The sequence below is a fragment of the Sediminibacterium sp. genome (assembly GCF_051861365.1).
Classification (GTDB): Bacteria; Bacteroidota; Bacteroidia; order Chitinophagales; family Chitinophagaceae; genus Sediminibacterium.
Genome location: NZ_JBHYCW010000002.1, coordinates 1 through 115,343 on the forward strand (window position 1 = coordinate 1; position 115,343 = coordinate 115,343).

A 115,343-nucleotide genomic window follows, 5' to 3' on the forward strand; every position below is an offset into this window, starting at 1 on the left:
ACCGCTAAGCACTTTACAGCTTGGCTAAACCTGGCTCCAAATAATAAAGTATCTGGTGGTAAACTCCTTAGTAGCCGGGTTCCTCGGAAAAGGAACAAAGCCGGACAAATATTTAAAATGGCAGCTTTTGCAGTTCAAAGGAGTAAAAATTGGTTAGCTATATTTTATAACCGAATAAAAATGAGAAGTGGCACATCTAGAGCTGTCACGGCCACTGCAAGAAAAATAGCTGTCATCTTTTATAAACTCATGAAAGAAAAAGTACGATTTTGTCCTCTTGACAGAGATCAATATCTTGAGTCATTCAAAGTACGACAACTAAAAAAATTAAAGCAACAAGCAACAAGATTAGGTTTAGTACTGGTTCCTGATAATTTAGTTACTTAAGAGAAAAAAAGTAAACGGAGGGAAAGCCTTTAGTGACAATATTTAGAGATTAAAATACCTAATCCAGTTCTGATTGTATAAATAGTATAAAACGTTAACAAGTAGAATTTCTACGTCATTTATTACATTTGACCATGCGCCTACTATTATTATTCAGTCTTTCCATCACTTTATCAGCTGCGTTTGGACAGTCAAAAAAAGTATCGAATATGAACCTGACTTTTTTAGAACAACTCATGCAAACCAAACCTGAACAATTTGGGGAAGTACTGGAGCTCAGAAAAGACTGGATTGTACAGATCAGGTATACACAAATTGATCGAGATCGTAAGAACCAACCCAAGTTTACAGACTACGCATTTAACCTTCAACAAGACCAATATTTTTATCCTGCCAGCACTGTGAAAATGCCGCTAGCTTTTCTGGCATTGGAAAAACTCAATGAGTTGAATATTGCAGGGGTGGATATGCATACCACCATGATTACAGATAGCCATGATTCATCAAAATATATAGGCAAAACATTAGATGATTCGCCGGATAGACCTTGTATTGCCTTATTCATCAGGAAAATATTTTTGGTGAGTGATAACGATGCTTATAACAGACTATATGAATTTCTTGGACAGGAATACATCCAAAAAAAATTAACAGCAAAAGGATATCCGGATGCAGTGATCAGACATTGGTTGAGTGTAAGCAGAACAGAGCTGCAAAACAGAACCACCCACCCTGTTTATTTTGTTGATCAAAATGGTAAAGTATTGCATGAGCAGCCTTCACTTAAGAGTAATGTTGTTTTTCCTTCATTTGATTGTAAACTAGGTAAAGGGTATATGTCTGGCAACACTTTGATCCAGGAGCCTTTCAACTTCGCTGAAAAGAATCGCATTTATTTAAACGATCTTCATAGCATGTTACAATCTGTTTTGTTTCCGGAGTCATTCCCTGAAAAATCCAGATTTAAGTTGAAAAAAAACGATTATGATTTTTTATATGCTGCCATGAGTTGTTTTCCTCCTGAAAGTAAATATCCATTGTACCCAAAAGATGAGGTTTGGGATGCATCTGTAAAATTTTTATTGTATGGTGCTGCAAAAGGCGACAGACCCAAACATATTCGCATCTTCAATAAAATTGGTGGTGCATATGGATTCCTAACAGATATCGCTTATATCGTTGATCTCGAAAACAAAATTGAATTCATGCTAAGCGCTACCATTCATTGCAACAGTGATGGGATATTCAATGATGATCGTTATGATTATGATAGCATTGGTTATCCATTTCTCAGAGATCTTGGACAATTGATCTATGACTATGAAATCAAGCGAAAGAAAAAGCGACTACCCAATTTAGATAAGTTCGTGCTCAGTTATTGAATAAAAAGCGCTAATGCCAACCGGGAAATGCGTATTGATAAACAAATACTGCACATTTTTTAACCAAAACAGTGCATTTGCTTTAAAACTTACAGGCGTTTGCATAGTTTTTACGAACTTTCGCTCGCAAAAATTCATGTACAGATTTTAGTTAATGTAAAGAATCATGGAATTATCATCGCTTCTCAATCGTTTTAATGAACCGGAAACCCTTAAGATGGCTAAGCTTGGTCGTGAACTCAGAGCCAAAGGCATTGATGTGATTGATCTCAGTTTAGGTGAACCCGATTTTGATACACCCCAGCATATCAAAGATGCCGCTATCAAAGCTATCAATGATAACTGGAGTCACTATACCCCTGTTCCCGGTTTTCTTGATTTGAGAGAAGCCGTTTGCACCAAACTCAAACGCGATAACCATCTTGATTATGCACCTGAAAATATTGTTACTTCAACAGGTGCCAAACAAAGTTTAGCCAACGCTATTTTAGCATTGGTAGACGAAGGTGATGAAGTGATCATTCCAACTCCCTATTGGGTCACTTATTCTGAATTGGTGAAAATTGCCAGAGGTAAAGTAGTAGAGATCAGAACCGGTGTTGAAAATCATTTCAAAGCCACTGCCGCAGAAGTAGAAGCTGCGATTACTCCGAGAACCAAAGTATTTATGTTCTCTTCTCCTTGCAATCCATCCGGCGCTGTATACAACAAAGCGGAATTGGAAGCATTGGCAGCTGTATTTCGTAAGCATCCCAATATTGCCATCATTTCTGATGAGATCTATGAGTACATCAATTTTGTGGGCAAACATGAAAGCATTGCACAGTTTGAAGATTTAAAAGACCGTGTGGTATTGATCAATGGATTGAGCAAAGGCTTCGCCATGACGGGATGGCGTTTAGGATACATTGCTGCAAGTGCTCAGATCGCTAAAGCTTGTGAAAAATTACAAGGACAGTTTACCAGTGGCACCAATTCCATCACACAGAAAGCTGCAGTAGCGGCATTAACTGGGGATCTTCGTCCATCGATGGAAATGACAGAAGAGTTTACAAGAAGAAGAGCGAGAACCCTGCAATTAGTGAGTGAAATACCCGGATTCAAATGTTTTGAACCTGAAGGCGCTTTTTATGTGTTTCCGGATGTAAGTGCTTACTATGGTAAATCAGATGGAACACAAACCATTCAAAACGCGGCTGATCTTAGCATGTATATTCTCAACAATGCACATGTATCTTCTGTAATGGGAGATGCATTTGGAGAACCAAAATGTGTACGCTTCTCCTTTGCCAATAGCATGGGGAATATTGAGAAAGCTTGGGGAAGAATCAAAGAGGCATTGGCGAAACTGAAATAAAATCTGTGAATCTGTGGCTTTCATATTAGCCACAGATTCACAGATTACTTTATTTTGAGGCGGTAGCAGTACCGCCTTTTTTACTGTCTACATTCACCGTGTATTTTCCTCCTCCCTGCACAATCCATTTCACAGTCACCGATCCCAATCCGGGAATATTGGGTACTTCAATGGTTTGAGGATTATTGGTTTGTTCCTTGCTTAAATTCAAATCTCTATTCTCCACCTGCATGCCACTGAGTATTTTACCGGTAGTAGTAAGTGTAATATAATCTGGACGTTCAATTTTATTCTTGGCATCCTGACTACTATGCGTAGGCATTAATCTGCCATTATAAATAACAGCCGTTACTTCTTTCAATCCATCACCCAGGTCTTTTTCAGTAATCTCAGATACTTCTAGTTTAGGCGTGTGGAAGCAATGATAAATGCTGAAAGCCATATTGCGATGTGCATCAGACTCTAATAAGAAACCCGGATGCGCACGACCAAAATTTTTCTTCATCCCACCTACTTCAATTTTCCCATATTGCGGATGATCATATTCTTTCCAGGGTACAAATGCATCCTGAAACAACAAATAACGATCAAAGCTATAACTGGCATTATCAAATGGATCACGAGTGGCATCACGCATGTACATCAGATACGGCGTCCATAATTCATTGGAATAAGTATAAATGCCTCTTCCTGCATAAAACCAATCCAATTCACCACCATATGCAGAATACAAATCTTTATACACTACTAAATACTTGTATCCCGGAATCAACTCCTCTCCTTTTTTTGCAATGGCATCATACACTGCAATATCCTGTGCATTATAAGTACCAATGTCTTCTTGTCCACCCGGACCACGAAGGATCATACCACCCGCATTGTGGAATGATTGTGCTGCAGCGATATTCGGATGCTTCATTACAAACTCCATCACTGCTCTGTTTTCGGGTAAAGAGAAAGGATATTTATAGGCACCATTTTGAATATAATTCGGCTGCCATCCCCAACCCCAATCACGGTTAGGATCATATTCAAAAGTGTAGCCGTCTTCATTCACTCTTCCATCACCATCATTATCAATGCCTTCAATTCCCAATAATTCATAATCTCCTTTTTCATCCGGACCCACTTGAATCATATTGCGTGGATCTTTGGGATCTAATTTCCAACGACCATTGGGATTCTTTCTGCGCATCATAGTGATATGTCCATCATTATTGATATCATCATAACTGTCTTCATTCACTTGCCCATCTCCATCATTGTCTACCGGTATTACACCAGAACGTGGAGAGCTGCCGGTATTGGGCTTATGCATGTAGCTATCTCTTGCATCAGGATTGATGGTTGGAACGATATAAAACACTTTATCCTCCAATAACTCCTGAATAAATTGAGTATCTCCAAAAGATTCTGTTAAGTACCAAGCGGTATACAAAGCAAATTCAGCACCTTGGATTTCATTCGAGTGAATATTACCATCGATATACATTCCGGGTTTACGATCAGGATTGCCTTTTTTGAAATCGGTGATGGTCAAACACCAAAGATCTCTGCCCTCGAATGATTTACCAATGGATTGTAGTTTAGCCAGATCAGGATACGCAGCGGCAATCTTTTTACAGATCTCACTAATTCCGGCATGATCGTAATAACGATTCCAGGTTACCGTCACTTTCGGATTAACAGGAGACCCGGCCGCTTTGAATACCTGATTGGGTAATTGTGCATGAACGGTCATGCCGGTAATAAGTACCAGCAGACTTGTCAATATTTTTTTACTAAAACGTTTCATAGTTGAATGATTTGTGATGATCAAAGATTGACTTCAATAGATGTATTGCCTGCTGTTGGACAACCGGCCTCTATCACCAGTTTTCCGGTTCCTTTGATAACCCAACTGAATGATTCAGATCCGTTCGCATCAATACTATTCAGCAGATGAATTTTTCTTCCACCCACTACTTCTTGTTTCCCTGAAGTTTGAACAGCTACTTTTATCTTCTTGATGAAATAACTTCTTTCACCCAGTTTGCTATGGGTAGACAACCCACCTTTATTGATCAAATCCAAACTCACACGTGTTAAGCCGTTTGCGAGTTTTTCTGTTTTCAAATTCTCAATACCGATTTCGGGTTGATGTGCGGCAAGCTTTACTAAAAACTCAGTATGCTTTTTGACAACCGGCTCTACCATTTTGTATGGCGGATTCATCATCGCATAAGGATCAACTCCACCTACTTCCACTTTTTGTCCAGGGAAATCAGGATGCTGAATGGTTTTCCATTCTGTGAATGTATTGGTAATACCCTGCTGAGTAGCCCAGCGTAAATAATTAGCATTTACATCTTCTACTGTAAATACTTTTTCTTTTTTAGCGGTATCAGGTCTGGTCTTTGGTACCCACCAACCCGGTGTACTAAAACTATAACGACCATAATGAAAATAACCCCAAGACAGAACATCACCAACTGTTACATTAGTTCTTGGAGCGTCTTTAGAACCGGTTACTCTATTGTAAAGATCACTTACCATACCATTTACTTTTGCGTCCGGCTCTAACAAGCCCGCCACAATTCTTTGTGCAGCTGCTTGCGGATTGTAGGGAATGGGGTTGGAAAGATTATTATTAGTTCCAAAGCTTACAACCGCATATACGTTGAATGCATCATATAAAAAATCAAGCATGGCTCTGGTTTCTTTTTCTGATGCCGGATAATCACCTGCTCCTGAAGTAAAAGTCTTGTGATTATAGGTAAGGTTTTTATTGAAAGCAATTCCGCCTTCCCCATCTTCATTGAATTGACCATCCTTATCATTGTCAATTCCTTCTGTCAGCAATTTATATTTCCCTTTTTCTCCTTTGCTGATGTCTGCTTTGATCAATACACGAGCATCATCAGGATGAACTTTATAATCACCTGTTACAGATTCTACACGCAGGAAGGTGATTTTACCATCACCATCCAGATCATCCCATCTATCTTCATCCGTTTTACCATCACGATCATCATCGGTAGCTGTAGCATTGCCTGTGCGACCATTGCGCAACTTGGAGAAATATTGTTCCATCGCATCCGGACTCATATTCGGGAACACATAATAAGTGGTTCTGGACAGGAGATTTTTAATACTATCTGTGCCGGAAGCTTTCAGCAGTTGTTCTGCAAAGCCAATCGCCAATTCGGTGCCCAGCAAATGATTGCCTTCTACACCTCCAATGACTGCAATGGCGGGTTTATTCTCTGTTTTTCCGCTACCAATGGTCAGTAGCCAAATGTCTTTTCCTCCATTGGTTTTGGTCAGAGATTTGAGAGAAGCTGATTGTGGATAGGCTTTTACCAAGGCATTCAGCCTGTTTGCCTGTTCGGCGGTATTGCTGTAATCCTGTGCAAGTACAGAACCTGCAGCGCAGCATACCAGTGCCGTAAACAATAGTTTTCGCATGCAATTTAGTTTTGGGTACTAAATATACTGTAAAGCCCGACTTATAAAACTCATTTTACGTGAATGGAGGAAGGGATGTCGAATAGTATCTTTGTGCCATGTCAGAGAATCCAAAACTGGAAATGTTTTATAATCGCTTGCTGAAAGTCTATAAACACAGACATAAGCAGGCTAAGCGAATGAATATCTCCTGCTACCGTGTATACGATCATGACCTCCCCGAATTTCCCTTTGCAATAGAATTTTATGAAGACAGGATCTATCTGGCAGAATACTTACGTAGACATGGTATGACCGATGAAGAACATGATGCATGGTTGGATACCTGTATTGATGTGATCAGTGAGATTACCGGCATTAAGAAAGAACATGTTTTTGTGAGACAGCGAAAAAAAATGTCGCACAGAGATGAGCAATATGAGAAGATAGACAGCAAAAAAGAATTCTTCACAGTAGAAGAAAATGGGTTGAAATTTTTAGTGAACTTAACGGATTACTTAGATACAGGATTATTTCTAGATCATCGTACCACCAGACAAATGGCCAGAGAGATGGCTTCGGGAAAAAGAGTGCTGAATCTCTTTTGTTACACGGGTTCATTTTCGGTGTATACAGCTGCCGGAGGCGCATCTTCGGTAACTTCTGTTGATTTGTCGAAGACTTATTTGAACTGGGCTGAAGATCATATGGTCATCAATCGTTTCAAGGATAAGGATAAATATTTCTTTGTGCATGCAGATGTAAAGCAGTATTTGAAAACGCTGAAACCCGAAAGTTTTGATTTGGTGATTATGGACCCTCCTACTTTCAGTAACAGTAAGCGCATGAAAGATTTTCTGGATATCCAAAGAGATCATGTGGAACTCATCAATGATGTATTGGCAGCCATGACCAAGGGAGGAACGCTTTTCTTCAGTACCAATTTTACCAAATTCATTTTGGCTACAGAAGAGATCAAAGCTACAGAGATCAAAGACATTACTAAAGCTACTACCCCTTTTGATTTTGAAGGAAAGTTAAAGCGTTGGTGTTACAGAATCATTAAATAGATCAAGCATGTAGACTCTCCCTACGCATTCGTTCTACAGCGCTTACACTCCGTTATAAGTCCGTTACAAGTCCGTTACAAGTCCGCATACACTTCGTTTCCCACTTAATATTCATTCGGTATTCGTTTGGCTTACCTTTCTAACCCATCCCATGCCAAAAGCCGTATACAAGTAGTTTACAGCAACTATACCATATATACAGATTGGCCATTCCAAGTATATCTACCTGTATTTATACCTGTTTTTCCCATCAAAACATCGAATCACAATCAAAGAAAATAGCTTTGCAAAAACATTGAACATGTATACTTACAAACATTCATCTTCATACAAACCCTATCGTGAGGCAAGAGTCTTTTCTACCAGTGAATTGTTATTCATTGAGATCAAAGCGATGATCTTGTTTGGAGCAACTGCCAAAGACTGGTGGAAGCGATTGAGTCCTGCTGAAAAATATCGCATCCTTCATGCTAAAGAGAATCCCAGAAGTGTCAACGAAGTACACGGTGATAATACCATGATTCAGCAAGTATAAAAAAGCCCCGTTCCAAATCATCGGAACAGGGCTTGTATCGTTTTGAGTTCTACTTATTTCACTTCTTCAAACTGCGCATCTTCTACGGTATCATTCTTAGTGTTACCGTTAGACTGATCAGCAGTGGCTCCTTGAGCAGCATCTGCTCCCGGTTGTGCACCGGCTGCTTGCTGTGCCTTGTAAATTTCTTCACTGGCCGCAGTCCATGCAGTATTCATTTCAGCCATAGCAGCATCAATTGCCGGGATATCCTGATTTTTATGTGCTTCTTTCAGTTTATTGAGGGCTTCTTCGATCGGCGCTTTTTTATCGGCAGGGATCTTATCACCAAACTCTTTGAATTGCTTCTCGGTTTGGAAGATCAGACTATCTGCTTGATTCAGCTTCTCTACTTTTTCACGCGCTTCTTTATCAGAAGCCTCATTGGCTTTCGCTTCCGCCTTCATCTTTTCAATTTCTTCTTTGCTCAAGCCACTACCCGCTTCAATACGAATCTTTTGCTCTTTTCCGGTGCCTTTGTCTTTTGCACTTACATGCAGGATACCATTCGCATCAATATCAAATGTTACTTCGATCTGAGGAACACCTCTTGGTGCCGGTGGAATACCATCCAGATTAAAGATACCTAAGCTCTTATTCTGATTCGCCATCGGACGCTCACCCTGTAATACATGGATTTGTACACCGGGTTGGTTATCGCTAGCGGTAGAGAATACTTCTGTTTTCTTGGTAGGGATCGTAGTATTGGATGGAATCATGGTGGTCATCACACTACCCATGGTTTCAATACCCAATCCTAATGGAGTTACATCCAATAACAATACATCTTTCACTTCACCGGTCAATACCGCACCTTGAATAGCAGCACCTACAGCTACCACTTCATCCGGATTCACACCACGGTTAGGTTTCTTTCCAAAGAATTTCTCAACGATCTCCTGCACTTTAGGAATACGAGTAGAACCACCTACCAGGATCACTTCATCTATCTGAGAAGTAGAATATCCTGCATCTTTCAGTGCCGCCTCACAAGGTTTCAAACAACGAGCAAAAAGATTATCAGCCAAAGCTTCAAACTTTGCACGTGAGAGTTTTAATACCAGGTGTTTAGGAACACCATCTACCGCCGTGATATATGGCAGATTGATTTCAGTTTCTGCAGAAGAACTCAACTCAATTTTTGCTTTTTCAGCCGCTTCTTTCAAACGCTGTAAAGCCATGGGGTCTTTACGCAAATCGATTGCTTCTTGTGATTTGAATTCATCAGCCAACCAGTCCATGATCACTTTATCAAAGTCATCACCACCCAAGTGGGTATCTCCATTGGTAGATTTTACTTCAAATACGCCATCTCCCAATTCAAGAATTGAAATATCAAAAGTACCGCCGCCTAAATCGAATACGGCGATCTTCTGATCCACACTTTTTTTATCCAACCCATAAGCCAGTGCCGCAGCAGTAGGCTCATTCACAATTCTGCGAACATTCAGTCCGGCAATTTCACCCGCTTCTTTGGTAGCCTGACGCTGTGCATCATTAAAATAAGCAGGTACAGTAATTACCGCATCTGTTACTTCCTGACCCAAGTAGTCTTCAGCCGTTTTCTTCATTTTCTGAAGCACCATGGCAGAAATTTCCTGAGGGGTATATAAACGATCATCGATCGCTACACGAACGGTATTATTGTCACCTTTTGCTACTTTATAGCTCCAATGGCTGATCTCTTCGGTCACTTCGTCGTGACGACGACCCATAAAACGCTTCACACTGGTGATGGTGTTCTGCGGATTGGTAATGGCCTGACGCTTAGCAGGATCACCTACTTTACGCTCTCCGTTTTTCAGGAATGCCACTACGGAAGGGGTTGTTCTACGACCTTCGTCATTTGCAATCACTACCGGCTCGTTACCTTCCATAACGGCCACACAACTATTCGTTGTTCCAAGGTCAATGCCTATTATTTTGCCCATAACTATTGATTTCTGGTGAATAATCGGCTTTCCAATGTCAATCATTATGCCACGACAGGAATAAATGAAAAAATGTCAGAATGCCCTGCTCCACCCTGTTGGCTTTACCGAAAACCTTGCCAATCAATGCGTTTATGGCAGTAGGATATGTAAAAATGAACGCCTTGCATCTCTAATAAGAGAAAACCTTAGTTTTAAGCATGCGAATCCAATGGACGACTTTTGTACTATTCATTTTATCCTTTTTTGCTGCCTCGGCTCAGGAACTTCCCTTGATCACCCCCAAAAAGGGGCTTATTATCAGCAGTTCAGGCAGATTGACGCCGGGTGTTTATCAAATAAGTGTTGAGGAAGACCAGCCTTTGATCCAGGTGTCCGGAGAAAACATCCAATTAGATTTTACCGGTGTCATCCTGAAAGGGAATACAGATCAGCAGCGACCGGATGAATTTGAGGGTATCGCCATTAAGATCATGCCCGGCTCTAGAAATATACAGATCAACAACGCATATATCAATGGCTATAAGATTGCCATACTGGCCGATAGCGTTGCCGGTCTTTCCATTCAGCATTGCGATCTGAGTTTTAACTACCGACAACATTTGAAAAGCAATCTCGACAGAGAAGATATCAGCGATTGGATGAGCTACCATAAAAATGAGCAGGATGAATGGATGCGCTATGGAGCCGGTATCTATCTGCGGAAATGCAATAGCGCAAAAATTGCAGGAAATACGGTTACCAATGGACAATGCGGATTGATGATGACTTTATGCGACAGCGTAACAGTATCAGATAATAACTTCTCTTTCAATTCCGGTGTTGGTATTGGTTTATACAGGAGTAGCTATAACCTCATTTATCATAACCGCGTAGATTGGAATGTGCGTGGTTATAGTCATGGCAAGTACAAACGCGGACAAGACAGTGCCGGCTTTCTGGTTTTTGAACAATGCAACCACAACATTTTTACCTTTAATAGTGCTACGCATAGTGGTGATGGATTTTTCCTTTGGGCCGGACAACATACCATGGATACAGGTGAGGGCGGCTGTAATGACAACTTTGTATATGGGAATGACTTTTCTTATGCTCCCACCAATGGTGTAGAAGTAACATTTAGCCGGAATCTGATCATGAAAAATGTGATCCGTGATTGTGATCATGGTATTTGGGGTGGGTATAGTTATGAGAGCGATTTTACAGACAATGATTTTGCATTGAATAGAATTGGTATTGCCATTGAACACGGGCAAAACAACAATATCGCCCTGAATCGTTTTTTGTATGACAAAACAGCCATCAAATTATGGTCGAGGGAGCAGCAGCCTGCTGATTGGAAATATGCACAGCTAAGGGATACCAAAAGCAAGAATTACTGGATAGCGGTGAACCAGTTTACAGCCACTGAAACGGTGTATGATATTATGGGAACGGATACTGTGGCTTTCAGTGGCAACCTGAAAATGGCTCATACTACCGGTCTGAAGTTAGGCGATAGAACGAATGATATTGATACTTCAAGGGAAGATGATCCATTGGATATGGATTATGTGCCGGATGAACGGCTCAAAAAAATTCCTGTAACGAAAAGACCTATCCATGAATACCCAAAAGGAAAAGACAATATTCGCATGACACAATGGGGTCCCTACAATTTTAGTTATCCATTGTTATGGTTGAAACAAATAGACAGTGCAGGCATCTATCACTTTGAAGTATTGGGGTCAATCGGTAATTGGAAAATAAAGAATATAACAGGATTTGAGATCAAAGAAAAAGGAACCGATAGTTTTCCTTCATTCTTGGTGGCGAAACCAATACCCAATATTGTTTTCAAAGAGATCAAACTTGAATATGAAGGTGATGTATTTATAGATCAATTTGGGAAAGTTGGTAGTAGTGGCAGCTTATTCGGCTATGAACGATACCAACCCCAACAAAATTGGAAGCTGCAGTGGTTTTCATGGAATGAAGAAACAGACCCCACAACAAACCAAGATGCTTTTATGCAATTGCTTTCTTCCACACCTATTCATCATGGCACTTTTGACAAATTGGATTTTACCTGGTGGGGAGCCATTGGAAAAAACTTACCTGTTGATTCATTTGCAACCGTTGCCACTACTACCATTGAAACAGAAGCAGGTTTTTATGATATAGGTATTACGGCTGATGATTATGTGAAAGTATATGTAGATGGGAAACTGCTTATTGATGCATGGGATCCGAAATACACTGCATTGGATGAATTAACACATCATAAAAGACTATTGGAATTAAGTAGAGGCGTACATGAAATAAAAGTAATTCACGCTGAACGCACAGGTATTGCGACATTGATGTTTTATATCCATCCACAGAAAAAACAAGAAGAAAAAATTATCTTTCAACAGAAGATCATTAACTATTAGCTTTAAACGTAAAGTTCTTTTGTGAGAAATAGCTAAAAGCGACCACAAAAAAAGTAGTGATGATCTTTGATAAGGTTGGATACCATCCGAACACTTCTACAAAAAGTTTTAGAAACACATAATTCAGTAATAAACAGCCCAGTACCACCAGAAAATATTTACTGATTTGCTTTCTTTTGGCAACAGATGTTTCCTGGAAGACCACATATCGACTCAGGTAAAAACCCACCGGAAAAGTGATGACAAAAGCAGCTAAAAATGCAGCGATATGGGCACTGATGGATATAAAGAGCAGGTGAATGACCTGCTTTTCAAATACATAATTATAAGCAATAAAGAAAAGTGTAATATCGAGCAAGGTATTAAAGCCGCCACAAGCCGCATAACGGTAGGTCTGATGTGGCATGAACTTTCGAAAAATGGGATAGAAAAAATCAACCACAGATAGGATCAAGGTCCGGATATGTTCGTGCAAGTTTCGCATGAAGCCGCTAAGGTAGGTGTTAATTAATTACTTTTGCGCCCGAAACCGTTAAGAAAATGAGTGTTGTAGAACAGATTAAAAAGGCAGCTGCAAGTACCATAACAGCATTATATGAAATACCTGTACAACCGGCGGATGTATTGGTGAATGCTACCAAACCGGAATTTGAAGGTGATTATACAGTGGTGCTTTTTGCATTGGTGAAACAACTCAAAAAATCACCTGACGCCTTGGGTGAAGAGATCGGCAATGCTTTGATCGAAAAATTTCCGGCATTATTCAGTAGCTATAATATCATCAAAGGTTTTTTGAATCTTTCCGTGACAGATGCTTATTGGTTCCGGTTTTTATCTGAGCAACATTCCAATGAAAAATTTGGATTCAACAGTAACACGCAGGAAAAAGTAATGGTAGAGTACTCCTCTCCTAATACCAATAAGCCATTGCATTTGGGTCATCTTCGCAATAATTTTTTAGGGTGGAGTATCGCAGAAATATTAAAGGCAACAGGACATACTGTGGCAAAAACCTGTATTGTCAACGACCGTGGTGTACATATTTGTAAGAGTATGATCGCCTGGCAACGATTTGCCAATGGCGCTACACCTGCCAGCACAGGTATGAAAGGTGATCATTTTGTAGGTGATTATTATGTAAAATTCAATGACGCTTATAAAAAAGAAATCGACGAACTGGTAGCTTCCGGCATGAGCAAAGAGCTGGCTGAAAAAGAAGCCCCGATCATGAAAGATACCCAACAGATGTTGATTGATTGGGAAGCCGGCAAACCTGAAGTGATGGAATTATGGAGAACGATGAATGGCTGGGTATATGAAGGCTTTAACCAAACCTATCAGCGTATCGGAAGTGATTTTGATAAGACCTATTATGAAAGCAACACCTATCTGCTGGGAAAAGACTTGGTAGAAACCGGTTTGGCAAAAGGCGTCTTTTTTCAAAAAGAAGATGGTAGTGTTTGGATCGATTTAACAGCTGATGGATTGGATGAAAAACTGGTTCGAAGAAAAGATGGCACATCCGTATACATTACACAGGATATTGGACTGGCAGAGCAAAAACAAAAAGAATTCAATGCACAGCAAAGTATATATGTGGTAGGTGATGAACAGAACTATCACTTCAAAGTACTGAAACTGATTTGTCAGAAATTACAATTACCCTCTGCAGATGGTATTTATCACTTGAGCTATGGCATGGTAGAATTACCATCCGGCAAAATGAAGAGCCGAGAAGGTACTGTGGTGGATGCTGATGACCTAGTGGAGGAAATGGTAAATATTGCCAGACAAAAAACAGAAGAACTCGGTAAAGTAAAAGATTTCACCGCTGAAGAATTAAAAGAGCTTTATGATATTATTGGACTAGGTGCTCTTAAATTTTTCTTGCTGCGTGTAGATCCTAAAAAGAAAATGATCTTCAATCCCGAAGAAAGCATCGACTTCCATGGATTCACGGGGCCGTTTATCCAGTATACACATGCGAGGATCAAGAGCATTCTGAGAAAAAATACCATGGACCATGGACCATGGACCATGGACCATAGTTTGCTCAAACTAGAAAAAGAACTCCTCCTCACCCTCGAACAATTCCCAACCGTACTCAACGAATCCGCTTCAGAACATGATCCATCGAAAGTGGCGATCTATGTGTTCAATTTGGCAAAAACCTTCAATTCATTTTATACCGAACATTCGATTGCCAATGCAGAGCATGAGGAGAAAAAAAGGTTGAGACTGGCTTTATCACAGTTAACGGCGCAGACGCTGAAAAATGGGATGTCTGTATTGGGAATTAGGGTACCGGAACGAATGTAACCGTAAATTTATATAGCAATTAAAAAACCCAGATTTAAGTCTGGGTTTTTGTGCGGAAGAGGAGATTCGAACTCCCACGCCCGGTAAAAGGCGCTACCACCTCAAGGTAGTGCGTCTACCAATTTCGCCACCTCCGCGGGTAATAGGGTCGCAAATATACAGGTAATAAAGAAAATAGAAAGCCTATAGTCTTAAGAATTTTTAAGCATTTACAAAGAAGCGGAAGGCTCGGATCACTTCTTTTGGACTTTCTTTTCTATTACTCTCCACCAAACAAAAGGGAGGTTAATTTTGTAGCTTCACCTTATATTGTAAAAAAATAAGTATGCAATCTGATATAAAATGTCCGAATTGTGGACATGAGTTTGATATAGAAAACGTGTTATCTGCCGAATTAGAACAGAAGTACCAAAAGGAATTTCAGGAAAAACTCAATTCTTCATTACAAAACATCGAAGAAGAAAAGAAACGTCTTGCAGAAGAGCAAAAACAATTTGAGGAAAAGAGAAAAAGAGAAAATGAAATTTTTGCTCAGAAATTGGCCCAGGAAAAGCTTAGAATTACAACAGAAGTTCAGGAAACAGTAAAAAAAGATATTGCAAATGAATATGAAAACAGATTAAAACTATTACAAGAAGCAGACAAAGAAAAAGAAGAGAAACTCAAAGAAGCGCGTAAAAAAGAACTGGAGTTTCTGCAAAAAGAACAAGAGCTCAAAACTAAAGAACAAGAACTTGAGCTTTCGCTACAAAGAAAATTGATAGAAGAAAGAGAACGAATAAGGGAGCAACTTGCTAAAGAAGAAATTGAGAAATCAAATCTTAAGGAGCAAGAATTTCTACTCAGACTTAAAGAAAAAGATAAGCAAATCGAAGACCAGAAAAAGCTGGTAGAAGAAATGCGTCGCAAATCTGAGCAAGGAAGTATGCAACTGCAAGGTGAGGTTCAAGAGCTCATGCTGGAATCATTATTGCAAACCACTTTCCCCTTTGATAAGATTGAAGAAGTAGGCAAGGGTGTTCGTGGAGCAGATTGTATTCAAACGGTGAGAAATCAATTCGGCAATGAAGCGGGTAAAATCATCTATGAGAGTAAACGGACCAAAGATTTTGCCAATGACTGGATCGAGAAATTAAAAACCGATATGCGCAATCTGGGTGCCGATGTTGCGGTGATCGTAACGCAAACACTACCCAAAGACATGGATCGCTTTGGAGAAAAAGATGGTGTATACATCTGTACATTCAATGAAGTAAGAAGTGTAGCGCTCTTGTTGAGAAATGCTTTACTAAAAATTGCAGACGCTAAAAAAAGCCAGGAAAACAAAGGCGATAAAATGGTGATGCTCTATGATTATCTCATCGGTTCTGAATTTAGTGAGCAATGGAAAGCTATTCGAGAAGGCTTTATGACCATGAAACTGAGCATCCAAAAAGAAAGAGATGCGATGGAAAAACTTTGGAAAGCCAGAGAAAAGCAGTTGGAAAAAGTATTACTCAATGCAGCGCATATCAAAGGTTCTATTGAAGGTATTGCCGGCGCCGATGCTGTGAATCTTAATTTATTGGAAGACAATGATCCATTAATACTTGAGTAATTTATTCGGACATATCAGCAAAACAGGAGAAGCAGAAAAACCCTCCAAAAAGAAACCCATCTTTCCCGTCAATGATGAATTGAGACGATACCTCACGCAATACAGCAGAGAAGTAAAACTACCGGTTAGTTATCGAGACTTACAACGATATACCTACTCTGTTCCATTAAAAGACCGACAAGGAAATGATACTTCATGGGAGAAGGTTTCTTATGATATGCATGAATGGAATCATCTACGTGAAAACCTGGTTCGTATCTATGCCATTCTCAAAACGGAAGGTGATATGAGCTATATCAATCACCTGGATGTAGCCAGAATAGACTTCTGTTATTTTGGCAACAGTCAGCCATTTCGAATTCGCATTGTCAATAAATTCAACGACAACTACGATCATTATTACATCAAACAAGCAGATGCTAGTCGCGTGTATGGCCTAGAGTTGGAACATCTTCTCTCTCCTAACCGTATGACCTATTTTACAGATAGAGACACTTTAATCGAAGAGCATATTCCCGGTATCCCCGGAGATATTTTCATCCAAGAACATTTACACAGCAACAATACCAATCTCATTCGTCTGGCAAAAGAGTTTGTGAAATTCAATGAACGATGCTTTGTACAATTATTGGGTGATATGCGCTCTTATAATTTTGTAGTAAACATCATTCCCGATATTGAGGATTTCCAATACCGAATTCGTGCGATTGACTTTGATCAACAATCGTATGAGGGAAGAAAAAATTTATACCTACCGCAATTTTTTAAAGAAAATAGCGCATTGGTAGATATAGTATTAAAGCATCTCAATACAGACTCTATTGCTCAATACCAGGCAGAAGAAAGAACCATGATGACTTATCGACTAGTCTCTTCCAGATATCGCATCAAAGAGTTGTTGGATATTATGAGTAAAGACACGATATCTACACCGGAAAAATTATTGCAGTTAAAAACGGAATTATCCTTTCACTTCAAAGCAGGTGCTTCCTTTTCCAAAGCCCGTACCATGGGGCAATTGGTCAAACGACAATTGAAACAGACTTTACAGAATAACTTATTACTGATCCCAAAAACAAAAAGCAAGTTTGATGATTAACGAAATACCTTAATGGAACGCAGATTATCATGATCAATCATGATGATCTGCGTTCTATTAAGAGGCTAAGAATAAGTATGATTTACCCAACACAAAGTCAATTCATTCATTAAACGATAATCCAGTTGCAACGCCATATCTATTTCATTTTTTTGAAAAGAGACATCGATCTTTCCTTGTAATTCATTAGGCATCTGCCAGATTCTTAACACTTCACTAAAATCTACATCCCCATTACCCCACCATTTGAACATGGCTTCTTTGGCACTCCACAACAAGGTGAGCAATTGAACCCTGTCAATAGTTGTACGATCAACCATTTGTAGTTCCTCAGGATGCAGAAATTTATGTTTGATTTTTTCAACACGAGGTGTGAGTAGTTCAACATCAATGCCTACCCTTTCTGTTTTACTCACAATAGCTGCTGCAAAATTTCCGCAGTGAGAAATGGAAAAATGGTATTGTTCGTTGGGAAGAAAAGGCTTTCGTGTATCCGCAATTTCTATCAGCTCAGCCGGGAAATCAGGAAAAAGATACCCCAACAGATAGCGTCCGGCCAAATGCTGTAAACGTTTTTGCGGATGCATGATCTCTTTTTTGAGTGAAACCTTTTCCAGAAAAAAAGATTCCGCTTCGCTGATCTCCCATACCGCTAAACGAGTATCTTGGTTGATATCTTGTTGATAAAACAAAGGCACGGCGAATGTTTGCGTTTTAGATTGCAGATTTAAGATTTATTTGCATCCCAACCCAAAAAACTAACAAAGAATGATTCTGACCGATAAGCGCATATTAGAGGAAATGGACAAAGGCACCATCAAAATTGAACCCTACAACCGTGCCGATCTGGGCAGTAATAGTTACGATGTGCATCTGGGAAAAACACTAGCAGTATATGTAGATGATGTACTGGATGCAAAAAAGCACAATAAGATTGAATACTTTGATATACCGGATGAAGGTTATGTACTAGAACCACATAAATTTTATTTGGGTGTAACACTTGAATACACAGAAACACACGCACACGTACCTTTTTTGGAAGGCAAGTCTTCCACAGGCAGATTGGGTATCGACATTCACGCTACTGCCGGAAAAGGTGATGTAGGTTTTTGTGGCAACTGGACCCTAGAGATTTCTTGCAAGCAACCCGTTCGTGTATACCATGGCATGCCCATCGGACAACTCATCTATTTCCCTGTTGAAGGAGAGATTGAAGTAAAATACAACCAAAAATCCAACGCCAAATACAGCGGACAACCGAATAAGCCGGTGGAGAGCATGATGTGGAAGAATTCGTTTTGAGTGGGGGGATGCCGGGTGAAAAGTGAAAGGTGAAAAGTGAAAGGAATCATGTTTCACCTTTCACTTTTCACTTTTGAATTTTGAATTTTGACTTCTCACTTTCAATTCAACTTCCAAATCGCAGCATTCAATAACAACGCAAAACTTACCCACGAAATATAAGGCACCAGTAGCCATGCTGCTGTTTTAGAGTGTTTCGCAAAATATAGGATGCTCAATAGAATCAGTATCCAGAGTGCGATCATTTCAATCAATGCCCATCCGGTAGCATGTAATCCGAAGAAAATAAATGACCAGCAAAAATTCAAAATGAATTGCAGGATGAATAATTGTAAGGCTTTATTTCTTTCCTTGGATACAGGCTGTTTCCAGATCAAGTAAACACTAATACCCATCAATACATACAACGTAGTCCATACGGGACCAAATAACCAATTCGGTGGATTGAATGATGGTTTATTAAGCGTGGCATACCAATTGGGAATTTCATTCACGGTTACCAATCCACCTACAGATCCCAACAACACACAAAGTGCGATGGAACTGATCAATTTGATGCTATTAGATCTTTTCATATTTTTTTAGATAAGCCATTAATAAACCAATCACTTCATTATAACTACGCACACCCGCATCTTGATTATTGAATTTTAAATATTGATCATACAGATCATTCATGGCAGGTGCAATATTGTTGCGGCGTTGCTGAAAAAATTCGCGTATTTCTTTACGATCCTTTCGAACCAATGTATCCAATCTGGTTCGATTCTGAACAATGATCTCACCAAACCTGGTAGAATCAGTTGCTGAAGCCAATAACATCAACTCTTCTCCTTGTGCATAGCTAAACAATTCATTAAAAGCTGAATAACGGAAATAAGGATCTTGGGTTGATAAAGCAGCCAAAAATCCTACAAAATTGGCTTCACTCTCACTGGCATAGCCTAACTGATGACCGATCTCATGGCAGGATACGAATGGAACCATTACCCGAGGTATATCCGAACGCACTTGCCCTTCACCCGAAAACGGGTTATAGTACCCTGTGAAGGATATCCAATCAGCAATAGGCGTAAAAAGACTGGATTTGAGGGATCGTTGGGTATAGTTCAGGAAAAAGTACTGGTCAGACAATCGGCTATATCCTATTCCTGCCATTCGGAAAATACTATCAACCGGTGGTGCCGGCAACACAGTATCTGGTAATCGTAAACGGCAGGCATTAAGGCTATCAATCAATCGATTGGTGAGTTGAATCACTTCTTCGGTCTCGTATTTGGGTTTGGATAGTTGTAATTGGTAAGCAATCCCCAAACGATCATAGTTCAAACCCCATAAAAGTCTGAAAATGATATAGATAGATAATAATTTACTCAATAAGTTCAGTCCGATCGGAAGAATGGAGTAGCGATTCAATTGTCCCTTGGCTAGTTGGATGATAAAACGGATAAGTCCAACTATCAGACTGATAATGAATAAGATATACAAAATATCCCCCACACTGAAAGGCACCCATTTTGTGATGGCCCTTAAAACATTCGATATACCTTTATAAATACCGGTACTATACCCATTTTCGATGATGGTAGGAAAATAGCCGATAATATGTAGTACTAAGGCAACGAAAAACAGCCATGCCGGTTTGATCCAGATCAACGGGGATAATTTTTTGCCTTGATTCATGGTTACAAATATGAGATTTCCTCTTGATTCAGGTCTGTTGATAAGTAGAAACCCTTGAAAGGCAATTTTCTCTTGGCATTTACGCCATTATGGACTACCTTTGCAAGCCCTTAAAAATCGGTTATGAGTCATCGGCGGGAATACGAGATAGCTTTTGTGGGTTTAAAACCGGGGACTCATGTATACGAATACCGTATTGAGGACAAGTTCTTTACAAGTTATGGAGAGCAGGATTTTAACAACTGTATCGCGAATATTAAATTGAGTTTGGAGAAGAATAACAACTTCATGCAACTCAGGTTTGATATTGATGGAACATTGGAAACTTCTTGCGACAGATGTGGTAATCAACTGCCATTAGAGCTTTGGGACGAATTCAACATCATTGTAAAAATGGTGGATGATCCCGAGATCATGAATGAGCAAGAAGAAGATCCTGATGTATATTATATCAGTCGCGGAGAAAGCCATCTGTACCTGAGTGATTGGATCTATGAATTCATCAATCTCAGTATTCCGCTCCAGAAAATGTGTAAAGAAAGTGAAGTGGGTGGTCCACAGTGTAATAAAGAAGTGTTAGAGAAATTGAAGAAAATGGAAGAAGAAGCACAGAAAGACCAACACAAAACAGTTTGGAAGGGATTAGAGAAATTTAAAGACTTAGAATAAACATTATTGATACTCTAAAATTCGAGATATGCCGAATCCTAAACGCAGACATTCACAGCAGCGCAGCGCAAAGAGAAGAACGCACTACGTAGCACAGGAAGTTACATTGAGCAAAGACAGCACCACAGGTGAAACACACGTACGCCATCGTGCACACGTGAGCGAAGGCAAATTGTTCTATAAAGGTAAATTGGTAGCTGAGAAAGCTCCATTGAAAGCATAATCCTTTTAGTACAGTTTAACCAAGCTTACCGCGCATGAATATTGGCATAGACATGATGGGTGGAGATTTTGCACCGCTGGAAGCGGTGAAGGGACTGAAACTTTATCTGTCTACCAGTACACCTGCTGCTTCACTATATTTAATAGGTGATGAAACACTGGTCAATCCTCTATTGGAGGAACACCAGGTTACATCACCTAATTTACATTTGGTACATGCCCCGGAAGTCATCGGATATCATGAACACCCCACCAAAGCATTGAAAGAAAAGCAACGTTCTTCTATTGCGATTGGGTTTCATTTACTCGCAACCGGAAAAATAGACGCTTTCATCAGTGCCGGAAATACCGGTGCTATGTTGGTGGGAGCCATGTACAGTATTAAGCCTATTGCAGGCGTAGCACGACCTACTATTTCCACCATCATTCCCAAATTAAAAGGTGGAACCGGTTTATTGGTGGATGTGGGATTGAATGCAGATTGTAAACCTGAACAACTCAATCAATTTGCCTTATTGGGAAGTTTATATGCCCAGCACATTCTCAATATCAACAATCCTTCTGTTGGATTAATGAATGTAGGAGAAGAAGAAGGCAAAGGCAATATTCTGGCACAAGCCACCTACCCTCTCTTAAAAGAAAATACACAGATCCATTTCATCGGAAACATTGAAGGTCGAGATATCTTCCAGGATAAGGCTGATGTAATGGTTTGTGATGGTTTTACGGGTAATATCATCCTCAAACTAGCCGAGTCGCTATATGATATTGCCGTGGAACGCAACCTCTCTTCAGACAGCTATTTCAGTCGTTTTCATTATGAAAATTATGGTGGCACACCGGTATTGGGTGTAGCCAAGCCAGTGATCATTGGTCATGGTATCAGTAATGATAAAGCTTTCATGAATATGATTGCATTGGCGGAGAAAATGATTCAGACCGACCTCTGCGGTAAGATGACCAATAGTTTTAGCGCTTAAATCCTATTTATTTATTGCCACTGACACAGAAGACCACAGAAAAGGCTTCAGTGCCCCTCTGTGTCCTCTCCTAAGGGAGTCCTTTGGACAGTGGCAACCCATTTTCCATCACGAATTACAACCGCTCATCATTTTCAAAGAGTCACTGGAAATCGGCCATATATAGCCTATTCATCTGATAATCAATAAGTAATAAGTTAACTAAGCTATTTTGCAACAGATATTACTTTCCTAAAGATGGTACTATGTGTTGCATAGTACCAAAAGTTGACTTATCTTTGATCTATTAAATTAAAAAACACAACGTTATGAAAAAGTTACTCAACAACATCCAGATTTTTGCGATGATCGCTTTGATCCCTGCTATTACATTTGCTTATTTGCACACAGATAAAGCCACTACTGAAGAAGAAACAGAAAAAACAGAAATTGTACGCAAAGGAATCAATATCCAGGATGCAGGAAGCATGATCCATTTAGTGAAAAGCTTCTAATCCAACAGATATGATTCAACAACGTACATCGCTGCAGATCAATAAGGGCAGTGGTGTTACAAAGTACTGCTAAGTACATCACTACCCTTTTCGCTATCGTTTATTCACATATTCGCGTTAAATACGGTTGAACTGTTCAACAGCCGTTGCAAAACTTTACCTTTGCACAAACAAATGTTAGTTTTAGCATGTGGTTGAATAATATCCTCGAAACGATAGGCAATACCCCCCTGATCAAACTTAATAAAGTAGCAAAAGAGATTCCTGCCACCGTGCTGGCCAAGGTTGACTATTTCAATCCCGGCAACTCTATCAAAGACCGTATGGCTTTGAAAATGGTGGAAGTAGCCGAAAAAGAAGGCAAACTCAAACCCGGAGGTACGATCATTGAAGGTACCAGTGGAAATACAGGTATGGGACTGGCATTAGCTGCTTGTGTCAAAGGATACAAATGCATTTTTGTTACTACCGATAAACAATCCAAAGAAAAAGTAGACATCCTCAAAGCAGTAGGTGCTGAAGTCATTGTTTGTCCTACCAATGTTCTCCCCGAAGATCCCCGTAGTTATTATAGTGTCGCAAAAAGATTGGGACAAGAAATTCCCAATTCAATGTACATGAACCAATACGATAATTTGGCGAATCGTCAGGCACATTACGAAACCACAGGACCTGAAATCTGGGAACAGACAGAAGGAAAAATCACCCACTTTGTTTGTACTGCAGGAACTGGCGGAACCATCACCGGAACTGCGATGTACTTGAAAGAAAAAAATCCCAACATCAAAGTTTGGGCTGTAGATGTGTACGGCTCATTGCTGACGAAATATTTTAAGACCGGTGAGATTGATATGAATGAAGTGCATCCTTATATCTCTGAAGGATTTGGTGAAGATTTTGTTCCCGGCAACTATGATATGAGTGTGATCGATGAATTTGTTCAAGTTACAGATAAAGATGGTGCAGTGATGGCACGTCGTATTGCCAAAGAAGAAGGAATGTTTTGTGGATACAGTGCCGGCAGTTGCTTACAAGGTTTGATGCAATTGAAAGCGAGTCTGACCAAAGATGACGTAGTGGTCTGCGTATTCCATGATCATGGCAGCAGATATGTAGGCAAAGTGTATAATGACCAGTGGATGATGGAACGCGGCTTCTTAGATGTGAAAACGTTTAAAGACATCGTAAATGGAAGAGGCGGACAAAAACTCATCACCGTATCTCCTGAACATACGGTTGCAGATGCGGTGGAGTTGATGAAAAAATATGATATCGAACAAATACCGGTATTGAAAGATGGTGAATTGAAAGGTTCATTGAGTGAAGGCGGACTGTTTCAAAAAATATTCAGCAATCCGGAATTGAAAGATGCCACTGTTGCCAGTGTAATAGAACATCCCTACCCTGTTGTAGATTTCCTGACACCGGTTGAAAAAATTGGCACACTCATCAACAAAGAAAATGGCGCAGTGTTAGCGAAAGATGAAAAAGGAGATTTCCATATCATCACGAAGTATGATGTGATACAGAGTTTGGCGAAATAAAAGTATAGTTCCGAGAGAAAAGCCCTGCATGTAATGATGACAGGGCTTTTTTATACAAAGTTTTAAAGAATATCTTTACCATGATATAAATACAAACACAATGCTTTCGATTAAACATGAAGTATTTCTTGAAGTAGCGAAACAAAAGAGTTTCTCGAAAGCAAGCCAACAATTGTTCATCTCACAACCTGCCATCAGCAAGCACATCAAAAATCTTGAAGAACAATACTCCACAAGGCTCTTTGAAAGAAAAGGCATGGGTATTGAACTCACAGATGCGGGAAAATTACTACTAGAAAAAATTACAGAAGTAAAAGCCATCCAGGAAGAAACGGAATTTGAATTATCGAATATTAAGGATCTATTACAAGTTAAAGGCACTTTAAAACTGGGAGCCAGTACAACAGTTGCCTTGTACATACTTCCCAAAGTGCTGTCTGCGTTTCATAATCGCTATCCACAAATCATCATCAATCTTCTGAATCGAAATACAGAGATTGTACTGCAGGCTTTATTAAATGAAGAAATTAATTTGGGAATTGTAGAAGGACGTTCCAAGCTAACACAAGTTACACACCGACCTTTTATCACCGATAAAGTCGTTGCTGTTTGTAGTAAGAAAAGTTCGATTGCTAAGAAAAAACAATATGATATTGAAGATATCCGGTCATTACCGCTTGCATTGAGAGAAGCCGGAAGCGGAACCCTTGCTGCATTGCGTTCAGCGCTTGATAAGAAAAAAATTAAACTGAATGCATTACAAATCAAAGCCAGACTCGGAGGCACAGAAGCATTGAAGAATTTTCTGGTAGAATCCGATCTACTCGGCTTTCTGCCACGCCGATCTGTTTTAAAAGAATTGGAACAAGGTGATTTGGTAGAAATTCCATTTACCGGATTACAAATCGAAAGAAACTTCTATTTCATTGAAAGAAAGGGTGAAAAGAGCGAACTCAATAGCATTTTTATAAAAATCGCTGAAAAATTGTATAACTTATAGTTATGGCTAATAACTATAACTGATGGTAAAAGTTATAAAACTGCTACTATGTTTGCAGCATGGTACAAGCAACTAATCATATCCAGCCTATTTCTTTGATTACTTTAAAAAGGCTAGCCGCTTTCGTTTCTTATTTAACCGTTCCTGAATACAATGCCCTATTTTCCGGATGGAAAAAACTGTCAGAAAAGAGTTATTCGTTGATTGACAGTAGTATCCCTATGGTTCAAATTGAACTTGAACAGTCATATTTTGATTGATAAGAACTTCACTATTTTGCAGCATGACCATGATTGCAAATAAAACAAGTGATGCTGTCAGTGTAAATAACTCAGCTCACCGTATTGTCTCACTTGTGCCTTCACAAACAGAATTACTGTATGATTTAGGTTTGAATGATGAAGTCGTGGGTATTACCAAATTCTGTATCCATCCCAATCATTGGTTCAGAAATAAAACCAGAATCGGTGGTACAAAAGATGTAAAATTCGATCGTGCAAAAGCATTGTCTCCTACACTGATCATTGCGAATAAAGAAGAAAATGTAAAGGAACAGGTAGAAGCGTTAGCAGCAATCGCACCTGTTTACACTTCAGATATCAGCACATTAGAAGATGCTTATCACATGATACATGAGATCGGCAAAATCACCCATACAAATTCAAAAGCAGAAGAAATCATTGAAAAAATAAAAGCAGGTTTTGTACTGCTTACGGAAGAACTGAATCAACAAACTCCAAAAACTTGTTTATACTTGATCTGGAAAGATCCTTACATGTCGGTTGGTGCAGACACATTTATTCATGACATGATGTTACATTGCAGACTTGAGAATGTATTGATCCATGAAACAAGATATCCTACCCTCAGCATAGAAAAAATTCAACAATTGGCTCCGGAAATCATCTTACTATCATCGGAACCCTATCCATTTAAAGAAAAACATATTGCAGAATTACAAGCCTATCTTCCGCAAACAAGCATCCTGCTTGTAGATGGAGAAATGTTCAGTTGGTATGGCAGCAGATTACAGCATTCACCCGCCTATTTCTGCGGCTTATGGAATACAATCAACAGTTCATCCACAAGACCAAAAAGCTAACGAACGTTTGCGGATTCTAAAGTATCTTGCCGCCAGTTTGTTAGTATGCGGCTTGGAGCTTGCAGCTTGCAGCTAATAGTCCATGGCCCATGGTAAGAAATCATGAGATAAGCCTATATTCTTGGACACTAAATATTAAAATCAATCAAGAAAAAAAATCAACCATGAAAAAGTACAGAGCCGGGGTATTATTTGGAGAAGAATTAGAAGCATTGTATAATGATGCAAAAGATAATCAGTTTGCATTACCAGCGGTGAATACCATTGGTACCAATACGATCAATGCTACATTGGAAACAGCTGCTAAAGTAAATTCTCCGGTAATCATCCAGTTCTCAAATGGTGGTGCACAATTCGTTGCCGGGAAGGGTATGCCGAACGATGCATTGCAAGGAAACATTTCCGGTGGTATTTCCGGTGCTTTACATATCCACAACGTGGCAAAATACTATGGCGTTCCTGTGGTATTGCATACAGACCATGCCGCAAAGAAATGGCTGCCATGGGTGAGCGGTTTGATCGATGCCGGTGAACAGTTTTATAAAGAGAAAGGTCAACCATTATTCAGTTCTCATATGTTGGATCTTTCTGAAGAACCGATTGAAGAAAATATCCACACATCTGTTGAATTTTATAAGCGCATGGCTCCATTGGGCATGAGCATCGAAATAGAACTAGGTGTAACAGGTGGCGAAGAAGATGGTGTTGACAATAGTGGCATTGAAAACGATAAACTCTATACCCAACCACAACATGTGGCTTATGCTTATACTGAACTTAGCAAAGTAGGCAAGCTGTTTACAGTTGCTGCTGCTTTTGGTAATGTGCATGGGGTATATAGTCCGGGTAACGTAGAACTTCGTCCCGAAATCCTGAACAATAGCCAGCTCTTTATCGAACAGGAACTGAAAACAGGACCTAAGCCTGTATACTTTGTATTCCATGGAGGAAGTGGGTCACCACAACACCAAATCCGTGAAGCCATCGGTTATGGCGCCATCAAAATGAATATCGATACGGATCTTCAATGGGCATTCTGGGAAGGTATTAAAGACTTCTACAAAAAGAATGAAGCCTACCTGCAAGGACAACTAGGCAATCCCGAAGGAGCCGATAAACCCAATAAAAAATTCTACGACCCCCGCGTATGGCTCCGCAAAGCCGAAGAAAACTTTGCAAAACGCCTGGAAGTAGCGTTTGAGGATTTGAACTGTATTAATAGGAACGCTTAGTAGTTAATAGTCAATGGTCCATAGACCATAGTAGGAAATGATTTTTTTACTCTGGACTATGGACCATTAACCATGGACTATGACCCCATTACCCACTAATTCCCTATCTTAGCCGCCCAATCTATTGCCCCGTTATGAAAAAAGAACGTGAAGAAGATTTTGAAGCAAATTTAACCGGAGAAGGTCCACAGGGAGATGATGCCAAACCACGTTGGTTCAAGCGTATACGCAAAGGCATTCTGACTTCTACTGCTGATAAAAAAGAAACCCCCGAAGGACTCTGGAACAAATGTCCGGAATGTAATTATATCTGTACCACTACAGAACTGGCTGAAAATCTATATGTATGTCCGAAGTGTAATCACCACCACCGAATTGGTAGTGCGGATTATTATGACTTCCTTTTTGATAACAACGAATACATCGAACTTTTTGATCAAATCAAAAGTAAGGATGCACTCGGATTCACCGATCTGAAGCCTTATCAGAAACGTCTGGATGAAATTCATGCCAAGACCGATCTGAAAGACTCCATGCGCGTAGCTACCGGTAAAGTGGATGGAGAAGGTTTTGTAATTGCGTGTATGGACTTTGAATTCATTGGTGGTTCTTTGGGAAGTGTGATGGGTGAGAAATTCAGTCGCGCAGTAGATTATTGTATTGAACACAAACTACCCTACCTCGTCATCAGTAAAAGTGGTGGTGCACGTATGATGGAAAGTGCTTTCAGTCTGATGCAGTTAGCCAAGACCAGTGGCAAGCTCTCTCAATTGAGCGATGCGGGTCTCCCCTATATTTCATTACTCACCGACCCAACTTTTGGTGGCATTTCCGCCAGCTTTGGTATGCTGGGCGATCTGAATATCGCTGAACCCGGCGCACTGATTGGTTTCGCAGGTCCACGTGTCATCAAAGAAACCATCAAAAGAGATCTACCGGAAGGCTTCCAAAGAAGTGAATTCTTATTAGAACATGGATTCCTCGACTTTATTGTAGAGAGAAAACAACTGAAACAGAAACTGGCACAACTAGCCATGCACTTCAGAAAATAAGGGCTCCTTATTCCACACTGCCATGGCAAAAGAAATGAATAACAGGCAGGCTTATTATAATTACCACATCGAAGATAAATATGTGGCAGGGATTGTATTGCTAGGTACCGAAGTGAAATCGATCAGAGATGGCAAAGTGAGTTTCAATGATGCGTTTTGCTTGTTTGATGATGGCGAACTATGGGTACGTGGATTATATATCGCCGAATACTCACATGGTACAGCCAATAACCATATCGCTGTTCACGACAGAAAATTACTCTTGCAAAAAAGAGAGCTGAAAAAAATACAAGCCAAATTAAAAGAGAAAGGCTACACCGTAATCCCCTTACGCGTTTTCTTGAACGATAAAAATCTGGTGAAAGTAGAAATAGGACTAGGAAAAGGTAAAAAGCTACACGATAAGCGTGAAACGATCAAAGACAGGGATGTGCAGAAAGAGATTAAGCGTTTCTTGAAATAAAGTTTGATTTTTTGTCCGAAGGACTCCTTGAGAGATCTTTGATTTCTTGATTTATTTTTTCAAATCAAGAAATCAAAGATCATCAAATCAAAGATCTATTTAGCGAGTTTCACTTTCAGGTTTTGATCCAACGCTTCCAAAAACTCTTCAGTATACAGATAGTGTTCTCCATGATTCACTTTGTTACCATGGATACATACTGCTAAGTCTTTGGTCATTTTTCCGCTCTCAACAGTTTCAATACATACCTGCTCTAAAGCTTGACAGAAATTGATCAGTTCCTGATTACCATCCAACTTTCCACGGAATTCCAAACCTCTTGTCCATGCAAAAATAGATGCGATCGGATTGGTAGAGGTTGGCTTCCCTTTTTGGTGTTCACGATAGTGGCGGGTTACGGTTCCGTGTGCAGCTTCTGCTTCCATCACTTTTCCGTCAGGGGTAACAAGCGTTGAAGTCATCAGACCTAGAGAACCGAAACCTTGTGCAACAGTATCACTTTGTACATCACCGTCATAGTTCTTACAAGCCCATACAAAATTACCATTCCACTTTAATGCACTGGCTACCATGTCATCGATCAAACGATGTTCATACGTAATACCTGCTTCAGTGAATGCAGCTTTGAATTCATTCTGATAGATCTCTTCAAAAATATCTTTGAAACGACCATCATATTTTTTCAAAATGGTATTCTTAGTAGATAAGTATAAAGGCCATTTTTTACTCAATGCCTGATTGAAACAAGCACGGGCAAAACCTTTGATGCTCTCATCGGTATTGTACATCGCTAAAGCAACACCGTCTCCTTTAAAATTGAACACTTCAAATTCTTGAACGGTTCCATCCTCTCCTTCAAACTTAACGGTGAGTTTACCTTTTCCTTTGGTTACAAAATCTGTGGCACGATATTGATCTCCAAAAGCATGACGACCAATACAGATTGGCGCAGTCCAGTTAGGTACCAATCTCGGAACATTTGAACAAACGATGGGCTCACGGAAAACAGTACCATCCAGAATATTTCTGATGGTTCCGTTCGGACTCTTCCACATTTGTTTGAGCTTGAATTCTTTTACACGCTCTTCATCGGGAGTAATGGTAGCGCATTTGATGCCTACGCCATATTGTTTGATTGCATTGGCAGCATCAATCGTTACCTGATCATTGGTCTCATCGCGATACTCCATTCCCAGGTCGTAATATTTAATATCCAATTCCAGATAAGGAAGGATCAATTTCTCTTTAATGAATTTCCAGATGATTCTTGTCATCTCATCACCATCCAGTTCTACGACCGGATTTGCTACTTTAATTTTTTGCGTCATTACGGTTTATTTTAATGATAAAACGGGCACAAATGTAACGAATTCAAGCTATTTCAGGACAAATGCCCTTTTAGCCTTTCATAGCTTATTTTCCACTAAACATTCACGATCAGTACCGGTATTTGTAAGGCATGACGAACATCTTCAATGGTTTCACCAAACAAATAATCCTTCCAACCACTGTGCCGGTGTGCTCCCATTACTACCATATCTGCTCCTGAATCTTTTACGATCCTAATGATTTCTGTAACACGATTCTTATATCCCAATACGGCTTCTGCCTGATAGCCCTGCGCCCTTAGTTGGGCACAATAATGATCAATCCTTTTTTTATCCAACCTTGTCTCGTCATCATCACTGGCATCACCAAGGTATTTGGCCGACACACTTTCTACCACATGTAACAGTAAAAAGGAAACGTTCTTATTACCCTGAGCCAAAGCATGCGCAATCAGTTTTTCGTCGGCTTTTGTAAAATCCAGTGCAATGGCAATTTTCTTCGTTGCTTTCACAGAAAGATTGTCCAATTCGGCCCATTCTCCATGCATAGCTGCATGCTGTTGTTCTCTTTTCTTTTTAAAGAATGGAAGGAAAGTCATGGTCACAAATAACCATAAAAACAATAGTATCAAAACACTTACCAAGATCTTCAATCCCCACTCACCTTGTGCATCATACACAGCCAATGCTTCTTCAGCAACCAGTTTTACATTTAAGAATACCAAAATACAAGCTACAGTCCATGCAGCAACTTTCACCCATGGTTTAATCACAAAACTGCCCATGGTTTCTTTATCACTTACAAAATGGATCAATGGTATCACAGCAAATCCCAATTGTAAACTCAGTATCACCTGACTGAACACCAGTAAGTCATCCACCTTATCATCTCCATAAATCCCAATTACCAATACAGCAGGAACAATCGCAATTAAACGGGTAATCAATCTTCTCAACCAAGGATTCAAACGCAATCGTAAATATCCTTCCATTACTATTTGTCCGGCAAGTGTACCGGTAATGGTAGAGCTTTGCCCCGCAGCAATCAGTGCTACTGCAAAAAGAATGGGCGCTAATTCTGTTCCTAAAAGCGGTTGCAATAATTTGTGCGCATCTTCAATTCTGGCTACTTCCGTATTTCCTGTTTTGAAAAAAACAGTTGCCGCCAAAACAAGTATCGCAGCATTCACAAAAAATGCTGCATTCAATGCGATGGTACTATCAATAAAATTATATTTCAATGCACGCTTAATGCTTTTTTGATCTGACCCAATCTTTCTGGTTTGAACCAATGCAGAATGCAAGTAAAGATTATGGGGCATTACAGTAGCGCCAATAATCCCCACTGCAATGTACAAAGACTCATTACTCAACATGGATGGAACGAATCCGGTAACTACTTCTGAAAGATCCGGTTTTGCCAATAAAATTTCAATCAAAAAAGAAACTCCAATCGTAGCTACCAATGCCAAAATAAATGCCTCCATTTTACGGATGCCATATCGTTGCAGCAGCAGAAAAAGAAAAGTATCTAATACGGTAATAGCAACACCCCACATTAATGGCAAGCCCGTCAACAAATGTAAGCCGATAGCCATACCTACTACTTCTGCCAGATCGGTAGCTGCAATGGCCAGTTCTGCCAATATGTACAAACAAAAATTGACAACGGGTGGATAGGTTTCTCGATTGGCTTGTGCAAGGTCTCTTCTTCTCACAATACCCAATCTGGCACTCAAACTTTGTAGCAATAATGCCATGAGGTTACTCATCAGTAAAACCCAAATGAGTTGATAACCAAATTTGGCACCCCCTTGAAGATCAGTTGCCCAATTACCCGGATCCATATAACCCACACTCACCAAGTATGCCGGCCCCAAATAAGCCAATATACGTCTCCATCCTTTTCGTGGTGTAGTTGTATCCACTGTTTCATGCACTTCACTCAGAGAAACCGATTCATTATTTTGTTTCATGTTACAGGGATTTTACAAATAGTACAGATGCCAATTCACGGCTTACTGTAACGACTTGTTGATTTTTAATGCGTAGCTCCAATGATCCGTCAAAATCAAATACTTTTTTTACTTCTAAACGTGTACCCATTTGTAGTCCTTTATGTTTCAACAATTCCAATAATTCAGTGGATTGACTACCCACTGCAGTAATTTGAACAGGTGTATGAAGGAGGGCTCCTGATAACTGTTCTTGTGGTTGCGCAATGATCTTGCCTTTACTATCGGGTATCGGATCACCATGCGGATCAAATTTAGGATGACCTAAAAACTCATCTAGTTTATCAATAAGTTTGTTACTGCTGATATGTTCCAGTTCTTCCGCAACTTCATGTACTTCATCCCAACCAAATTGCAATTTATCTACCAGGAAATATTCCCATAACCGATGCTTGCGTACAATGCCCAAAGCCACTTTCCTACCCTCTGCACTCAGTTTTACACCACGGTAAGGTTCATAGCTAATGATTTTTTTAGCTTTTAATTTTTTGAGCATATCCGTCACCGAGGCAGGCTTAGTTTGTAGCTCTGCAGATAACGCATTGGTACTAACCACTTCCTGACCATGTTGTAAGTGATATACTGCTTTAATATAATTCTCCTCCGCCATCGTAAACTTCATGACCCTAAATTTATTTTTAGACAAACCTAAATTTTTATTACCGAATTTGCAAGTACTTCCATCGAAAACACTATTTTTAAGTCAAATTAGGTTCATGAGATACTGGGCGCCTATATGTTTGCTGATCATTTGTTTCGCCTGTAAGGACAAAAAAATTGACTTTTCCGGCGAAGTGCCTTTAAAAGCAGAAGATTTTATTACTGTATTCCCAAAAATTACCGGATCATTTTTAATGGCCGACTCCAATCTGGCACGTAAAGCTGATACCACTCGAATTGGTTACAAGGCTTTGGTTCAGTTCATTCCTGATTCTGTGCTAAAGACTTATGTAGGAAAAGATAAAAAAACGGTGATTCGTCCGGTGGGTATCATTGAAAAAGAAAATGAAAATTATTTATTGCTCAATTTCACCCGACAAAAAAAGACCACAAATGTTGTATTTGTAACAGATAAAAAACTTTCCTATTTAGCATCCAAAGAGTTGTTGACAAATCAGAAAACAGATAATTATTATCGATTTGTTTCGATTAATAAGGAACCCACCTTCCTGATCAATCGTGAAAAACAAGCGCCGGACAATACCACAAAATTTACAAGAGCCGGTTGGATTTATAACAATGAAGGATTCTTTATGCTAGTGATCAACGACAGTAATGAAGATCCGGAAAAAACAGCAGTGATTAATCCAATTGATACCCTCCCCAGAAAAAACAAGTTAAGTGGCGACTATGTAAAGAATGAAAAGAATTATATCTCCATCCGTGATGGTAAAGATGCGAATACATACTTGTTTTTTATTCATTTTGAGAAAGACAAAGGTGCATGTGTAGGTGAATTGAAAGGCGATTTTAAAATGAAAACAGCTTCAACTGCCATCTATCTGCAGAATGGTGATCCATGTATCATAGATTTTAGTTTTTCCGGCAACCATGTCAATGTAAAAGAGCAAGGAAGTTGTGGCAACCATAGAGGCATCAAATGTTTTTTTGATGATGCCTATCGAAAAAAGAAGGAAGTGAAAGCTAAAAAGAAAAAATCGTCTTGATACAATTGTTCCATTTTTACGGTATAAATTTCCCGAAAACGTTTGCAATGCCTTTTCATCATTGAATCCTAACGTTTGTTTGTACAAAGCTGATTATCTTCCCACTGATTACCCACAGTTCTATTGTGTAAAAAGTACATTTTATTGAAATACCCCTATATTGCAAGCGCTAATTGATCACCAAACGAGCATTTATGAATTTTAGAAATTATCATGTCCCTTATCAGATTAATGAGCAGTACAGTAAGAAAGCTGCTTATTTTTCAATGGAATTTGCAATTCATCAACCTTTAAAAATATACAGTGGCGGTTTAGGATTTCTGGCGGGTTCACATCTAAGAAGTGCCTATGAACTTAAGCAGAATATGATTGGTATCGGGATCCTTTGGAAGTATGGTTATTATGATCAGGCAAGAAATCAGGACCAGACTTTACAGGTTACTTTCATGGAGAAAATTTATAGTTTTCTCGAAGATACCGGTATCAAGTTTCAGATATTGATCCATGAACATCCGGTGTGGGTGAAAGCATATTATTTAAATCCGGAAACATTCAACAGTGCTCCCCTATTTTTATTGAGTACTGATTTACCGGAGAACGATTATGTTTCTCAAACCATCACACATCGTTTATACGACGCCAATGTGGCAACAAAAGTTGCACAATTTATTTTGTTAGGCGTAGGTGGAGCTAAATTGATTGACGAATTAGGCTTCAATCCTGATGTATATCATTTGAATGAAGCACATGGCATTTCTTCTGCTTTCTATTTGTTGAACAAATTCAAGAGTGCCGAAAAAGTAAAAGAGCATCTGGTATTCACCACACATACTCCTGAAGAAGCGGGTAATGAAAAACATGACATCTATTTATGTCATAAAATGAGTTATTTCTGTGGATTAAGTATTGATGAAGTACGTAAACTCACCGGTATTAAAGACGATCAATTCAATCACTCATTGGCTGCATTACGCTTTGCACGCAAAGCCAATGGTGTATCTGCACTTCATGGACATGTAAGTCGTGAAATGTGGAAGAACCATGAGGGTATTTGTCCGATAACATCTATCACCAACGCACAGAACTGGCGTTATTGGGCTGATAAGCAAATGTATCGTGCCATGGAAGAAGGTAATGACTTTGCATTTGATGACAGAAAAAAGTACCTAAAGAAAAGAGCTTTTGAGATCGTTGCCGATCAAACCGGAAAAGTATTTGATCCCAATGTACTAACCATTGTATGGGCTAGAAGATTTGCCGGATACAAACGTGCGGATATGTTGACCTACGACATGGAGCGTTTTGAGAAAATGCTGAATGATTTAAAACATCCGGTACAGATCATTTGGGCTGGAAAACCTTATCCTGTTGATTATCCTGCTATTTCGCAATTCAACAACCTGGTTCATTTGAGTAAGAACTACAAAAATGTAGCTGTATTGATTGGTTATGAATTGGGATTGAGCAAGCGAATGAAACAAGCAGCAGATGTTTGGCTCAATAATCCACGCGTACCCAGAGAAGCATCAGGAACCAGTGGTATGACGGCTGCTATGAATGGTGCGGTAAACTTCTCTACGGATGATGGATGGATCCCTGAATTTATTAACCATGGCAACAATGGTTTTGTAGTACCTAAAGCTGACTATGAAAATATGACAGTACACGATCAAGATGAATATGATTTGAACAAAGCCTATGAAATTTTAGAGCAACAGATCATCCCGATGTACTATGACAACTTTGATACCTGGAGACAAATCACCAAAAATGGTATGAGAGATGTACGCTTCCAGTTCGATAGTAACAGGATGGCGCATGAGTATTATGAGATCATGTATAAATAGACTTGATGGTGAAAGGTGAAAAGTGAAAGGTCAATGGACCATAGTCCATGGTATCGTTTCACCTTTCACTTTTCACCTCTCCCTATCCACCCTTCACCTTTCCTTAACACCCCTACACTTCCATAGCTGCTATTTTCGCGTCATGAGGTATTTATTATTATCGTTTGTACTATTAGGATTTCTGCAATCTTTTGGTCAAATGGATAGTTTGAAACAGGAAAAGCAACGAATTGATAGTATCTATATCAAAGAAGTACAGGATAAACGTAAGCCGGATAAGGTTTTACATGCTGAGCCGCTGTTCATAGATTTGATTCGTGATCTCGGTGCCAGAAAAGGAGAAAGAGAATGGAATATTGGTTTGGGACTAACAGACAATAATCGATACGATCTTTATACTACATTGATTGAATATGAATTTGCACCCATCAGTAGATTGGGATTTGAAGTAGAACTTCCTTTCTCCTATTATTCACCACTAGGAGGCATCAGTAAAGACTCTATTCCCGGATCAAAACTGAATGGACTAAAACTCGCTACACAATATTCATTTTTTGTTTCTGAAAAACACAAAACCTCTTTGGCGATAGGTTATATCCATGAATTCATGATGCCTGAATTCAGAAATTACAAATCAAGTCGATTCATCAGCGCTCATCAATTCAATCCATTCTTTATTGCTGCCAAAAGATGGGGTAATAATTTCCATACTCTACTATATACCGGACCACAAATTGAAAGAAGTGTTATTACCCATCATACCAGCAAGAATTGGCAGGTCAATACCAATTTTCATTATATGATTCCGGGTACTCGAAATTTTGTGGGTATGGAGTTCAACAAGGATTTTCGAAAGAAGGATTTTGATATGGTCATCAGACCACAAATGAGAGTTGGCATCGCAGATAATCTGCTTATTGGTATTGTAGCTGGGGTTCCGGTGAAGAGAGAAAACCAACGTTTCAGCAGTTTTGTAAGACTGATATATGAACCCGGACAGAAGCACCACCGACAGCCTCGGTTGGTTACAGCACCATAATAGCCCTTAAATAAAGGTAATTGTAACATTTAGACAGTAATTTTGTTATCCTACTAAACGGGTTTATGGAAAACAAAATAGCCATTGCCATTACAGGAGCCAGTGGTTCCATTTATGCCAAGTTATTGCTTGATAAGTTACAGGCCATGCCTGAGCAATATCAGGAAATTGGCATCGTCATGAGTAAAAATGCCAAGGAAGTTTGGAAAACAGAATTGGGCAATGAGGAGTATGATCAATACCCCTTCCGCTATTTTGAAAAGTATGATTTTAATGCACCCTTTGCCTCCGGTTCTGCTAAATATAATATCATGATCGTTGCTCCCTGCAGCATGGGTACCCTTGGTCGCATTGCAGCCGGAGTAAGTGATGACCTGGTAACAAGAGCTGCAGATGTGGTATTAAAAGAAAGAAGAAAGTTGATCCTGATGGTGCGTGAAACCCCTTATAACCTCATCCACATTAAAAATATGGAAACGGTGACACTCGCCGGCGGGATTATTTGTCCCGCCACCCCTTCCTTTTACAGCAACCCACAAACCATTGAAGAAGTAGCCGCAACTGTTGTTGATCGTGTGCTTGATCTTGCTGGGTTAGAGCAGGCGTCTTACCGTTGGGGAAGCAGACCGTAGTCGATAGTCCATGGACCATGGTCTATGGACTATCGACCAAAAAAAAGCTCCGCTTTTCAGCAGAGCCTTTATATCGAGTACTTACCTTCTCTTATACTTGTGCGTTCTCTCCTTCTTCTACTCTTTTCTGAAAATCGAATTTGAGTTTACCTGATTCTTTATCAAGATCTGCAATCAATACATCTCCTTGCTTGATATTCATATTCAGAATCTCTTCCGCTAATGGATCTTCCAGGTATTTTTGAATGGCGCGGTGTAGCGGACGTGCGCCAAACTGTGAATCATAGCCTTTTTCAGAAATGAATTCTTTGGCAGCTGCTGTTAGTTCTAAAGAGAATCCAAGATTTTGTAAGCGCTTGGAAACACCTTTCATCAAAATATCAATAATGTTAAAGATATTTTCTTGACTCAATGAGTTGAATACGACCACATCATCAATACGATTCAAGAACTCCGGAGAGAAGGTTCTTTTCAGTGCTTTTTCAATGACTGCCTTATTATTCTCCTCTGCATTTTGAATACGAGTAGCAGTTGCAAAACCTACCCCATCACCAAACTCTTTCAACTGGCGAACACCTATGTTAGAAGTCATGATAATCATGGTATTTTTGAAATCTACTTTTCTACCCAACCCATCCGTCAGCTGACCATCATCCAATACCTGCAACAATATGTTATAAATATCAGGATGTGCTTTTTCGATTTCATCCAATAGGATCACACAATAGGGCTTGCGTCTTACTTTTTCTGTTAGCTGTCCGCCCTCTTCATATCCTACATAACCCGGAGGTGCTCCGATCAATCTACTTACGGTGAACTTCTCCATGTATTCACTCATATCAATACGAATCAGTGAGTCTTCAGAATCAAACATATAACGAGCCAAAGCACGTGCCAACTCTGTTTTACCAACACCTGTCGGACCTAAGAAAATAAAGGTTCCAATTGGTTTCTTAGGATCTTTCAAACCCACACGATTACGTTGAATGGCTTTCACAACTTTTTGAATGGCTTCGTCTTGTCCAACCACCATACCCATCATATCATCACTCATCCGGCGTAGCTTCTCGGTCTCTGCTTGTACCATTCTCTTCACAGGAATACCTGTCATCATACTCACCACTTCGGCGATATGCTCTTCACTGATGGGATAACGTTTGTGTTTACTTTCTTCTTCCCATTGAGTCTTCGCTTTCTCTAATTCTTCTCCCAATCTCTTTTCCGTATCACGCAGTGCAGCCGCTTCTTCAAAACGCTGACTTTTTACTACTTTATTTTTCTCGTTCTTAATGTCTTCGATCTTCTTCTCCAATTCCACAATCTCCTGCGGAACATTGATATTTTTCAGGTGTACCCGTGCTCCTACTTCATCCAATACATCAATCGCTTTGTCAGGCAGTAATCTATCCGTCATATAACGATCACTCAATTTCACACAAGCATCAATGGCATCATCGCCATAAGATACATTGTGGAAGTCTTCGTATTTAGATTTGATATTATTAAGGATAGTAATGGTATCTTCTACACTAGGTGGTTCTACAATTACTTTTTGGAATCGTCTGTCTAATGCACCATCTTTTTCAATGTACATGCGGTACTCATCCAAGGTAGATGCGCCAATACATTGCAGTTCTCCTCTTGCCAAAGCCGGTTTGAATATATTGGATGCATCCAATGAACCGCTGGCACCACCTGCACCTACAATGGTATGTATTTCATCAATGAACAGAATAACATCTCTGTTTTTTTCCAGTTCATTCATGATGGCTTTCATTCTTTCCTCAAACTGACCACGGTATTTGGTACCTGCTACCAATGCAGCTAAATCCAATGATATAACGCGTTTATCGAAGAGGACACGACTTACTTTACGTTGAACGATACGCAATGCCAATCCTTCAACAATGGCTGTTTTACCTACACCCGGCTCACCGATTAGAATAGGATTATTCTTTTTGCGGCGGCTCAATATCTGACTCACTCTTTCTATTTCCGCTTCACGACCTACAATGGGGTCTAAGGAACCTGATTCTGCCAATTTGGTGATATCTCTGCCAAAATTGTCGAGAACCGGCGTTTTACTTTTAGCATTACCGCCTGCCTTTGCGCCGGATTTGGGTTGCTGATATCCGGAGCCTCTTTTCTCTTCATCGAATTCATCTTCGCCTTCATCACTGAATTCTGCACGTGGATTGGGATTGGTAGAGCCTACCATGCCTATCTCATTTCTGAATAGATCATAATCCACATCAAATTGATTTAAAATCTGCGTGGCTATATTCTCTTTATTCTTAAGAATGCTGAGCATAAGGTGTTCAGTTTCTACCAATGGACTCTTCAAAGCCTTGGCTTCAAGAACTGTAACACGAATTACTTTTTCTGCCTGTTTGGTAAGGGGTAAACTATTGATATTGGCAATATTTTTACCGGTCTTATCTTTCACAGCCAATTCCACTTCCTTCCGCAATTCATACAAATCAACATTGAGTTGTTTTAATACTTTGATGGCGGTATTGTCGCCATCCCTGATCAAACCCAATAACAGGTGTTCTGTGCCAATGAAGTCGTTTCCGAGCCGCAAAGCCTCTTCCCTGCTGAAAGAAATGATCTCTTTAACCTGTGTTGAAAAATTATTATCCATAACCTAAATTGGATTTATACAATTATAACGAATATTTTTGAGCGAAGTTGTGTATCAGTTATACACAGCTGTTAACGTAACCTACGTAAAAATGGAAGTCAAAATTGATACCAAAGAGAAATTCACCGTTGTAACACCGGTCACGCCCGCACTTTCTGCCAATATAGCAGCAAAACTGGCCGAAACCTGTTCCGATTTCTTACAAAAAGAAGTAAGAAACATCGTGTTAAATCTTGAACCTATTACTGAAATTGAACCTGAAGCAGCTAAAACCCTAGCCCTGCTTCAACAAAATTTCTATGAGAACAGCGCTTCCTTTGTTTTATGCAATCTCAAAGAACCGATTGAATCTGTTTTTGAGCAAGAGGAATTACTAGACTTTATGAATATAACCCCCACTGAAAGCGAAGCTTGGGATATTGTACAAATGGAAGAAATCGAAAGAGAGCTGATGGATGGTGATGATATTGAATTTGATAAACCGGAGTAAGACAATGTCTGATGTCGGATGTCTGATATACAAAAACTCCGTGAATCTTTGTGCCGTACAAAACTCCTGTGGTAAAATAACCACGTTTACACAGAGTTTTGTACGGAGTTGCACGGAGTAGTTTTCACATTTCAAATCAGACATCCGACATCACACATCCTACATCCTATCCCACTATGTCCTACAAAGACTATTACCAGATACTAAGGGTTTTACCAAATGCAACTACTGCTGAGATCAAAAAGTCTTATCGGTTATTGGCCATGGAGTTTCATCCGGATAAAAATCCAAACGCTCATGCGGCTGAGCAATTTGCATTCATCAAGGAAGCTTATGCCATTCTGAGTGATCCAAGACAAAGAAAAAAATATGATGCAACTCTTTTTTCAGAAACCTATAGCAATATTCGTATTGCTACTACGCCTGAAGAAGTGAGAGACATGAGTAAAGAATTGGTGGGAAGAGTGCAACTCATGAATCCGGATAGGATCAATCGGGATAAGTTGGTATTAGATATGGATGCTGTTCTTTCAGTATATCATATTCAATTATTAGAGAAGTGGAAAGACGAAAAGCAAAATATTTTGTTAGTAAAAGACTTATTGTATTGCATGCAGTATGTAGACAGATCAGATTGTTTGCGATTGACTAAAATAATGCATGCAATAGATGGATTGGGTGTTGAGGGCCAGCAACAAATCAATCAGTTCTTACGATCCTATCAGCGTAATTATTATTGGGAGAAATATAAGATACTTCTAGCCTTAATGATGGCAATCTTGGTATGTTATCTTATCTATAGGTTATAAAAAAAGCGCAATTTTTACGTTGCGCTTTTTTATAAGATATTCTATACTATTCATCACTCATCCAAATAAGTTACCAATGTTCTTCCTTTTGTTCCGGTAGTTGCAACATCACCATACCCACGGTAAATCATGGTATAAGAACGTTGATTACCGAATGAAGCGCTATTCAAAACAGCCAAATTAAATGTACTGCCTGGTCTGCGTACATACAAGGTATCACTCAACTGGCTATTGAAAGGCAGGGTTTGAAAATCAACAACCTGACCAGGAGCAACACTATTAAAGATAGTCCCATTTCTTCTTGCAGAGAAAATGCTCACAGTAGTACCAGCAGTATCTGCTGCGATAGCATTTACAAAGCGAAGACGATAGTTTCCGGTATTGGGTTGTACGATATTATCTGGCAAAACCATTTTGGAAGAATCTCTGGTTGATTTTACGTCATCTGTTAATATAACAGAATAACGTTGTCCTCTCAAAGCCAGATTGGTAAACAAAGCCAACTGAATAGAATCAGGATTGACTCTGCCTGCCACGGTTATTTTTAATGTTTGAAGTCCGGCAGGTACCGCAAAATAGCCAAAGCCGGTTGTACCTGCTGCCGGGAAAAACCCACCGTAAGTAATCAAAGGTCCATTCACTTTTGCATTATTGACATACAAATTGATAGAATCAGGAGCATTAAAGACCTGACGGAAAGAAGGCGAAGCATGTATTACACGAATAAATGCCTTGCCTTCAACGGTAGTATATTCAGCTGTACGATCTGCCTGTTTTTCGCAGGATGCAAACACCATCATACCCGCTGCGATTATAGCTGTATAGGATAATAATTTTTTCATCGGTTAAGTTTTGAGGGTGTAATTATTTCTGTGAAAACCAGGTTTCTTTGGTATGATAATCTAATTTATCAGCACCGATTCTAACCAATTCATTGAAATTCCAAACGTATTCAGAATTATATCTTGGTCTTACACGATAAACAAATTTGCCGGCATTGTCTACATACATGTTAACACCACTTGGAGGAGTAAACCCTGTATATACTTGTAAAGTGGTAGCAGGATCGATATCTGTATAATGATAACGACGCATATCTACCCAGCTTTCAAGGGTATTGTATCCCCAAAGGGCAATATATTTTTGCAACATGATATGACTTAGCGTCAAAGTCAAAGGATCTGAAGGTACTGCTGTACTAGCCATATATGCCGCTTTTGTGCTGGCTGTAATTTGATTAGCAGTTGGCACATTGGTATTGTATTTGTCGGTCAGCATATCAAAATGCAGACTCACACCCTGACGAAATGCTGCAAGAGCCGTTACTCTATCATTCTTTTTAAAAGCTGCTTCTGCTTTCATGAACTGAATTTCACTCGCCGTCATTACTGGGAACTCAGCTCCACTTAAGAAAATGAATCTTCCAGTTGTTTCATTGGCAGTTGTACCTGTTGTAACGGCGCTTGTACCACCCCAAAAATTTTCAGGACGATCATTCACGTTCGTGATGCCCGCATTACCGCGATTAGGCTCAAGTCCAACAAATGTTCCATTTGGATTGGTTCTTAATAAATACCATCTGCGAGGATCAATCACACCTGTAAATGAAGGATGCGGATTGGTACCGTTTAATAGGTTCACTGAAAATGCACCTTGACGTAAAGTGCCCACATTACCTCTTAGCGGACCAAAGAAATTGGCATTGGCAGAGATACCTGTATTTGCAAATTTCAAAGTAGCATTATCAGCATTACTAGCCAGTGACAGATTCGCATAAGCAATCACCGAATCGGCATTATAAGATGCTTTGTTACTAAGGTGATTGAAACTACGTGCAAGAACCCCATAAACAAACTTCTTCCATTTGTTGACATCACCGCCATAGAAGTATTGATCTCCTGTAGCAAGATTGGCCTGACTTACACCATCACCTGTTTTATTCAGATTAGTAAGTGCTGTATGACAAAGCTGTCTAACGAATGTATACACATCTTGAGGTTCATCATATTTGAAAGTGATCAAGCTGGTATTAAATGCTTCCTTTAAAATCACTTCACCATGATAATCTACAAGTGTCAGCCAGCTCCAAGCGAAGATGGCTTGTCCAACTCCAACATAATCCCATTTCTTCTCTTCTGCAGCCCAATCGATCATGCGCATTAGGTTTTGCCCATGATCATAATAGTGGGTTCTCCAAACTGACGCAGCATTATCGCTGGCTCCGGTTGTTCCACCCATCATATCATATGCATCGGCTGGAGAACCGGCATTAAGAGAATGCCAGTTTTGAATATAACGGCCTGCAAAGCGGGCATCGTTGGCAGTACCATGTCCGGCACCATTACCTACCATACTTGCCAGAATACCCGGCAATAATCGTTCAGGTGGTACTTTTACATCCGCATTGGGATTGAGATATGCTTCATCTATTTTCTTACTACAAGAAACGGCTACTACACTGGTCAATGTAATTCCGACTAGTAGTTTTTTAAAGAATGTATATTTCATAAAATTGACTTTGTGGTTATACGATTTTTTTTAGCTCCTTAGAAAGCGGCTCTTAAGCCAAAGTTTACACTTATAGGAGTAGCAATGTTTCCATAATCAAACCCAAAACCACCTACCCCTCTTGTTGCAGAAGTATTTGCACTGGTAGCAGGATCTGCACCGGTGTAATTGGTGATCAGAATTAAATCATTTCCGGTTGCAAACAAGCTCAATCCTTTCAGGAACTGCATTTTGCGTATAGCTTTTGCAGGGAACATATAACTGATCGTGATATCTCTTAAACGCACCCAGTTAACGTCTTTCTCAATAAATTCCTCTTCCGGCATTCTCGCAGTATAATAGGTCTGCAAGTTGTAAGGAGTGATAGCGATGGTATTTTTAGTTGGAGTAGCCGTATTTTGTAAGCCATCATTTAAGACACCTTCAACTACTCTCGGTGTTTTTCTATCCTCTGTTCTTAAACTTTTACCTCTTCCGGTCAGGAACATTTCATTGGCATTGAAAATATCTCCGCCGATTTTCACATCCCAAAGGAAACTCAGGGTAAAATTCTTATAACGGAAGTTGTTATTGAAACCGATACTGAAATCAGGGTTTCTATCTCCACGTACCAAGAATCTTTGATCAACCAAAGGAAGACCTGTAGTTGGCTCAATCAGAATTTGTCCGGCATTGTTACGCTGATATCCAAATCCGGTAATAGAAGTACTTGGACCACCAGTGATCAAACCACCACGAGCATTTCCGAATACCCATGTATCAGAGATGTAAAATTCCGGAACGTTTGCAGGTAAACTCAATACTTTATTGCGCATTCTATTGAAGTTCACACGTGTGCTCCAGCTAAAGTTCTTGGTTTGTACCGGCGTTGCATCCAATGCAATTTCAATACCTGTATTACGTGTAGAACCCACATTCAAAGTATTCAATACGAAACCGGTTCCATAACTAGCTCTGAAGTTTTCAGCGATCTGCTTTTCATTCAAAGTGTTGTAATAAGTAACATCTAAGTTGATCTTATTATTAAAGAACTTGAACTCAGCACCCAATTCATAAGTCTTTTGAATTTCAGGCTCCAAGAAAAAGTTGTTGTTAGAGAATCCATAAGCAAATCCACCACCACTAGACTGTACAAAGTTAAATACAGACTGATTGGCGTATGGAGCGCTGGATCTAGCTGTTTGTGCAAGTGAACCTCTTAGTTTAAAGTAATTCAACACATTTCCTCTCTTTATAAAAGGTAAGATGTCTGACATGATAAAGCTCACACTACCTGCCGGATAATTATAGCTTCTAAATTGCTTGGGGAAGATAGAAGACTCTTCAAAACGGTGAGAATAAGTTAAGAAAGCTAAGTTCTTATAATTCAGTGCAAACTCACCAAAGAATGCTACCTGACGACTCAACACATAATTAGGACCGCCATTACGTTGTGCGTTATTCAAACGAATACGAGTGGCGGGGTTGGTATTATTACTATCCATACCATTTAGGTAATTGCCTTTTAACTGTGAGCCTGATACCGCATACATTTCTGTGCGATAATCCTGCCACATAGTACCCACCATCAACCGTCCGTTGAAATTACCCAAACTCTTACGCGCTGTTGCGGTAATGGTATGGTTATATCCTTTGTATTTGCGATAAAAATTATCCTGAAATCCTCTTGATGTACGAACAATACCTCCACCGAATGTTGTTGGGAGTCTGGCGGAAGATGCAGAATCTTTCACAGAAAATCCATCATTATTATACGTATCATATCCAAAACGACCTGCAACACTCAACCATGGAAAAGGATTCAGGTTTACTCCTAAAGTCATCAGAAAACGATCATTTACATCGTACCCTCTATTAAATTGTGAATTGAAATAAGGATTATCAAATTCATCATTTCCCAAACGCAGTTTTCTGGAATCCTCTGTTAAGTATTGGCTTGCATCATTATTAGATGGCCATGTCAACAGATTTAATAAATAAGAACCAGCGCCTCTTTCAGGTTTATTGTTCGTTGTTCTAATATAACTAATGGATGGAGCAATATCAATCCATTTATTGATCTTGGTACTGTTAGATAATCGAATATTATATCTGGAGAATGTGTTATTAGGTACAACACCTTTTTGATCGAATGCAGAACCTGAAAAACGCCATGATGCATTTTTAGTACCATAATCAGCACTCACATTATGTGTTTGCGCAAAACCGGTTTCAAAAAACTCTTTAACGTTATCATATAGCTGTACGTCGGTTCCATATGCCGGACCGAAATAGGAGTAAACGTTGTTATCGGAGTTTCCATTATTACCCTGACTGTATTTGTTGGAAACATCAGGCGTACGGGTTAATTTCTGAATACGGAAACTGTTGTCATAGTTGACGCTGATTTTTCCAATAGCTTTTGCTTTCTTGGTCGTGATAACGATAGCACCGGAACTGGCCTGACTACCATAAAGAGCCGTTGCTTCCGGACCTTTCAGTACGGTTACAGATTCAATATCATTGGGATTGATATCTGAAATACGGTTGGTGTAATCTTGTCCACGATTGGGCTGATCAGAAGCCAAACCAATGGTAGCACCGCCACCACTTTCATTCACAGAACCATTATCAACGATCACACCATCCACTACAAACAATGGTTGGTTACTCAATGCCATAGAATTAAATCCTCTCAAAACAATCGAAGAAGAAGATCCCGCTTGTCCACCTGTAGGTGTAATAGATAGACCTGCTACCCTTCCCTGTAAACTGTTCACGAAATTTTCACGCTGCGCTTCCGCGATTTCTTTACCGGTTACTTTTTGTACCGAATACCCCAATTCGCGAGGTTTACGTTTGATATCCATGGCTACTACCACTTCTTCCAATTCAGATACTTCAGCAGACAAGGTAATATTGAGTTGTGCACCTGTTATGGCAACACGCTTACCCTCATAGCCTACATAACTGATTTGAAGTGATTGTCCGTTATTGGCACGGATGGTAAAAGCCCCACGCTCATTTGTTTGAGCGGTGGCAGTGGCGCCTACCACTTTAATGGTTACACCTGCTAAGGGCAATTTGGTCGCAGCATCTGTAATGGTTCCCGATACTGTTTGGCTCTGACCAATGGCCGGTAGTGCAAACAGCAAAAGTAGCATTAAGGCCACTTTCATGATTGAGACAACATTTCTCATAAGAGTTTTTTTGGTTTCGTAAACAGAGATTAATCGGGAAGCTTCGTATGGCCATCCCCTATTTTTCACTTAGACATTGGATTCCCGCAAAACAATGCACCAGTTATCAATTTTTAATGCCGCAAAAAACTGCAAAAAATCGCCTTGGTTATCGAAAAGCGGAATAATAAAGCAATGTTAAAGTTCTTATGCGATATTTTCGAATATATTTAATCATAATTTTTTTCACATTGCCAATGCTAAATGTGTATTTCCGCAAAAAACTGCATTACTGGCAAAAACAAAGACTTTACACCCCCTAAAAGGTATAAACCCGCTAAAAAACGAATGAATAAAAAGTCATTGAGTGGCAAATACACTTATAATACCATAATGCCTCTTTGGATATAGGGTGACAGTTTAGGATCAGATGGGTCTAATTCTGTAATGAGGATATCAATTTCCTCAGGTTTACAGACTTGTAACTTTTGTGTAGTATTCAATTTTTCAGATATCGCTAAAGAAACCGTTTTTTGAGAGCCTCGTATCATGGCTCTTTTCACTTCAATGATCTCCCACTCCAAATCTGTAATACCTTCCTCAACATCCAAACTATTGGTACCCAGAAAACAATAATCGGCCTTGATACCGGCAAGTCGCTGAATCACTTCTGCACCCACAGATATTTGAGCGGTCTTGGATAATTTATTTCCTAAGAAAATAACTTCACATGTAGGATGTTCCAATAACTCCAATGCTATCGGCACACTCACCGTAATAAAAGTGGCACTCAAGTCAGGCGGCAGAGCTTTTACCAATTCTCGAATGGTGGTACCTCCTGATAATAAGATGAACATGCCATCTTTAATGAGCTCTACCGCTTTATAGGCAATTCTTTTTTTCTCTGGCAATGAATAGATGCTATTTGTCTCTAACGTAAAATGGAACGATTTAGACAAAGCACCCCCATGTACTTTAATGAGCTTCCCCTCTTCTGCCAACTCCTGAAGATCACGTCTTACCGTATCTTCTGAAACATCCAGTTGTACACTCAAATCAGATGACAATACCTTATTATGGATATTGATTTGCTGTATGATATAAGCTTGTCGTTCTTTCTTAAGCATGGATAAAAATAAGGAAATGCTTCAATTCCAAACTTCCATAGCCCCAAAATTGTATTTTCGTCCCGAAGAACGAGAGAAGTGAAAGGTGAAAAGTGAAACGACGCCATGGACTATGGACTATAGTCCATGGTCTATGGTCCATAGTCAATTCACTTTTCACTTTTCACCTTTCACCTTCCTAAACCATGATCTCCCAAAACACCATACAACAAATCTTCAACCGTGCCGATATCATTGATATTGTGGGGGAATTTGTGAAGCTGAAAAAAAGAGGTACCAACTATATTGGTAATTGTCCCTTCCACAACGAAAAAACACCTTCTTTTACCGTATCACCTACCAAAGAAATTTATAAATGTTTTGGCTGTGGTAAAAGTGGTCGTGCCATTGACTTCGTAATGGAGCACGAGAAATACAGCTATCCGGAAGCACTACGATGGCTGGCCGCTCGTTATAATATTGAAATTGAAGAAACGGAAGCTAGTCCGGAGATTAAACTACAGCAACTCACTTCTGAAAGTCTGTATGCGATCAACAATTTTGCCCAGAAATTTTTCTCGGAACAGTTATTCGATACCGATGAAGGTAAAATGATTGCACTCAGTTATCTTAAAGAGCGTGGTTTTCGGGAAGATATTCTTCACAAATTCCAAATAGGCTATAACCCTGATCATAGAGATGGACTCACCAAAGCATTATTGGAAAATCAGTTCAACCGTGAATTACTGCCTAAAAGCGGGTTGAGTGCTGTTAGAAATAATGATGAACTGGTAGACAATTATCGCAATCGTATCATATTCCCCATTCATGGCAACACAGGCAAGATCATTGGTTTTGGAGCACGCGTGATTGGCAAGAGTGATCGCGGACCAAAATATATCAATACGCCTGAGAATGAGATCTATGTCAAAAGCAGGATACTGTATGGACTCTACCAGGCTCGAATGGCCATTGATAAAGCCAAAGAATGTTTACTCGTAGAAGGATATACCGATGTTGTGAGTCTGCACCAAGCAGGTATTGAAAATGTGGTGGCAAGTGGCGGAACGTCTCTAACCACAGACCAAATCCGATTGATCAAAAAATACACCGATAACCTTACGATCATTTATGATGGTGATAGCGCCGGTGTAAAAGCTGCATTGCGTGGTTTGGACATGGCTTTGGAAGAAGGGCTCAATGTTCGACTCGTATTAATTCCGGATAATGAAGACCCCGATAGTTATGTTCATAAAGTAGGTGTTAGTGCTTTCAATGATTTTGTTGCAAAATCGAAAAAAGACTTTATCATATTCCAGTTGGAAGTCATGTTGAAAGAAGCCGGAACAGATGTGAGTAAGAAAAGTGCAGTAGTGAATCAGGTTGCCGAAACCCTGAGCAAGATCAATAAGGCAGAAGACTTTACAAAACAACAAGATTATATCCGCCAATGTTCTGATTTATTGAGAATTGATGAGGCCGGTCTCACCAATCTTGTCAATAAATACAAACGTGATAAGATTGCCAAAGAAGAAAAAAAAGGACTTGCTCAAGAAGAACTCAATCAACAATTAAAAGAGGCAGAGCAGCCGGAAGATGTATTAGATGATACCAGTCGATTGCTGGTTCAAGATGAAGCACATGAACGAAACATCCTCCGTGTTTTACTGGATTATGGTTTGCGCACATGGGATGAAACATCGAATGTGGCAGACTATATTTTTAGTGAGTTAGAACATTTTCATTTTGAAACACCCATACTTGAAAAATTATTTGAAGCCTATAAAGACGCTTATGAAAAAGGACTTGAACCTACTACCAAGTCAATGCTGTATCATGAAGATGAAAACATCAGAAACCTAATCATTAGTATTTCAGTAACACCTTTTGAGTTGAGTCAAAAATGGGATGAAGTGTTGGAAGGAATGAATATTGTGAATCGTGATACCAGCAGACAGGATGTCATCATGAGTATTCGCTTTTATAAGCTAAGAAGAATTAAAAAAATGATCGAAGAAAATCAAAGAGATATTGAGCATGCATCTACAGATGATTTTAAAAGACTACTTGAAATCCATAAACAACTCAAAGAAGCCGAACAAGAAATCACTACCCAATTGGGAACAGTGATTATTAAATGAAAAGTCAAAAGTTAAAAGTCAAAATTCAAAAAAATTATCATTTTTTCACGTTTGACTTTTGGCTTTTGACTTTTAACTTTTGACTTAATCTATTTATCATGTCCACCATCTATACCAAAAAAGTTGAAGTCCGCTGGAGCGACTTAGACCCTAATTTTCATCTGCGTCATTCTGTTTATTATGATTGGGGTGCTTATGTGAGAATGTCATTCATGACTGAAAACGGTATTACTCCTTCCCTTTTACAGCAATACCAGATAGGTCCGATATTGTTTAGAGAAGAATGTGTTTTCAAAAGAGAAATCAGTTTTCATGACAGCGTGGAACTCACTTTACAGATTAGTAAGTCAACGCATGATATGAGCCGTTGGACCATGAAACATGAAATCTGGAAAAATAAAGACACCCTTAGTGCGATCTTACAGATTGACGGTGCATGGTTAGATACACAGAAGCGCAAACTTGCTATACCACCCGATTCTTTCAGAGCGATATTCGATACTATACCAAAGAGCGATGATTTTGTTTGGATAGAGGGCAAGTAATAAAATCAAGTCTTGGGCGTCAATGCTTCATCGATGGCTTTCTTCAACCAAGGAACTGTACCCATCCCATATCCCGATGTATGGAATATAATTTTTCCTTCTTTATCTACAACCACATGTGTTGGGAATAAATTGATACCGTATTGAGATGAAACATAAGAACCTCCATCAACGATCCCATATTCAAATGGCATTTCCTTCAAGAATTGTTTAAGATCATAGGACTGATCCAATGCTACAGCTAAAAAAATAACATCATCTCTTTCTTTAAAACCCTCCACCATGTTATTGAGATGGGGAATTTCCATCCTACATGGCGGACAATTAATGAACCAAAAGTTGAGTACTACTACCTTACCCTTCAAATCCTTTAACACATATTTCTTTCCATCCATTGTTACCAGCTTCGCATTGGAAATAAGATTACCTGTTTTGAAAAATTTGCTTTCATTGGGTTTGGGCATTTTTTCATCACGGGCAATCTTCTCAGATTCACTCATCCTTACCAACAAAAATTCAACAGGATTAGCTTTAGGATCGACGATTCGAATATTATAATCACCCGATTGCAACAGCTTTTGCCAAATTGCATATGGGTAAACCATACCGGAAGAATCTTTTACGATTGAACTTGCATTCAATCTAATGTTTGTTGATGGAGCTTGGGCAGAGAGTGTTACTACGCTCAGAAAGAGTACAATACTGCAAAGAATTTTCATAGGTGCATTTTTCTACAACCAATATACTTTCTTTCTGAAAATAAAAAAAGTCCTGAACGCTGTTGCGCCAAGACTTTATAACATGAATTAGTTAAGAGATTAATACTCCCAATGGAAAGAAGCACGTGCAGTTTTTACATTTCTGCGCACTTTCCAGAGGTCAATGGCTCCGAATGGAGCACTTACAGTTGCTTTTTTGGTGTTGATCACATCAACAGCTACGGTTTCTTTTACCTCTCTTACCAGTTCTTTCAGTTCTTCTGCTTCTAATTGTACAATAGAAGGCATAACATTACTCTTCATAATATTTCGTTTTATTCTTTACAATAAAATTTCGTTGAGCAGAATCAGGGGGAAATGTAGTCAATCGTTGGTGCAGTAATCAAAGCAAACCCGCGAGATGTTATTACCTGCTCATTTTCAGGGTGCAAAAGTACTGCGTTTTATTTTCACAGAAAAATAAAACTGTCAATTAGTTGTTAATTCGGCTTCTACGCGTGCTGAGTGGCGATATCCGGTGTTGATTGGTCACAAAGAGGCACGGCGCCTCTGTTTTTGCGTACAATCCTTGAAAACAAACTGATTTCTTTATCAAAAAGAAAACGAAAAAACAGTTTGGTCCAAGAAGTATGATAAGCCAGTGAATTATAAAATCCCGGAGCTGTTTCTCTAATCGCAGGCAAGCGATTCCAGGGAATAGAGGGAAAATCATGATGTTCATTATGATATCCTACATTAAACGCTACATGATTCAATACACCATAATAACTATAGGTTTCCTGCTCTCCATGGGTTAAATAATGTTCCTGAATCCATCTGGCACCCAAAGGATGCAGACCCACTGAAAAGAAAAAACTGAGGACTAGAAATACCAAAGCTTTGGGCCCCCATAACAAAGTAATCCCTCCTACAAAAACAATCTGTACGATCCAATTCAAAGCAATCCATCCATCAAAGGGTTTGATCTCTTTTAATCTGGATATTCTGAACAACTGAAAAAAAGGATAGAACAATAACCAAATCACCTTACCAATAAAATAATGATTGATAAGCTTGGCTTCCCAATGATTGGGCAAATCCCCATCTAATTCATGTACACCTTGAAAAGAATGGTGTTTGATATGATAACGTTCAAAAGATACTGAACTGGGAAAGATCAAAGGAATATTGGCAAATATGCCGGATAACCTGTTTGCAACCGGCGATTTGAAGATCAATCTGTGTGAACATTCATGGATCATCACAAATAAAGCATGATCTGCAAAAGCACCTAATAAGTAAGCCGCCGCAATCACTACCCACCAAGGTAGACCTGATAAGAGAAAAGCTCCTACCAATTGAAACAGTACCAATCCTACAATAGCAAAGATGGTATATGGATTCTTTCCAATCAGGTTTCTGATCTCAGGATGCTCTTTAAGAATGGTTTTGGTACGGCCACGATGGGGCTCCGGTGTCTGTGAATAGACAAAGTTGGTTTTGGTAGCAGTCATACGCCAATATAGGGCTAAATCGTTATAAACCAATAAATTGTTCATCAATATGTTGTGGTCTGCAAAAACACTGATTTGATGAATTATGCATAGGATTCACAGCACCGACTTACCTTTACATAAAAAATAAGTTGAAATATCTTTTTTTGATCGCAGCGATCTGGCTGAGTGCTTGTTCTACCAAAGAGCAAACCTATATACCCGCAGAAAATGCCCTGGATGCCGGCAGAGAGTTTATTGACGCCTGTTTGAAAGGTGATTTTTCAAAAGCTAAATTCTATATGCTGGACGATAGTACCAATATAGGTCATCTGAATAGGGCTGAAACAAAGTTCAGGGGGTTAGACAAAGAAGGCAGACAACAGTTGAGAACTGCATCCATCAATATCAGTGAGGTAAGTGATATTGATACGGTTCAAACCATCATTTATTATAGCAATTCATTCGATCAACAGCCATTAAAGATCAAAGTCATCAAACAAAAAGAAGAATGGCTGGTTGATTTTAAGTATACCTTCAATCCAAATCTTTAAGATAAGACACCACAATAAAGCAATCAATCATGCAACAAAATGTTCTTCACCCTTGGCACGGCGTTCACTATGGTGAAAATGCGCCCAGAGTCGTTAATGCTGTCATTGAGATTCCGCAAGGGTCTCGATGTAAATATGAGATTGATAAGGAAACAGGGTTATTAAAACTGGATCGGGTCATTTTTTCATCCTTCTACTACCCCATCAATTATGGTTTTATTCCACAATCATATGGTGGTGATAAAGATCCATTGGATATTCTTGTCATTACATCTTTATCCGTACAACCTTTAACCTTAATGGATGCCAAGGTAATTGGCGTAATGCAAATGATCGATGGCGGCGACCCTGATGATAAAATTATCGCTGTAGCTGCTACCGACCCGGGTGTAAATCATTATAACAATATCGAAGAACTACCTAAGCACTTCTTCGATGAACTTAGACATTTTTTTGAAGAATATAAAAAACTGGAGAACAAATCTGTTGTAGTGGAAGATTTTGGAGATAAAGCAAAGGCGTTGAGTATTGTAGAAGAAGCCATCGATTTTTATAAAAAGAACTTCGGTTCCAAATAAGTAAATATGAACACAACCACCATTATTCTGCTGATCATGATTGGACTTGCTGCCGGTTTTTTAAGCGGGCTGGTGGGTATCGGCGGGGGAATTATTATTGTTCCTGCATTGGTTTTCTTATTGGGCTTTACCCAGAAACAAGCGCAGGGTACCTCATTGGGGATCATGCTTCTCCCCATCGGTATTTTAGCTGTTATTCAATACTATAAACAAGGTTATTTGAATGTCAATTATGTACTGATCGTAGCTTGTGCTTTTGTGGTGGGAGGTTTTCTGGGAAGCAAGCTCGCATTGTCTTTGAGCGATGAGAAAATGAAGAAAGTATTTGCTGTCATTCTCTTTCTTATCTCGCTGAAAATGCTTTTTTTTGATAAGACCCCTGATAAGAAAACAAGCATATCCGGTCACCCCACAACTGTTACGGAAAAAAACAATCATAAAGGCTAAATCGGAATGATTCTGCCCTTATCTTTGCCAAAATTTATAACAAATGGAAGCAAAACAATCCACTGCTAAATACTGGGCTCTCTGCTTTTTCTGGTTAGCCGCTATGATCACTTTGTTATTTGTATATCGTGAATTTTTCTGGCTGGCACTACCCGGCACTGTTACCTATTTCGCAAAAGCAATGGATATCATGTAATCCATCACCATTATAAAAGAAAGAGGCTGTATCACACCATTGATGCAGCCTCTTTCTTTTACCATGGTTTATAGGCCATGGACTATGAATCATAAGCCATCAACCAAATCGCAAAATTCTCATTTTTTCCCTCATCTTTCTTTTACCATGGACTAATGACCATGGACTATGGACTATGAACCATGAGCCCCCTCCCCCTATGTATATCGTCTAATGATCCTCAAACTATGTGTACGCATACCTGTTTTGCCATGTATGATCCCCATATTATCAATGGGATCGATTCTAACTTGCCCTGAAGCATGTATAATTTTATCCGGAGAAAGTAAAATCCCTACATGTGTGATCTTTCCTTCTGCGTTATCAAAAAAAGCAAGATCACCACAACGTGTTTCTTGTAAGAATCCAACAGATTCACCTAATGCAGCTTGCTGATAAGCATCTCTGGGTAATGTTCTACCAAAAAAACGATAGATCTGTTGAGAGAACCCACTACAATCTATACCCGTTACAGATCTTCCACCCCATAAATAGGGTGTGTTAAGGTATAACTCAGTTCTCTCAAGGAGTGTCGTCTCATTAAAAACAGCATTTTTAGCATCCCATATACTTCCGGCATAACGAAATGTATATCCACCCCATGTATGATCTGTAAGAAATTGTAATGGAGTACCGGCACCAACATACAAAGCTGTATCATCTATCATTACAACGCTACTATGATCTTCACTGAGTAATGATTCCTGATCATTTGATGGCAGTTCTTCCAATACTGCAAGTTGACTTTTTTGACACCACCCTTCATACCGGTCATACAATGATTGTACTTTTAAAAAATCGGTATCGGTGTCCAAAATAACTGCGGGCTCACCCATCAATAGTTGGCTCACCATTTCACTTCTGTGTGAATGCTGAAGTCGCATCGGACAAACAGCTACGATTGGAATCACATAACTCATTGAAAGGAATTTATGATCAAGATATGGAAATTTGCAAGTTGGGCATCTAATAATAAATACCTATTTTGAATTGTGCATTCTGAGAAGTATTCCCATATCAGCGATACAGAATTACTGGAACGTTTTTATATAGACGGGAATAATGAATGGCTGGGAATTCTACTTGAACGATATACTTTTCTTTTATTGGGTGTATGCATGAAGTACCTCAAGAATGAAGAAGAATCTAAAGATGCAGTACAACAGATCTTTCTAAAAGTCATCACCGAACTGGGCAAGTATAAAGTAGCTTATATCAAAAGCTGGCTTTATATGGTAGCCAAAAATCACTGTCTGATGAAACTGCGCGATAAGCATATTTTTGTATCGGCAGAAGCACATGAAGAGCTCACTTCTTCAGAAATAGATAAACAAAGCCTACTCGATAAAGAACATAGCCTGGGCTTACTGGAACAGTCTTTACAAGAATTGAATGAAGAGCAGAAAACATGCGTAACTTTATTCTACCTGCGTAAAATGAGTTATCAGGAAATAGTGGATCAAACCGGATATACGCTTTTACAAGTGAAAAGTCATATCCAAAATGGGAAAAGAAATCTCAGGATATCTGTTGAAAAGAAAATGAAACAACGCTGAATGACCGATCTGAAAGACATATTACACCAGGATGAAGAAATGAATCAGGAAGATCTTCTTCGCTATCTGGAAGGCAATGCCACTCCCGAAGAGCGATTTGCTATCGAAAAACAAATGGCCGATTCAGATTTTTTGAATGATGCAGTAGAAGGACTTCAGGATTTTCAGGATAAAAAGAAATTACAGCAGTACGCCGCACAACTTAATATTCAACTACGCAAACAAACAGCAAAAGAAAAAAAACGAAAACTCAAAAGGGGCATTAAAGACCAAAATTGGGTATTGATTAGTATTGTTACCATTCTTCTGCTTTGTATCCTTGCTTATCAGGTGATTCGGATGTTTTATGCCAACAGATAATCTTTATTGTCTACACAATCGCTGAATCAGATTTTGATGCGTCGGAAAATTCCGGATCAGTTCTTCAGCTTTTGCCAATTCAAAATCCGCAAAATCAAAAGCAGGCGCTACGGTACAACCCACTAATGAAAAAACACCTGTCGGCGCAGTCTCGGATGCAAACCAACTGCCGGCAGGGACTACATATTGATACACGGCATCTTCAGTATTTCCAAGGGTGATGGTTTCGGCTCTCCCATCTTCATAAAGCACATGTATCCATAAAGGGTCGCCACTATAAAAATGCCAGCACTCATCACTTTTAATGCGATGAAAAGCAGAAAAATTTCCTTTTTCGAGTATAAAATAGATTGCTGATGAAAAATACCTATCACCTATGAAACGATCGGGTAAGGCAGTAGTAGGAATAGATTCGATACTTCGATAGGTTTCGCTATAAAAACCACCTTCCGGATGAGGCTTCAGGTCAAAACGTTGAACCAATGTTGCTACTGTTGGATGCATGTACAAATATCAGGTGATCAGTATCAATTTTTGTGGTAATGAAAAATATTCAGCTTTGATTTTTTCGAGATTCTCTTTTTTATTGAAAAGATCATAATACTCATCAATATCGATGTGTTTGTTTTCTTTATTCACGTACACTGGTCCGGATACAGAACTATCTGTTTCATTTTCAAATTGAACTGTTCGAACAACACCGCTGACTACAGCATTTTCCTTCAGCATGCATTTGTTTTTACAGATTACATTCCCTTCTACAAGCCCCCCTATTACAATTTCATGGCAGAGAATATCACCATTGACAGTGGCTTTACTGTCGATGATTACTTTATTATTACAGAAAATAATGCCTTTAAAATCGCCCTCAATACGAATGGGTGAGATGGTACGAATGATCCCAAAATAGAAACCTCCGGAAACTACCTGAACTGCCGGAAGCATAGGCTCGGTTTTGCTTTTTTTGAGAAAAAACATAGGATAAACCCCATTTTATTGATATGGGACATTCAAGATAACCAAAAAAACCGGATAGTCATGGCTAAAAAGCCATAATCATCCATGTTCACAAATAAATAATTTGTGTATCTTGAAGCACAAATATTAGCTACACGTAGATTTATGTTATTTATTGACTGTTTTTAAACTTCAAACCATGAATAAGTTCAGAGAGCAATTACTGCATGACCCCAATACCAATTTTGGAAATCAATCTTTTTCAGAAGAAAAACTGGTGATTACGAAGTCTACCAATGTATCGGGGGTACTTGATTCAGAGAACGATATTGTACTGGACGGCAATTTCAATGGTGTATTGTACAGTAAAAAAACAGTACATATCACTCCTTCCGGTGTAATGACAGGTGTAATTATCTGTAACGATATAAAAGTGGAAGGCGAATTTGAGGGATCATTATACGGCTTACGCGTGAATCTATGTAAAGATTCGGTATTGAAAGGAAGCATTCATTGTACCATTATCAATACTGAAATGAATCAGTATGTGGATGCCAATATCAAATTGATCAGTCTCGAAACCAATGCTTTTGAAGCCAGTTCATTGGATTTATATACGCATTTGAAAGAGGTATTTGGTAAAAACAATAAAGACAATAACTACCTGAATATTTTCCAAGAAAAAATGTCGCAGGTAAAGCCTTCCAATAAGTTTTACCATCAAACGATTTATGTAGCGCCTAATCCGCCTTCTTCCGGAAGTTCGGATAATAGTGAAGTAATTGAACCGGATCAATCCTAATAACTAAACCTTCTATCATAAAAAGTCATCCACCTAAGGTGGATGACTTTTTTTATGTGTCCAGCTTTAACAGAACCTCCAACAAGTGCATAGCAAATAATCGTAACTTTGCAGACGCACGGGGTCGTACTGGTTTTGACAGCATATGGTACGGTTGGTGTAAGCATGCAGTGCGTTGGATAATTAGCACTTAAATCTGAATATTCAAACTTCAAATGGCAATACACAGTATGCCATGGCTGCCTAATCAGTGATTAGTTAGTCATTTGGGCCGCCGCACAGGTTGATCTGTTACCAGGTGCCGCCGCCGACTCAAAATAAACACAGGTTGCTGCAACAGAAGGCTGTGACTGTTGCTTAAGACCATCCAGCTAAGTGTAGTGTTGGTTTGTTCATGTCCGGCAGTACACCGACAAATAATCATGAAATAAGCATGTAGAAAGCTAATGGTAGCGATGTTTGGACAGGGGTTCGACTCCCCTCGACTCCACTAAAGCAGGAAATACAAATTGTTTTCCTGCTTTTTTTATATAAGATATTGGGTTAATAGATAGGTATACTGCTATTTATCCAAAATGTTACTCAAACAAGAAAAACAAAAGAATGTATTTTTACGATAGATGAAATATTGTGTAACGTTTTTTCTACTCTTATTATCTGTCAGTCTTATCGCAAATGACAGTCTTCTTATTTCAAGACTATTACAACGCATTGATTATTTACAGGCAAAGGACAATGCAGTATTTCCGAAAGGAAGTATCCCCTCATACCGCATGTATGCGCTCAATAAAACACGGTATAAAGCAGATATCAATCCTTTTTTTACAGGTCTTGTCGCTTTCACGCTAGAGGACATAAAGAAGGACTTATCTACTACACAACAAATACAGGCTAGTACGATCATCCATAATACTCAATCTGTTTACCCGATATTCCAAAACAGGAAAAACAAAAGGCATACTTATAATTTTTGGCCTACTGAGCACCCGCAGATATTTCCCCATTCTGGTTGGCTCAACTTATTTAATAAAAGCAGATCCTTGCCCGATGATCTTGATGACACGGTAATAATATTAATGGCACAAAGAAGCCATGATTCAATAGCAAAAGCGATTCATCAATTGATGCAGGGTTATACCAATAATGAAAATAAAAAAGTAACCAACACTTTTCCTGAATACAAGAAAGTAGGCGCTTATTCAACCTGGTTTGGTGAAAAAATGCCGGTTGATTTTGATATCAGTGTATTGTCGAATGTTTTGTACTTCGTTCAGTTGTATAACTTAGAATGGACCGCCGCCGACTCTGCCAGTTTGTATTTGATTGAAGACATGATTAAGACTAACAAACATGTTCAGTCTGCCAATTATGTTTCTCCACATTATGCAACGCTGCCAAATATCTTATACCATGTTTCAAGACTGATGTCATTAAGACCAATCCCATCATTGGAGCAACTAAAACCTCAACTGATTGAGGATACGAAAAAGGCGTTGACTTCTGCTACCTCTTTCATGGATAAGATATTATTGAGCACTTCCTTACTTCGCTGGGGTGTTGAGCCTCCTGAAATAATTATTGATGAAAGTAAAAGCTTGATTGATCTGATAGAAGATGAACAGTTCTATTTCTTTATCGCCAGTATGGCTTCTATGTTGCCCGACCCATGGAAAAAAAGGGTCACCAATATGGGAGTAGGTACCTTTTATTATTACTGTCCTGCTTATAATAATCTGTTATTACTTGAAAATCTTATCTGGCAAAAAAGAAGAAGAAAGTAAATCTTTGTTAGCAATATCAGAAATACAAAAGCGCTCAACCATTGATATAGTTGAGCGCTACTAATTTTTGATGATCTCTTATTTGAACAATCGCCAGAAGTCTAATCCTAAGGCATATGCCATCAATCCTAACAATAAAATCATACCTACCATCTGCGCATACTCCATGAATTTATCTCCGGGTTTACGTCCGGTGATCATTTCAATGAGTGTGAAAAGCGCATGTCCACCATCCAAAGCAGGAATAGGTAAAATATTCATGAATGCTAGTACAATGGAGAAGATGCCGGTTAATGTCCAGAAGCGTTCCCAATCCCATACACCAGGGAATGTATTACCAATACTGATTACACTACCTAATGAATCACTTGCATCCACCTTACCTGTAAATATTTGTTTGATACCGGTGATATAACGATCTAAGGTTTCCCAACAACGATTAAAGCCAACAGGGATCGCTTCCATGAAAGTAAATTCTTTCGTTACTGTACCAAACATGGTCAAAGGAGACACTGCAAAAAAGCCGAGTTTACCTTTATCATTCACACGAGCCCTCACATCAACAGTATCTGCTCCACGTAATACAGAAATGGTAACAATAGAATCTTCGTATCCTTTGATCAATTGCTGGTATTGATGATAGAATTGAAAAGCAGTTCCATTCAAACCAATCAAGGTATCTCCTTTACGCAGTTCGTTTTGAGTAAATACGGCATCTTTCGAAGAAACAGAATCTACAATAGCAGGATATTGCGGAACAATCATCCCCCCCGTTCTTCTGTTTTTCACCAGTTGCTTGATGAATCCTTCCGGAATCTTAAGTTCTTGTGTAGTACCATTTCTTTCTACTTTGATGCTCTGTGCATCATTGAGCATCAGCTCTGATTCAAGTGTACCAAAATTTTCAATGGTTTTTTGATTGATACCAACGATTTTATCTCCATCCTGAATACCAATGGATCTTGCCAGTGAATCGGCATGGATCCCATATTTCAAATTTTGAACCGGTAAATACTCTTCCCCCCATTTCCATGTGATCCCGATAAAAATAACAATGGCTAAGATCACATTCACTACTACCCCACCGATCATAATGATCAAACGTTGCCAAGCCGGTTTTGCACGAAACTCCCATGGTTGTGGGGGCAATTTCATTTGCTCTTTGTCCATGCTTTCGTCAATCATACCGGCAATCTTCACATAACCGCCAAAGGGTACCCAACCCAATCCATATTCAGTTTCTCCTTTTTTGGTTTTCCAAAGACTGAACCATGGATTGAAGAACAGATAGAATTTCTCTACTCTACATTTGAACCAGCGTGCCGGTAAAAAATGTCCCAGTTCATGAAGAACCACGAGTATCGAAAAAGATAAAATGAATTGTCCGGCCTTGACCGCCACACTACTCCAATCAATTGCTAATAATGTCATACAGGTTACTGCTGTGTTTTAAATGTCTACAATCTTTCTCTTGTGCAGTGATAAAGAATTGGTGGTGAAAATAGGAAAAAGATTACAGGTGAATTAAAGTGGCGGCGAAATTTCGAGCTTCACCATCAGTTTCAAAATATTCTTCCAGCGTAGGTTGCTCAATAAAAGGGGTTTTACGCATGGTTTGTTCCACCACTTCTGTCATATCCAAAAAGCCGATCCGGTTGCGCAAAAATGCAAAAACAGCGATCTCATTGGCTGCATTGAGGATACAGGGCATATTTCCTCCCTTGTACAATGCCTCGGTAGCCAATGCTAAATTGCGAAAGGTTTTGGTATCGGGTTCTTCGAATGTAAGGATGTTAGGTTTTTTAAAATCATACCTCGGAAAAGCATTGGGTATCCTTTGAGGAAAAGCCATGGCATACTGAATGGGTAATTTCATATCCGGCAAACCCATTTGCGCTTTGATACTTCCATCTTCAAACTGAACCAAACTGTGTATGATACTTTGTGGATGTACCACCACTTCTATTTGATCAGGCCTTAAATTGAACAACCATCGAGCCTCGATCATTTCTAATCCCTTATTCATCAGGGTTGCAGAGTCGATACTGATCTTTGCCCCCATGCTCCAGTTGGGATGTTGCAGTGCATGATCTCTTTTGACATTCACTAAAAAATTGGGCTTCTTGCCAAGAAAGGGGCCACCACTCGCTGTCAATACTATTTTTTCGATCTTGTTTCTTCCCTCACCCACCAAACATTGAAAGATAGCCGAGTGCTCACTATCTACCGGTATAACGGGAACATTTTTTTCCAATGCCATGCGCATCACAATATCACCTGCCACAACCAATGTTTCTTTATTGGCAAGTCCGATTGCCTTTCCATTGGAAATGGCCATCAATGTTGGTTTCAATCCGGCATAACCTACAATAGCAGCCAACATCATATCATAACAATCCATGGCTGCGGCTTCTACCAATGCTTTCTCTCCTGCAAACACTTTGATATCAGTAGAAGATAGTGCGTCTTTAACGTTTTGGTACTTTCTCTCGTCGCCTATTACGACCAGATTGGGATTGAACTGTAAGGCTTGTTTAATCAGCAATTCATCATTGCTTTGAGCTGTAAGGATCTCTGCAGAAAACAAATCAGGATTAGCCGCAATTACATCCAACGCTTGTGTACCGATAGATCCTGTAGACCCGAATATGGCGATTCTTTTCTGATTCATAGGAATGTTCCGCAATTTGCGGGCATAGTTACACAATATATGCCAAAAAAAAGAGTTGGCATCATGCGATGAAACTTATCGGATATAATGATCTGCTAATTTTCATCCCATGTAAAATAGACTTACGATGATTGCCTAGAAAAGTTTGGGTACTTGCACTAGCTCTGAACAAAAGAATTCAATCCATCTGCTAATACGCGATCGTTACTCAATCTGGGTACTTTATTCTGACCACCTAATTTCCCAATCGATCGCATATAATCAATGAAGCCATTCTTCCTGACCCTATTGATTTGCAGTCGTTGTAAAATATTCCCCCTGATCAAATCATCGTAATACACATTCTTCTCTCGCAGGTTATTATCCGTTTGTTCAATGAAAGCGTTCATGTCATCCGGTTCTTTTTCAAATTCAATGAACCATTCATGATAGCTTTTTCCTTCTCCTTGGGCTATCATGGGGGCCACGGTAAATTCAACAATACTGGCACCGGTTGCTGTTGCTGCTTTCAGTAAAGCCGCTTCTACTTCTTCTCCAATCACATGCTCACCAAAAGCAGATATAAAATGCTTGATTCTTCCCGTCACCACCAAACGATAAGGATCGGTACTCACGAATTTCACGGTATCGCCAATATTATATCCCCATAACCCTGCATTGCTATTGATGATCAGTGCATAATTCTGTCCAATTTTAACGTCTTTCAGACTTAAGCGAGTAGGGTTTTCTGAAAAGATTTCGCCTGCCGGAATAAACTCGAAAAAAATACCGCTATTGGTATTCAGCAAAAGTCCATATGCCTCTTGACTATCCTGAAAAGCAAAAAATCCCTCACTGGCCGGGAACAGTTCAATCGAATCCACTTTTCGTCCAATACTTTCAAAAAGTTTTGCTCGGTAGGGTTCAAAATTGACCCCCCCTTGTACCATCACGCTAAAATTCGGGAACAAGTCTCCTACTTTCTTACCACTTTTCTCGATAAGCCGATCGAAATACATCTGCATCCAAGGTGGGATACCGCTGATCAGACTCATGTCTTTTCGAATGGTTTCTTCAACGATTTTGTCCAATTTGGTTTCCCAGTCTTCAATACAATTGGTTTCATAGCTGGGCAATTGGTTGGTGCGCAGATAACTGGGTATATGATGGTTGACGATACCGCTCAATCGACCGGTTGGTACACCACCTACTCTTTCCAGTTCAGGAGAACCGCTCAAAAAGATCATTTTACCACCGGCAAATGCACTATTGCCAGTCTCAGCCATATAACATAATAGCGCATTACGGGCTGTATTAATATGATTGGGAATCGAATCTTTGGTGATGGGTATATATTTTACTCCACTGGTAGTACCGCTGGTTTTAGCAAAATAGATGGGTTTCCCTTTCCAAAGTACATTTTCCTTACCCTCTTTTACCTGGCTGATATAGGGTTTCAGCAATTCATAGTCTCGTATAGGAATGGCCTGATGAAACTCGTCATAAGTATGTACGGCCTCCAAATGATGGTCTTTCCCAAAAACAGTTCCCTTCCCAATTTTAAGGAGCTGTTTGAGAATTGCGTCCTGGTCTGAAAGGGCATTACTGCTGTTTCTACGTATCTGTTTATGGATGTATTGGGCAAAAGGTTTTGCCAATAAGGATTTCAGGTTCATATCAAATGAGCGGTCTTGAAGACCGGTAGGGGCAAAAATAGACAGAAGTTGGGGTTTATGGGGATAAAGGATACTAATATTCTAAATAATTAAAAATCAACCAAATGCAAAAAATTAGGAGTGATTGTAATAGCGGAACTGTATAATCTATTCAACAAAAGAGATGTATTTTCATTTTTCCACGCCCGTGAATAGAATTATTTGAAAAATCTTTGCAAAATTTCCCTTCAAATCCTTACCTTTGCCGTCCTAATTTTGGATAGCTATGTTAGCAGTTGTAAAAATCGCAGGTCAGCAATTTAAGGTACAGGAAGGACAAAGCCTGTATGTTCCTCACCTGCAGGGTAAAACCGGAGATAAAGTAGAGTTCACCGATGTATTGTTTACAGACAATGCTGGTACCGTTGCGGCGGGTAGTCAAGTAAAAGCTACCGTTAAAGCTGAGATCATCAGTGATCTGGTACAGGGTGATAAAGTGATCGCCTTCAAAATGAAAAGAAGGAAGGGCTTCCGTAAGAAGCATGGTCACAGAACCCACTATACTCGTATCAAAATCGAAAGCATCGCTTAGTAAAAAACATGATCTTGTTTCATACCTGTGTAACAGTGAAACAGATTTTAAAACAATAAACCATGGCACACAAAAAAGGTGAAGGTAGTGTAAAGAACGGCCGCGATTCACAGAGCAAACGTCTCGGTGTAAAGATTTATGGTGGTCAGCCTGCTATCGCTGGTAATATCATTGTTCGTCAGAGAGGTACTGTTTACCATCCGGGTAAAAATGTAGGTGTTGGATCTGACTATACTTTGTTTGCATTATCAGACGGTATCGTTGAATTTAAAAAAGGAAGAAACGACAAGACAACTGTTTCAGTTAGTCCCGTTGCAGAGACTGCATAAAAAAATTTTTTGTAGTTACAAATAAGTTTTTATTTTTAATGTATTATTTACTAACCATTAAATCTAAAAAACATGGCAACTGCAAAAAAAGCTGCTAAGAAAGCTGCACCAAAGAAAGCTGCTAAAAAAGCTGCTCCTAAAAAAGCTGCAAAGAAAGCTGCTCCTAAAAAGGCTGCTAAAAAAGCTGCTCCTAAGAAAGCTGCTAAAAAAGCTGCTCCTAAGAAGAAAGCTGCTAAGAAAGCCGCTAAAAAGAAGTAATCTTAGTTTAGCTTTAGCTAAAATAGATTTGAAAGTCCCGCAAAATGCGGGACTTTTTTTGTGCTAACTTCACCCTCCTCTTATACATTTTCAGTATGACCAACGAAGCTATTGCGGCTAATTTTTCATTATTATCGAAACTCATGGACATCCATGGTGACAATGCTTTTAAAGCCAAATCCTATGCCAGTGCTGCTTTCAGCATAGACAAACTACCCGTTGAATTATCTAGCCTGTCTCATGACAAAATTTTTGTTCAGAAAGGAATTGGAGAAAGTACCGGAAAGAAAATCATTGAACAATTGGAAACGGGCAGACTTTCTGTTTTGGATGACTACCTTTCTAAAACACCGGAAGGAATTATTGAGATGTTGGGGATCAAAGGTATCGGTCCAAAGAAAATTGCTACCATTTGGAAAGAATTGGAAATAGAAACTTTAGGGGAACTGTTATACGCTTGTAACGAAAATCGTTTAACACTCTACAAAGGATTTGGAGAAAAAACGCAGCATAATATTAGAGAAGCCATTGAGTTTTATTTCAATTCCTTGGGTAGCTATCTCTACCAGCAGATGGAAGAATTTGAACCCAAAGCCACCAAAAAGCTATTAGAAAGCTTCTCCGAAGTATCATTTTTATCCACAGGAGCGTATCGAAAACAGCATGAAATTGTGGATATCCTTGAGTGGGTTACAACAGCTTCATTAGAACAATTGAAGTCATTTTTTATCCAACATCAATTTACAATTGTCACTGAAAATACATCTTACTTATCCGTAAAAGCAATAGAAAATGTAACGCTTGGATTTTTTATTGCTTCTACTGATTCCTATTTTCAACGACAATTTGAAACGAGTTGCAGCGAAGAATTCTTATTGGCTTGGCAAGAAATGTACCCATCCTATGCTTCTATCACATACCCTTCAGAAGAAGCCATTTTTGAGCAAGCAGGTATTGCTTATATCCCACCCTACTATCGTGAAGATCCATCAGTGATAGAAGAAGCCAAAAAGCAATCGCTTCCCGTAGTTATTCAACCGGAAGATATCAAAGGAATCATCCATAGCCATAGTAAATGGAGTGATGGAAGTCATAGCCTGGAAGAAATGGCAAAAGCCGCAAAAGAACAGGGATTGGAATATTTGGTAATCAGCGACCATTCTAAATCTGCCTTTTATGCCAGTGGATTAGACATTGAGCGGGTAATTGCGCAACACCAACAAATTGATGAACTCAATCAGCAACTAGGATCCTTTCGCATTTATAAAAGCATTGAAAGTGATATCCTGAATGATGGGAGTCTTGACTATCCCGATGAAGTTCTTGCAACATTTGACATCATCATTGCTTCTATTCACTCTAACCTCAAAATGCCGCAGGATAAAGCCATGATGCGTTTGATCAATGCGATTGAAAATCCTTATACCAGTATTCTGGGGCACATGACCGGCAGACTTTTACTGAGTAGAAATGGGTATCCCGTTGATCATGCAAAAATCATTGATGCCTGTGCCGCCAACGATGTAGTAATTGAGCTGAATGCTCACCCACGCAGATTGGATATTGATTGGCGTTGGATTGGCAAAGCTTTGGATAAAGGTGTATTGATCTCTATCAATCCTGATGCCCACGCTATTGATGGATTTAAAGATTGCCGATATGGAGTACTGGCTGCCCAAAAAGCCGGATTAACGAAAGAACAGAATCTCAGTAGTTTTTCGAAAGAGCAATTCGAGTCATTCTTAGTACAACAACACTCCAAAAGACCCTAATCAAATAACCAAATTTTAGGTAATAGCTACCGGTAATTGTATAAAGAAAGTAGTACCAACACCTTCTTCAGTTTCAAACCAAATGCGTCCATTCGCATTCTCAACAATCCCTTTACACATGGCTAGACCTAATCCTGTGCCCGAAGATTTGGTTGTAAAGTTGGGCGTAAATATTTTCGACTGCATAGATATTGGGATACCTCCTGCATTGTCTTTAATAGACAAATACACCGCCTCATTCTTCACTTCTAATGAAACAACAACTTCAACCGCTTCTTCACCGGATCTTGCTTCCGATGCATTCTGTAATAAATTCGTCAATAAACGACTCATTTGTACCCTGTCTGCCAATACAGGTATAGAACGGTTTTGAGGTTCCCAATGAATCTGTAATCCGGGATGTGTTTGATACAATCGAACAACCGAATCAATGACTTCCTGAAGATTCAGTTTCTCGATCTGAGCATTCCCAATATTGGCAAACTGTGAAAACTCTCCGGCTATTTTAGAGAGCTGATCAATCTGTTCAATGAGTGTAACAGCCATATTCGATGTTAGCTGTTTAACATCAGGAGCCCCATTCAAAATGGCTTTTTGAAGATATTGTATACTCAACTTCATGGGCGTAAGCGGATTCTTGATCTCATGCGCCACCTGTCTTGCCATTTCTCGCCACGCGCCTTCCCTTTCGCTTCTGGCCAGTGCTTGTGCACTTTCTTCTAGCTTTTTTACCATTTTATTATACTCTGCTACTAACAAGCCAATCTCGTCATTGCGCGTCCAGATAATTTCCTGGTTGTCTTTACCGATATTCATTTGCCGCATCTTCTCACCAATCAAACTGAATGAGGCAGTAATCCTGCTGGTTAAAAAGAAAGCGATGGCACCTGCAACCAGAAAGATAAAAGCATTCAAATTGATCAATGTTGCCAAAAAACCGGATATCTCCTGGTTTAATTCATTCTGTGAATTGAGGTATGGAATATTCAGGTATGCATAGTTTTCTCCGGATTCATCCGAAAGCGGTACATAAATACTCAAATATTCAAAATCCCCTACTTTTTCTGATTGGATATAGCGGATATTATTATCAAAATGCAATTGCTGATACGCCCTAGGCTCCATTTGGGTACTGAGCAAATGCTTATTGTAGATATAAGGCTGTGTTGAAACCAGCAGGTTCCCATTGACATCATAAAAATTGACATCTACATTATGCAAATCAGAAACTTCAGCAATATCTCTTTCCAAGGTTTTTGTGAGTACATTACTTTGAACCGTTAATACATCATCAAAACTAAACTGTGAATTCAGTTTACTGTTGATCTCATTACCCATGACCTGAATGGTCTTGGACAAACGTTCTTCGTTGCTTCTGTTGAATCGGATGATGAAGAAGGAAATAGTGGCAATACCAATCACTACAAATGAGAAAACGCTCAGGAATATAATGGTGGATTGTATCTGTGTTCGAATATTGAACCGGAATAGTTTTTTAATCTCACTCCATTTGAATCTTGCTTTTAACAATTGTCCGCCGGTATGAAATAAGAAAACTATGAATAAAAATGAGCAAAATAGATAGGCAAACAAGGTCAACGACTCTACCAACCAGGTATTTCTTTTGACCAAAAGCACCTGTTTATCATCTCCACTATTATACCATAACTCACTATAGTCTCCTACTACTTTATAAGTATATTCAAATTCAGGTACTTCTTTTCTATTGAGGCGCGATGGGAAACTATACGTATTGAAATAATTGATCAAAGCACCTTTGTTATAAATAGCATAGGCATAATTCGTATTCAAATCCGAAGACAGATCCTGTGCTTGATTGAATAATTCTGGGTATAAAGCTTCGCTTTTATAGCGCTTAGATTTTGCGATCACAAAAATGTAGCCCAAGGTGTTTTTTCGATCTTTTACTTGTTTTTGATAGAGATAACTAAACCCTTCACCGGTATTATCATAACTGTATAATCCCGGGATCACGGTAGGTCTTGCCTGATTTAGGACAATAGTCTTAATAGCAGCATAATCAGTGGAGTCTTCATTGTATAAAGGATGGTAGAGACTATCAAATGTATAAATACGGGTATCATATTTATTAAGGTACCCTGAAAAGTTCTGATTGATGAGACTATCCTTGATAAACTTATTCGTATACTCACTTTGAAAGCGATAAAAGTTTTGTTTTAAAAACTCATCATCAAAGTTAGTAGCAGCAATATTCAACAAATTTTCTCCTGATGGGTCCACCTGCAATGCTAGTTTTTGTGCGATCCTCTTACGTTGCTCAAACTCTGTGATCCGATTTTCATACATCACCACTGCAGCTATGGAAAAAGTAAAGAACATCACCCAAAAAATGAAAAAAGGTGACCGCAATAAAGGCAAATGCAAGTCTGATTTACGTAAATGTAAAATGACGAGGTATAAAATCAACCATAACAATACACCTAATCCTGATGGAATCTCTTTACTTGAATAAAATACTAGTAAACACAGAAATCCACTGACTGCTACAGTAATGGCTTGTTCAAACAAAGGAAATTGACGTTCTGTTATGGGTCGGAGAATAATCTGTGAGAATTCAAAAAAGCTGAGGACGAGAAAACATAAGATCACGAAAGAAATAACGCTGTAAAAATCAAGGCTAAAAAAGTTGGTTACATCTGTTGATATTTTTGAGTCTTGAACCAGACTTTTAATGACTCCTGCCACCAAATAACCCATGAATGTGAGCAAAAAAACAGCTCCATAGTTCCTGATTTTAACCGGTAGTGGCCTTATAAACCAAGTCTTGCCATCTGTATAATTTTTATAGACACCAATTAACCAAAACAATAAAACAGCATTGACCAATAAATCTCCTAATGATGGATGTAATACATTAGAAGCATAGATGGAAGGATCGTACAATGGCAGTTTGGAATAATCAAAAGGAAAATTAAATTGATAAGCAATCAGTCGAATGAATACAACCAATCCTATCAACAAGATATAACCCATTCGAAATCCATTTCTTTGCATTACTTCTACACAAATGGAATGTAGAAAAATCAACAAAAAAACAATTGCGAGAACCCGCAATCCAATGGTGACGCTATCGTAAGACAGAAAGGATTTGCCCGGTTTTAATCGAATCCCAAATAACTCATCGCCTTTGTTGTTATAAATCGGCAGTACGCCTTCCCCGGGCACTGTGATCAACTCATATTGCTCATCCAATCCGTTATACCCTGCGAAATCACTATGGAGATATTTGTTTTCAATGAAATAAGACCATCGTATCGGTATCATACCTACCACCAATAGCTCACCATCATTTATTACAACCTTCTTCTTAATGATCTCAAATTCTCCATTTCGTTTTACGGAGAACCAGCTACTATCTTGTCTGTATAAGTCATCCGGCACGATATAATATTGATTGGTGTTCCAGTACAACAATGAGGGAGAGGAATCCCTATCGAGATCATAAATGAATAAACCATATCCCTCTTTTACCATTTTTTCTTTCTGATCATTGTTATTGGGTCCGATCAGTGCATTGATGCTAGTTGTATCTTGTACCAGCTTTTCTAGTTTCTCTTCTAGGCGGGCTATTCTTTGTGAAAGTTTTGATTGAACTTTTTCAGGTGATGCATTATAACTCCAGTAGTTGATGAAAATAAATGAGAAAGTATACAACCATGCGGCTGTAATGATCAAATAACCATGCCTATACATTGCTTTTTTAAGTGTACTGATCAAGGTGTTCATTTTTTCTTTTTGATCTCATTCCAGAGCTCATCCATGGCTTCCAGTGACATATTAGCCAACTGAAGACCTTTCTCTGCTGCCATCTTTTCCATCTCTTGAAAACGGTACATAAACTTTTTATTTGTTCGTTCTAAAGCCGCTTCAGCGTCAACCTGCAAAAACCGTGCATAATTGATCAAACTAAAAAGCAAATCCCCAAACTCCTCCTCGATTGCCTCTTTTTTTTCAGATTGAACAGCTTCCAGCAATTCTCCGGTTTCTTCCTGCACTTTTTTCCATACATCCTCCCGATTATCCCACTCAAAACCTACTTGTTTTGCTTTTTCCTGAATTCTTGCCGCTTTCACGACAGCAGGTAAAGATTGAGGAACACCACTCAGAACAGACTTTTTGCCTTCTTTCATCTTAATCTGTTCCCAATTTCTTTTTACATCTTCTGCATCATTTACTTTCACATCACCATAAATATGTGGGTGACGATTGATCAACTTAGCAGCAATTCCATCGATTACCTCTTGTAACACAAACTGCTGCTGTTCTGTACCAATCTTACTGTAAAAGAGAATATGCAGCATCATGTCACCCAACTCTTCTTTGATACCCTTCCAATCATTGGCGTCAATAGCATCTGCAAGCTCATAAGTTTCTTCGATGGTCATTGATCGAAGCGTATGGATGGTCTGTTTACGATCCCATGGACATTGCTCGCGCAGTTCATCCATGATGGTTACCAATTTTAAAAAGCTATTCGCCAATTCATTCATAATCTTTCAATTCATGGTTTAAAGAACAAAGGCTGAGAACAAGAAAAATATTCCAAACAATAAGACCATCACAAAAAGAGATAATAATAATAGCAATATATACTTGAGTATTGTAATGGCTCTTCTTTGCCCATAGAAGTTACGCATGGATTTATAGATATAAAAAAATCCGGCTAACGTAAAGCTACCTCCTATCCAATCATGCTCTGAGTGTATGATAGCAGTTAGTATACTATTCAACCAAAGACCGACCAAGATGATGATAAATAATGCACAATACAGATGAATGGAATAGATGACATGGTTTACATAGAAGAACTGTTTGTGTTTGACATAGAGCAACAATAAAAGAAGCCCGAATAGGGGCAATGAAATAAATAGCATTTGTGGAAAGAAATGAATGAATTTGTTGGTCACGGCTTTTAAAATAGCTGATCCATCTCCTTTATATTTTTCATTCAGGTGAATATCCTGTCGCTTAATTGCCCTTTTTAGGAATCCATCCCGATTAGATTCCTGTAAAGAAGCTTGAATGGAATCATACTCCATTACAGTTTTCAATTCTCTATGCGACTTGTCATTATCCAATGATACCAATGTAAATCCACCCCTTGCTAAAGACTTAACGCTATCCACTAAAGAACTGTCTCTTTTTAACATAACCATATCAGCTTCTACTTTTCTGAGTCTTTCTTTCAACTTATCAGTAGCGATACCAATCGTATCATTTGTAATCTTTTTTTCCAAACGAGCTTTTTCATCTTGAAGATCTTCCATTACTTCTTGAACTGTATCTCTTTTCTCTTTAATCTCAATAGCCTCTTCTTTCTGATAAAAACTAAAGAAGATCAAAAAGAAAAAAGCTGAGGTAAACACATACATACGGATGGGGTGCAAATAGTCGGCTCTTCTACCTCTCAGGTATTCATGAGATAAAAATCCAGGTCTAAAGAGCAGGTATTTTAAAGTGCTAAAGAACTTACCATCAAAATGAATGATATCATATACGAAATGGGTTACCAAATGCCAAAAACTGTCTTTAGGCTCTATATTTTCCTGTCCGCAGTAATGACAAAAGCGCCCATGCAGAGCTGCCCCACAATTCAGACAAATTTTTTCTTTCCTTTCAGGTAAATGTGACACTTGTTAACGTTTGACTAAAAATACAGAACTAATCCATTGCAGCAAGTGGCTAAGAGGCGATGTTTCTTGAATGTTGAAAAATGAACAGCAGGTTTTAAGTAATTTTACTGCCATGATCATAAGACTTCAGCTCATCAGCTATTTATTCCTAGCTTTGAATGCCAATGCCCAATATTATTTCAATGATATCATTTCCATCAAACAGGGTAATGATCAATATCGGTTATTCAGGGCTCAAAAAATCGCTTCTGTAAAAGCTGTTTCATATGAACCGGATAACAGTATTACCGAGGGGTTTGCTGTAACACAAGAGATGAGTCGTGATGGTAAAAAAGTAACCATTACTACCACCAGTAACAACCAAACAGGGACTACTGTCAATACTTATGATATGGGGATATTAAAAAGAACCCAATCGAATAATAAGAATATTAGCAATAAAACGGATTATAGTTACGACGCACAAGGGCGTATCAGTAAGGTTCATTTATCTACAGTGGATACGTTTATGAATAGCACCATTTCCGAAATTCATGAATGGTCGTATGATGAATTTGGAGTCCCTGCTACCATGCTAAGGATCAAAAACGGTGTTGATACCACGCTTGTTCAGTTTGTAAAAGATGACCAACAAAATATTGGAGAAGAGATATGGCGGAAAAATGGTCGAATTGTGGAACGCTACTATTACTACTATAACAATAACAAACAACTCACAGATATTGTACGTTATAATAGCAAGGCAAAAAAATTAATGCCTGACTTTGTTTATGAATACAATACTTCGAACCAGTTAAGTCAAATGACCCAATTTTCTTTAGGTAGCAATAATTATTTTGTCTGGAAATATAAATACAATGATAAAGGATTGAAAATTGAAGAAGTTTGTAGTGATAAAAGCAAACTTCAAATCGGCAGAATTGAGTATCAATACTTCGGTTTATAATCCTTCAAAAGTTAATCTAGATATTTTTTCTTTTTTTCTTCTTTGAACTCCATTTGTTCTATCAATGATTCCGGACTGGGGTTATTGGTGACAGATACTGCAATTTGAAATAGAACAAAACAAAGGACGATAGACATCAGCAACTCTCCCCATGTAATCCAATATCCCCAGAATGTATAAACAGCACCCTTCTCAGGCGTTCCGGTTTCATAAATAACAGTGAGAGACTGTCCTTCCGTGATGTTTCTGAAAACATAATGAGGATTAACAGCATATTCTTTGGTTCCTGTATTGAAGACGGCTTTGAGAACAGGTTTACTACTAGAGCTATCCAATTGCTGAACGATTTGTGCCGGTACTTTCACCCCATCAAAATAATCAGGCTGCCGTGTGAACAGCAAATAACAGCAGAAGCAAACAAGGTAAAGAATAAAAACGCCTTTGTACATAGTCAATGAAAGGTGAAAAGTGAAAGGTGAAAAGTGAAAAGATGCTTTTAAAACCCTTTCACTTTTCACCTTTCACCTTTCACCAATAATTAATTAGATAGACTTCTAAAATCCACCGGCACCAACTTACTTACGCCCGGTTCTTGCATGGTAACACCATAGATCACGTCTACTGCACCCATTGTTTGTTTGTTGTGGGTTACGATGATGAACTGAGAGTTATCACTGAACTTCTTGATCATCTGCGTAAACTTACCCACGTTGGCATCATCCAATGGCGCGTCCACCTCATCCAAAATACAGAATGGCGCTGGTTTAATAAGGTAGATTGAGAACAATAATGCAGTTGCTGTCAAAGTTTTCTCCCCACCACTCAATTGTGTAATAGAGGATGGGCGTTTCCCTTTAGGCTTCGCAATGATTTCAATACCCGTTTCCGCAAGATTGGTTGGATCTACCAGTACCATGTCAGCAGTATCTTCTTCGGTAAATAAAGCCTTGAATACTTTTTGGAAGTTTTCACGAACCTGATTGAAGGTATCCAGGAACTGTTGATTGGCAGTGGCTTCTACTTCTTGAATGGTTTGCAATAAACTTTCTTTTGCAGAAACCAGGTCATTCTTCTGTTCCAGAATGAACTCATAACGCTTTTTCATTTCCATGAAGGCTTCGATAGCGGTTGGGTTAACTTCTCCCATATTCTCCAAACGCTTTTTCATTCTGTCGCTCGTAGCCTGCAATTCTTCCAGCGTAGTATCTGTTGTTCTTGCCTGATCTAAGATTTCATCCAATTCTACTTTAAATTCTACACTCAATCTTTCCTTCATTCCGGCAAGCTGCAATTTCAATTCATTGAGCTTATCCTTGATCTCAGTAACGAGGTGATCGATCATTTCTTTGCTCTTCACTTTCAAACGCAATTCACTCTCTTTTTCCTGCAAGGCGTTTCTGAGGTTATAGTATGCCTGATCAGCTTCATTCAATTTCTTCTCCTCTTCTTCTTTTTTACGCATCAACTCCAACAGCAATTCTTCAGAGCCGATCAATGCTTTCTCACCCTCTTCAATATTACCACTTGCTTCAGATAACTGAGTGGTATTGCTTTCAATTTGTTGATGCAATTCACTCAACTGATTTTCCTTGAATACTAACTCTTGTTTTAATGTAGTGATCTTACTTTGCTGACGTGTTAGTTGCAGGTTGATTTCATTGTACTGAACAGATGCAAAATTGTATTCCTGTTCCGCCAATTGATAGTCCTGCTCTACCATTTTCATTTGTTCTCCCGTCTGTAACAATTGATCATTCAAAGCATGAAGTTGTTCACGGGTTGCAGCGATGGCATCTTGCTCATCCTGCAAACGAGCATCTAAATCGGCTAGACGTTGAACCGCATTTTGCTGGGCTGCCTGCAGGTTTTCAATTCTATTTCTGGTAGCAAATACCTGATTGGTCAGTTGATTGATCTCATTTTCAGTTTGCTTGATGGCATTTTCCTTCAACTGCTCATTGAATGCGATCACTTCGTTATGCTTGGCCTGGATATCCGCTTTCAATAAACTCACTACTGATTCCTGGTCTTGAATTTCTTCTGCCAGCTTCTCCAGATTCTTGGCGCGACCAATTTTCTTTCCTTCAAACAATCCGACACTTCCGCCGGTAAGGGTGTATTTCCCTTTTACATATTTACCGGTTTTCTCTAATACCACTGCACCGTTACTATTGGTAATGGCTTCATCGTTTTCGGCGATATAGACATTTCCCAGAAGATATTCAGCCAGTTTACGGTATTGATCATCTACCTCAATCACTTCCATCGCACGGATGGTATGGGCAGGTTGATGTGTTTCTACACGCAGGTCATTAAACTTATCCAGCATGAAGAAATTCGCTTTCCCCTTGTTGTTGCTATCCAGTAGATGAACAGCCTGCAATCCTTCTTCCAGATTATTAACTACATAATAGTTCAGGTAGGGCTCCAACACATTCTCTACCGCAGTTCGGTATTCTTCTTTTACATAAATGATATCGGACAGAATCGGTGCAGTATGATTCCAATTGGGATTTTTGTGGAGGAATTTGATACTCTCCGGATAACCTTCCATCGAGTCAATCAAACTCTTCAATAAGTTATATTCGTTGCGCTTGGCATCCAGTTTTCGGTTTTCTTCTGCCAGTTCATTGCGTAATACTTCCAGCTGTGCTTGTGTTTCGAATATGTTTTCACGGGTACGCTCATGCTGTTCCTGTAACTGCTGTAAATCAATTCTACGAGCCTCTAAACTCTCTTCTTTTTCTACCAGTTCTTTTTGTAGTTGCTCTAATTGCATCTCACGGCTTTGCTTCTCTTCTGTGAGCTGCGCTTGGGCACGCTGCAGGTTCTGGATGGAAGTATCTGCAACTGCTACTTTTTTCTCTGCATCAAATTGATTACGCTGAATTTGCTGGTATTGATTGCGAAGTGCATCTACCCCACTTCTGCGTTCATCGAATAAGCGACGTTTGTCTTCTATATCTAATTTAGCCGTTTCAACACGGTCTTGTAATTCACTCAGTTTGGTTTCTTCTTCACCCACCTGCATTTGGGTATATTCAATCGAGTCGCCGATGGTTTTTAGTTGTCCGGATGCTTTTTCCAGAAAATCTTTTAAACTGGTTTCTTTCTCTTTGAGGTAATGCAGTTTCTGGGTCGCAAGGTTTCTTTCGTTCTCTTTGCTACGCAGATTTTGTAAGAGGTCATTGAATTCATGCTGCATGCTCTGTAAGGCTCTCTCTTTTTCAATAAAGCCTACTTTCTCCTGTTCAATCGCCGCTTCTTCAACAGCGATCTCTGCATCCAGCTGTACTTTTTTATTGATCTCCAGTTCTTGTTGTTCATTCAGCTCTTTGTAAGTGATATTGAATCCTTCCAAAGCAGCTTTCGCCAATTCAACAGAAACTTCTTTGTATTCTTTTTTGATCTCGTAGTACTTCTCCGCTTTTTTTGCCTGGTTCTCGAGGGTTTTTAATTGGTTGTTGATTTCAAACAACAGGTCTTCGATACGTGCCAGATCCTGTTCGGTGGCATCCAGTTTATTTTTGGCTTCTTTCTTACGCGTTTTATAAATGGTGATACCGGCTGCTTGTTCCAGCATCCTTCTTCTGCTATTCTCTTTGTCTTTGATGATATCATCCACCATTCCCAATTCGATGATGGCATAACTGTCTGTACTGACACCGGTATCCAAAAACAGATTATGGATATCTTTTAAACGACAGGTTACATCATTGAGGCGATATTCACTTTCACCATTTTTATAAAAACGACGTGTTACAGTAACGGTACTAAACTCTGTGGGAAGTAAATTTTTTGTGTTTTCGAAAGTGAGACTTACTTCTGCTAAACCGCTTGGACTTCTGGTCTTACTTCCATTGAAAACCAATGCTTCCAGGTTCTCACTTCTTAATGCCGATATTTTTTGTTCACCTATTACCCAACGAATACTATCGATGATATTACTCTTGCCGCAACCGTTGGGTCCGATGATGCCGGTAATACCTTCATCAAAACTAACCACCGTTTTATCAGCAAAACTTTTGAACCCTTTGATTTCTAATGATTTTAATCTCACGTTTCCTCAATTTAGTACCTGCGAACATACGCGAAAAGAGGAAGAATTTTAGGAAAGATTATACCCCTGTGTATAAGACGTGGAGAAAAAGAATAAGGAAAAAAAATAATTTCACTAATATCTTTAAAATTAACTGATAATCACTTAATTAAGTAATATTATATCGAGTAAAAAATCACCATTTTCGATACCAAATTCTTCCATTTTGCCGCGCTATATTTGTTGGATAAGCCTACCCTTTGAAAAGGATCATTTTTACGGTTACCAACGACTTGAATTACGACCAGCGAATGCAAAGGATCGCCGGCAGTTTATCAGCACAGGGATATTCGATTTTATTGGTAGGAAGAAAAAAAGCTACGTCCACTGTTTTACGCACCCAAGCTTTTCAACAAAAGAGACTGTTCTGCTTTTTTGAAAAAGGGTTTTTGTTTTATGCAGAATATAATATTCGACTCTTTCTCTTTTTGCTTATTACAAAAGCTGATATCGTTTGCGCGATTGATTTGGATACCATTCTTCCCTGCTATTACTCCTCTCTTCTGAAAAATCAAAAACGGGTGTATGATGCCCATGAAATTTTTACAGAACAAGCCGAAATCATTCATAGACCTTGGGTACAAAAATTCTGGTTAAGAATCGAAGCTTTTGCGGTTCCGAGATTTAGAATGGGGTATACGGTTAATCAATTCATTGCAGACTACTTCAAAGAAAAATATGGCGTTACTTATGCAGTCATCAGAAACCTACCTGTATTGTATCCATTGGAAAATTATGCTGCTGAAAGCTATATTCTTTACCAAGGAGCCGTGAATCAAGGACGTTGTTTTGAAACCTTAATTCCAGCCATGCAATTCGTTAACGCCCCCTTATGGATTTGTGGAGAAGGTAGTTTTTTTGAGCAAACAAAGCAATTGATCCAACAATACAAACTTGAAGACAAAGTGCTGCTAAAAGGTATGGTAGCACCGGATCAACTCGTTCATATCACCCAGAAAGCGGCGATCGGTTTAACCCTGTTCAGTCTCGAAGGACTCAATCAATACCAATCCCTCGGCAACCGTTTTTTTGATTATATGATGGCAGGCATTCCTCAGCTTTGTGTCAACTATCCGGAATACCAAAAGATCAATGCCTCGCATGGGTTTGCCCATATGATGGATGAGCCCGATAGTATTTCTATTGCCCGTGAATTGAACAAAATGCTGAGCGACCGTGTTTTATACCAGGAATTACAACAAAATGCAATAAAAGCACGTTCTGTGCTGAACTGGGAAAAGGAGGAATTGAAACTGAGGGCGTTTTATAATCAATTGTAAATGGACAAGCATCTGCACATCATTTCTTTTACGGTGCCTTACCCAGTGAATCAGGGAGGGGTGTATGATGTGTTTTATAAATTACAGGCCCTACAAGAACAAGGCGTTCGCATTCATCTGCATTGTTTTGATTATGGCAGGGGCGAACAACCGGAGCTCAATCAATTTTGCGAATCAGTTCATTACTATCAACGGCATACAGGACATAAAGGCATTTCCACTGCCCTACCCTACATTGTTGCCTCCAGAAAAAATGAGGATTTGAATGAACATTTGTTGCAGGATAATCATCCCATTTTTATGGAGGGCGTGCATTGCACCTACCCAATTGTCGATGAACGTTTTCATCAACGTAAACTTTTTGTGCGATTGCACAATGTAGAATACCGTTATTACAACGACCTGTACAAAAATGCATCTACCGCTTTCCGGAAATTATATTTCAAAAGAGAAAGCATCATGCTGAAAAGCTATGAACGCAAGATTGCACAGCGAGCTACTTTTTGGGGAATGACAGAAGCTGATGATGATGTGTATCGAAAAGAGTTTGGTTGTAACAACATCGAACAACTTCCTTTGTATGTGCCTCCTCATTGGCAAGTGACAGAAAAAAATGGTAACGGCAGCTTTTGCTTGTACCATGGCGATTTAAGTATCGATGCAAATGAAAAAGCGGCTACTTGGTTATTGGAAAAAGTATTCGATAAAGTAGAAATCCCTTTTGTAATCGCCGGACAAAATCCATCTAAAAAATTAGAAGAACTGGCACATAGTAAGGGGCATACTTGTTTAGTAGCCAATCCATCAGAAAGAGAGATGCAGGATATGATTGCAAAAGCGCAAATCAATATCCTTCCCTCCTATACCCATACAGGTATCAAGATCAAATTGGTGAATGCTATTTTCAATGGAAGACATTGTCTCGTTAATCATGCCACAGCCAATAATTCCGGTCTAGAATCCACCTGCCATGTAGCAGAAACCGCTGAAGCATTCGCGAATAAAATAGAGGATCTATTCTTTACCCCTTTCACCCCCGCAGAAACCACACACAGAAGATCACTCACAGACACCCTCTTCAACAACCAAAGAAACGCCAAGAAGCAAGTAGGTTGGATTTGGGGAGAGTAGGAATGATGAATAAGAAATAAGAAATGTGAAAAAGTAGTAAACCAAGCACCTAGTACCCGATTACCTGATCACCTGATGCCCCAATCACCCGCCCCCTAACTCTCTACCGCCGCACTATCCAACACCCTACCTTTCTCTGTTTTCAATATGCGTGAAGGATATCGATTGATAACGATGAAGTCGTGGGTAGCCATGATGACTGCAGTACCATAATCGCGGGCGATCTGGATCAATAGCTGCATGATTTCATCACTGGTTTCAGGATCGAGGTTTCCGGTAGGTTCATCTGCTAAAATCAGTTTGGGGGAATTGAGTAATGCACGTGCAATATCTACACGTTGTTGCTCTCCACCACTCATTTCAAAAGGCATTTTGAAGCCTTTACTTTTCAATCCCACTTTATCGAGAACATCATTGATCTTTTCTTCAATCAATCGCTCATCCTGCCATCCGGTAGCTTTCAAAACAAAGCGAAGATTTTCATGTACGTTGCGATCTGTCAATAGTTGGAAGTCTTGGAACACTACGCCCAGATTACGACGCAGGAAAGGAACTTTTTTCCAATCCATATCGCGAAGATTAAATCCCACCACTGAGGCACTTCCTTCGGTAAGGGGCAATTCTCCATAAAGGGTTTTGAGCAAGCTACTTTTGCCGGTACCGGTTTTTCCTACCAGATACACAAACTCCCCTTTATTGACAGAAAAATTGACATCTTCCAAAATCAGGTTATTTCCTTGATAGATTTTGGCGTTGCGTATGGAGACTACTGTTTCAGACATGTTGCTAAATTAGTTTTCCTTGTGATGATGATAATCCTTCCTTCAAAAATAAGGATCATGAGATTGTTAACCTGTTAATATTCGTAAACAATTTCTCCTTCTGTCGTATGCAAATGAAGCGATGATACAGCTGCTGCTTCCATTCTTCCTACAATCTTAGCTTCAATACCCAAAGCACTTGCCAAATCAATCATAGATTGGGCTGATGCTTGAGGTGTAAATACTTCCAGACGATGCCCCATATTAAATACCTGATACATTTCTCGCATATCTGCACCGGAATTCTCACGAATCAAATTAAAGATCGGTGGAATTTCAAACAACCAGTCTTTCACAACCTTGAATGAACCCGGTAGGTATTTCATGCATTTGGTTTGTCCACCCCCACTGCAATGAATCATTCCATGAATGGCATCAAAATGATGATCCAATAATTGCTTCACCAATGGGGCATAGGTTCTGGTTGGACTCAACAACAATTTCCCAATTTCTAATTCTCCAAAACCTGCTACAGCCAAGCGTTCCGTCATCTTATTCTTTCCGATATACACTACTGCATCAGAAAGCTGAGGTTCAAAAGTTTCCGGATACTGAGAGGCATAATATTTTTCCAATACATCATGTCTGGCACTGGTAAGTCCATTACTGCCTAGACCGCTGTTGTACTCAGATTCATAAACGGCCTTCCCCGCACTTCCGAAGCCTACAATGACATCCCCTGCAGTAATTTTTTCATTGGTGATCAGTTTATTTTTTGGCCAGCGACTGGTCATCGTTCCGTTGACTGCAATGGTTCGAACCACATCTCCTACATCCGCTGTTTCTCCACCCAGGTAATGGATATTCACTCCATATTGTTTCAACTGATCAAAAAAAGTTTGTGTACCATTGATCACCGCCTGCAACACTTCACCCGGAATCCTGAGTTTATTACGATCGATGGTGGAGGAAAACAAAATATTATCAGTAACACCTACACAAAGCAAGTCATCAATATTCATGGCCACCGCATCTTTGGCTATTCCTTCCCAAACAGACAGATCCCCTGTTTCTTTCCAATACAGGTAGGCCAGAATACTTTTGGTACCTGCCCCATCAGCATGCATGATATTAACCCAATTGTTGTCTCCACACAGGAAATCGGGATAGATTTTACAGAAAGCATGTGCATATAACCCCTGATCCAATTTTTGAATGGCCGCATGCACTTCCTCTTTTTGAGCAGAAACACCACGTTGAGCGTAGAGAGACATGTATTGTGAGATTTAAGATTCCGGCAAAGGTAAGTAATGGATGGCAGATGGGTGATCGGGCGATCGGGTGATCGGGTGATCGGGTGATCGGGTGATCGGGTGATCGGGTGATCGGGTGATCGGGTGATCGGGTGATCGGGTGATCGGGTGATAAGACAAACCGGACGACGATATGCCTTATTGTATTCGTAAATAACTTTTTTTCAAACCCGATATCCTGATCACCCGATACCCCGATCACCCGATATCCAAATTACTCACACATTAGCACTCACATCTGCTGCAGTAATTTCTTTTCCTGATAAGATCACCAATCTCTCTACCACATTTCTTAATTCGCGGATATTGCCTGTCCAGTTGTGGTTTTTGAGGATGTCCAAGGCTTTTTTATCAATTCCTTTTTTGGCTTGTCCGTATTCTGCTGCAATGTCATCTAAAAATTTATCGACCAAGGATGGGATATCGTCTCTTCTTTCATTCAGTGATGGCACATGAATAAGAATGACTCCTAAACGATGATAGAGATCTAGACGGAAGTTTTTTTCTTCTACTTCTTTTAAAAGGTCTTTGTTGGTAGCAGCAACGACACGAACGTCTACTGAAATTTCTTTATCACCACCTACCCTGGTGATCTTGCCTTCCTGCAAAGCCCTTAATACTTTGGCTTGTGCACTCAGACTCATATCACCAATTTCATCTAAAAATAAAGTGCCTCCACTCGCCTGTTCAAATTTCCCGATACGTTGTTTGATGGCGGATGTAAAAGAACCTTTTTCATGACCAAACAATTCACTTTCAATCAACTCACCCGGAATAGCGGCACAGTTTACTTCTACCAAGGGTCCGGTTGAACGATTGCTTTTTTCATGTAGCCATCTCGCCACCAATTCCTTACCACTTCCATTTCCACCGGTCACCAAAACACGTGCATCTGTGGGTGCTACTTTGTCGATGGTTTCTTTGATACGCTGGATGGCTTCGCTTTCACCAATGATCTCCTGCACTTTAGATACTTTACGTTTGAGTACTTTGGTTTCCTGTACCAAAGTGGTTTTATCCATGGCATTGCGAATGGTAATGAGAAGGCGATTGAGATCCGGAGGTTTTGAAATATAATCGAATGCTCCTTTCTTAACGGCATCCACAGCTGTTTCGATATTACCATGTCCACTGATCATGATCACGGGTGTATCTGTTCCTGCTTCCATTACTTTTTGCAAGAATTCGATACCATCCAGTTTGGGCATTTTGATATCACACAACACCACATCAAAAGAACCTGCCTGGAATTTCTTCAATCCTTCTTCTCCGTCAGCAGCTTCTTCTACTTTAAAACCCTCATTGGAAAGAATATCTTTTAAGACGTTGCGAATGGCTCTTTCATCATCAATGATCAATATGGTTGGCATAGCACTGTTTTTTACTAAGTTAATGAATCGGTTTCAGCGTAGTCCAAAATTCATGCCGAAGGTAAAATTTCTTGGAGCAGCTGCATTATAATATCGTCTTCCTACCGCATTGATATCATTGCCCAAACTATATACTTGATTCAACCCATTATCCATACTCAAGAATACTTCAAATCTGTTTTTCCGGTATCCTGTTCGACCTTGTAATAATTGATAGGGTTTAGCACGTGCATCATTGGCATCATTCAAAGAAACAGCAGCCGTTGCATTGATCGATGTATTAATATACCATCCTCCTACTGTTTCCAAATGCACACCTGTAACCCATGTATAACGGGGTACTCCTGTTAAAGGGTTCCTATCAAATACATTATTCCCTTGTCGGTAGTTTTCAAAGCGATAAGGCTGGTAACTGAATGAAGAGGTAAGGTATACATTTTTGATTCCCTTTGTTTTTCCTGAAATTAGTTTTGCTTTCAACATCGCTTCTAAGCCTTGTTGTATCGTACTCCCTGCATTTACAAAATATTCAGCACCACTTGCACTATTTCTACGAACAATAGCATTGTTCAAACGAAATCGATACCATGAAACATCAAATTGAAGTTGATCATGGAATAGATACCCTTTCCATCCGATTTCAAAATTCCATCCTGTCTCCGCATTCAGGTCGCCATAAAAATTACCGTCTGATGGACGAAATTCTGCCAAAGTAGGTGCTGAAAAACCTTTAGCGGCAAGGGCATACCAGGTGATCATTGGTGTCATTTGATATGACAATGCTATACGAGGTGTTATGACTGATCGGATTTTTTTTGTGAGATAACCCATATTTACTGAATCCAATCTTTTATAACGATACGATTGTTCATTAGAACTAATTCCTGCTTGAATCATCCATTTATCAGATAACTGATATTGTAATTGTGTAAAGACAAACCATTGTGACGCATGTACACGATCACTGTATTGCAGCGTATCTTTCACACCTCTCCTATTCCCAAAATTATCAATGGACGCAAACTGGTATTGCCATTCTATGCCGGTATTCCATTGTAACTGATGTACATCATTACCCCACTTGTATTGCCATTGTGTACCTGCACCCGCATTGTCTTCTGTACGCTCTTCAAAATTGGTAATGAAAGGATTTTTAAAGTCAGTGACACTCAACACAGCAAAAGATCTTATGCTGTTATTATTATTCAGGATCAATTGATGATGTACTCCATTATAAAAGGTTTTATTATAGATGGCGGTTTTTTGTTGCACAGCACCCGGTAATACTGCTGTCGGTTGTCGTGCCTGTTTAGGGTTCTGATTGAATTGAGCTTCCGTAATACTGCCAGGTGTTTGGTAATAAAGGTTGGTATAAAAACTAAGAAAGCGCCATTGCTGACGATCTGTTCTGGTAATACCCTGCCATTTAAAACCATCTCTTCGCATAGCAGATTGTTCGCGGTAACCATCAGATTGCAAATGCACTTGTTGTAAACTACTGGTGAATTTAGAAGATTGATATGACCAGCCGGATTGTTGTTGTAATAATCCATAAGAACCGCCTGCAATCCCCCCATAAATACGGTGTTCTTTCTGTTCTGAAAAGTGCAGTCCGGACTGTAATAGAACCGCGCCTCCTGTACCTGCCCCATATGCTGCTGCAACAGTGCCTTTCAATATTTCTGCACTATGGATCTGTGAAATATCTATTAAATTGAAGTAAGTATTTCCTCCGGCATCTGTTAATGGCAAGTCATCAAAATACACTTTAATATTTCTTACCCCAAATGGTGATCGCAATAAACTTCCCCTAATAGATAACCGATAACTACCCGGAGATCTTTCTTCCATACGTATTCCGGGCTGACTATTCATGGCAGGTAGTAGGGTTGTTGTTGGACTGTTTCGTATGGTTGATGATCTTATCAATGCAACAGAACCGGGAATAGCTTGCCATTTGGCTCTTCCATAAAAAGCGGTGACCGCTACATTACTAAATGCTGATGTATCAATCTCTGCCTCTTGTGCATTTGTATAAAAAGGCTGGTTAGTATTCCATAAAAAAGCGATCACCCAAATTACCCAATACCTCATCTTTTAATATTTAGTACAATAATATCGTCGGGTAAGTTATCATCGGTTGTTGAAATATCTATTGATCAATAGTTGTCTTTTAACTGATCAAATGATACTGGTGTATTACTCCTTGTTAAAAAAGCAGATTCGATTTGATAGGGTAGCTGAATAAAAATACGAGCACTGTTTTTTTTCAGTATATGCACATACACCTGATTCTCTGTTTCTGTTATGGCACCCCATTCCTGTGGTTTAACTGCACCCGCTTTTGTTCCATAAATCGTTGACCCATTTTTCTGTAACCAATCCCCCACTTCTTTTAAGCGGGTTACAAATTCAGGTTGCATCACACCATTAGGCATAGGTCCTACATTCAATAACAAATTGGTTCCATAACCTGCAGCTTTTACCAGCAAATGAATAATGTCTTGGGTAGATTTATAGTTCCTGTCTGTAATATTGAATCCCCATGAATTATTAATTGTTTCACAGGTTTCTAAAGGCAACTTTGAAACTGTTTGTCCGCTAAATCCACCTTTATTTTCGCCCGGTAAATCTTTCTCAAACATTTGAAAATCTTCTCCGGGTAATGGTGATAAATGATGATTATTACCAACAAGTGCTTGCGGCTGAAGGCGATGAATCAATTCATAGATCTCTTCATATTTCCAATTGATTTTAGATTTCAGTGTTTTGTCCTGATCATTATCCAACTGATCCCAATGTCCATCAAACCATATACCTGCAATGTCTCCGTAGCCTGTTAGTAATTCGGTGAGTTGCGTCTTCATAAAACTGAGATAGGCTTCATAATTACTCTTGATGGTTCTACCCGTGCCTTTACCCGTTCGACCTGTTTCATACGGGTAATCAGATCTAAACCAATCCACCAATGAGTAATACAGAAACAGCTTTATCCCTTCTTCTTTACAAACGATAGATAGCCCTTTGAGTACATCTTTTCCATACGGGGTATTGGTGATTTTCCAGTCAGATGCTTTTGTATCCCAATTGCTAAAACTATCATGGTGACGGGTAATAAAAGTGATGTACTTCATCCCTGCATCTTTGGCCATCTTCACCCATGTACGTGCATTAAATTGGGTTGGATTGAAAAACTGCATCAATCGCTTGTATTCTTCTACTCGTATATTCCTGCCATTCATGATCCACTCTCCTGCACCCAAAACACTGGAGGCTCCCCAATGTATGAATAGACCAAACCTTGCACTATCGAACCATTGACGACTCTGAAGATTTGCTTCTGTTGGCTGATATTGTGCATTGACTTTAAAAGATGCTATCAGGATTAAAAAAAGTATCAAAGAATTTCTCATGATCATCGTTTTGAATGAAGTTAAACAGAAAATAAAAAACCCGGAGTAAGTTCTCCGGGTAATCTATTCATTTTTAATGGTCATTTGATTTACTTTTTCATGTACATCACTTCCTTCACCAACTTCACAGTACGTGTGATATCTGGGATAGCCAGTGCTGTAAGATTTGGGGCATAGTGCATGGGTGCATCTGCACTAGTGATACGACGGATTGGTGCATCCAAATAATCAAATCCTTCTTTTTGGATACGATAAGAAATCTCAGAAGATACGGATGCAAAAGGCCATTGTTCTTCAACAATCACCAGTCGGTTGGTTTTCTTCACACTTTCAAGAATGGTCATCCAGTCTAGTGGGCGAATGGTACGCAGATCGATCACTTCAGCACTTACGCCTTCTTTTTCAAGTTCTGCTGCAGCACCCAATGCCACTTTCATCATTTTATTAAAAGAAACGATGGTTACATCGCGACCGGCTCTTTTTACATCGGCTTTACCAAGTGGGATATAATATTCTTCCTCAGGTACATCGCTCTTATCACCATACATCACTTCACTTTCCATGAACATCACCGGATCTTCTTCATAGCGGATGGCTTGTTTAAGCAAACCCTTGGCATCATAGCCATTGGAAGGCGACACCACTTTAATACCGGGAATATTGGCATAATAGCTTTCAAAGGCTGTTGAGTGTTGTGCGCCGAGCTGACCTGCACTACCGTTAGGTCCACGGAATACGATGGGGCAACCGATTTGTCCACCACTCATCGCCAGCATTTTTGAAGCGGTATTGAGGATCTGATCCATTGCCAGTACAGCAAAGTTCCAGGTCATGAATTCAACTACCGGACGAAGTCCGTTTTGTGCTGCACCCACTGCCACTGCGGTAAAACCAAGTTCAGCAATGGGAGTATCGATGACTCTTTTGGCACCGAATTCAGCCAGCATACCCTGACTTACTTTATAGGCACCATTGTATTCAGCTACTTCTTCACCCATCAGAAACACCCTCTCATCTCTTCTCATTTCTTCACTCATGGCCTCTCTTAAAGCCTCTCTGAAAGCAATTGAACGCATATTGTCTGTTTGTTAAATGAGGAGCAAAAATAGCAGATTCTAAGGAATCAGAAAAAAGAAACCAAAATGAAGAAACAAGCTACAAGAAACAAGAAACAAGGGGGTTATATGAAGATGATGTACCAAAAAAAGAGTGAGGAAGCGTTTACTTCCTCACTCTGTATTCAAAATTCAATATTCGTAATTAGCAGGCCTTAGAACACATTCCAGCCATAGCTGATATAGTACAGACCCCCAATTTGCGGGTTACCCCAGCCGGTACGATAGTATCTGTTGAAGATATTGGTACCACCTATTTTGATCATAGACTTGGTAGCAGGGAGTTTGTAACTCACCATAGCATCCACAGTTCTCATCCAAGGCACCATACCCACACCGAATGTTCCTTCATAGAAGAAAGAGTTCTGCCATCTGTAAACCACGCTAAAACCATAGCGTTTGTCTTTACCAAAACCTGAATTATTCAATGACAAATTCGTACGGTATTTAGGTGTGTTGAAATAAGATACAAAGCCCGGAGGTAATGTTCCAATTCTATCATGGTAGAGGTTTCCGGTGAATGAGAAATTATTCGGTAATAAGTATTCAACTGATGCTCCCCATCCTGAAGTATTCACTTCACCAGGCGCATTCACTGAAATACTGTAAGCTATTCTGGTATTTGCATTTAAAAGATCAGCCGGGTTAAATGTTGCATTTCTGGATTGAATAGCAGTTACGCCACTTAAGAAATCTTTATAACGACCCCAATATGCATATACGTCGATTAACAGTTTTTGAGCAACCAGACCTTTATATCCCACTTCAAATGAGCGCATAGATTCCGGTTTAAACTCTCCGAAAGTCTGCTGTTGTAATAAAGCAGGATTAGGAGAACCTGCCAGTACACTGCCTCCGAATGCCTGTACACTTTGTAATGTAAATACCGGATTGGTGCTGAATTTGTAGAAATTGCGTAACTGTGGCAATCCACCCAGTAATCGGGTACCGCCTCCAATGGTTAAGTTAATCCACTGATTTTGTGTGGTTGGAAAACGATACGCAGTTTGATAAGAGAAACGAAGGTTATGATCTTTAGCCAGCTTAACCACCGCTGAAGCTCTTGGAGTAAATCTTCCCTGGAAATTTGTATTCTTATCATAACGACCGGAAACAGTCAATTTCAATACATCATTGAATAAACGCTGAGAAATTTGAGTATATGCGCCAAATTCATTGATTTTGATTGAACCTGCTGTGTCTGCAAAAAGTGTTCCCTCAGAATTCAGTACATACTGCTTCGCACTAATACCAATCAACCAATCTGTATTGGTTTTACCTAAACCAAGATCTTCTGTCAGATTATACTGTCCGTCAAACATTTTAAGTCTGGAGCGATCTAAGAACAATCCACCGCCTTGGGAAATAGGTCTACGGGCTACTGATTGGAATAAAGGATTATTACCAATATAGCCAGTAGGTCTGCCTACATCTGCAAAATTGCGCGCTGCATTGTGTGCTATGATATTATTAGCTCCTGCATCTCTAGCAGTAACAAATGCTGCGATATATTGAGGATACCAGGCACTACTTGATTTCCATGCTTCATTAAATAATCTCGTAGTAATGGTAGCATTGAAAGAACTACCAGCATTCTCATGTGTTGAATAATAGCGAGCATACCAGTTCTTATGCTTCAATTCATATTTAAACTGAGCGATACGCAAGTCTTTTAAAGAGTAACGGTCACTTCCTGTATAAACACTGTTTCCTGTTCCGAAATAGGCATTGAATGAAGCTTCGATTTTATCTGTGAGTTTGTAGTGAATTCCTCCGGTCAACTTCATATTTACCGTTGTAGGATCAATGACATCTTTCTCATAATATCCTGTACGACTTACCGAAGTGTTTTGTAAAAAGTTTCTCGCAGGTAATGCTCCAAAAAGAATAGGTGAAACGTTAGCAGTTACCAACGCACCTGCACCTATGCCATTTAGGAATGTATTGAACTGAGATAATCTTGCTGTTGGGTTAGCAGCTAAGAATCCATTGAAAGCATTTAATTGCCCTGCAGATAACCCTGCAGCTGCAAAAACTTGAGAAGCGATTGAGTTCATGTTTTGAGTAGTCTCATCTCCATAAACATTCACCCCATCATAATTCGGATCTACAAAACGATTACCCGGAATTTTAGTACCATTCGGTGTACCTCCGATACGTGTATAGTTATCATCCTGATTTGCTAACCAATCCTGCGCCTGTATAAACTGAGCATTGATTTTAAATGCCCATTTTTCATTGATCTTTTTAGCCCAACGCAAACTCCAGTCATAAAAAGGAGCAGTAGGTCTTTGTTTGCTATCAATATGGTTCACGCCTTGTTTGATCTGAAAACTAAGACCCTGATATTTGAAAGGATTCTTACTATTGATCAATACAGTACCATTCATACCGCCCGGACCATACAAAGCAGAAGATGCGCCTGGCAGTAATTCCATGTTCTCAACATCCAATTCACTTAAACCAAGAACGCTACCAACAGCAAAGTTTAAACCAGGAGCTTGGTTATCCATCCCATCTACAATTTGGTTCAAACGTGTATTACCACTGCTGTTAAAACCACGTGTGCCCACGCTACGGAAGGTTAAACTTGCAGTCACCACATCCACCCCTTTCAGGTTCGTTAACATGTCGTAATAGTTAAGTTGAGGGGTATTTCTGATAGCTGCTGCACTAATTCTTTCGATAGAAACAGGCGATTCCAAAATACGCTCCGGAACCCTGGATGCAGCTACCACTACCTCATCTCCTAATGTAAAGGAAGGAGTCAGATCTACAGTTACAACTTCATTACTGCCTTTTACAGCAACTTCTTTACTTGCATAACCAACAGAAGAGATCACCAAAGTAAACGGCGGTTTCTGAACGGTGGTAAAACGGAAATTACCTTTATCATCGGTAAAGGTTCCAACTGTTCCTCCTTTAATGGTTACTGAGACAGCGGAAAGCGCTTCCTTGGAGCTTGCATTTTTTACACTACCGGAAACGGTAGTTGTCTGTTGTGCCATAACAGGTATCGTAATGGCAGAGGCTAAAGCCACAGACAGACATTTACTGTAGAATCTTCTCATATTGGCAAGATTTAGTTATTATGAGGCAAAATAGCAATTGTTAGTTTTATCTTAAAATTTAATTTGTCCACAAAATCAATGCTTTGTTAGGAAAAACGGATGGTATTCCGCTTTATTATTCTGGGCACTGGCTAATTTTACGGCATGAAGAGCCTTCAGTTCCCAAAGCAGACAAATGTTTACCATGGAAAAGTCAGAGATGTATACACCATTGGTCAGGGTTGGCTGGTAATGGTAGCCAGTAACCGCATATCTGCTTTTGATGTAATATTACCCAAACCTATCCCATACAAAGGACAGGTCTTAAATCAAATCGCTGCTTTCATGTTGGAGGCAACGAAAGATATTTGTCCAAATTGGCTCGTTACTGTTCCTGCTGCCAATGTCTCGATCGGAAAAAAATGTACCCCGTTTAAAATTGAGATGGTGGTGAGGGGAAATGTGGTTGGACATGCCTGGCGCACTTATCATTCCGGGCAAAGAACACTTTGCGGTGTTACCATGCCTGAAGGATTAAGAGAAAATGATTTCTTCCCCACTCCTATTATTACCCCTTCTACCAAAGCTGCAGAAGGACATGATGAAGACATCTCCAAAGAGGAAATCATTCATCAGGGACTCGTGAGTGCAAAAGATTGGGAGGTACTTGAAAACTATGCCTTACAGCTTTTTGCCAGAGGTAAAGAAATTGCAGCTGCACAAGGATTGATATTAGCTGATACGAAATATGAATTTGGCAAGATCGGCGATACCATTTATCTGATGGATGAAGTGCATACCCCCGATTCATCTCGCTATTTCTATGCAGATGGATTTGAAGAGCGGCAATCAACCGGAGAAAAACAAAAACAACTCAGTAAAGAGTTTGTGAGAGAATGGTTGATCGCCAATGATTTTATGGGTAAAGAAGGACAATCTGTTCCTGACATGTCTGATGAATGGATTGATACCATCAGTAAAAGATATATTGAACTCTTCGAAAAAGTAACCGGCAAAAAATTCATACCCGAACATCCTTCCGATGAAGAGATCGTAACATCGGTGACGGCAGCGTTGGAGAAGATCGGGGCGATGTAGGCTTGAGAGGTTATAGGTGTGAAAAGTCAAAAATCAAAAGTTAAAAATCAAAACCTATATTCCCCTTTCACTTTTGACTTTTAACTTTTGATTTTTGATTTTCAATCCCCCAGCCTCGGTCTCAACCTCACCCTGCTCTTGTTGAAAATATTTTGTCCATTCTCAACACCCTTACGCAACTCTTTCTGTCGCTGTACGGGCATGTGTATGGTGTCTTTGCAATCCTGGCTGCAACAACCATCATAAGCCGCTGCACAGGTTTCGCATTGTATGAATAACAGATGACAGCCATTGTTTTTGCAGTTGGTATGGGTATCAGCAGGCTTGCCACATTGATGACATTTAGCAATGATATCTTCCGTAATACGCTCGCCTAAACGATTGTCAAAAACAAAATTTTTACCAATGAATTTACTTTCCAGTCCGGCTTCTTTCGCTTGTCTGGCATAATTGATAATACCTCCTTCCAGATGAAATACATTCTTAAATCCTTGGTGTAACATATAAGCGCTGGCTTTTTCGCATCGAATACCGCCTGTGCAATACATGATGATATTTTTATCCTCATTTCCTTTCATCATATCAACCGCCATCGGTAATTGATCGCGGAAAGTATCTGAGGGCACTTCTTTTGCATTGACAAAATGACCCACTTCATATTCGTAATGATTACGCATATCAATCACGATCGTATCGGGTTGTTGTAGCAACGCATTCATTTGTGCTGCATTCACATAGCGCCCTTTCCGTTCCATACTGAATTCGGGATCATCAATACCATCGGCCACGATCTTATCCCTTACTTTGATCTTTAATACCCAGAAACTTTTTCCATCATCATCCACTGCAATATTGAGACGTAAGCCATTCAGTGGTTCTATGCTATATAAAAAAGTTCGAAATGCATCCATCAAATGTTCCGGCACACTGATCTGTGCATTGATCCCTTCTTTCGCTACATAGATCCTTCCAAAGACCTGTAAAGCATGTAATTGCTTGTACAAATGATCTCTAAACTCTTGAGGGTTCTTAATGGGAAAATACTGATAGAAACTAATGGTAACACGATGGAAAGTCTCTTCCATCAAACGTTGCTTCAACTCTTCGTTGGACACACGGTTGTGTAATACAGGCATGATTTTCAATTTTAGTCCCGTCTCGTCTCGTTTAAAACGAGACGAGACGAAATCCATGAACAATGGAACCACTTGCAGGGTGGTCAAAATCAGTGCAAAGATAGGGGGATATGTCGGATGTCGGATGTCGGATGTCGGATGTCGGATGTCGGGTAAGAAAAAAGAAGCGGCGAACACTTATTATTGTGTTCGCCGTTTTATTTTTTTCAAAAATTTCAAATCAGAAATCCAACATCAGAAATCAGACATCTCACATCACTTTTTATAGTATCTCACATAATCAGCTTCCGCAGCAATATAACCAAATGATGCCCATACTTTTCCTTGTAGTATCTTTTCATAGAGTTGCTTAGCCTTTTCTGTTTCACCGTTATACCGATACCAATTCGCTACACCATAAGCAACAGCATCATTACTGGTGACAGTGCCATTCACTGTCATTACTGAATCAACTGAAAGGGTGCCTTTATACAACAAGCATAATTTTTGATAAGCATTGTTTTCAATAATATTCATTTCCGTTTTGATAGGAGTTAGTATACGTTGTGCCGCTGAATCATTACCCATCATTCGATACAGCATATACAACCAATGAGTAGTGGAGACCAACTTATCATCATTCTCCGATTCTTTTACTGCTCGCTCATATACCGGCAATGCTTTTTCCAGATCATTTTTCAGATAATAGGCTAAACCTAAATGATACCAAATATTAGAGTGCAATGAACTGATCGGTATATTCATGGCATTGGGTTGCCCATCAGGTTCTATTTCATCTTTTTTACCTTCAATCAGCGTCGCTGCTTTTTCCAGATCAGCAATCGCTCGATCAAATTCCCGAATAGAAATATAGCGATGTCCGCGGTGGCGATACATCCGTGCATCATCCGGAAATTTTTGGATACCTTCTGAGAAAATAGTGATGGCCTGTCTGAAATCACCTTTATACCCTGCCCATCGACCATACCAGATGATCTTATCTGCATCATTGGGAGATGCTTCATAAGCCAAACGGGCACTGTCGAACTTCAGTACAACATTCTCATAAGGTGAATGCGGATACAAAGTATCTCCCATTAAAGAAATAGCTTGAGCACTGTCTGCCAAAGCTGTAAACAAAATGGTGGTATCCATTTTCTTCTCTTGTTTACAACCTAGCATCCATAGTATCGCCGTCAATAAAAAATAAGCAGTTGTTTTCATGTTGGTGTTTGTAAGGTTGAGTAGGAAAGATAAAACATCCTACTATCCTTTCAAATACTTCTACATCAATCATCATTTCTACTCTCTAGAAAAAAGGGCAGCGTTATTCGAATACCGGTGGGTGAAGGACCATTGGTTTCATATCCTTTTACAAAATCAACCCGCATGATCTTTAATATATTTTCTAACCCTATAAAAGCTTCATAATAGTTCTTCCCCTTTTGTGTATGTAAAAGATTAGCACCTGTTACCAAAAACCAGTTCAGCTTTTTGAATCCGGGTATTTTATTGGTCAACAAACCATTCAAGTGATATTCAACATGTGCTGTTGCAAATAATTGAGAAGTATTACTGTACCGATAATAAGGCGCCAATTGAAATCCGGTTAATGGATCATTGGCCAATACGGTTTGATTACCCAGGATATGCTGATAATCCGGAATGAATACTTGTTTGGCATTCAAAAAACCTCCTACTGCTACACGATAACTGAATTCACCTCCCAATTTCATATCCAAATCATCCGTAACTGTCAAACGCCATTTGGTAAAATCTGCATCACTGCCCAACAAGCCCCTGATACCTTGTGTAACGGAGAGATTGAAACTTGGATAATCTGATCCAATAGCAATTTTACGATCCGGTATCTCAATGTATTTTCCGCCGGGACGCCAATTTAAACTAGCAGTTAAAGTAGCAGCCTGGTTTCTTGGCATGACAGCATTGGTGATATCAACCGGATAATTGGGCGTGAATGTTCTATTTGCAATGTTCTTCCAACTGACAGGATCCGCTAAATTGTTTAACCCAAATCGATCTTGAAATTGAAAACTCCACGACGCTGTTAGTCCATTTCCAATACCTGCCGAATGAGTGATCCTGAAAAAATTAGCCTCATATATTTTCATATGATTGTTCTCATATAAAAGCGTTGTATAGGTATTGATCCTGGATGTGATAGGCTGTGCGTTATTGTACTGAAACACCCTTCTACCCGCAGCAAAACTGATACTATTAAAATATTTTTTTCCGAAATTATATCTGGCTGTTAGATGACTATTGAAATGTTTATTGGCAAAACCGTATCGGAAATAAGGTGTAACCTGCAATGATTTTCTTCCTTCATACCTTTTACTCCATGTAGGTGAAAAATGAAGCACCCCTCCTTCTACTGTATTGTAATTGAGTGTATTGATCAGCGGATCGAAGCTTACAAAAACTTTCTTCTTTTGTTTGCTGATAGATTGTCCCGTAAGTATAAGTCCACTCAGCGAAAACTTATTTCTTTTTCGATCCACAGAGTCCATGTACTTAGGATCTTTACGTACTTGTTCTAAACTATCTTTCTTTTTGTAATCCAATGCCTCTTCGGTTAATAAGGGCAGGGGTCTGATACTATCCCAATAAGTCATTGGTTTTTTATTCGCGCTATCAAAAACTTTAATGATCGTATTATCAAAATACTTTTTAGCAAATACAGGATTCAAGTCAAATCGATCATAGACTTGAACAAAACTTCCAAAAAAGTCAAAGCCAAATAGTTTACCGGATGGATAAATGACTTGATTTTTTATTACCCAAAGATTTCCTGCCGGAACATACAACTGTTCAATAGTGAGCGTATCCAGCAATTGCATTTGTTGGTCTCGTACCAGATTCAATCGCAAACTATGAATGCGCCATTCATTTTCGACAATATTGATATACCCATGGAACAATGGTTCATATTTTCTACGAGGAATAACTTTGATCCTGCTGATCTCCACACCATTTTCATAAAAAGTTCCTTCGAATTTGTATCGATAAAAGCTAATGGCATTATTTGAAATGGGAGAAATAAACCCTCTTGGATTCAGGTTCTCACCCACTTGTATATTGTTATTGTAAAACGAAATGATCTGTGGACTACTAAAACCAAATGCATCACTTCTACCGCTTACTTTGGTAGAGATCACTTCAATCTTTTCATTCTTGGGTTCTTCTACTGAATATTTGGCAATGGTTTCAGAAAGGAATAACATTTTTCGTTTACTGGTATCTCCATCTTCAAAATCTACTTTCTGACCAAAGAATCTCTTTGGATAATCACGTAGTTGTAGTTGTCCTTTGAGATATACATCAGCTGTAAACTTTTTAACCTCTTTAAGATGGTATGTTCTTTTTTCGATCGCTTTTCTGATAATTGCATAGGCCGGATCTTCCCCTGCTGAATTCACCATTACCTCTTGTAAATTGTATTGCTGTTGTTCCAATTGAAAATCCACCACCTGATTAGAACCCTTTTCAACAACAATTTTTTTTTCTACTGCTTTATACCCGATATACTGACAAACCAATGTATAATTTCCCGGAATCAGTTGAATGCTATAATATCCTTTACTGTTTGCAGAAACACCTTGTGTCGTGCCTTTCACCAAAATAGAGGAAAAGGGTAATACTTCTTTATTCAGATCAGTAATGGTACCACTAATCGTTTGAGATTGTCCTTTCACTAATGTGATGATCAGTAAGCATGCGGATAGAATTGTTCTCATACAGGATAAGTTCTAACGAAAGTAAGTCTCACTTAGCCCCTATTTATTACAAAAAGCCCTGTAAATAGGGCTTTAACTAAAAATTAGTGAATTGGCAATGGAAGGAGTAGGATGGGACACAGATTTTGATGATGTGTTATGATGAGTATTTGATAGCCAAAACGACTATCATAATCTATCATAAAAATCTGCGTCCTATCACTCTTAATTCGAGCGCTGTCTCAGATAACTCCCGGTCAATGCAGCAAGACCGGCAACCAGTCCGCCGATGATGCCGGTTACAAAAATCAACACAATATACGAGCCACCTAAAGGCAGTATTTTCGCCACTTTGGTAGCCAATAGATGATCGTTGGCACTGTCTTTTAGAAATGCCAATATGGACCATAGTAAAAACAATCCTGTAAATCCTGAAAGAAAAGCTTTCCCGGCTTTTTGATGTACAGCCATCGCTACGATCAATGAAGTGATGGCAAAACTCCACCATGGCATCACCCCGTAGAGTCCGGTAGCAAAAGCCAGTAAAGCAGTAAGTATAACAGCAGATAAAAATTTCATGTTTTACTTTTTAATTATTGAAAGTGATTCGCCATTTTATTTGTGAACTTTTAGCAGCTGCTTCTTTAGTAAGAAATAAGATGCGATAATATTTACCCGCCGCCCAATTGTCTACAAAATTATCGTAGTACTTGCTACCCGGATTACCACTCTGTCCACCGGGATACACGCCATAAGCTTCAATCTCATCCGTCATGTGTACAATCATTCGCCAGCTCGGTCCATGTACTTTTGTAGTGGCATTAATAATATGAACACCCCCACCAATAGGAAGATGTAATCGGCTCAATGGATCAATCTTTAATAAATGACTTACACGGGTATCTTTAAACGTTCCCCACTCTAATTGATTCTCTTTTTCAAGCGCTTTACATTTGGCACTTGCTTTTTGCACGGCTGTTAGTACAGCATCATACAAGGTTTCTGTTTTATCAGGTGTATTGGCGTTATCAGCAAAATAGTAAACACTATCACGTAACATCACTTCTAACAAGACCGGTTCATCAGGCCATGGCAATGATCGTTTTGATTTTTCAAACTCATCTTTCCAAATGGTTGTTTCAAGGCTATCCCAAATAGCGCGGAAAACAGTAGCTCCTTTTTCACCTATATCATTTCGAAGATTCCAGTTTTTTAAGATCGATATATATTTTTTCCCATCTGCATCCAAAGCAGCTTCATTCAGATATTTGAGTAAAGCAGGACGAGCCATTTCAGCAAAAACGTTGTAATTATCTGTTTGTAAACGTTGCATGTCTTCAGGAGTAATATTACTCATGGTACTCAAACGCTTGTTGATAATAATTCCCCGATACAAAGGAAAATCAGCAGCAGCACCTAAATAATAAGGGTAGGTATCATCGGTAGATTTTTGATTGGCACTACTGATGAAACCACGATCCGGGTTTTTCTGCATGGGATTTTCTTCATTGGGAATAATACCCTGCCACATATATCGAGTATCATCTCCCGGCATAATAAAATCACCCTGTCTTTTCCATCTGGCTACAAAAGCACCTTGCTGTTTCATGGCAACGTCACCGGTCTTTGAAATAAAGGCAAAATTTTGTCCCGGACAAGTCCATTTATGGATGGCATTTAAGTAGTCATCAAAATTCTTAGCCCGGTTTAACTCATAAAATGTTTGTAGCCCTTGTCCACCATCGTGTGCCGTCCATCTCACTGCTAAATATTTCCCTGTTGTATTATCATTTTTATAAGAAGCATCATACATCACTGGCCCCAATGCTGTATAAGCCACACGGTCAATGATATCCGGTTGTCCTTTCACCTTGATCACTTCTTCTTTGATATCTGCTTTATTCCATAGTCCATTGTACCAATATTGTTCGAGGGTACTGTCTTTGAATTTCATATCGTAGAAGTCAATCACATCTCTACCTGCATTGGTAACTCCCCATGCTATGTTATCATTAAAACCAATGATGACTGCAGGTGAGCCGGGGAAACTTGCACCATAGGTACTATGTGTGGGTGTCGTTATTTGTACTTCATACCAAAGAGAAGGAAGGTTCAATCCAAGATGCGGATCATTTGCTAAAATCGGTCTACCACTTTTTGTTTTGGAACCGGCTACCGCCCAGTTATTACTTCCATTGTTTTTATCCGGCACAACGGGTGCTGTAGCACTATTGAAAGTATTTGTTTTACCTAAATAAACAGAATCCACATCAGCAGGTGCTGTTACCGGTACTGCCGGAGATGGATAGATTGTTCCTTTAGGAATGATGGGATCTAAAGAGTCTTGAACATTGGTAAATAGTTGATCAAAATCTTCATATCCGAAATAATTTTTAGCATTTGTCATTTGCAAATCACTGGAGATGCCTCTTCCGGTAAGATCATAAGACATGAACATTAAGAACAAATAGGTTTTAAAAGGTGTCCATTCCTCAGGCTGATAATCTAACAACTTGTATTCAAAAGGAATTTCATTTGGCTTAAGTGATTTGATATAATCATTCACGCCATTGGCATAGGCTTCCATGGCTGTTTTGATATCTTTATTTTTTGAGGCTTCGCGCATGGTTTTTTCAGCAGCATACACCATACCCATTCTTCTGAAATACTTATCTGTATCAATTCTATCCGGACCCACAATTTCACTCAATCTACCCGCCGCAACATGGGTTTGAAATTCCATCTGCCATAAACGGTATTTGGCATGAAGATAACCTTGTGCATAATAGGCGTCTGCATCATTCTCTGCATAAATGTGAGGCACCAATCGTTCATCCATGAACACTTCTACTTTGGATTTGATACCTGATAAAGTAATCTCACCAGCATGCGATGCATTGGCAGACTCAGCATTTTGCCAGAACCCTTTTTGAGGTGAAAGGAAATAACCCAACCGGGGTGTTTTGCTACCGCCAACCGGAAGTTGTGTATTGAGGGTAATAATGAGTCCGGCCGTACTTATAGCTGAAACCAGCATAGGAACAATTCGCATAGCATCAATTTGAATGATGAATTTAAGGGATTTTGAGGTATCGTTGTTTGAGCAATCATGGATTAGTTCGTAAATAGTTTTGCAAAAAAGTTTTAAATCAGTTTTTCGTTTTAAACCTACTTACACTAATTGGGTCTTACCCAAAAGCCCTGACATGAAAAAAGTCCTGATTATAGGTATGCTGATCACATCGGTAACCTTATTGCAGTTCTGCAAAAGCAAAGACAGTACAGCCCCAGTATATGCATCCATCACCAATACCTTTGGTTCTAACATTAACTTAAGTCAGCTTGAAAACTATGCAAACCAAGCAGTTCCTGCTTATGTCACCAAAGACAATACAGCAGGGAATCCCATCACAAATGCCAAAGCCACATTGGGACGGGTTTTGTTTTATGATAAAAATTTGAGTATTGATAATACCATATCCTGTGCTTCCTGTCATCAACAACAATTTGCTTTTAGCGATACAGAAATTGCCAGTAAAGGCGTGAGTGGTGGGCTTACCGGAAGACATTCCATGCGTCTGATCAATGCACGGTTTTCAGCAGAAGCCAAATTTTTCTGGGATGAAAGAGCAGGAACTTTAGAATTACAGACCACTCAACCTATACAAGATCATGCGGAGATGGGCTTTAGCGGACAAAATGGTAGACCTGCTATCGGAGCACTGCTTACCAAACTTCAGGGCATTAATTATTATCAGGATCTCTTTCAGTTCGCTTATGGAAATACCACGATTACTGAACAGAAATTACAGGAATGTTTGGCTCAATTCATCCGTAGCATTCAGTCATTTGATTCCAAATATGATGTGGGAAGAGCGCAAGTCAATAACGACAACCAGAATTTCCCCAATTTTACTGCACAAGAAAATCAGGGTAAAAACTTATTTCTGGCACCTCCTGTTTTTGATCAGAATGGCATCAGAACTACGGGTGGATTGGGTTGTGGAGGTTGTCATAGAGCTCCTGAATTTGATATTGATCCCAACAGTGGTAATAATGGTATCATTGGAAGACTCAATGCTACCGGAATTGATGTGAATAATACAAGAGCCCCATCACTCAGAGACTTGGTGAATCCATCAGGTGTACTCAATGGCAATATGATGCATACGGCTTCTATCAATAGCTTACAGACTGTGATTGGTCACTATGGTAATATCAGTATTGCACCCGGCAATAACAGATTAGATCCAAGATTAAGACCCAATGGGAATGGACAACAATTGAATCTTACGGCGGCAGAAGTGAATGCTGTGATGGCCTTTTTAAGAACATTGACCGGAACAAATGTATATACCGATAAAAAATGGAGCAATCCATTCAATTGATCATTGTTACCAATGATCAGGCTAAAACATTGATCAGTGTTTGTACCTGATCAACGGTATTGAATGAGTGCAACACAATTCGTAACCGCTCTTTCCCTTCCGGTACGGTAGGATATAATATGGGACGAATATCGAACTGATTCGATTGTAAATGTTTGGCTAATTCTTTTACATCGGCATTTCCCGGGACCACCACTCCTTGTATGGGTGTATGAGAAACCAATTTTTCATAGCGCAGTGTAGCTGATTGAAAAAGTTGAATCAAATCTGCTAAGTGCTTCCTCTCTTCTTTCATTGTAGGAAATAGATCATAGGACCTACTGATCATCGCAACAGCATGTTCAGGCAAGGAAGTAGAATACATAAGACTTCTGGCAAAATTGATGAGGTAGGTTCTTAATTGTTCAGAACCCAATACCACTGCACCATGACAACCACAAGCTTTTCCGAATGTGTGAATTCGGGCAAAGATTTGTGATGCATGGCCCAAATGTTGTACCAATCCCTCTCCACGATCACCGATCACACCGGTTGCATGGGCTTCATCTATGATCAAATGTGCCTGATAACGATTTGCCAGATTTAACAATGCATCTAATGGACAAGTATCCCCATCCATACTAAAAACAGATTCGGTAACAATAAAAATAGTACCCGTAGCCTGTTTTAATTTAGATTCAAGATCATTCAAATCATTGTGTGCAAAAGAAAAGGAGCGTGCAAAAGATAAACGGATCCCATCTCTAATGGAAGCATGTGATAGATAATCGTACAAAATCGTATCCCCTTTTTGTGGCACACAAGAGAGTAGACCAACATTGGCATCATAACCCGAATTGAACATCAATGCCGCTTCTGCTTGATGAAATGTGGCTATCTTTTGTTCTGTTTCATTGATCAATGGATAATTACCTGCCAATAATCTGGAACCAGTAGAACCGGAAGACATCTGTACGGCATCCCCATTCAACAACTGATGTGTAGCAATTCCTAAATAGTCATTGGAACAAAAATCAATAGCCCCGGTTTGTTGCTGCAGCTGTCTGAGTGACTGCTTAGCCACACGTTCATCTAATTTTCGACGGAGAAAATCATCAGGATACATAAAAGTAAAACTAAGGCAAAAAGAAAATCTAACCGCTGCAAGTATTTACTTTGCAGCTGAAAAAGTGAATAATGGAGTTATCTGAACACACGAAGAATATACTTGGACTACAATTACCGACAGATCCCCGCTGGGTGGATCTGGCCAGTATTCGTTTGGAAGATATCCTTACCGATCATGCCTATTGCGAGCAGAAAGCAGCACTGACCTGCATTTCATTGATCCAACGTTATTCTCAGCGTGTGGAGCTGGTGAAACAACTATCTCCCATTGTTACGGAAGAATGGGGGCATTTCAGATTGGTACTACACGAATTACATAAGCGCGGTCTACAATTAGGCACTCAACGTAAAGATATTTATGTCAACAAGCTGATCGAGTTTCAGCAAAAAGGAGGCAGTGAAGAAGGACGTTTCCTAGATCAGTTATTGACGATGGCATTGATAGAGGCCAGAAGTTGTGAACGCTTCAAAAGACTTAGTGAAGGATTGCAAGATGAATACCTCCGTAATTTTTATCGACGTTTTATGGAAAGTGAGGCCGGACATTATACTTTATTCATTGAATTGGCTGAATTGTATATGGATAAAGACAAGGTACGTAAGCGCTGGAAAGAATGGCTCGATTATGAATCAGAGATCATGCAGGAATTAGAACTCAGAGGAGATAGAATTCATTAAAGGAATCATCGTTTCAAACTCGATTCGAAATAAGAAATCTCTTCTTTCCAGCTGATAAAAGGATATTGCTTTTCCATTTGTATTGCCTTATTCAAATAGGTTTGCAAGAACTGTTGATGTTGCTGCGTAGAAGGATTGAATGGTTTATGTTGCGCAGCCAATCTAATGGCATCAATTTCTTTTAAAAGATTTTTTGTATCTTCAGACATACACGCATTCACCAGCTTTTCCCATACATATTGGGTAGCATGATAATTCGGATGCACCAGGTCTTCAGCATAAAACCGATAATCACGCAAATCATCAATCACCAATTCATAGGCAGGAAAATAATACAGCCGACCAAACTTTTCGACCAAATGATGTACCGATTGAATCAAAACTGCTTTACTCTTATTGTTTTCTATAACACCCTCTCGCAGATGTCTCACCGGACTAATGGTGAAGATGATCTGTAATTTCGGATTGAAATGAAACAATCGATGGATCATATGATCCAATACACTTAATACTTCTTCTGTGGTTAATAATTTTTTTGAGAACCAATCGGCAGGTGCTTTATGATTATTGGCTGCTACAGCACCTGTTTTTGCATTGGCTGCTTTTTCAGTTAAGGTATATACCCATGCAGAACCCAATGTGATGACAATTTGATCTGCATTTTTTAAAAACTGATGCACTCGCTCAGTTGATGAATTGATTTTTTGCAAAGCATCTTCCGGTGTGATTCCAGAATAACGACTATGGTGTTTCCAACTATGCCAGCTTTCATTCAAAGTAAACAGATCATTACTTGTAAAAACTTTCTGTTCAATGTATTGCGTAATAGCTTCAGATACACTTACGGGATTGAATAAAATGCCATTCGGATTTTCCAGTACGGTAAACTTATGTTTCGATAATTTCTCTCCGATATTTTCTGTAAAGCAAGAACCGATCAACATCAATTTTTGTTGATGATGAATCAGCTTATCAGGCGATTGAATATCGAATTCGTAATGAAACTTCATAGCTATTTATTGAAACACCTGTAATGCCATTCGGCTACTTTGTATCAGCGCTTCCTGATCTAGGTCTTGTAACAATTGTTTGGATTGAAAATAAGGAATCATTTTTTCAGTATCCATATTCCCTACCAAATCATCCTGCGCCATCGGACAGCCCCCTATTCCCTTCAGGGCTCCATCAAAGCGTTTACAGCCGGATTCAAATGCTGCAGACAATTTAGCTTCCCAATTCAAAGCCGTTGAATGTAAATGGACGCCAATAGTAGTTGTAGGATATTGCGGGATCAGCGTGGTCAATGCAAAACGAATTTGTTCCGGACTGGCCAACCCAACCGTGTCTGCTAAAGAAATGATTTCAATTCCTTCTTTCACCATCACTTCTGTCCATTGAAGTAATATCTCATCATTGTACACATCTCCATATGGATTTCCAAATCCCATACTGAGGTATACCACCAATTCTTTATTGGTTTTTAAACACAGTTCTTGAATTGCTTTCACTCTATCCATGCTTTCTTCCATGGTACTATTGGTATTCCGTTGCTGAAAAGTGGGAGAAAGTGAAAAAGGAAATCCGAGACAGCTGATTTCATCATATACCACCGCTTCTTCTGCTCCTCGTTGATTGGCTACTATGGCTAATAATTTCGTTTGCTCATTCAGTTGCAATTGGGGAATGACATCTTTGGTATCAACCATTTGTGGAATGGCTTTGGGAGAAACAAAACTGCCAAAGTCAAGTGTATGAAATCCTACTTTCAGTAAGGCATTCAGATAATTGACTTTAACAGCAGTAGGTATGGGATGCACCCATCCCTGCATGGCATCACGAGGACATTCAACCAATTGTATTTGAGGATCAAGAGACATACAAAAGAGTTAAGATCATGAATGCAATCGCTGCTTCATGGCTTCATACAAAATAATACCTGTTGCTACTGATACATTGAATGAATCGAATTTAGTAGCCATTGGAATCGTGAAAAATGCGTCAGCAGCTTTAGCGAGATAAGGTTGAACACCTTTTCCCTCATCGCCCATGATCACACAACAAGGATCTTTGAATGCCAGATCAAATACTTTTTTATCAGCACGCATTTCACTGGTAAAAACCTGAATACCATTCAGGTGCAAAGTATCCACTGCTTTCAATAAACTATTTACTCTGCAAACATGAATATGCTCCAATGCTCCGGCACTACTTTTCATGGCTTCTTCATTCAAAGCGCCTACTCCTTTATCAGGAATAATCAATGCCTGTGATCCGCAACAGAGAGCGCTTCTGGCAATGGCTCCAATATTTCGCACATCGGTTACTCCATCCAACATCACAAATAAGGGTACTTCCCCTTTTGAAACAACATGATCAATCACTTGTTGCAAATCCATGTATTGAACCAATGCCGCAAACGCAATCACACCCTGATGATTGGCGCGGGTCATTCCATGCAACTTCTCTTGTGGCACCAATTGTATGGGAATATTCTTTTCACGGGCATGCTGACGGATCTCAGCAATGGCTTCTCCCGAAATATTTTTTTGGAATAAAATTTTATCAATCGGTCTTCCCGTTTCCAGCGCTTCCAATAATGGCTGGCGACCTATGATCAGTGAACTCTTTTTAACAGGCATCTGCAAAGGTATTATTAAAGCTGACCCAAAAGCTTCATCAATTTTATTTTTGTAATGGCTGCAACTGACATTGAATCGGTAATAATTCCGTTTTCTACCATTTGCCATGCTTCTTCTAATGGAACTTGTCGGGTATGCAGGTCTTCAGTATCCTCGGGAGCTGCCTCACCTTCTTTCAAACCTGTTGCCAGATAAACAATTGCCAACTCATCCGATACCGAATTGGATAAATGCATGGTTAATAAATGTTTCCAGTTTGTAGCTGCAATACCGGTTTCTTCCTTCAATTCTCGTTTTGCACTTTCTAAAGGATCAGTACCCACCGGAGCCCCACCCTCCGGAATTTCCCAACTATACTGATTCAAGGTGAAGCGAAATTGTCCAACCAACCACAATTGCTCTCGATCATCTAAAGCTACAATACCTACCGCCACATTTTTAAAATGTACCTTCCCATAAATACCTTCTCCTCCCGATGGATTGACCACTTTGTATTCCGTCACTCCTATCCATTTATTTTCATAGATATTCTTCTCACTGATAATTGTCCAAGGATTGTTTTCCATGATCTAATTTCTTTTGAATAATCGACTCCCCGCTGTTGCTATGATAAAAAAAAGTAAGAGAATCACAATCCCAAACTTAATGGATGCACAATACATGGTCAATTGTAAAGAGGAAAGCGAATAATGTCCATTGATAGATTGAAGCATCAATATATTTTCGGTAACATCTAATATACCTGCAAGAAAAGCCATTCGAATTCCTATCGCACCCAATTGCTGCATGAATCGATGAGTCCATTGACCGATGCATTTTCCAACTCCTAAAATAAAAAACCATGTATAGGCCATTATAAAGAGAAAATCAATCAAAATATTGTTTCGAACTGTTTCTTGGTTCCAAACAGATACAACAGACACAAGTTTCTCCGGCGTATTTGCAAATTCCAATGCCAATATTCCGGAAGGAGTCAAAGGCGTTATCAACTCTTTTCCCTGCCATCGTAAAACAACAATCATGATGAGTGAAAAAAGAGATGCCAGCAATAAATGAACAGATGATTTTTGCATGTGCTATTTTAGACACTCTAAATATAAAGAGGGTTTTTCAAAAGCCTGGTGATTCGTTTGATGGTTTATGGCTTATGGTCCATGGTCCATAGTAAAAGAAAGAGGAAGTCACAAAAAGTCGAATAAAAGACCTTGAGATTTGTCCGCATAAAAAAGAGGCTGTATCAGATTATTGATACAGCCTCTATATAAAACACTTATTGGGTTATTTTAAACCGAAAGCTTTTTTCACTTTGGTTACGTAATCTAGCTTCTCCCAAGTGAACAGTTCTACTTTCACATTCTTCTCTTTACCATCCGGTGTTTTGAAGGTCTTTGTCACCACTTCACTCTTACGTCCCATGTGACCGTAGGCTGCTGTTTCACTGTAGATCGGGCTACGTAGTTTCAAGCGCTGCTCGATGAAGTATGGACGCATATCGAACAATCCTTCTACGATCTTAGCGATTTGTCCGTCAGTCAGGTTCACTTTTGCAGTACTGTAAGTGTTCACATTGATACTCGTAGGTTGTGCTACACCGATGGCATAAGACACTTGTACCAATACCTCGTCTGCAACACCCGCAGCTACCAGATTCTTTGCAATATGACGCGTTGCATAAGCTGCTGAACGGTCTACCTTACTGGGGTCTTTACCGCTGAATGCTCCACCACCATGTGCGCCTTTGCCGCCATAAGTATCTACGATGATCTTGCGACCGGTCAAGCCCGTATCGCCATGTGGACCACCAATCACGAACTTACCGGTTGGGTTGATATGGTATTTGATGTTGTTGTTGAACAACTTCGCGTATTTCTTGTACTTCGCCTTTACTCTAGGGATCAGGATATTGATGATATCTGATTTGATCTTGGCCAACATCTTGGCTTCAGTATCAAAATCATCATGCTGGGTAGATACAACGATCGCATCGATTCTTACCGGGCGGTTGTTATCATCGTATTCCAATGTTACCTGACTCTTTGCATCAGGACGCAGGTATTTGATCTGTTTGTTCTCTCTTCTCAGTGCTGCCAGTTCAATCAGGATCTTATGAGCCAGATCCAATGCCAGTGGCATGTAATCATCTGTTTCATTGGTGGCATAACCAAACATCATACCCTGGTCACCGGCACCTTGTTCTTCTTTTTTCTTTCTGTCAACACCCTGGTTGATATCTGCACTCTGCTCATGAATAGCAGAAAGAATACCACAGCTATTGGCTTCAAACATATACTCACTCTTGGTATATCCGATCTTACGGATCACACCACGAGCAATTTCCTGTACATCCAGGTATGCCTTTGATTTTACCTCACCGGCCAATACTACCTGTCCGGTAGTTACCAATGTTTCACAAGCCACTTTAGATTGAGGATCAAAAGCCAAAAAGTTGTCGATTAATGCGTCAGATATCTGGTCAGCCACTTTATCGGGATGTCCTTCAGATACGCTCTCAGAAGTAAATAAATAAGGCATATACTAATTTAATGGGTGTAAATATAAAAACTAGTGTCGATTAAATTCTGGAAAATACGATACGTAGACGCATTCTGAAACGAGAGTGTGTACCTCCCCCCAATCTCACCCTTCCGATTGCAGGCGCATTTCCAACACTCGGATTCAGATATACTGGTTTGAGATCTCCTAATTGCGGGTAAGGGTCTCTATAAAAGAGCGTATCATTTGCAGGGGCTGAAAGTTGCAGAATAAAGGAGCTATCGCCTCTGGATACGATTCCTTGTACATATCGACTCAAGTTAAAACTATAAGATGCTACTCGATTATACCCCTGTGTGGTCTTAAAAAAAACCGCACCACCAAAATCGCGGATATTCGGTCCTTGATTAGATGAGAAAATATAATCATTAGGGACATTATACTTTCCGTTGGTCGATGTTTTATAGGTGCTCAATAACAAATAACGGGGTACGCTCATCTGCTGGTCAATCGTTAACAGATTGGCATCATCGGGTACTTGTTCAGCGATGAGCTCAGCTCTGTGAATGATGCGATTACTAAGTCCCGCCAAACCCGGTACTCTGATTCTGGCGAAAGAACCAGGAGAAGTTTGTATAAAAAGAAGAGAATCTGATTTAGGGGTAGTGCTATTATTCACATAATTGGCCATTTGACTACCGGAACGATTTCTCGTAACAAAATTAGCCGCCGTCGTAACGAAACTATTAAAGGAGAGATAAGCAACCGATGTATCTCTTCTGGTAGCACCTGTTGAACTTGAATTATAATACAGCGCAAACTTTGTATTGGTATCTGTTAAGTTAATACGTAACAATGCATTCGCAGGTGCAGACTGGTCAACAGTCAGCGCAAAACCGGCAAAATAGGTTCTGAAAACAGAATCATTTTTGTAAGCATTTGTTGAATCGTATTGTTTGATAAACCTGAATGCTACATCATTCCTTAAACGGATACGTATTTGATTATTGGCGTTTTCAAATCTGTTTTTAACAGAATCATCCAATGTACGCGGGTCGATCGTAATAGGGTTGGCAAGCGGACCAGCCAAGCTGATTGGCGTAGCTGAGGGATAGTTAACAGGATATGATCTGCCTCTATTAAGTTTTGAGTTTTGAGCAATTTCAGATACAGTTATACGTAAGGGTTGTGTTGAATCGCCATACAAACCTTTGTAACTTAAGATTAGTACGGCAGAATCTACCACAATACTGTCTTTGTTTCCGGGAATGGTAAAAGGAGCAACAGGAGGTGTTACTTCAAAATAAAGTGATGCTGTTGTTTTTCCGAATATGGGGTCGTTGGTGATGGCACCAATTACCTGTTCATCAGATCTGTAAATTCTCGCCGTATCCAATTCCTCATAGGTATCTGTAATGACCTCTAAGATGGTATCTTTTGTAAGAATTCCGTCAATGGGAGGTATCAACCCACCCCCTAGTTCAGTAGAAGTAATCCGGGTACAACCCGTGAGTAAAAATCCAGAAAAAATACAGAAAATGAATGTATTACGCAGTGTCGAAAATAAACGCATGAGTTGTTGATTACTTACCCGCAAGGTCGTTGTACAATTCTAAATACTCTGTTAAATCAGAATCCCATCCTTTGAAAGGAACTACTTTTTTCCCTTTCACTTTTGCGAATTCTTCAGTGAGTTTTTTATCAATTTTTTCTGCACCAAAAGTGATCGCATCAGCATAACTGGCACCACCTCTGAACAATGCGGTATTATTTGCTTCTTTAAAAGGTTCAAGATCTTTGTCTTTGACATTGGCATTGATGACAGCCTGTTTCAGGAAGTCTCCACCCAACTTATCTTTAAAAGTGTTTTCACCAATGGTAAAAATCACTTTACTATTACCAAATACAGGCTCTTTTTTATAGGCTGTTTTGATATAAGCAGGAATCAATCCTGTCATCCAGCCACTGCAATGAATGATATCCGGAGGCCAGCCAAATTTCTTTACAGTTTCCAATGCTCCTTTACAGAAGAAGACAGTGCGGAGTGCATTATCATCAAACCATTTCTCTTCATCATCATGAAAAATCTGCTTACGCTTGAAGAAGTCTTCATTTTCCAGAAAATACACTTGCAAGCGGGCATTGGGTAAAGAAGCTACTTTGATTTGAAGCGGATAATCATCATTATCAACCGATACATTGATACCTGAAAGTCGAACCACTTCATGTAAGCGATGTCTTCTTTCATTGATTACACCAAAGCGGGGCATGATACATCTGACTTCCAGACCTCCATCATTACTCTTGATAGCCAGTTTATTGATGACCTCAGCAAACTCAGTCAGCTCGAGGTAGGGAGACATTTCTGTGGCTATGAATAAAATTCTTTTCTTTGTTGACATCCTTGCACCGTTTTTTTGCGGGACTCGTAAAATGAGTGGGCAAAGGTACATAAAATAAACAGAACAGTACGAGTATAGAGATTTGACCTCAATCACCCCCCCCTTATGATCCTATTCAAGAAAAGCGACGAATTAAAAAAATATTTAATTAAAAAGACTGCTGAGGGCATTTCAATAGGTTTTGTACCCACTATGGGTGCGCTGCATGAGGGTCATCTTTTTTTGGTTCGGACGGCTAAAGAAAAAAGTGGGTTGGTAATTACCAGTATTTTTGTGAACCCTACCCAATTCAATGATCAACAGGACTATTTACATTATCCAAAAACCATCGACCAGGATATTCTTTTATTGGAAAAGTCGGCTTGCGATGTTTTGTTTTTGCCCGATGTTCAGGAAATCTACCCAAGCGGTTATGTGGCCAATCACTATGCATTGGGTTCTTTGGAGACCGTTTTAGAGGGAAAATACAGACCCGGACATTTTCAGGGGGTTTGTCAGGTCGTTGATCGTTTATTAGCAATCGTTATGCCCTCTACGTTGTTTTTAGGACAGAAAGATTACCAGCAATGCATGGTCATCGAAAGATTAATTGATCTTAAACAGTATGCTACTAAATTGTATGTCGTACCTACCATGCGAGAAAATAGTGGATTAGCGATGAGCAGTCGGAATCTGCGACTAAATGAACAGGATAGAGAAAAAGCGGCTGCTATACATGCGGGATTGACCCATCTCAAATCTCGTCTCCAACCCGGCAAGGTTCAACCCTTATGCGATGATGTAGCTATGAGCCTTTTACAGGCTGGATTTGAAAAAGTAGATTATATCAGTATCGCCAATGCCCAAACCTTGGAACCGGTAGAAGAATGGGATGGCAATACAGCACTGGTAGCATTGGCTGCGGTATTTCTTTCGGGAGTCCGATTAATTGATAACATACCTCTCACATAATCAACACACGCATATCAGTTTGAACTGACTATTTTTGCGCGCATGATGCAAATAGAAATACTAAAATCGAAAATACACCGTGCCGTCATCACGGAAGCTAATCTTCACTATGTAGGTAGTCTTACTCTTGATGAAGACCTGATGGATGCTGCCAACTTTATTGAGCATGAAAAAATTCAGGTTGTGAACGTTAATAATGGAGAGCGTTTAGAGACTTATATCATCAAAGGCAAGCGTGGCAGTGGTATTGTTTGCTTAAACGGACCCGCCGCTCGCAAAGGTGCTGTTGGCGATTTGGTAGTGATCATCTCTTATGCAACCATAGATTTTGAAGCTGCTAAATCCTTTAAACCATGGGTCGTATTTCCTAAAGAAGGCAATAAATTATAGCCAAACAAAGGCCTCAGTAATTTTGTAATTTACATTCGAATGCACGCATGAAAAAACAACTCCTCTCCATCGGAAAGTTTGCCCTGTTTCTGGGATTGGGTTTGTTCCTCGTATGGTGGAGTCTAAGACAAATACCGGATGATAAGTGGGATGAGTTTAGAAACAGTTTACGGAATGCTAATTATTGGTTATTGATTCCCGTCTTCATCATCCTCATTGCCAGCCACTGGCTTCGTGCCCTTCGTTGGAAAATACTCATGGAACCGATGGGGTATCGTCCAACCACCATCACTACTTTTTTTGCTGTCATGATCGGTTATTTGGCGAATCTGGCTTTTCCAAGATTGGGCGAAGTATTGAAATGTACCATTCTTGCACGTTATGAAAAAGTGCCCGCCGAAAAATTGGTTGGAACCATTGTGGCAGAACGGGCCGTTGATGTGGTCTCCTTAGTAATTGTTTTTGTATTAACACTGATCTCGCAATATGATATTCTGGCTGTTTATGGACAAGAACTGATCGGACAATTACTAGTAAAGGGCGAATCTATCTCAATGTCTGCATTGCTATTAGTAGCGGGTATTGTATTGGTATTGATTTTAGTCATTCGTATTTGGTTCAAACAGTTTGCTCATTTGAAAGTAGTAATGATGATCAAAAAAATCATTGCCGGTATTTGGGAAGGATTGATGAGTATTCGTCATTTAAAACGCAAAGGGATTTTCATACTATACAGTATTGGTATTTGGTTTCTCTATACTGCCGGCACCTGGGTAGGTTTATTGGCTACATCAGGTACTGCACATTTGGGATGGGGTGAAGGATTGAGTGTACTGGCTTTTGGTAGTATTGGTATGATAGTAACACCCGGAGGTATTGGTGCCTATGCATTCTTCATTGCCAAAGTACTGGAGGAATATAAAATACCTTTCGAAATAGGGTTTGCCAATGGCAACCTTCAATGGTTTGCACAATTTATGATCGTATTGATCGCAGGTGGATTGAGCTTATTATTGCTTCCTGCGTATAATAAAAAAAATAAAACATCATGAGAGCTATTCAGGCAATAGAACAAAAGATCATGACATTGCCCCAATTGATGGCAAGGGTAGCAGCATGGCGCATTACCGGAAAAAAAATAGCTTTCACCAATGGTTGTTTTGACATTTTACATGAGGGACATATTTTCTCTCTCAATGCCGCTGCGAGTGAAGCTGATTATTTGATCGTGGGGGTGAATAGTGACAATAGTGTAAAAAAAATAAAAGGTCCAGACAGACCTGTGAACAACGAACATAGCCGTTCATTGATATTGGCCAGTCTGGCTGTAACCGATGCCATCATTGTATTTGATGAAGACACCCCTTATACACTCATCACAACCCTTTTACCGGATGCGCTGGTGAAGGGGGGCGATTATACCATTGAACAGATAGTAGGATCAAAAGAAGTGATCGCAAATGGCGGAAGAGTGGTCATCAATCCAATTGTGGAAGGATTTTCCACCACCGGAATTATTCAGCATATCAAACAATCTTATTCCTAGTATTCGCAATACCGATTCCATGAAATCCTGATCAATAAACTTAACATTCCACTCTCCTTCTCTTTTTTATATTTGAAATGTTAGATTGATTATGCCCCATGGCTTGGACTAATACCATTTTTTGTGAAAAAGCATCTTATTCAGCGTGATATCAGTTGGCTCAGTTTTAATGCAAGGGTTTTACAAGAAGCAAATGACCCTTCTGTTCCTTTGAAAGAAAGAATCCGTTTTCTGGGTATCTTTTCCAATAATACCGACGAGTTTTTCAGGGTGCGTGTGGCTACTTTGAAAAGAATGGTAGAGTATGCAGACAAGAGACGACATCTCAATATGCACATGGAGGAAGATCCACAAGCCATCATTGATCAGATTCAAACCATTGTATTACAGCAGCAAAATGAGTTTAACCGAATTTGGGATGGTATTATTCGTGAGTTGAAAAAGGAAAAAATTTTTTTGATCAATGAAAAACAGCTGAATAAAGAACAGAAGAAATACGTCAGTAATTTTTTTGATGAACAAGTGCGTTCGAATATCATTCCATTGATGATCGAAAGTTTACCTCAACTTCCCTATTTGCGTGATAAGAGTATTTATTTAGGTGTGGTGATGCGGAAGAAAGATTCAGCGTATGATCAGAAATATGCATTGATTGAAGTTCCGGCCAAAGATGTAGGAAGATTTGTACTACTCCCTTC

At 39.4% G+C, this 115,343-nt stretch carries 100 protein-coding genes, 1 tRNA gene, 1 other RNA gene and 1 pseudogene (1 of these 103 running past the window's edge); 52 read left to right on the plus strand and 51 right to left on the minus strand.

Features of this window, described 5'->3' with window-relative positions:
• From ACTIEV_RS00845 to ACTIEV_RS00855, 3 genes and pseudogenes are all read left to right on the plus strand, one after another.
• Positions 1 to 387 (plus strand): annotated as a pseudogene (locus ACTIEV_RS00845) (IS110 family transposase); the annotation flags it as partial.
• Between the two features lie 134 nt (positions 388 to 521).
• Positions 522 to 1,769 (plus strand): serine hydrolase, encoded by a 1,248-nt coding sequence (locus tag ACTIEV_RS00850; protein WP_322195737.1) that lies wholly within the window; start codon positions 522 to 524, stop codon positions 1,767 to 1,769.
• A gap of 166 nt (positions 1,770 to 1,935) precedes the next feature.
• Positions 1,936 to 3,126 (plus strand): pyridoxal phosphate-dependent aminotransferase, encoded by a 1,191-nt coding sequence (locus ACTIEV_RS00855; RefSeq protein ID WP_322195738.1) that lies wholly within the window; start codon positions 1,936 to 1,938, stop codon positions 3,124 to 3,126.
• A 49-nt stretch (positions 3,127 to 3,175) separates the two neighbouring features.
• On the opposite strand, the gene ACTIEV_RS00860 is transcribed toward ACTIEV_RS00855, so the two are convergent.
• Together ACTIEV_RS00860 and ACTIEV_RS00865 are read right to left on the minus strand one after the other, a co-directional pair.
• Complete coding sequence (locus tag ACTIEV_RS00860) at positions 3,176 to 4,921, minus strand: M14 family metallopeptidase (protein WP_322195739.1); 1,746 nt, start codon at positions 4,919 to 4,921, stop codon at positions 3,176 to 3,178.
• Between the two features lie 20 nt (positions 4,922 to 4,941).
• Positions 4,942 to 6,573: a M14 family metallopeptidase gene (locus ACTIEV_RS00865; protein WP_439515884.1), complete on the minus strand. Its 1,632-nt coding sequence runs from the start codon at positions 6,571 to 6,573 to the stop codon at positions 4,942 to 4,944.
• A 98-nt stretch (positions 6,574 to 6,671) separates the two neighbouring features.
• Here ACTIEV_RS00865 and ACTIEV_RS00870 point away from each other — a divergent pair, with 98 nt between their 5' ends.
• Together ACTIEV_RS00870 and ACTIEV_RS00875 are read left to right on the plus strand one after the other, a co-directional pair.
• Positions 6,672 to 7,622, plus strand: a complete 951-nt coding sequence (locus ACTIEV_RS00870) for a class I SAM-dependent methyltransferase (protein WP_439515885.1) — start codon at positions 6,672 to 6,674, stop codon at positions 7,620 to 7,622.
• A gap of 301 nt (positions 7,623 to 7,923) precedes the next feature.
• Positions 7,924 to 8,157, plus strand: a complete 234-nt coding sequence (locus ACTIEV_RS00875) for a hypothetical protein (protein WP_322195742.1) — start codon at positions 7,924 to 7,926, stop codon at positions 8,155 to 8,157.
• Between the two features lie 53 nt (positions 8,158 to 8,210).
• On the opposite strand, the gene dnaK is transcribed toward ACTIEV_RS00875, so the two are convergent.
• Positions 8,211 to 10,127, minus strand: a complete 1,917-nt coding sequence (dnaK, locus tag ACTIEV_RS00880; protein WP_439515886.1) for a molecular chaperone DnaK — start codon at positions 10,125 to 10,127, stop codon at positions 8,211 to 8,213.
• Positions 10,128 to 10,327: 200 nt separating this feature from the next.
• Between dnaK and ACTIEV_RS00885 the strand changes: the two genes are divergently transcribed.
• Complete coding sequence (locus ACTIEV_RS00885; protein ID WP_439515887.1) at positions 10,328 to 12,541, plus strand: NosD domain-containing protein; 2,214 nt, start codon at positions 10,328 to 10,330, stop codon at positions 12,539 to 12,541.
• Here the strand turns inward: ACTIEV_RS00885 and ACTIEV_RS00890 are convergent.
• On the minus strand, positions 12,531 to 12,947 hold the full coding sequence (locus ACTIEV_RS00890) for a GtrA family protein (protein ID WP_439515888.1): 417 nt from the start codon (positions 12,945 to 12,947) through the stop codon (positions 12,531 to 12,533). The genes ACTIEV_RS00885 and ACTIEV_RS00890 overlap by 11 nt on opposite strands.
• 134 nt (positions 12,948 to 13,081) lie before the next feature.
• Between ACTIEV_RS00890 and argS the strand changes: the two genes are divergently transcribed.
• Positions 13,082 to 14,860: an arginine--tRNA ligase gene (gene argS / locus ACTIEV_RS00895; RefSeq protein WP_439515889.1), complete on the plus strand. Its 1,779-nt coding sequence runs from the start codon at positions 13,082 to 13,084 to the stop codon at positions 14,858 to 14,860.
• A 51-nt stretch (positions 14,861 to 14,911) separates the two neighbouring features.
• On the opposite strand, the gene ACTIEV_RS00900 is transcribed toward argS, so the two are convergent.
• Positions 14,912 to 14,997 (minus strand) — tRNA-Leu (locus ACTIEV_RS00900).
• 188 nt (positions 14,998 to 15,185) lie between these two features.
• On the opposite strand from ACTIEV_RS00900, the gene ACTIEV_RS00905 reads away from it, so the two are divergent.
• Positions 15,186 to 16,457, plus strand: coding sequence for a DUF2130 domain-containing protein (locus ACTIEV_RS00905; RefSeq protein WP_322195746.1), 1,272 nt, complete (start codon positions 15,186 to 15,188; stop codon positions 16,455 to 16,457).
• Positions 16,450 to 17,556, plus strand: a complete 1,107-nt coding sequence (locus ACTIEV_RS00910) for a hypothetical protein (protein WP_322195747.1) — start codon at positions 16,450 to 16,452, stop codon at positions 17,554 to 17,556. Before ACTIEV_RS00905 ends, ACTIEV_RS00910 begins: the two co-directional genes overlap by 8 nt.
• 65 nt (positions 17,557 to 17,621) lie before the next feature.
• Here ACTIEV_RS00910 and ACTIEV_RS00915 read toward each other — a convergent pair whose 3' ends face one another.
• On the minus strand, positions 17,622 to 18,254 hold the full coding sequence (locus ACTIEV_RS00915; protein WP_322195748.1) for a 4'-phosphopantetheinyl transferase family protein: 633 nt from the start codon (positions 18,252 to 18,254) through the stop codon (positions 17,622 to 17,624).
• 70 nt (positions 18,255 to 18,324) lie between these two features.
• On the opposite strand from ACTIEV_RS00915, the gene dcd reads away from it, so the two are divergent.
• Positions 18,325 to 18,861 carry a dCTP deaminase gene (gene dcd, locus ACTIEV_RS00920; RefSeq protein WP_178887034.1) on the plus strand — a complete coding sequence of 179 codons (537 nt, stop codon included), beginning with the start codon at positions 18,325 to 18,327 and terminating at the stop codon, positions 18,859 to 18,861.
• A 101-nt stretch (positions 18,862 to 18,962) separates the two neighbouring features.
• Here the strand turns inward: dcd and ACTIEV_RS00925 are convergent, their stop codons facing one another.
• Both ACTIEV_RS00925 and ACTIEV_RS00930 read right to left on the minus strand, forming a co-directional pair.
• Positions 18,963 to 19,436: a TspO/MBR family protein gene (locus ACTIEV_RS00925; RefSeq protein WP_322195750.1), complete on the minus strand. Its 474-nt coding sequence runs from the start codon at positions 19,434 to 19,436 to the stop codon at positions 18,963 to 18,965.
• On the minus strand, positions 19,423 to 20,544 hold the full coding sequence (locus tag ACTIEV_RS00930; protein ID WP_322195751.1) for a DUF3810 domain-containing protein: 1,122 nt from the start codon (positions 20,542 to 20,544) through the stop codon (positions 19,423 to 19,425). The genes ACTIEV_RS00925 and ACTIEV_RS00930 overlap by 14 nt, the downstream gene beginning before the upstream one ends.
• Before the next feature lie 123 nt (positions 20,545 to 20,667).
• Between ACTIEV_RS00930 and ACTIEV_RS00935 the strand changes: the two genes are divergently transcribed.
• From ACTIEV_RS00935 to smpB, 10 genes are all read left to right on the plus strand, one after another.
• Complete coding sequence (locus tag ACTIEV_RS00935) at positions 20,668 to 21,213, plus strand: YceD family protein (RefSeq protein WP_322195752.1); 546 nt, start codon at positions 20,668 to 20,670, stop codon at positions 21,211 to 21,213.
• A 28-nt stretch (positions 21,214 to 21,241) separates the two neighbouring features.
• Positions 21,242 to 21,436, plus strand: a complete 195-nt coding sequence (gene rpmF / locus ACTIEV_RS00940; RefSeq protein ID WP_078830450.1) for a 50S ribosomal protein L32 — start codon at positions 21,242 to 21,244, stop codon at positions 21,434 to 21,436.
• A gap of 34 nt (positions 21,437 to 21,470) precedes the next feature.
• Complete coding sequence (gene plsX, locus ACTIEV_RS00945) at positions 21,471 to 22,415, plus strand: phosphate acyltransferase PlsX (protein ID WP_322195753.1); 945 nt, start codon at positions 21,471 to 21,473, stop codon at positions 22,413 to 22,415.
• A gap of 308 nt (positions 22,416 to 22,723) precedes the next feature.
• A complete protein-coding gene (locus tag ACTIEV_RS00950) occupies positions 22,724 to 22,909 on the plus strand; it encodes a hypothetical protein (protein WP_322195754.1) in 186 nt (61 codons plus the stop codon).
• A 188-nt stretch (positions 22,910 to 23,097) separates the two neighbouring features.
• Positions 23,098 to 24,453: a pyridoxal-phosphate dependent enzyme gene (locus tag ACTIEV_RS00955; protein ID WP_322195755.1), complete on the plus strand. Its 1,356-nt coding sequence runs from the start codon at positions 23,098 to 23,100 to the stop codon at positions 24,451 to 24,453.
• A gap of 100 nt (positions 24,454 to 24,553) precedes the next feature.
• Positions 24,554 to 25,453 (plus strand): LysR substrate-binding domain-containing protein, encoded by a 900-nt coding sequence (locus ACTIEV_RS00960; protein WP_322195757.1) that lies wholly within the window; start codon positions 24,554 to 24,556, stop codon positions 25,451 to 25,453.
• 283 nt (positions 25,454 to 25,736) lie between these two features.
• Positions 25,737 to 26,555: an ABC transporter substrate-binding protein gene (locus ACTIEV_RS00965; protein WP_322195759.1), complete on the plus strand. Its 819-nt coding sequence runs from the start codon at positions 25,737 to 25,739 to the stop codon at positions 26,553 to 26,555.
• 164 nt (positions 26,556 to 26,719) lie between these two features.
• Positions 26,720 to 27,787 (plus strand): class II fructose-bisphosphate aldolase, encoded by a 1,068-nt coding sequence (gene fbaA, locus ACTIEV_RS00970; RefSeq protein ID WP_178887018.1) that lies wholly within the window; start codon positions 26,720 to 26,722, stop codon positions 27,785 to 27,787.
• A 134-nt stretch (positions 27,788 to 27,921) separates the two neighbouring features.
• Complete coding sequence (accD, locus tag ACTIEV_RS00975; protein WP_322195760.1) at positions 27,922 to 28,839, plus strand: acetyl-CoA carboxylase, carboxyltransferase subunit beta; 918 nt, start codon at positions 27,922 to 27,924, stop codon at positions 28,837 to 28,839.
• A gap of 22 nt (positions 28,840 to 28,861) precedes the next feature.
• Entirely contained in the window at positions 28,862 to 29,302 is a 441-nt protein-coding gene (gene smpB / locus ACTIEV_RS00980) for an SsrA-binding protein SmpB (protein ID WP_250685852.1), read from the plus strand.
• 95 nt (positions 29,303 to 29,397) lie between these two features.
• Here the strand turns inward: smpB and ACTIEV_RS00985 are convergent, their stop codons facing one another.
• From ACTIEV_RS00985 to ACTIEV_RS00995, 3 genes are all read right to left on the minus strand, one after another.
• Positions 29,398 to 30,630: an NADP-dependent isocitrate dehydrogenase gene (locus tag ACTIEV_RS00985; protein ID WP_322195761.1), complete on the minus strand. Its 1,233-nt coding sequence runs from the start codon at positions 30,628 to 30,630 to the stop codon at positions 29,398 to 29,400.
• Between the two features lie 95 nt (positions 30,631 to 30,725).
• Positions 30,726 to 32,606: an Nramp family divalent metal transporter gene (locus ACTIEV_RS00990; RefSeq protein WP_322195762.1), complete on the minus strand. Its 1,881-nt coding sequence runs from the start codon at positions 32,604 to 32,606 to the stop codon at positions 30,726 to 30,728.
• A gap of 1 nt (position 32,607) precedes the next feature.
• The gene (locus tag ACTIEV_RS00995; protein WP_322195763.1) at positions 32,608 to 33,267 is read right to left on the minus strand and encodes a metal-dependent transcriptional regulator; all 660 of its coding nucleotides are present in this window, start codon (positions 33,265 to 33,267) and stop codon (positions 32,608 to 32,610) included.
• Positions 33,268 to 33,361: 94 nt separating this feature from the next.
• On the opposite strand from ACTIEV_RS00995, the gene ACTIEV_RS01000 reads away from it, so the two are divergent.
• The 4 genes from ACTIEV_RS01000 (at position 33,362) to ACTIEV_RS01015 (ending at position 37,830) form a co-directional block, all read left to right on the plus strand.
• A complete protein-coding gene (locus ACTIEV_RS01000) occupies positions 33,362 to 34,312 on the plus strand; it encodes a hypothetical protein (protein WP_322195764.1) in 951 nt (316 codons plus the stop codon).
• A 194-nt stretch (positions 34,313 to 34,506) separates the two neighbouring features.
• Positions 34,507 to 36,159, plus strand: a complete 1,653-nt coding sequence (gene glgP, locus ACTIEV_RS01005; RefSeq protein WP_322195765.1) for an alpha-glucan family phosphorylase — start codon at positions 34,507 to 34,509, stop codon at positions 36,157 to 36,159.
• 142 nt (positions 36,160 to 36,301) lie between these two features.
• Positions 36,302 to 37,198 carry an HAEPLYID family protein gene (locus tag ACTIEV_RS01010; protein ID WP_439515890.1) on the plus strand — a complete coding sequence of 299 codons (897 nt, stop codon included), beginning with the start codon at positions 36,302 to 36,304 and terminating at the stop codon, positions 37,196 to 37,198.
• 65 nt (positions 37,199 to 37,263) lie between these two features.
• Entirely contained in the window at positions 37,264 to 37,830 is a 567-nt protein-coding gene (locus ACTIEV_RS01015) for a UbiX family flavin prenyltransferase (protein WP_322195767.1), read from the plus strand.
• A 91-nt stretch (positions 37,831 to 37,921) separates the two neighbouring features.
• On the opposite strand, the gene ACTIEV_RS01020 is transcribed toward ACTIEV_RS01015, so the two are convergent.
• Positions 37,922 to 40,474 carry an ATP-dependent Clp protease ATP-binding subunit gene (locus tag ACTIEV_RS01020; RefSeq protein WP_439515891.1) on the minus strand — a complete coding sequence of 851 codons (2,553 nt, stop codon included), beginning with the start codon at positions 40,472 to 40,474 and terminating at the stop codon, positions 37,922 to 37,924.
• A gap of 91 nt (positions 40,475 to 40,565) precedes the next feature.
• Here ACTIEV_RS01020 and ACTIEV_RS01025 point away from each other — a divergent pair, with 91 nt between their 5' ends.
• Entirely contained in the window at positions 40,566 to 40,964 is a 399-nt protein-coding gene (locus ACTIEV_RS01025; RefSeq protein ID WP_322195769.1) for an STAS domain-containing protein, read from the plus strand.
• Positions 40,965 to 41,140: 176 nt separating this feature from the next.
• On the plus strand, positions 41,141 to 41,773 hold the full coding sequence (locus ACTIEV_RS01030) for a J domain-containing protein (protein ID WP_439515892.1): 633 nt from the start codon (positions 41,141 to 41,143) through the stop codon (positions 41,771 to 41,773).
• A gap of 53 nt (positions 41,774 to 41,826) precedes the next feature.
• On the opposite strand, the gene ACTIEV_RS01035 is transcribed toward ACTIEV_RS01030, so the two are convergent.
• The 4 genes from ACTIEV_RS01035 to ACTIEV_RS01050 form a co-directional block, all read right to left on the minus strand.
• Complete coding sequence (locus ACTIEV_RS01035; RefSeq protein ID WP_439515893.1) at positions 41,827 to 42,615, minus strand: DUF4397 domain-containing protein; 789 nt, start codon at positions 42,613 to 42,615, stop codon at positions 41,827 to 41,829.
• Between the two features lie 22 nt (positions 42,616 to 42,637).
• Positions 42,638 to 44,281, minus strand: a complete 1,644-nt coding sequence (locus ACTIEV_RS01040; protein WP_322195772.1) for a SusD/RagB family nutrient-binding outer membrane lipoprotein — start codon at positions 44,279 to 44,281, stop codon at positions 42,638 to 42,640.
• A gap of 38 nt (positions 44,282 to 44,319) precedes the next feature.
• A complete protein-coding gene (locus tag ACTIEV_RS01045) occupies positions 44,320 to 47,460 on the minus strand; it encodes a SusC/RagA family TonB-linked outer membrane protein (protein ID WP_322195773.1) in 3,141 nt (1,046 codons plus the stop codon).
• Positions 47,461 to 47,819: 359 nt separating this feature from the next.
• Positions 47,820 to 48,566, minus strand: coding sequence for a DeoR/GlpR family DNA-binding transcription regulator (locus ACTIEV_RS01050; RefSeq protein WP_322195774.1), 747 nt, complete (start codon positions 48,564 to 48,566; stop codon positions 47,820 to 47,822).
• Positions 48,567 to 48,751: 185 nt separating this feature from the next.
• Between ACTIEV_RS01050 and dnaG the strand changes: the two genes are divergently transcribed.
• The gene (gene dnaG / locus ACTIEV_RS01055; RefSeq protein ID WP_439515894.1) at positions 48,752 to 50,686 is read left to right on the plus strand and encodes a DNA primase; all 1,935 of its coding nucleotides are present in this window, start codon (positions 48,752 to 48,754) and stop codon (positions 50,684 to 50,686) included.
• Between the two features lie 98 nt (positions 50,687 to 50,784).
• Positions 50,785 to 51,231 carry an acyl-CoA thioesterase gene (locus ACTIEV_RS01060; protein WP_322194826.1) on the plus strand — a complete coding sequence of 149 codons (447 nt, stop codon included), beginning with the start codon at positions 50,785 to 50,787 and terminating at the stop codon, positions 51,229 to 51,231.
• Between the two features lie 5 nt (positions 51,232 to 51,236).
• Here the strand turns inward: ACTIEV_RS01060 and ACTIEV_RS01065 are convergent, their stop codons facing one another.
• The 3 genes from ACTIEV_RS01065 to ACTIEV_RS01075 all read right to left on the minus strand — a co-directional run bounded on the left by ACTIEV_RS01065 (position 51,237) and on the right by ACTIEV_RS01075 (position 53,488).
• The gene (locus tag ACTIEV_RS01065; protein WP_322194824.1) at positions 51,237 to 51,950 is read right to left on the minus strand and encodes a TlpA family protein disulfide reductase; all 714 of its coding nucleotides are present in this window, start codon (positions 51,948 to 51,950) and stop codon (positions 51,237 to 51,239) included.
• 99 nt (positions 51,951 to 52,049) lie between these two features.
• The gene (locus tag ACTIEV_RS01070; RefSeq protein ID WP_178886995.1) at positions 52,050 to 52,253 is read right to left on the minus strand and encodes a hypothetical protein; all 204 of its coding nucleotides are present in this window, start codon (positions 52,251 to 52,253) and stop codon (positions 52,050 to 52,052) included.
• A 188-nt stretch (positions 52,254 to 52,441) separates the two neighbouring features.
• Positions 52,442 to 53,488, minus strand: a complete 1,047-nt coding sequence (locus ACTIEV_RS01075; RefSeq protein ID WP_439515895.1) for a fatty acid desaturase — start codon at positions 53,486 to 53,488, stop codon at positions 52,442 to 52,444.
• 101 nt (positions 53,489 to 53,589) lie between these two features.
• Between ACTIEV_RS01075 and ACTIEV_RS01080 the strand changes: the two genes are divergently transcribed.
• From ACTIEV_RS01080 to ACTIEV_RS01095, 4 genes are read left to right on the plus strand one after another with little or no spacing between them, the layout of a single operon-like run.
• On the plus strand, positions 53,590 to 53,976 hold the full coding sequence (locus ACTIEV_RS01080; RefSeq protein WP_322194820.1) for a hypothetical protein: 387 nt from the start codon (positions 53,590 to 53,592) through the stop codon (positions 53,974 to 53,976).
• A 29-nt stretch (positions 53,977 to 54,005) separates the two neighbouring features.
• Positions 54,006 to 54,554 carry an inorganic diphosphatase gene (locus tag ACTIEV_RS01085; protein WP_178886991.1) on the plus strand — a complete coding sequence of 183 codons (549 nt, stop codon included), beginning with the start codon at positions 54,006 to 54,008 and terminating at the stop codon, positions 54,552 to 54,554.
• Positions 54,555 to 54,560: 6 nt separating this feature from the next.
• Positions 54,561 to 55,001 (plus strand): sulfite exporter TauE/SafE family protein, encoded by a 441-nt coding sequence (locus ACTIEV_RS01090; protein WP_322194818.1) that lies wholly within the window; start codon positions 54,561 to 54,563, stop codon positions 54,999 to 55,001.
• A gap of 43 nt (positions 55,002 to 55,044) precedes the next feature.
• Positions 55,045 to 55,197: a hypothetical protein gene (locus tag ACTIEV_RS01095; RefSeq protein WP_178886987.1), complete on the plus strand. Its 153-nt coding sequence runs from the start codon at positions 55,045 to 55,047 to the stop codon at positions 55,195 to 55,197.
• A 197-nt stretch (positions 55,198 to 55,394) separates the two neighbouring features.
• Here ACTIEV_RS01095 and ACTIEV_RS01100 read toward each other — a convergent pair whose 3' ends face one another.
• Positions 55,395 to 56,156: a C40 family peptidase gene (locus tag ACTIEV_RS01100; RefSeq protein ID WP_322194815.1), complete on the minus strand. Its 762-nt coding sequence runs from the start codon at positions 56,154 to 56,156 to the stop codon at positions 55,395 to 55,397.
• A 72-nt stretch (positions 56,157 to 56,228) separates the two neighbouring features.
• Here ACTIEV_RS01100 and ACTIEV_RS01105 point away from each other — a divergent pair, with 72 nt between their 5' ends.
• Both ACTIEV_RS01105 and ACTIEV_RS01110 read left to right on the plus strand, forming a co-directional pair.
• The gene (locus ACTIEV_RS01105; RefSeq protein WP_322194813.1) at positions 56,229 to 56,792 is read left to right on the plus strand and encodes an RNA polymerase sigma factor; all 564 of its coding nucleotides are present in this window, start codon (positions 56,229 to 56,231) and stop codon (positions 56,790 to 56,792) included.
• The gene (locus ACTIEV_RS01110; RefSeq protein WP_322194811.1) at positions 56,793 to 57,152 is read left to right on the plus strand and encodes a hypothetical protein; all 360 of its coding nucleotides are present in this window, start codon (positions 56,793 to 56,795) and stop codon (positions 57,150 to 57,152) included.
• A 3-nt stretch (positions 57,153 to 57,155) separates the two neighbouring features.
• On the opposite strand, the gene ACTIEV_RS01115 is transcribed toward ACTIEV_RS01110, so the two are convergent.
• Both ACTIEV_RS01115 and ACTIEV_RS01120 read right to left on the minus strand, forming a co-directional pair.
• On the minus strand, positions 57,156 to 57,656 hold the full coding sequence (locus tag ACTIEV_RS01115) for a cupin domain-containing protein (protein WP_322194809.1): 501 nt from the start codon (positions 57,654 to 57,656) through the stop codon (positions 57,156 to 57,158).
• A gap of 9 nt (positions 57,657 to 57,665) precedes the next feature.
• On the minus strand, positions 57,666 to 58,097 hold the full coding sequence (locus ACTIEV_RS01120) for a bactofilin family protein (protein WP_250685877.1): 432 nt from the start codon (positions 58,095 to 58,097) through the stop codon (positions 57,666 to 57,668).
• A gap of 211 nt (positions 58,098 to 58,308) precedes the next feature.
• On the opposite strand from ACTIEV_RS01120, the gene ACTIEV_RS01125 reads away from it, so the two are divergent.
• The 3 genes from ACTIEV_RS01125 (at position 58,309) to ACTIEV_RS01135 (ending at position 60,692) form a co-directional block, all read left to right on the plus strand.
• The gene (locus ACTIEV_RS01125; RefSeq protein WP_322194806.1) at positions 58,309 to 58,911 is read left to right on the plus strand and encodes a bactofilin family protein; all 603 of its coding nucleotides are present in this window, start codon (positions 58,309 to 58,311) and stop codon (positions 58,909 to 58,911) included.
• 120 nt (positions 58,912 to 59,031) lie between these two features.
• Positions 59,032 to 59,404, plus strand: a transfer-messenger RNA (tmRNA) gene (ssrA, locus tag ACTIEV_RS01130).
• 127 nt (positions 59,405 to 59,531) lie between these two features.
• The gene (locus ACTIEV_RS01135) at positions 59,532 to 60,692 is read left to right on the plus strand and encodes a hypothetical protein (protein ID WP_322194804.1); all 1,161 of its coding nucleotides are present in this window, start codon (positions 59,532 to 59,534) and stop codon (positions 60,690 to 60,692) included.
• A gap of 78 nt (positions 60,693 to 60,770) precedes the next feature.
• On the opposite strand, the gene rseP is transcribed toward ACTIEV_RS01135, so the two are convergent.
• From rseP to ACTIEV_RS01150, 3 genes are all read right to left on the minus strand, one after another.
• The gene (gene rseP / locus ACTIEV_RS01140; RefSeq protein WP_322194802.1) at positions 60,771 to 62,123 is read right to left on the minus strand and encodes an RIP metalloprotease RseP; all 1,353 of its coding nucleotides are present in this window, start codon (positions 62,121 to 62,123) and stop codon (positions 60,771 to 60,773) included.
• Positions 62,124 to 62,205: 82 nt separating this feature from the next.
• Entirely contained in the window at positions 62,206 to 63,363 is a 1,158-nt protein-coding gene (locus ACTIEV_RS01145) for a 1-deoxy-D-xylulose-5-phosphate reductoisomerase (RefSeq protein WP_322194799.1), read from the minus strand.
• Positions 63,364 to 63,521: 158 nt separating this feature from the next.
• On the minus strand, positions 63,522 to 65,018 hold the full coding sequence (locus ACTIEV_RS01150; protein ID WP_322194797.1) for a GH3 auxin-responsive promoter family protein: 1,497 nt from the start codon (positions 65,016 to 65,018) through the stop codon (positions 63,522 to 63,524).
• A gap of 265 nt (positions 65,019 to 65,283) precedes the next feature.
• Between ACTIEV_RS01150 and rplU the strand changes: the two genes are divergently transcribed.
• The 4 genes from rplU to ACTIEV_RS01170 all read left to right on the plus strand — a co-directional run bounded on the left by rplU (position 65,284) and on the right by ACTIEV_RS01170 (position 67,948).
• On the plus strand, positions 65,284 to 65,589 hold the full coding sequence (rplU, locus tag ACTIEV_RS01155) for a 50S ribosomal protein L21 (protein WP_178889866.1): 306 nt from the start codon (positions 65,284 to 65,286) through the stop codon (positions 65,587 to 65,589).
• A gap of 62 nt (positions 65,590 to 65,651) precedes the next feature.
• Positions 65,652 to 65,918, plus strand: coding sequence for a 50S ribosomal protein L27 (gene rpmA / locus ACTIEV_RS01160; protein WP_250685885.1), 267 nt, complete (start codon positions 65,652 to 65,654; stop codon positions 65,916 to 65,918).
• Between the two features lie 72 nt (positions 65,919 to 65,990).
• Entirely contained in the window at positions 65,991 to 66,176 is a 186-nt protein-coding gene (locus ACTIEV_RS01165) for a hypothetical protein (RefSeq protein ID WP_178889868.1), read from the plus strand.
• Positions 66,177 to 66,271: 95 nt separating this feature from the next.
• A complete protein-coding gene (locus tag ACTIEV_RS01170; protein WP_322194793.1) occupies positions 66,272 to 67,948 on the plus strand; it encodes a DNA polymerase/3'-5' exonuclease PolX in 1,677 nt (558 codons plus the stop codon).
• A gap of 15 nt (positions 67,949 to 67,963) precedes the next feature.
• Here ACTIEV_RS01170 and ACTIEV_RS01175 read toward each other — a convergent pair whose 3' ends face one another.
• The 3 genes from ACTIEV_RS01175 to ACTIEV_RS01185 are packed head-to-tail and all read right to left on the minus strand — an operon-like array spanning position 67,964 to position 73,623.
• Entirely contained in the window at positions 67,964 to 71,716 is a 3,753-nt protein-coding gene (locus ACTIEV_RS01175) for a sensor histidine kinase (protein ID WP_322194791.1), read from the minus strand.
• Positions 71,713 to 72,480: a nucleoside triphosphate pyrophosphohydrolase gene (gene mazG, locus ACTIEV_RS01180; RefSeq protein ID WP_322194789.1), complete on the minus strand. Its 768-nt coding sequence runs from the start codon at positions 72,478 to 72,480 to the stop codon at positions 71,713 to 71,715. The genes ACTIEV_RS01175 and mazG overlap by 4 nt, the downstream gene beginning before the upstream one ends.
• A gap of 18 nt (positions 72,481 to 72,498) precedes the next feature.
• Positions 72,499 to 73,623, minus strand: a complete 1,125-nt coding sequence (locus ACTIEV_RS01185; protein WP_322194787.1) for a DUF3667 domain-containing protein — start codon at positions 73,621 to 73,623, stop codon at positions 72,499 to 72,501.
• Between the two features lie 112 nt (positions 73,624 to 73,735).
• On the opposite strand from ACTIEV_RS01185, the gene ACTIEV_RS01190 reads away from it, so the two are divergent.
• Positions 73,736 to 74,569 carry a hypothetical protein gene (locus ACTIEV_RS01190; protein WP_322194785.1) on the plus strand — a complete coding sequence of 278 codons (834 nt, stop codon included), beginning with the start codon at positions 73,736 to 73,738 and terminating at the stop codon, positions 74,567 to 74,569.
• An 11-nt stretch (positions 74,570 to 74,580) separates the two neighbouring features.
• Here ACTIEV_RS01190 and ACTIEV_RS01195 read toward each other — a convergent pair whose 3' ends face one another.
• Positions 74,581 to 75,018 carry a hypothetical protein gene (locus ACTIEV_RS01195; protein WP_322194783.1) on the minus strand — a complete coding sequence of 146 codons (438 nt, stop codon included), beginning with the start codon at positions 75,016 to 75,018 and terminating at the stop codon, positions 74,581 to 74,583.
• 89 nt (positions 75,019 to 75,107) lie between these two features.
• The gene (smc, locus tag ACTIEV_RS01200) at positions 75,108 to 78,629 is read right to left on the minus strand and encodes a chromosome segregation protein SMC (protein WP_250685893.1); all 3,522 of its coding nucleotides are present in this window, start codon (positions 78,627 to 78,629) and stop codon (positions 75,108 to 75,110) included.
• A 239-nt stretch (positions 78,630 to 78,868) separates the two neighbouring features.
• Here smc and ACTIEV_RS01205 point away from each other — a divergent pair, with 239 nt between their 5' ends.
• The gene (locus ACTIEV_RS01205; protein ID WP_322194781.1) at positions 78,869 to 79,948 is read left to right on the plus strand and encodes a glycosyltransferase; all 1,080 of its coding nucleotides are present in this window, start codon (positions 78,869 to 78,871) and stop codon (positions 79,946 to 79,948) included.
• A complete protein-coding gene (locus ACTIEV_RS01210; RefSeq protein WP_322194779.1) occupies positions 79,949 to 81,079 on the plus strand; it encodes a glycosyltransferase family 4 protein in 1,131 nt (376 codons plus the stop codon).
• A gap of 95 nt (positions 81,080 to 81,174) precedes the next feature.
• Here the strand turns inward: ACTIEV_RS01210 and ACTIEV_RS01215 are convergent, their stop codons facing one another.
• The 7 genes from ACTIEV_RS01215 to ACTIEV_RS01245 all read right to left on the minus strand — a co-directional run bounded on the left by ACTIEV_RS01215 (position 81,175) and on the right by ACTIEV_RS01245 (position 92,122).
• A complete protein-coding gene (locus tag ACTIEV_RS01215) occupies positions 81,175 to 81,861 on the minus strand; it encodes a cell division ATP-binding protein FtsE (protein WP_322194777.1) in 687 nt (228 codons plus the stop codon).
• 74 nt (positions 81,862 to 81,935) lie between these two features.
• The gene (locus ACTIEV_RS01220) at positions 81,936 to 83,114 is read right to left on the minus strand and encodes an AIR synthase related protein (protein ID WP_322194775.1); all 1,179 of its coding nucleotides are present in this window, start codon (positions 83,112 to 83,114) and stop codon (positions 81,936 to 81,938) included.
• A 257-nt stretch (positions 83,115 to 83,371) separates the two neighbouring features.
• The gene (locus ACTIEV_RS01225; protein WP_439515896.1) at positions 83,372 to 84,523 is read right to left on the minus strand and encodes a sigma-54-dependent transcriptional regulator; all 1,152 of its coding nucleotides are present in this window, start codon (positions 84,521 to 84,523) and stop codon (positions 83,372 to 83,374) included.
• A 33-nt stretch (positions 84,524 to 84,556) separates the two neighbouring features.
• Positions 84,557 to 86,617, minus strand: coding sequence for a TonB-dependent receptor (locus ACTIEV_RS01230; protein WP_439515897.1), 2,061 nt, complete (start codon positions 86,615 to 86,617; stop codon positions 84,557 to 84,559).
• 65 nt (positions 86,618 to 86,682) lie between these two features.
• Complete coding sequence (locus tag ACTIEV_RS01235; RefSeq protein ID WP_439515898.1) at positions 86,683 to 87,936, minus strand: alpha-L-fucosidase; 1,254 nt, start codon at positions 87,934 to 87,936, stop codon at positions 86,683 to 86,685.
• Positions 87,937 to 88,025: 89 nt separating this feature from the next.
• Positions 88,026 to 89,012, minus strand: coding sequence for a pyruvate dehydrogenase complex E1 component subunit beta (locus tag ACTIEV_RS01240; protein ID WP_439515899.1), 987 nt, complete (start codon positions 89,010 to 89,012; stop codon positions 88,026 to 88,028).
• A 194-nt stretch (positions 89,013 to 89,206) separates the two neighbouring features.
• Positions 89,207 to 92,122, minus strand: coding sequence for a TonB-dependent receptor domain-containing protein (locus tag ACTIEV_RS01245; RefSeq protein ID WP_439515900.1), 2,916 nt, complete (start codon positions 92,120 to 92,122; stop codon positions 89,207 to 89,209).
• 144 nt (positions 92,123 to 92,266) lie between these two features.
• Here ACTIEV_RS01245 and ACTIEV_RS01250 point away from each other — a divergent pair, with 144 nt between their 5' ends.
• Positions 92,267 to 93,199 (plus strand): phosphoribosylaminoimidazolesuccinocarboxamide synthase, encoded by a 933-nt coding sequence (locus ACTIEV_RS01250; protein WP_439515901.1) that lies wholly within the window; start codon positions 92,267 to 92,269, stop codon positions 93,197 to 93,199.
• Between the two features lie 101 nt (positions 93,200 to 93,300).
• Here ACTIEV_RS01250 and trhO read toward each other — a convergent pair whose 3' ends face one another.
• The 5 genes from trhO to ACTIEV_RS01275 all read right to left on the minus strand — a co-directional run bounded on the left by trhO (position 93,301) and on the right by ACTIEV_RS01275 (position 101,103).
• Positions 93,301 to 94,335 (minus strand): oxygen-dependent tRNA uridine(34) hydroxylase TrhO, encoded by a 1,035-nt coding sequence (trhO, locus tag ACTIEV_RS01255; RefSeq protein WP_439515902.1) that lies wholly within the window; start codon positions 94,333 to 94,335, stop codon positions 93,301 to 93,303.
• A 255-nt stretch (positions 94,336 to 94,590) separates the two neighbouring features.
• A complete protein-coding gene (locus ACTIEV_RS01260) occupies positions 94,591 to 95,538 on the minus strand; it encodes a tetratricopeptide repeat protein (protein WP_439515903.1) in 948 nt (315 codons plus the stop codon).
• A 65-nt stretch (positions 95,539 to 95,603) separates the two neighbouring features.
• Positions 95,604 to 98,072 (minus strand): DUF5686 and carboxypeptidase regulatory-like domain-containing protein, encoded by a 2,469-nt coding sequence (locus tag ACTIEV_RS01265; RefSeq protein WP_322195875.1) that lies wholly within the window; start codon positions 98,070 to 98,072, stop codon positions 95,604 to 95,606.
• Between the two features lie 204 nt (positions 98,073 to 98,276).
• Positions 98,277 to 98,630: a hypothetical protein gene (locus ACTIEV_RS01270; protein WP_322195874.1), complete on the minus strand. Its 354-nt coding sequence runs from the start codon at positions 98,628 to 98,630 to the stop codon at positions 98,277 to 98,279.
• A 10-nt stretch (positions 98,631 to 98,640) separates the two neighbouring features.
• A complete protein-coding gene (locus ACTIEV_RS01275; protein ID WP_322195873.1) occupies positions 98,641 to 101,103 on the minus strand; it encodes a penicillin acylase family protein in 2,463 nt (820 codons plus the stop codon).
• Positions 101,104 to 101,257: 154 nt separating this feature from the next.
• Between ACTIEV_RS01275 and ACTIEV_RS01280 the strand changes: the two genes are divergently transcribed.
• On the plus strand, positions 101,258 to 102,439 hold the full coding sequence (locus tag ACTIEV_RS01280; protein WP_322195872.1) for a cytochrome-c peroxidase: 1,182 nt from the start codon (positions 101,258 to 101,260) through the stop codon (positions 102,437 to 102,439).
• A 16-nt stretch (positions 102,440 to 102,455) separates the two neighbouring features.
• Here ACTIEV_RS01280 and ACTIEV_RS01285 read toward each other — a convergent pair whose 3' ends face one another.
• Positions 102,456 to 103,544, minus strand: coding sequence for an aminotransferase class I/II-fold pyridoxal phosphate-dependent enzyme (locus tag ACTIEV_RS01285; RefSeq protein WP_322195871.1), 1,089 nt, complete (start codon positions 103,542 to 103,544; stop codon positions 102,456 to 102,458).
• Between the two features lie 71 nt (positions 103,545 to 103,615).
• Here ACTIEV_RS01285 and ACTIEV_RS01290 point away from each other — a divergent pair, with 71 nt between their 5' ends.
• Entirely contained in the window at positions 103,616 to 104,224 is a 609-nt protein-coding gene (locus ACTIEV_RS01290) for a tRNA-(ms[2]io[6]A)-hydroxylase (protein WP_178889234.1), read from the plus strand.
• A 5-nt stretch (positions 104,225 to 104,229) separates the two neighbouring features.
• Here the strand turns inward: ACTIEV_RS01290 and ACTIEV_RS01295 are convergent, their stop codons facing one another.
• The 8 genes from ACTIEV_RS01295 to ACTIEV_RS01330 form a co-directional block, all read right to left on the minus strand.
• The gene (locus ACTIEV_RS01295) at positions 104,230 to 105,234 is read right to left on the minus strand and encodes a GSCFA domain-containing protein (RefSeq protein ID WP_322195870.1); all 1,005 of its coding nucleotides are present in this window, start codon (positions 105,232 to 105,234) and stop codon (positions 104,230 to 104,232) included.
• Between the two features lie 6 nt (positions 105,235 to 105,240).
• The gene (locus ACTIEV_RS01300; RefSeq protein WP_322195869.1) at positions 105,241 to 106,101 is read right to left on the minus strand and encodes a hydroxymethylglutaryl-CoA lyase; all 861 of its coding nucleotides are present in this window, start codon (positions 106,099 to 106,101) and stop codon (positions 105,241 to 105,243) included.
• Between the two features lie 15 nt (positions 106,102 to 106,116).
• Entirely contained in the window at positions 106,117 to 106,863 is a 747-nt protein-coding gene (gene rlmB / locus ACTIEV_RS01305; protein ID WP_250685955.1) for a 23S rRNA (guanosine(2251)-2'-O)-methyltransferase RlmB, read from the minus strand.
• A gap of 14 nt (positions 106,864 to 106,877) precedes the next feature.
• Positions 106,878 to 107,429: an NUDIX hydrolase gene (locus tag ACTIEV_RS01310; protein ID WP_322195868.1), complete on the minus strand. Its 552-nt coding sequence runs from the start codon at positions 107,427 to 107,429 to the stop codon at positions 106,878 to 106,880.
• A 3-nt stretch (positions 107,430 to 107,432) separates the two neighbouring features.
• On the minus strand, positions 107,433 to 107,936 hold the full coding sequence (locus ACTIEV_RS01315) for a hypothetical protein (protein WP_322195867.1): 504 nt from the start codon (positions 107,934 to 107,936) through the stop codon (positions 107,433 to 107,435).
• 205 nt (positions 107,937 to 108,141) lie between these two features.
• On the minus strand, positions 108,142 to 109,395 hold the full coding sequence (gene metK, locus ACTIEV_RS01320; protein WP_322195866.1) for a methionine adenosyltransferase: 1,254 nt from the start codon (positions 109,393 to 109,395) through the stop codon (positions 108,142 to 108,144).
• Positions 109,396 to 109,435: 40 nt separating this feature from the next.
• Entirely contained in the window at positions 109,436 to 110,929 is a 1,494-nt protein-coding gene (locus tag ACTIEV_RS01325) for a DUF4270 family protein (RefSeq protein ID WP_322195865.1), read from the minus strand.
• A gap of 10 nt (positions 110,930 to 110,939) precedes the next feature.
• Positions 110,940 to 111,758 (minus strand): glycogen/starch synthase, encoded by an 819-nt coding sequence (locus ACTIEV_RS01330; RefSeq protein WP_178889241.1) that lies wholly within the window; start codon positions 111,756 to 111,758, stop codon positions 110,940 to 110,942.
• 105 nt (positions 111,759 to 111,863) lie between these two features.
• Between ACTIEV_RS01330 and panC the strand changes: the two genes are divergently transcribed.
• The 5 genes from panC to ppk1 form a co-directional block, all read left to right on the plus strand.
• On the plus strand, positions 111,864 to 112,709 hold the full coding sequence (gene panC / locus ACTIEV_RS01335; protein WP_322195864.1) for a pantoate--beta-alanine ligase: 846 nt from the start codon (positions 111,864 to 111,866) through the stop codon (positions 112,707 to 112,709).
• A 42-nt stretch (positions 112,710 to 112,751) separates the two neighbouring features.
• On the plus strand, positions 112,752 to 113,099 hold the full coding sequence (panD, locus tag ACTIEV_RS01340) for an aspartate 1-decarboxylase (RefSeq protein WP_322195863.1): 348 nt from the start codon (positions 112,752 to 112,754) through the stop codon (positions 113,097 to 113,099).
• A gap of 47 nt (positions 113,100 to 113,146) precedes the next feature.
• Positions 113,147 to 114,151 (plus strand): lysylphosphatidylglycerol synthase transmembrane domain-containing protein, encoded by a 1,005-nt coding sequence (locus tag ACTIEV_RS01345; protein WP_322195862.1) that lies wholly within the window; start codon positions 113,147 to 113,149, stop codon positions 114,149 to 114,151.
• The gene (gene rfaE2 / locus ACTIEV_RS01350) at positions 114,148 to 114,645 is read left to right on the plus strand and encodes a D-glycero-beta-D-manno-heptose 1-phosphate adenylyltransferase (RefSeq protein WP_322195861.1); all 498 of its coding nucleotides are present in this window, start codon (positions 114,148 to 114,150) and stop codon (positions 114,643 to 114,645) included. The genes ACTIEV_RS01345 and rfaE2 overlap by 4 nt, the downstream gene beginning before the upstream one ends.
• Before the next feature lie 123 nt (positions 114,646 to 114,768).
• A protein-coding gene (ppk1, locus tag ACTIEV_RS01355) for a polyphosphate kinase 1 (RefSeq protein ID WP_322195860.1) crosses the window boundary here: on the plus strand, positions 114,769 to 115,343 show its start. The gene runs 1,516 nt beyond the window's last position; only the first 575 of its 2,091 coding nucleotides appear in the window; it begins with the start codon at positions 114,769 to 114,771; the stop codon falls past the right edge of the window.

Excerpts from the sequence above, each read along its gene's own strand:
- rpmF (WP_078830450.1), top strand. The coding sequence starts at position 21,242 with ATGCCGAATCCTAAACGCAGACATTCACAGCAGCGCAGCGCAAAGAGA.
- ACTIEV_RS01285 (WP_322195871.1), bottom strand. The coding sequence starts at position 103,544 with ATGTATCCTGATGATTTTCTCCGTCGAAAATTAGATGAACGTGTGGCT.
- mazG (WP_322194789.1), bottom strand. The coding sequence starts at position 72,480 with ATGAATGAATTGGCGAATAGCTTTTTAAAATTGGTAACCATCATGGAT.
- ACTIEV_RS01110 (WP_322194811.1), top strand. The coding sequence starts at position 56,793 with ATGACCGATCTGAAAGACATATTACACCAGGATGAAGAAATGAATCAG.
- ACTIEV_RS01100 (WP_322194815.1), bottom strand. The coding sequence starts at position 56,156 with ATGAGTTATGTGATTCCAATCGTAGCTGTTTGTCCGATGCGACTTCAG.
- ACTIEV_RS01090 (WP_322194818.1), top strand. The coding sequence starts at position 54,561 with ATGAACACAACCACCATTATTCTGCTGATCATGATTGGACTTGCTGCC.
- rpmA (WP_250685885.1), top strand. The coding sequence starts at position 65,652 with ATGGCACACAAAAAAGGTGAAGGTAGTGTAAAGAACGGCCGCGATTCA.
- ACTIEV_RS01195 (WP_322194783.1), bottom strand. The coding sequence starts at position 75,018 with ATGTACAAAGGCGTTTTTATTCTTTACCTTGTTTGCTTCTGCTGTTAT.
- rfaE2 (WP_322195861.1), top strand. The coding sequence starts at position 114,148 with ATGAGAGCTATTCAGGCAATAGAACAAAAGATCATGACATTGCCCCAA.
- ACTIEV_RS00990 (WP_322195762.1), bottom strand. The coding sequence starts at position 32,606 with ATGAAACAAAATAATGAATCGGTTTCTCTGAGTGAAGTGCATGAAACA.
- ACTIEV_RS01270 (WP_322195874.1), bottom strand. The coding sequence starts at position 98,630 with ATGAAATTTTTATCTGCTGTTATACTTACTGCTTTACTGGCTTTTGCT.
- ACTIEV_RS01190 (WP_322194785.1), top strand. The coding sequence starts at position 73,736 with ATGATCATAAGACTTCAGCTCATCAGCTATTTATTCCTAGCTTTGAAT.
- ACTIEV_RS01265 (WP_322195875.1), bottom strand. The coding sequence starts at position 98,072 with ATGAGAACAATTCTATCCGCATGCTTACTGATCATCACATTAGTGAAA.
- fbaA (WP_178887018.1), top strand. The coding sequence starts at position 26,720 with ATGAAAAAGTACAGAGCCGGGGTATTATTTGGAGAAGAATTAGAAGCA.
- ACTIEV_RS00870 (WP_439515885.1), top strand. The coding sequence starts at position 6,672 with ATGTCAGAGAATCCAAAACTGGAAATGTTTTATAATCGCTTGCTGAAA.
- ACTIEV_RS01290 (WP_178889234.1), top strand. The coding sequence starts at position 103,616 with ATGGAGTTATCTGAACACACGAAGAATATACTTGGACTACAATTACCG.
- ACTIEV_RS01095 (WP_178886987.1), top strand. The coding sequence starts at position 55,045 with ATGGAAGCAAAACAATCCACTGCTAAATACTGGGCTCTCTGCTTTTTC.
- ACTIEV_RS01060 (WP_322194826.1), top strand. The coding sequence starts at position 50,785 with ATGTCCACCATCTATACCAAAAAAGTTGAAGTCCGCTGGAGCGACTTA.
- ACTIEV_RS00950 (WP_322195754.1), top strand. The coding sequence starts at position 22,724 with ATGAAAAAGTTACTCAACAACATCCAGATTTTTGCGATGATCGCTTTG.
- plsX (WP_322195753.1), top strand. The coding sequence starts at position 21,471 with ATGAATATTGGCATAGACATGATGGGTGGAGATTTTGCACCGCTGGAA.
- dnaK (WP_439515886.1), bottom strand. The coding sequence starts at position 10,127 with ATGGGCAAAATAATAGGCATTGACCTTGGAACAACGAATAGTTGTGTG.
- ACTIEV_RS01075 (WP_439515895.1), bottom strand. The coding sequence starts at position 53,488 with ATGAACAATTTATTGGTTTATAACGATTTAGCCCTATATTGGCGTATG.
- dnaG (WP_439515894.1), top strand. The coding sequence starts at position 48,752 with ATGATCTCCCAAAACACCATACAACAAATCTTCAACCGTGCCGATATC.
- glgP (WP_322195765.1), top strand. The coding sequence starts at position 34,507 with ATGAATTTTAGAAATTATCATGTCCCTTATCAGATTAATGAGCAGTAC.
- ACTIEV_RS00875 (WP_322195742.1), top strand. The coding sequence starts at position 7,924 with ATGTATACTTACAAACATTCATCTTCATACAAACCCTATCGTGAGGCA.
- ACTIEV_RS01275 (WP_322195873.1), bottom strand. The coding sequence starts at position 101,103 with ATGCGAATTGTTCCTATGCTGGTTTCAGCTATAAGTACGGCCGGACTC.
- panD (WP_322195863.1), top strand. The coding sequence starts at position 112,752 with ATGATGCAAATAGAAATACTAAAATCGAAAATACACCGTGCCGTCATC.
- ACTIEV_RS01115 (WP_322194809.1), bottom strand. The coding sequence starts at position 57,656 with ATGCATCCAACAGTAGCAACATTGGTTCAACGTTTTGACCTGAAGCCT.
- dcd (WP_178887034.1), top strand. The coding sequence starts at position 18,325 with ATGATTCTGACCGATAAGCGCATATTAGAGGAAATGGACAAAGGCACC.
- ACTIEV_RS00985 (WP_322195761.1), bottom strand. The coding sequence starts at position 30,630 with ATGACGCAAAAAATTAAAGTAGCAAATCCGGTCGTAGAACTGGATGGT.
- ACTIEV_RS01165 (WP_178889868.1), top strand. The coding sequence starts at position 65,991 with ATGGCAACTGCAAAAAAAGCTGCTAAGAAAGCTGCACCAAAGAAAGCT.
- ACTIEV_RS01030 (WP_439515892.1), top strand. The coding sequence starts at position 41,141 with ATGTCCTACAAAGACTATTACCAGATACTAAGGGTTTTACCAAATGCA.
- ACTIEV_RS01310 (WP_322195868.1), bottom strand. The coding sequence starts at position 107,429 with ATGGAAAACAATCCTTGGACAATTATCAGTGAGAAGAATATCTATGAA.
- ACTIEV_RS01240 (WP_439515899.1), bottom strand. The coding sequence starts at position 89,012 with ATGCGTTCAATTGCTTTCAGAGAGGCTTTAAGAGAGGCCATGAGTGAA.
- trhO (WP_439515902.1), bottom strand. The coding sequence starts at position 94,335 with ATGCCTGTATTACACAACCGTGTGTCCAACGAAGAGTTGAAGCAACGT.
- argS (WP_439515889.1), top strand. The coding sequence starts at position 13,082 with ATGAGTGTTGTAGAACAGATTAAAAAGGCAGCTGCAAGTACCATAACA.
- ACTIEV_RS00885 (WP_439515887.1), top strand. The coding sequence starts at position 10,328 with ATGCGAATCCAATGGACGACTTTTGTACTATTCATTTTATCCTTTTTT.
- ACTIEV_RS00865 (WP_439515884.1), bottom strand. The coding sequence starts at position 6,573 with ATGCGAAAACTATTGTTTACGGCACTGGTATGCTGCGCTGCAGGTTCT.
- ACTIEV_RS01045 (WP_322195773.1), bottom strand. The coding sequence starts at position 47,460 with ATGAGAAATGTTGTCTCAATCATGAAAGTGGCCTTAATGCTACTTTTG.
- ACTIEV_RS01345 (WP_322195862.1), top strand. The coding sequence starts at position 113,147 with ATGAAAAAACAACTCCTCTCCATCGGAAAGTTTGCCCTGTTTCTGGGA.
- ACTIEV_RS01330 (WP_178889241.1), bottom strand. The coding sequence starts at position 111,758 with ATGTCAACAAAGAAAAGAATTTTATTCATAGCCACAGAAATGTCTCCC.
- ACTIEV_RS01225 (WP_439515896.1), bottom strand. The coding sequence starts at position 84,523 with ATGCCAACCATATTGATCATTGATGATGAAAGAGCCATTCGCAACGTC.
- ACTIEV_RS01215 (WP_322194777.1), bottom strand. The coding sequence starts at position 81,861 with ATGTCTGAAACAGTAGTCTCCATACGCAACGCCAAAATCTATCAAGGA.
- ACTIEV_RS00935 (WP_322195752.1), top strand. The coding sequence starts at position 20,668 with ATGAGTCATCGGCGGGAATACGAGATAGCTTTTGTGGGTTTAAAACCG.
- ACTIEV_RS01245 (WP_439515900.1), bottom strand. The coding sequence starts at position 92,122 with ATGAGAAGATTCTACAGTAAATGTCTGTCTGTGGCTTTAGCCTCTGCC.
- ACTIEV_RS01035 (WP_439515893.1), bottom strand. The coding sequence starts at position 42,615 with ATGAAAAAATTATTATCCTATACAGCTATAATCGCAGCGGGTATGATG.
- ACTIEV_RS00995 (WP_322195763.1), bottom strand. The coding sequence starts at position 33,267 with ATGAAGTTTACGATGGCGGAGGAGAATTATATTAAAGCAGTATATCAC.
- ACTIEV_RS01150 (WP_322194797.1), bottom strand. The coding sequence starts at position 65,018 with ATGAACCTGAAATCCTTATTGGCAAAACCTTTTGCCCAATACATCCAT.
- ACTIEV_RS01145 (WP_322194799.1), bottom strand. The coding sequence starts at position 63,363 with ATGAATCAGAAAAGAATCGCCATATTCGGGTCTACAGGATCTATCGGT.
- ACTIEV_RS01300 (WP_322195869.1), bottom strand. The coding sequence starts at position 106,101 with ATGTCTCTTGATCCTCAAATACAATTGGTTGAATGTCCTCGTGATGCC.
- ACTIEV_RS01325 (WP_322195865.1), bottom strand. The coding sequence starts at position 110,929 with ATGCGTTTATTTTCGACACTGCGTAATACATTCATTTTCTGTATTTTT.
- ACTIEV_RS01070 (WP_178886995.1), bottom strand. The coding sequence starts at position 52,253 with ATGAAGAGTAATGTTATGCCTTCTATTGTACAATTAGAAGCAGAAGAA.
- ACTIEV_RS01000 (WP_322195764.1), top strand. The coding sequence starts at position 33,362 with ATGAGATACTGGGCGCCTATATGTTTGCTGATCATTTGTTTCGCCTGT.
- ACTIEV_RS01125 (WP_322194806.1), top strand. The coding sequence starts at position 58,309 with ATGAATAAGTTCAGAGAGCAATTACTGCATGACCCCAATACCAATTTT.
- ACTIEV_RS00905 (WP_322195746.1), top strand. The coding sequence starts at position 15,186 with ATGCAATCTGATATAAAATGTCCGAATTGTGGACATGAGTTTGATATA.
- rlmB (WP_250685955.1), bottom strand. The coding sequence starts at position 106,863 with ATGCCTGTTAAAAAGAGTTCACTGATCATAGGTCGCCAGCCATTATTG.
- ACTIEV_RS01020 (WP_439515891.1), bottom strand. The coding sequence starts at position 40,474 with ATGGATAATAATTTTTCAACACAGGTTAAAGAGATCATTTCTTTCAGC.
- ACTIEV_RS00855 (WP_322195738.1), top strand. The coding sequence starts at position 1,936 with ATGGAATTATCATCGCTTCTCAATCGTTTTAATGAACCGGAAACCCTT.
- ACTIEV_RS01025 (WP_322195769.1), top strand. The coding sequence starts at position 40,566 with ATGGAAGTCAAAATTGATACCAAAGAGAAATTCACCGTTGTAACACCG.
- ACTIEV_RS00955 (WP_322195755.1), top strand. The coding sequence starts at position 23,098 with ATGTGGTTGAATAATATCCTCGAAACGATAGGCAATACCCCCCTGATC.
- ACTIEV_RS01050 (WP_322195774.1), bottom strand. The coding sequence starts at position 48,566 with ATGCTTAAGAAAGAACGACAAGCTTATATCATACAGCAAATCAATATC.
- ACTIEV_RS01315 (WP_322195867.1), bottom strand. The coding sequence starts at position 107,936 with ATGCAAAAATCATCTGTTCATTTATTGCTGGCATCTCTTTTTTCACTC.
- ACTIEV_RS01040 (WP_322195772.1), bottom strand. The coding sequence starts at position 44,281 with ATGAAATATACATTCTTTAAAAAACTACTAGTCGGAATTACATTGACC.
- ACTIEV_RS01170 (WP_322194793.1), top strand. The coding sequence starts at position 66,272 with ATGACCAACGAAGCTATTGCGGCTAATTTTTCATTATTATCGAAACTC.
- panC (WP_322195864.1), top strand. The coding sequence starts at position 111,864 with ATGATCCTATTCAAGAAAAGCGACGAATTAAAAAAATATTTAATTAAA.
- ACTIEV_RS01120 (WP_250685877.1), bottom strand. The coding sequence starts at position 58,097 with ATGCTTCCGGCAGTTCAGGTAGTTTCCGGAGGTTTCTATTTTGGGATC.
- ACTIEV_RS00850 (WP_322195737.1), top strand. The coding sequence starts at position 522 with ATGCGCCTACTATTATTATTCAGTCTTTCCATCACTTTATCAGCTGCG.
- ACTIEV_RS00960 (WP_322195757.1), top strand. The coding sequence starts at position 24,554 with ATGCTTTCGATTAAACATGAAGTATTTCTTGAAGTAGCGAAACAAAAG.
- ACTIEV_RS01280 (WP_322195872.1), top strand. The coding sequence starts at position 101,258 with ATGAAAAAAGTCCTGATTATAGGTATGCTGATCACATCGGTAACCTTA.
- smpB (WP_250685852.1), top strand. The coding sequence starts at position 28,862 with ATGGCAAAAGAAATGAATAACAGGCAGGCTTATTATAATTACCACATC.
- ACTIEV_RS00930 (WP_322195751.1), bottom strand. The coding sequence starts at position 20,544 with ATGAATCAAGGCAAAAAATTATCCCCGTTGATCTGGATCAAACCGGCA.
- ACTIEV_RS00965 (WP_322195759.1), top strand. The coding sequence starts at position 25,737 with ATGACCATGATTGCAAATAAAACAAGTGATGCTGTCAGTGTAAATAAC.
- ACTIEV_RS01175 (WP_322194791.1), bottom strand. The coding sequence starts at position 71,716 with ATGAACACCTTGATCAGTACACTTAAAAAAGCAATGTATAGGCATGGT.
- ACTIEV_RS01220 (WP_322194775.1), bottom strand. The coding sequence starts at position 83,114 with ATGTCTCTCTACGCTCAACGTGGTGTTTCTGCTCAAAAAGAGGAAGTG.
- ACTIEV_RS01065 (WP_322194824.1), bottom strand. The coding sequence starts at position 51,950 with ATGAAAATTCTTTGCAGTATTGTACTCTTTCTGAGCGTAGTAACACTC.
- ACTIEV_RS01230 (WP_439515897.1), bottom strand. The coding sequence starts at position 86,617 with ATGAGGTATTGGGTAATTTGGGTGATCGCTTTTTTATGGAATACTAAC.
- ACTIEV_RS00925 (WP_322195750.1), bottom strand. The coding sequence starts at position 19,436 with ATGAAAAGATCTAATAGCATCAAATTGATCAGTTCCATCGCACTTTGT.
- accD (WP_322195760.1), top strand. The coding sequence starts at position 27,922 with ATGAAAAAAGAACGTGAAGAAGATTTTGAAGCAAATTTAACCGGAGAA.
- rseP (WP_322194802.1), bottom strand. The coding sequence starts at position 62,123 with ATGACATTATTAGCAATTGATTGGAGTAGTGTGGCGGTCAAGGCCGGA.
- ACTIEV_RS01260 (WP_439515903.1), bottom strand. The coding sequence starts at position 95,538 with ATGAAAACAACTGCTTATTTTTTATTGACGGCGATACTATGGATGCTA.
- ACTIEV_RS01135 (WP_322194804.1), top strand. The coding sequence starts at position 59,532 with ATGAAATATTGTGTAACGTTTTTTCTACTCTTATTATCTGTCAGTCTT.
- ACTIEV_RS01015 (WP_322195767.1), top strand. The coding sequence starts at position 37,264 with ATGGAAAACAAAATAGCCATTGCCATTACAGGAGCCAGTGGTTCCATT.
- ACTIEV_RS00860 (WP_322195739.1), bottom strand. The coding sequence starts at position 4,921 with ATGAAACGTTTTAGTAAAAAAATATTGACAAGTCTGCTGGTACTTATT.
- ACTIEV_RS01295 (WP_322195870.1), bottom strand. The coding sequence starts at position 105,234 with ATGAAGTTTCATTACGAATTCGATATTCAATCGCCTGATAAGCTGATT.
- ACTIEV_RS01250 (WP_439515901.1), top strand. The coding sequence starts at position 92,267 with ATGAAGAGCCTTCAGTTCCCAAAGCAGACAAATGTTTACCATGGAAAA.
- metK (WP_322195866.1), bottom strand. The coding sequence starts at position 109,395 with ATGCCTTATTTATTTACTTCTGAGAGCGTATCTGAAGGACATCCCGAT.
- rplU (WP_178889866.1), top strand. The coding sequence starts at position 65,284 with ATGTTAGCAGTTGTAAAAATCGCAGGTCAGCAATTTAAGGTACAGGAA.
- ACTIEV_RS01010 (WP_439515890.1), top strand. The coding sequence starts at position 36,302 with ATGAGGTATTTATTATTATCGTTTGTACTATTAGGATTTCTGCAATCT.
- ACTIEV_RS00890 (WP_439515888.1), bottom strand. The coding sequence starts at position 12,947 with ATGCCACATCAGACCTACCGTTATGCGGCTTGTGGCGGCTTTAATACC.
- ACTIEV_RS01235 (WP_439515898.1), bottom strand. The coding sequence starts at position 87,936 with ATGAGAAATTCTTTGATACTTTTTTTAATCCTGATAGCATCTTTTAAA.
- ACTIEV_RS01085 (WP_178886991.1), top strand. The coding sequence starts at position 54,006 with ATGCAACAAAATGTTCTTCACCCTTGGCACGGCGTTCACTATGGTGAA.
- ACTIEV_RS01210 (WP_322194779.1), top strand. The coding sequence starts at position 79,949 with ATGGACAAGCATCTGCACATCATTTCTTTTACGGTGCCTTACCCAGTG.